At 69.3% G+C, this 114,172-nt stretch carries 101 protein-coding genes, 1 tRNA gene, 1 pseudogene, 1 CRISPR repeat array and 1 riboswitch (1 of these 105 running past the window's edge); of the genes and pseudogenes, 43 read left to right on the top strand and 60 right to left on the bottom strand.

Annotated elements, in window-relative coordinates; all coding sequences use genetic code 11:
* Both EV193_RS03425 and EV193_RS03420 read left to right on the top strand, forming a co-directional pair.
* Window positions 1-2,423, top strand: the 3' portion of a protein-coding gene (locus tag EV193_RS03425; protein ID WP_130342443.1) for an AfsR/SARP family transcriptional regulator. The gene continues 382 nt to the left of window position 1, outside the view; only the last 2,423 of its 2,805 coding nucleotides appear in the window; its start codon lies beyond the left edge, outside the window; the stop codon is at window positions 2,421-2,423.
* Between the two features lie 225 nt (window positions 2,424-2,648).
* A complete protein-coding gene (locus EV193_RS03420; protein ID WP_130342442.1) occupies window positions 2,649-3,509 on the top strand; it encodes a hypothetical protein in 861 nt (286 codons plus the stop codon).
* A gap of 368 nt (window positions 3,510-3,877) precedes the next feature.
* Here EV193_RS03420 and EV193_RS03415 read toward each other — a convergent pair whose 3' ends face one another.
* Window positions 3,878-4,708 carry a helix-turn-helix domain-containing protein gene (locus EV193_RS03415; RefSeq protein WP_207222469.1) on the bottom strand — a complete coding sequence of 277 codons (831 nt, stop codon included), beginning with the start codon at window positions 4,706-4,708 and terminating at the stop codon, window positions 3,878-3,880.
* A gap of 233 nt (window positions 4,709-4,941) precedes the next feature.
* On the opposite strand from EV193_RS03415, the gene EV193_RS03410 reads away from it, so the two are divergent.
* Window positions 4,942-5,211 (top strand): hypothetical protein, encoded by a 270-nt coding sequence (locus EV193_RS03410; RefSeq protein WP_130342440.1) that lies wholly within the window; start codon window positions 4,942-4,944, stop codon window positions 5,209-5,211.
* On the opposite strand, the gene EV193_RS03405 is transcribed toward EV193_RS03410, so the two are convergent.
* From EV193_RS03405 to EV193_RS03385, 5 genes are all read right to left on the bottom strand, one after another.
* Window positions 5,208-6,560, bottom strand: a complete 1,353-nt coding sequence (locus tag EV193_RS03405) for a DUF4407 domain-containing protein (protein ID WP_165401199.1) — start codon at window positions 6,558-6,560, stop codon at window positions 5,208-5,210. The two genes, EV193_RS03410 and EV193_RS03405, sit on opposite strands and share 4 nt — an antisense overlap.
* 74 nt (window positions 6,561-6,634) lie before the next feature.
* Window positions 6,635-9,016, bottom strand: a complete 2,382-nt coding sequence (locus tag EV193_RS03400) for a hypothetical protein (protein WP_130342438.1) — start codon at window positions 9,014-9,016, stop codon at window positions 6,635-6,637.
* The gene (locus tag EV193_RS03395) at window positions 9,009-9,608 is read right to left on the bottom strand and encodes a hypothetical protein (RefSeq protein ID WP_130342437.1); all 600 of its coding nucleotides are present in this window, start codon (window positions 9,606-9,608) and stop codon (window positions 9,009-9,011) included. Before EV193_RS03395 ends, EV193_RS03400 begins: the two co-directional genes overlap by 8 nt.
* 169 nt (window positions 9,609-9,777) lie before the next feature.
* The gene (locus EV193_RS03390; protein ID WP_130342436.1) at window positions 9,778-10,500 is read right to left on the bottom strand and encodes a Crp/Fnr family transcriptional regulator; all 723 of its coding nucleotides are present in this window, start codon (window positions 10,498-10,500) and stop codon (window positions 9,778-9,780) included.
* Window positions 10,501-10,597: 97 nt separating this feature from the next.
* Window positions 10,598-11,299 (bottom strand): Crp/Fnr family transcriptional regulator, encoded by a 702-nt coding sequence (locus EV193_RS03385; RefSeq protein WP_207222468.1) that lies wholly within the window; start codon window positions 11,297-11,299, stop codon window positions 10,598-10,600.
* 194 nt (window positions 11,300-11,493) lie between these two features.
* Here EV193_RS03385 and EV193_RS03380 point away from each other — a divergent pair, with 194 nt between their 5' ends.
* The gene (locus EV193_RS03380) at window positions 11,494-11,922 is read left to right on the top strand and encodes a hypothetical protein (RefSeq protein WP_130342435.1); all 429 of its coding nucleotides are present in this window, start codon (window positions 11,494-11,496) and stop codon (window positions 11,920-11,922) included.
* On the opposite strand, the gene EV193_RS03375 is transcribed toward EV193_RS03380, so the two are convergent.
* Window positions 11,923-12,714, bottom strand: a complete 792-nt coding sequence (locus tag EV193_RS03375) for an SGNH/GDSL hydrolase family protein (protein WP_130342882.1) — start codon at window positions 12,712-12,714, stop codon at window positions 11,923-11,925.
* Between the two features lie 176 nt (window positions 12,715-12,890).
* On the opposite strand from EV193_RS03375, the gene EV193_RS03370 reads away from it, so the two are divergent.
* Entirely contained in the window at window positions 12,891-13,580 is a 690-nt protein-coding gene (locus tag EV193_RS03370) for a DUF3159 domain-containing protein (RefSeq protein ID WP_242613107.1), read from the top strand.
* Here EV193_RS03370 and EV193_RS03365 read toward each other — a convergent pair.
* The 3 genes from EV193_RS03365 to EV193_RS03355 form a co-directional block, all read right to left on the bottom strand.
* Window positions 13,527-14,465: an N-acetylglucosamine kinase gene (locus EV193_RS03365; protein WP_130342433.1), complete on the bottom strand. Its 939-nt coding sequence runs from the start codon at window positions 14,463-14,465 to the stop codon at window positions 13,527-13,529. The genes EV193_RS03370 and EV193_RS03365 overlap by 54 nt on opposite strands.
* Before the next feature lie 185 nt (window positions 14,466-14,650).
* Window positions 14,651-15,139 carry a winged helix-turn-helix transcriptional regulator gene (locus EV193_RS03360; RefSeq protein WP_130342432.1) on the bottom strand — a complete coding sequence of 163 codons (489 nt, stop codon included), beginning with the start codon at window positions 15,137-15,139 and terminating at the stop codon, window positions 14,651-14,653.
* Window positions 15,140-15,176: 37 nt separating this feature from the next.
* On the bottom strand, window positions 15,177-17,360 hold the full coding sequence (locus EV193_RS03355; RefSeq protein ID WP_130342431.1) for a heavy metal translocating P-type ATPase: 2,184 nt from the start codon (window positions 17,358-17,360) through the stop codon (window positions 15,177-15,179).
* A gap of 89 nt (window positions 17,361-17,449) precedes the next feature.
* On the opposite strand from EV193_RS03355, the gene radA reads away from it, so the two are divergent.
* Window positions 17,450-18,826, top strand: coding sequence for a DNA repair protein RadA (gene radA / locus EV193_RS03350; protein ID WP_423202129.1), 1,377 nt, complete (start codon window positions 17,450-17,452; stop codon window positions 18,824-18,826).
* Window positions 18,827-19,306: 480 nt separating this feature from the next.
* Here radA and EV193_RS03345 read toward each other — a convergent pair whose 3' ends face one another.
* From EV193_RS03345 to EV193_RS03335, 3 genes are all read right to left on the bottom strand, one after another.
* A complete protein-coding gene (locus EV193_RS03345; protein WP_130342430.1) occupies window positions 19,307-20,218 on the bottom strand; it encodes an aminoglycoside phosphotransferase family protein in 912 nt (303 codons plus the stop codon).
* Between the two features lie 139 nt (window positions 20,219-20,357).
* Window positions 20,358-21,239 (bottom strand): hypothetical protein, encoded by an 882-nt coding sequence (locus EV193_RS03340; RefSeq protein ID WP_130342429.1) that lies wholly within the window; start codon window positions 21,237-21,239, stop codon window positions 20,358-20,360.
* The gene (locus EV193_RS03335) at window positions 21,236-21,616 is read right to left on the bottom strand and encodes a hypothetical protein (RefSeq protein ID WP_130342428.1); all 381 of its coding nucleotides are present in this window, start codon (window positions 21,614-21,616) and stop codon (window positions 21,236-21,238) included. Before EV193_RS03335 ends, EV193_RS03340 begins: the two co-directional genes overlap by 4 nt.
* 215 nt (window positions 21,617-21,831) lie before the next feature.
* On the opposite strand from EV193_RS03335, the gene EV193_RS03330 reads away from it, so the two are divergent.
* Window positions 21,832-22,161: a hypothetical protein gene (locus EV193_RS03330; protein ID WP_130342427.1), complete on the top strand. Its 330-nt coding sequence runs from the start codon at window positions 21,832-21,834 to the stop codon at window positions 22,159-22,161.
* Between the two features lie 140 nt (window positions 22,162-22,301).
* Here EV193_RS03330 and EV193_RS03325 read toward each other — a convergent pair whose 3' ends face one another.
* The 7 genes from EV193_RS03325 to EV193_RS33075 form a co-directional block, all read right to left on the bottom strand.
* Window positions 22,302-23,432 carry a DUF2382 domain-containing protein gene (locus EV193_RS03325; RefSeq protein ID WP_130342426.1) on the bottom strand — a complete coding sequence of 377 codons (1,131 nt, stop codon included), beginning with the start codon at window positions 23,430-23,432 and terminating at the stop codon, window positions 22,302-22,304.
* 458 nt (window positions 23,433-23,890) lie between these two features.
* Window positions 23,891-24,610, bottom strand: coding sequence for a DUF4232 domain-containing protein (locus tag EV193_RS33080; protein ID WP_165401198.1), 720 nt, complete (start codon window positions 24,608-24,610; stop codon window positions 23,891-23,893).
* A 112-nt stretch (window positions 24,611-24,722) separates the two neighbouring features.
* Window positions 24,723-25,967, bottom strand: a complete 1,245-nt coding sequence (locus tag EV193_RS03315) for a peptidase C39 family protein (protein WP_130342880.1) — start codon at window positions 25,965-25,967, stop codon at window positions 24,723-24,725.
* A 178-nt stretch (window positions 25,968-26,145) separates the two neighbouring features.
* The gene (locus EV193_RS03310; protein WP_130342425.1) at window positions 26,146-26,544 is read right to left on the bottom strand and encodes a PaaI family thioesterase; all 399 of its coding nucleotides are present in this window, start codon (window positions 26,542-26,544) and stop codon (window positions 26,146-26,148) included.
* 16 nt (window positions 26,545-26,560) lie between these two features.
* Window positions 26,561-27,229 (bottom strand): WXG100 family type VII secretion target, encoded by a 669-nt coding sequence (locus EV193_RS03305; RefSeq protein WP_130342424.1) that lies wholly within the window; start codon window positions 27,227-27,229, stop codon window positions 26,561-26,563.
* Between the two features lie 36 nt (window positions 27,230-27,265).
* Window positions 27,266-27,565 (bottom strand): hypothetical protein, encoded by a 300-nt coding sequence (locus EV193_RS03300; RefSeq protein ID WP_130342423.1) that lies wholly within the window; start codon window positions 27,563-27,565, stop codon window positions 27,266-27,268.
* The gene (locus tag EV193_RS33075; RefSeq protein ID WP_165401197.1) at window positions 27,562-27,903 is read right to left on the bottom strand and encodes a YbaB/EbfC family nucleoid-associated protein; all 342 of its coding nucleotides are present in this window, start codon (window positions 27,901-27,903) and stop codon (window positions 27,562-27,564) included. Before EV193_RS33075 ends, EV193_RS03300 begins: the two co-directional genes overlap by 4 nt.
* Before the next feature lie 118 nt (window positions 27,904-28,021).
* Between EV193_RS33075 and EV193_RS33070 the strand changes: the two genes are divergently transcribed.
* Window positions 28,022-28,252, top strand: a complete 231-nt coding sequence (locus EV193_RS33070; protein WP_165401196.1) for a hypothetical protein — start codon at window positions 28,022-28,024, stop codon at window positions 28,250-28,252.
* Here the strand turns inward: EV193_RS33070 and EV193_RS03290 are convergent.
* The 4 genes from EV193_RS03290 to EV193_RS03275 form a co-directional block, all read right to left on the bottom strand.
* Window positions 28,216-30,204, bottom strand: a complete 1,989-nt coding sequence (locus EV193_RS03290) for an ABC1 kinase family protein (RefSeq protein ID WP_130342421.1) — start codon at window positions 30,202-30,204, stop codon at window positions 28,216-28,218. The genes EV193_RS33070 and EV193_RS03290 overlap by 37 nt on opposite strands.
* 69 nt (window positions 30,205-30,273) lie before the next feature.
* Window positions 30,274-30,558, bottom strand: coding sequence for a MoaD/ThiS family protein (locus EV193_RS03285; protein WP_130342420.1), 285 nt, complete (start codon window positions 30,556-30,558; stop codon window positions 30,274-30,276).
* 19 nt (window positions 30,559-30,577) lie between these two features.
* A complete protein-coding gene (locus EV193_RS03280) occupies window positions 30,578-31,666 on the bottom strand; it encodes a WD40/YVTN/BNR-like repeat-containing protein (RefSeq protein ID WP_130342419.1) in 1,089 nt (362 codons plus the stop codon).
* A gap of 9 nt (window positions 31,667-31,675) precedes the next feature.
* Window positions 31,676-33,313, bottom strand: a complete 1,638-nt coding sequence (locus EV193_RS03275) for a long-chain fatty acid--CoA ligase (RefSeq protein ID WP_130342418.1) — start codon at window positions 33,311-33,313, stop codon at window positions 31,676-31,678.
* Between the two features lie 337 nt (window positions 33,314-33,650).
* Between EV193_RS03275 and mihF the strand changes: the two genes are divergently transcribed.
* The 4 genes from mihF to pgfA all read left to right on the top strand — a co-directional run bounded on the left by mihF (window position 33,651) and on the right by pgfA (window position 37,030).
* Window positions 33,651-33,962, top strand: a complete 312-nt coding sequence (mihF, locus tag EV193_RS03270) for an integration host factor, actinobacterial type (RefSeq protein ID WP_207222467.1) — start codon at window positions 33,651-33,653, stop codon at window positions 33,960-33,962.
* Between the two features lie 235 nt (window positions 33,963-34,197).
* Window positions 34,198-35,283 (top strand): isochorismate synthase, encoded by a 1,086-nt coding sequence (locus EV193_RS03265; protein ID WP_130342417.1) that lies wholly within the window; start codon window positions 34,198-34,200, stop codon window positions 35,281-35,283.
* Between the two features lie 45 nt (window positions 35,284-35,328).
* Complete coding sequence (locus EV193_RS03260; RefSeq protein WP_130342416.1) at window positions 35,329-35,844, top strand: hypothetical protein; 516 nt, start codon at window positions 35,329-35,331, stop codon at window positions 35,842-35,844.
* Window positions 35,845-36,025: 181 nt separating this feature from the next.
* Window positions 36,026-37,030 carry a cell envelope lipid trafficking protein PgfA gene (gene pgfA / locus EV193_RS03255; protein WP_165401195.1) on the top strand — a complete coding sequence of 335 codons (1,005 nt, stop codon included), beginning with the start codon at window positions 36,026-36,028 and terminating at the stop codon, window positions 37,028-37,030.
* A gap of 4 nt (window positions 37,031-37,034) precedes the next feature.
* On the opposite strand, the gene EV193_RS03250 is transcribed toward pgfA, so the two are convergent.
* Window positions 37,035-37,808, bottom strand: a complete 774-nt coding sequence (locus tag EV193_RS03250; RefSeq protein WP_130342414.1) for a class I SAM-dependent methyltransferase — start codon at window positions 37,806-37,808, stop codon at window positions 37,035-37,037.
* An 84-nt stretch (window positions 37,809-37,892) separates the two neighbouring features.
* Between EV193_RS03250 and EV193_RS03245 the strand changes: the two genes are divergently transcribed.
* Window positions 37,893-39,053, top strand: coding sequence for a glycosyltransferase family 4 protein (locus tag EV193_RS03245; protein ID WP_242613105.1), 1,161 nt, complete (start codon window positions 37,893-37,895; stop codon window positions 39,051-39,053).
* On the opposite strand, the gene EV193_RS03240 is transcribed toward EV193_RS03245, so the two are convergent.
* From EV193_RS03240 to EV193_RS03235, 3 genes are read right to left on the bottom strand one after another with little or no spacing between them, the layout of a single operon-like run.
* Complete coding sequence (locus EV193_RS03240; RefSeq protein ID WP_130342413.1) at window positions 38,991-40,064, bottom strand: hypothetical protein; 1,074 nt, start codon at window positions 40,062-40,064, stop codon at window positions 38,991-38,993. The two genes, EV193_RS03245 and EV193_RS03240, sit on opposite strands and share 63 nt — an antisense overlap.
* A gap of 4 nt (window positions 40,065-40,068) precedes the next feature.
* Window positions 40,069-40,218 (bottom strand): hypothetical protein, encoded by a 150-nt coding sequence (locus EV193_RS33065; protein ID WP_165401194.1) that lies wholly within the window; start codon window positions 40,216-40,218, stop codon window positions 40,069-40,071.
* 3 nt (window positions 40,219-40,221) lie between these two features.
* Entirely contained in the window at window positions 40,222-41,883 is a 1,662-nt protein-coding gene (locus tag EV193_RS03235) for an MmpA family trehalose lipid delivery protein (RefSeq protein WP_130342412.1), read from the bottom strand.
* Window positions 41,884-42,105: 222 nt separating this feature from the next.
* On the opposite strand from EV193_RS03235, the gene EV193_RS03230 reads away from it, so the two are divergent.
* A complete protein-coding gene (locus EV193_RS03230) occupies window positions 42,106-43,335 on the top strand; it encodes a lipopolysaccharide biosynthesis protein (protein WP_130342411.1) in 1,230 nt (409 codons plus the stop codon).
* Between the two features lie 31 nt (window positions 43,336-43,366).
* On the opposite strand, the gene EV193_RS03225 is transcribed toward EV193_RS03230, so the two are convergent.
* A complete protein-coding gene (locus EV193_RS03225) occupies window positions 43,367-47,497 on the bottom strand; it encodes an alpha-(1->3)-arabinofuranosyltransferase (RefSeq protein WP_242613104.1) in 4,131 nt (1,376 codons plus the stop codon).
* A gap of 65 nt (window positions 47,498-47,562) precedes the next feature.
* Here EV193_RS03225 and EV193_RS03220 point away from each other — a divergent pair, with 65 nt between their 5' ends.
* Window positions 47,563-48,288 (top strand): class I SAM-dependent methyltransferase, encoded by a 726-nt coding sequence (locus EV193_RS03220; protein ID WP_130342410.1) that lies wholly within the window; start codon window positions 47,563-47,565, stop codon window positions 48,286-48,288.
* 123 nt (window positions 48,289-48,411) lie between these two features.
* On the opposite strand, the pseudogene EV193_RS33940 reads toward EV193_RS03220, so the two are convergent.
* Window positions 48,412-48,804, bottom strand: a pseudogene (locus EV193_RS33940) (CPBP family intramembrane glutamic endopeptidase); the annotation flags it as partial.
* Between the two features lie 392 nt (window positions 48,805-49,196).
* On the opposite strand from EV193_RS33940, the gene EV193_RS03210 reads away from it, so the two are divergent.
* From EV193_RS03210 to EV193_RS03200, 3 genes are all read left to right on the top strand, one after another.
* Window positions 49,197-50,432 carry a sensor histidine kinase gene (locus EV193_RS03210; RefSeq protein ID WP_130342408.1) on the top strand — a complete coding sequence of 412 codons (1,236 nt, stop codon included), beginning with the start codon at window positions 49,197-49,199 and terminating at the stop codon, window positions 50,430-50,432.
* The gene (locus EV193_RS03205) at window positions 50,420-51,058 is read left to right on the top strand and encodes a LuxR C-terminal-related transcriptional regulator (RefSeq protein ID WP_130342407.1); all 639 of its coding nucleotides are present in this window, start codon (window positions 50,420-50,422) and stop codon (window positions 51,056-51,058) included. The genes EV193_RS03210 and EV193_RS03205 overlap by 13 nt, the downstream gene beginning before the upstream one ends.
* Before the next feature lie 66 nt (window positions 51,059-51,124).
* Window positions 51,125-51,727: a sensor domain-containing protein gene (locus EV193_RS03200; protein WP_130342406.1), complete on the top strand. Its 603-nt coding sequence runs from the start codon at window positions 51,125-51,127 to the stop codon at window positions 51,725-51,727.
* A gap of 194 nt (window positions 51,728-51,921) precedes the next feature.
* On the opposite strand, the gene EV193_RS03195 is transcribed toward EV193_RS03200, so the two are convergent.
* Together EV193_RS03195 and EV193_RS03190 are read right to left on the bottom strand one after the other, a co-directional pair.
* Complete coding sequence (locus tag EV193_RS03195; protein ID WP_242613103.1) at window positions 51,922-53,559, bottom strand: substrate-binding and VWA domain-containing protein; 1,638 nt, start codon at window positions 53,557-53,559, stop codon at window positions 51,922-51,924.
* Window positions 53,560-53,820: 261 nt separating this feature from the next.
* Window positions 53,821-55,614, bottom strand: coding sequence for an AMP-dependent synthetase/ligase (locus EV193_RS03190; RefSeq protein WP_130342404.1), 1,794 nt, complete (start codon window positions 55,612-55,614; stop codon window positions 53,821-53,823).
* A 169-nt stretch (window positions 55,615-55,783) separates the two neighbouring features.
* On the opposite strand from EV193_RS03190, the gene EV193_RS03185 reads away from it, so the two are divergent.
* Window positions 55,784-55,856 (top strand) — tRNA-Arg (locus EV193_RS03185).
* 122 nt (window positions 55,857-55,978) lie between these two features.
* Window positions 55,979-56,812: a TetR/AcrR family transcriptional regulator gene (locus EV193_RS03175; RefSeq protein ID WP_341273135.1), complete on the top strand. Its 834-nt coding sequence runs from the start codon at window positions 55,979-55,981 to the stop codon at window positions 56,810-56,812.
* Between the two features lie 19 nt (window positions 56,813-56,831).
* Here the strand turns inward: EV193_RS03175 and EV193_RS03170 are convergent, their stop codons facing one another.
* Window positions 56,832-58,301, bottom strand: a complete 1,470-nt coding sequence (locus EV193_RS03170) for an alpha/beta hydrolase (protein ID WP_130342403.1) — start codon at window positions 58,299-58,301, stop codon at window positions 56,832-56,834.
* Window positions 58,302-58,413: 112 nt separating this feature from the next.
* Between EV193_RS03170 and EV193_RS03165 the strand changes: the two genes are divergently transcribed.
* From EV193_RS03165 to EV193_RS33620, 4 genes are all read left to right on the top strand, one after another.
* Window positions 58,414-59,133, top strand: coding sequence for a helix-turn-helix domain-containing protein (locus EV193_RS03165; protein ID WP_130342402.1), 720 nt, complete (start codon window positions 58,414-58,416; stop codon window positions 59,131-59,133).
* 132 nt (window positions 59,134-59,265) lie between these two features.
* The gene (locus EV193_RS03160; RefSeq protein WP_130342401.1) at window positions 59,266-60,726 is read left to right on the top strand and encodes an alpha/beta fold hydrolase; all 1,461 of its coding nucleotides are present in this window, start codon (window positions 59,266-59,268) and stop codon (window positions 60,724-60,726) included.
* Window positions 60,727-60,777: 51 nt separating this feature from the next.
* A complete protein-coding gene (locus EV193_RS03155) occupies window positions 60,778-61,344 on the top strand; it encodes a TetR/AcrR family transcriptional regulator (protein WP_130342400.1) in 567 nt (188 codons plus the stop codon).
* Between the two features lie 126 nt (window positions 61,345-61,470).
* A complete protein-coding gene (locus tag EV193_RS33620; RefSeq protein ID WP_207222466.1) occupies window positions 61,471-61,911 on the top strand; it encodes a hypothetical protein in 441 nt (146 codons plus the stop codon).
* Window positions 61,912-61,935: 24 nt separating this feature from the next.
* On the opposite strand, the gene EV193_RS03145 is transcribed toward EV193_RS33620, so the two are convergent.
* Window positions 61,936-62,586: a hypothetical protein gene (locus EV193_RS03145; protein ID WP_130342399.1), complete on the bottom strand. Its 651-nt coding sequence runs from the start codon at window positions 62,584-62,586 to the stop codon at window positions 61,936-61,938.
* A 361-nt stretch (window positions 62,587-62,947) separates the two neighbouring features.
* On the opposite strand from EV193_RS03145, the gene EV193_RS33615 reads away from it, so the two are divergent.
* Together EV193_RS33615 and EV193_RS03135 are read left to right on the top strand one after the other, a co-directional pair.
* Window positions 62,948-67,423 (top strand): EndoU domain-containing protein, encoded by a 4,476-nt coding sequence (locus tag EV193_RS33615; RefSeq protein ID WP_207222465.1) that lies wholly within the window; start codon window positions 62,948-62,950, stop codon window positions 67,421-67,423.
* Window positions 67,423-67,914: a MafI family immunity protein gene (locus EV193_RS03135; protein WP_130342398.1), complete on the top strand. Its 492-nt coding sequence runs from the start codon at window positions 67,423-67,425 to the stop codon at window positions 67,912-67,914. Before EV193_RS33615 ends, EV193_RS03135 begins: the two co-directional genes overlap by 1 nt.
* Before the next feature lie 4 nt (window positions 67,915-67,918).
* Here the strand turns inward: EV193_RS03135 and metE are convergent, their stop codons facing one another.
* Together metE and EV193_RS03125 are read right to left on the bottom strand one after the other, a co-directional pair.
* Entirely contained in the window at window positions 67,919-70,192 is a 2,274-nt protein-coding gene (gene metE, locus EV193_RS03130) for a 5-methyltetrahydropteroyltriglutamate--homocysteine S-methyltransferase (RefSeq protein WP_130342397.1), read from the bottom strand.
* Window positions 70,193-70,313: 121 nt separating this feature from the next.
* Window positions 70,314-70,520, bottom strand: a riboswitch (cobalamin riboswitch).
* Window positions 70,521-70,543: 23 nt separating this feature from the next.
* Window positions 70,544-71,152, bottom strand: a complete 609-nt coding sequence (locus tag EV193_RS03125; protein ID WP_130342396.1) for a TetR/AcrR family transcriptional regulator — start codon at window positions 71,150-71,152, stop codon at window positions 70,544-70,546.
* A gap of 31 nt (window positions 71,153-71,183) precedes the next feature.
* Here EV193_RS03125 and EV193_RS03120 point away from each other — a divergent pair, with 31 nt between their 5' ends.
* The 6 genes from EV193_RS03120 (at window position 71,184) to EV193_RS03095 (ending at window position 78,906) form a co-directional block, all read left to right on the top strand.
* A complete protein-coding gene (locus tag EV193_RS03120; protein ID WP_130342395.1) occupies window positions 71,184-72,401 on the top strand; it encodes a saccharopine dehydrogenase family protein in 1,218 nt (405 codons plus the stop codon).
* Complete coding sequence (locus tag EV193_RS03115) at window positions 72,398-73,183, top strand: N-formylglutamate amidohydrolase (protein ID WP_130342394.1); 786 nt, start codon at window positions 72,398-72,400, stop codon at window positions 73,181-73,183. The genes EV193_RS03120 and EV193_RS03115 overlap by 4 nt, the downstream gene beginning before the upstream one ends.
* Before the next feature lie 376 nt (window positions 73,184-73,559).
* Window positions 73,560-75,170, top strand: coding sequence for a GMC oxidoreductase (locus tag EV193_RS03110; RefSeq protein WP_130342393.1), 1,611 nt, complete (start codon window positions 73,560-73,562; stop codon window positions 75,168-75,170).
* A 340-nt stretch (window positions 75,171-75,510) separates the two neighbouring features.
* On the top strand, window positions 75,511-76,869 hold the full coding sequence (locus EV193_RS03105) for a condensation domain-containing protein (RefSeq protein ID WP_130342392.1): 1,359 nt from the start codon (window positions 75,511-75,513) through the stop codon (window positions 76,867-76,869).
* Window positions 76,870-76,882: 13 nt separating this feature from the next.
* Window positions 76,883-78,241 carry a condensation domain-containing protein gene (locus EV193_RS03100; protein WP_165401193.1) on the top strand — a complete coding sequence of 453 codons (1,359 nt, stop codon included), beginning with the start codon at window positions 76,883-76,885 and terminating at the stop codon, window positions 78,239-78,241.
* 11 nt (window positions 78,242-78,252) lie between these two features.
* Window positions 78,253-78,906 carry an SDR family oxidoreductase gene (locus tag EV193_RS03095; protein WP_130342390.1) on the top strand — a complete coding sequence of 218 codons (654 nt, stop codon included), beginning with the start codon at window positions 78,253-78,255 and terminating at the stop codon, window positions 78,904-78,906.
* On the opposite strand, the gene EV193_RS03090 is transcribed toward EV193_RS03095, so the two are convergent.
* The gene (locus tag EV193_RS03090) at window positions 78,901-79,437 is read right to left on the bottom strand and encodes a TetR/AcrR family transcriptional regulator (RefSeq protein ID WP_278044160.1); all 537 of its coding nucleotides are present in this window, start codon (window positions 79,435-79,437) and stop codon (window positions 78,901-78,903) included. The two genes, EV193_RS03095 and EV193_RS03090, sit on opposite strands and share 6 nt — an antisense overlap.
* A 299-nt stretch (window positions 79,438-79,736) precedes the next feature.
* Here EV193_RS03090 and EV193_RS03085 point away from each other — a divergent pair, with 299 nt between their 5' ends.
* Window positions 79,737-80,504: a hypothetical protein gene (locus EV193_RS03085; protein ID WP_130342388.1), complete on the top strand. Its 768-nt coding sequence runs from the start codon at window positions 79,737-79,739 to the stop codon at window positions 80,502-80,504.
* A gap of 91 nt (window positions 80,505-80,595) precedes the next feature.
* Complete coding sequence (locus tag EV193_RS03080) at window positions 80,596-83,262, top strand: beta strand repeat-containing protein (RefSeq protein ID WP_130342387.1); 2,667 nt, start codon at window positions 80,596-80,598, stop codon at window positions 83,260-83,262.
* A gap of 9 nt (window positions 83,263-83,271) precedes the next feature.
* Here the strand turns inward: EV193_RS03080 and EV193_RS03075 are convergent, their stop codons facing one another.
* Window positions 83,272-83,820, bottom strand: a complete 549-nt coding sequence (locus tag EV193_RS03075; RefSeq protein WP_130342386.1) for a TetR/AcrR family transcriptional regulator — start codon at window positions 83,818-83,820, stop codon at window positions 83,272-83,274.
* A 102-nt stretch (window positions 83,821-83,922) separates the two neighbouring features.
* Here EV193_RS03075 and EV193_RS03070 point away from each other — a divergent pair, with 102 nt between their 5' ends.
* Window positions 83,923-84,522: a DUF2867 domain-containing protein gene (locus EV193_RS03070; protein WP_130342385.1), complete on the top strand. Its 600-nt coding sequence runs from the start codon at window positions 83,923-83,925 to the stop codon at window positions 84,520-84,522.
* Window positions 84,519-85,004, top strand: coding sequence for a hypothetical protein (locus tag EV193_RS03065; protein WP_130342384.1), 486 nt, complete (start codon window positions 84,519-84,521; stop codon window positions 85,002-85,004). The genes EV193_RS03070 and EV193_RS03065 overlap by 4 nt, the downstream gene beginning before the upstream one ends.
* Here the strand turns inward: EV193_RS03065 and EV193_RS03060 are convergent.
* The 7 genes from EV193_RS03060 to EV193_RS03030 all read right to left on the bottom strand — a co-directional run bounded on the left by EV193_RS03060 (window position 84,992) and on the right by EV193_RS03030 (window position 91,246).
* Window positions 84,992-86,119, bottom strand: a complete 1,128-nt coding sequence (locus tag EV193_RS03060; RefSeq protein WP_130342383.1) for a SagB/ThcOx family dehydrogenase — start codon at window positions 86,117-86,119, stop codon at window positions 84,992-84,994. The genes EV193_RS03065 and EV193_RS03060 overlap by 13 nt on opposite strands.
* A gap of 159 nt (window positions 86,120-86,278) precedes the next feature.
* Window positions 86,279-87,466, bottom strand: coding sequence for an MFS transporter (locus EV193_RS03055; RefSeq protein WP_130342382.1), 1,188 nt, complete (start codon window positions 87,464-87,466; stop codon window positions 86,279-86,281).
* Window positions 87,463-88,218, bottom strand: a complete 756-nt coding sequence (locus EV193_RS03050) for an ABC transporter ATP-binding protein (RefSeq protein ID WP_242613158.1) — start codon at window positions 88,216-88,218, stop codon at window positions 87,463-87,465. The genes EV193_RS03055 and EV193_RS03050 overlap by 4 nt, the downstream gene beginning before the upstream one ends.
* Window positions 88,219-88,235: 17 nt before the next feature.
* Entirely contained in the window at window positions 88,236-89,273 is a 1,038-nt protein-coding gene (locus EV193_RS03045) for a FecCD family ABC transporter permease (protein ID WP_130342380.1), read from the bottom strand.
* Window positions 89,270-90,325: an ABC transporter substrate-binding protein gene (locus EV193_RS03040; protein ID WP_130342379.1), complete on the bottom strand. Its 1,056-nt coding sequence runs from the start codon at window positions 90,323-90,325 to the stop codon at window positions 89,270-89,272. The genes EV193_RS03045 and EV193_RS03040 overlap by 4 nt, the downstream gene beginning before the upstream one ends.
* Complete coding sequence (locus EV193_RS03035) at window positions 90,322-90,651, bottom strand: hypothetical protein (protein WP_130342378.1); 330 nt, start codon at window positions 90,649-90,651, stop codon at window positions 90,322-90,324. The genes EV193_RS03040 and EV193_RS03035 overlap by 4 nt, the downstream gene beginning before the upstream one ends.
* Before the next feature lie 46 nt (window positions 90,652-90,697).
* Window positions 90,698-91,246, bottom strand: a complete 549-nt coding sequence (locus EV193_RS03030) for a sigma-70 family RNA polymerase sigma factor (protein WP_130342377.1) — start codon at window positions 91,244-91,246, stop codon at window positions 90,698-90,700.
* 121 nt (window positions 91,247-91,367) lie between these two features.
* On the opposite strand from EV193_RS03030, the gene EV193_RS03025 reads away from it, so the two are divergent.
* Entirely contained in the window at window positions 91,368-92,021 is a 654-nt protein-coding gene (locus tag EV193_RS03025; RefSeq protein WP_130342376.1) for a hypothetical protein, read from the top strand.
* Here the strand turns inward: EV193_RS03025 and EV193_RS03020 are convergent.
* The 3 genes from EV193_RS03020 to EV193_RS03010 are packed head-to-tail and all read right to left on the bottom strand — an operon-like array spanning window position 92,018 to window position 93,634.
* On the bottom strand, window positions 92,018-92,815 hold the full coding sequence (locus tag EV193_RS03020) for an SGNH/GDSL hydrolase family protein (protein ID WP_130342375.1): 798 nt from the start codon (window positions 92,813-92,815) through the stop codon (window positions 92,018-92,020). The two genes, EV193_RS03025 and EV193_RS03020, sit on opposite strands and share 4 nt — an antisense overlap.
* A 57-nt stretch (window positions 92,816-92,872) precedes the next feature.
* Entirely contained in the window at window positions 92,873-93,250 is a 378-nt protein-coding gene (locus EV193_RS03015) for a hypothetical protein (RefSeq protein WP_130342374.1), read from the bottom strand.
* Between the two features lie 12 nt (window positions 93,251-93,262).
* Window positions 93,263-93,634: a hypothetical protein gene (locus tag EV193_RS03010; protein ID WP_130342373.1), complete on the bottom strand. Its 372-nt coding sequence runs from the start codon at window positions 93,632-93,634 to the stop codon at window positions 93,263-93,265.
* A 104-nt stretch (window positions 93,635-93,738) separates the two neighbouring features.
* Here EV193_RS03010 and EV193_RS03005 point away from each other — a divergent pair, with 104 nt between their 5' ends.
* The gene (locus EV193_RS03005) at window positions 93,739-95,058 is read left to right on the top strand and encodes a GH1 family beta-glucosidase (RefSeq protein ID WP_130342372.1); all 1,320 of its coding nucleotides are present in this window, start codon (window positions 93,739-93,741) and stop codon (window positions 95,056-95,058) included.
* A complete protein-coding gene (locus tag EV193_RS03000) occupies window positions 95,055-96,281 on the top strand; it encodes an MFS transporter (RefSeq protein ID WP_130342371.1) in 1,227 nt (408 codons plus the stop codon). The genes EV193_RS03005 and EV193_RS03000 overlap by 4 nt, the downstream gene beginning before the upstream one ends.
* Here EV193_RS03000 and EV193_RS02995 read toward each other — a convergent pair.
* Window positions 96,274-96,591, bottom strand: coding sequence for a DUF1801 domain-containing protein (locus tag EV193_RS02995; protein ID WP_165401191.1), 318 nt, complete (start codon window positions 96,589-96,591; stop codon window positions 96,274-96,276). The genes EV193_RS03000 and EV193_RS02995 overlap by 8 nt on opposite strands.
* 49 nt (window positions 96,592-96,640) lie before the next feature.
* On the opposite strand from EV193_RS02995, the gene EV193_RS02990 reads away from it, so the two are divergent.
* Complete coding sequence (locus EV193_RS02990) at window positions 96,641-97,150, top strand: SET domain-containing protein (protein WP_165401190.1); 510 nt, start codon at window positions 96,641-96,643, stop codon at window positions 97,148-97,150.
* 100 nt (window positions 97,151-97,250) lie between these two features.
* Here the strand turns inward: EV193_RS02990 and EV193_RS02985 are convergent, their stop codons facing one another.
* Window positions 97,251-97,886, bottom strand: a complete 636-nt coding sequence (locus tag EV193_RS02985; protein WP_130342368.1) for a TetR/AcrR family transcriptional regulator — start codon at window positions 97,884-97,886, stop codon at window positions 97,251-97,253.
* Window positions 97,887-97,974: 88 nt separating this feature from the next.
* On the opposite strand from EV193_RS02985, the gene EV193_RS02980 reads away from it, so the two are divergent.
* Window positions 97,975-99,501, top strand: coding sequence for an AMP-binding protein (locus EV193_RS02980; RefSeq protein WP_130342367.1), 1,527 nt, complete (start codon window positions 97,975-97,977; stop codon window positions 99,499-99,501).
* Window positions 99,502-99,593: 92 nt separating this feature from the next.
* Here the strand turns inward: EV193_RS02980 and EV193_RS02975 are convergent, their stop codons facing one another.
* From EV193_RS02975 to EV193_RS02940, 8 genes are all read right to left on the bottom strand, one after another.
* Window positions 99,594-99,857: a nitroreductase family deazaflavin-dependent oxidoreductase gene (locus tag EV193_RS02975; RefSeq protein WP_130342366.1), complete on the bottom strand. Its 264-nt coding sequence runs from the start codon at window positions 99,855-99,857 to the stop codon at window positions 99,594-99,596.
* Between the two features lie 173 nt (window positions 99,858-100,030).
* Window positions 100,031-101,697: direct repeats of the CRISPR family, unit length 36 nt; unit sequence GCCGCAATGGAGCTGGCGGGGAATCGCCAGGGTGAG.
* A 172-nt stretch (window positions 101,698-101,869) separates the two neighbouring features.
* Window positions 101,870-102,157 carry a CRISPR-associated endonuclease Cas2 gene (gene cas2 / locus EV193_RS02970; RefSeq protein WP_130342365.1) on the bottom strand — a complete coding sequence of 96 codons (288 nt, stop codon included), beginning with the start codon at window positions 102,155-102,157 and terminating at the stop codon, window positions 101,870-101,872.
* Between the two features lie 4 nt (window positions 102,158-102,161).
* Complete coding sequence (cas4g/cas1g, locus tag EV193_RS02965; protein ID WP_130342364.1) at window positions 102,162-103,802, bottom strand: CRISPR-associated endonuclease Cas4g/Cas1g; 1,641 nt, start codon at window positions 103,800-103,802, stop codon at window positions 102,162-102,164.
* Between the two features lie 3 nt (window positions 103,803-103,805).
* Window positions 103,806-105,212 (bottom strand): type I-G CRISPR-associated protein Csb2, encoded by a 1,407-nt coding sequence (gene csb2 / locus EV193_RS02960; RefSeq protein ID WP_130342363.1) that lies wholly within the window; start codon window positions 105,210-105,212, stop codon window positions 103,806-103,808.
* A gap of 3 nt (window positions 105,213-105,215) precedes the next feature.
* Window positions 105,216-106,172 carry a type I-G CRISPR-associated RAMP protein Csb1/Cas7g gene (gene cas7g, locus EV193_RS02955; protein ID WP_130342362.1) on the bottom strand — a complete coding sequence of 319 codons (957 nt, stop codon included), beginning with the start codon at window positions 106,170-106,172 and terminating at the stop codon, window positions 105,216-105,218.
* Between the two features lie 8 nt (window positions 106,173-106,180).
* Window positions 106,181-108,334 carry a type I-G CRISPR-associated protein Cas8g1/Csx17 gene (cas8g1, locus tag EV193_RS02950; RefSeq protein WP_165401188.1) on the bottom strand — a complete coding sequence of 718 codons (2,154 nt, stop codon included), beginning with the start codon at window positions 108,332-108,334 and terminating at the stop codon, window positions 106,181-106,183.
* A complete protein-coding gene (gene cas3g, locus EV193_RS02945) occupies window positions 108,331-110,688 on the bottom strand; it encodes a type I-G CRISPR-associated helicase/endonuclease Cas3g (RefSeq protein ID WP_130342360.1) in 2,358 nt (785 codons plus the stop codon). The genes cas8g1 and cas3g overlap by 4 nt, the downstream gene beginning before the upstream one ends.
* A gap of 311 nt (window positions 110,689-110,999) precedes the next feature.
* The gene (locus EV193_RS02940; RefSeq protein WP_130342359.1) at window positions 111,000-111,278 is read right to left on the bottom strand and encodes a hypothetical protein; all 279 of its coding nucleotides are present in this window, start codon (window positions 111,276-111,278) and stop codon (window positions 111,000-111,002) included.
* A 218-nt stretch (window positions 111,279-111,496) separates the two neighbouring features.
* Between EV193_RS02940 and EV193_RS02935 the strand changes: the two genes are divergently transcribed.
* Both EV193_RS02935 and EV193_RS02930 read left to right on the top strand, forming a co-directional pair.
* Window positions 111,497-112,387 carry a helix-turn-helix domain-containing protein gene (locus EV193_RS02935; protein WP_130342358.1) on the top strand — a complete coding sequence of 297 codons (891 nt, stop codon included), beginning with the start codon at window positions 111,497-111,499 and terminating at the stop codon, window positions 112,385-112,387.
* Window positions 112,384-112,644 carry a DUF397 domain-containing protein gene (locus EV193_RS02930; protein ID WP_130342357.1) on the top strand — a complete coding sequence of 87 codons (261 nt, stop codon included), beginning with the start codon at window positions 112,384-112,386 and terminating at the stop codon, window positions 112,642-112,644. Before EV193_RS02935 ends, EV193_RS02930 begins: the two co-directional genes overlap by 4 nt.
* A gap of 75 nt (window positions 112,645-112,719) precedes the next feature.
* Here the strand turns inward: EV193_RS02930 and EV193_RS02925 are convergent, their stop codons facing one another.
* Together EV193_RS02925 and EV193_RS02920 are read right to left on the bottom strand one after the other, a co-directional pair.
* Window positions 112,720-113,109: a PIN domain-containing protein gene (locus EV193_RS02925; protein WP_130342356.1), complete on the bottom strand. Its 390-nt coding sequence runs from the start codon at window positions 113,107-113,109 to the stop codon at window positions 112,720-112,722.
* A complete protein-coding gene (locus EV193_RS02920; RefSeq protein WP_130342355.1) occupies window positions 113,106-113,417 on the bottom strand; it encodes an AbrB/MazE/SpoVT family DNA-binding domain-containing protein in 312 nt (103 codons plus the stop codon). Before EV193_RS02920 ends, EV193_RS02925 begins: the two co-directional genes overlap by 4 nt.
* Between the last annotated feature and the right edge of the window lie 755 nt (window positions 113,418-114,172).

Below are 114,172 nucleotides of genomic sequence, written 5' to 3'. Positions count from 1 at the left end.
CCGCGCGGCGGGCCGAGATGCTGCGGCACGCGCTGCGGCTGTGGCGCGGTGAGGCACTCGCCGATGTCGCCGACCGGGTGCGCGCACCGGAGCTGGTGGAGCTGAAAGTGGCCGTGCTGGAGGCACGGGTGGACGCCGACCTGGAGCTGGGCCGGCACGCTGAGCTGGTCGGTGAGCTGTCCGAGCACCTCGAGGATCACCCGTTCGCCGAGCGGCTCGCCGGGCAACTCGTGCTCGCGCTGTACCGCTGCGGCCGGCGCGCGTCCGCGTTGGAGACCTACCAGCGGTTCGCCCGAAGGATGGCCGACGAGCGCGGTATCGATCCGGGGCCGGAGTTGCGTGATCTGCAGGCCCGGGTGCTCGCCGACGACGTGACACTGTTGCCGGAAACCCTTGGCGCACAACGGGTCGGGCCGCTCGTGCCGGCCCAGTTGCCGACCACTCCGCCCGGGTTCAACGGGCGCGACGCGGAGCTGGCCTGGCTCGACGACGTGCTGTCCACAATGGACTCCTCGACCGTGGCGATCGCCGTACTGGCCGGGCCGGCCGGGGTCGGCAAGACCTCGCTCGCGCTGCGCTGGGGCCGCGGGGTGGTCGCCGAGTTCCCGGAAGGCCAGCTCTACGTGAGCCTGCGCGGGTTCGACCCGCAGCACCCGCCGGTCGATCCGGCCGAGGTTCTCACCCAGTTTCTGCTCTCGTTGGGTGTGGCCGCCGACGAGGTGCCGGTCGCGCTGGACGACCGGGCCGCGCTGTACCGGTCGCTGCTGGCCGACCGGCGGGTACTCGTGGTGCTCGACGACGCGCGCGACTCCGCGCAGGTGCGCCCGCTGCTGCCGGCCGGCTCGCGGTCGCTGGTGCTGGTCACCTCCCGGGTGCGGCTGGACGGGCTGGTCGCCGACGGCGGGCGGCTGTTGCTGCTCGGCACGCTGCCGCCGGACGCCGCGCTGCGGATCATCGAGGAGACCGCGCGGTTCGCCGACGGTGTGGCGGACCTGGAGCAACGGCGGCGGCTGGTCGAGTTGTGCGGGCGGCTGCCGCTGGCGCTGCGCATCGTGGGCGCGCGGCTGGCGGCGAGTCCACAGTGGTCGGTCGACGAGCTGATCGAGGAGTTGACCGACGAGCGCACCCGGCTCGGCGCGCTGGACGTGGAGGGCGCGCACACCAGCGTGCGGGCAGCGCTCGACGTGACCTATCGCGCGCTGCACCCGGCGATGGCCGGCACGTACCGGATGCTCGGGCTGTTCCCCGGCCGGGTGATCAGCCCGCTGCCGGTGGCCGCGCTGTGCTCGATCGACGCGGCCAACGCGCGCCGGCGGCTGCGTGCGCTCGCGGCGGTTTTCCTTGTGACAGAGGAAAGTCCGGACACGTTCGTGATGCACGACCTGGTGCGGCTGCACGCCGGCGGGCTCGCCACCGCGGAGTTGGGCACCGATGTGCGGGACGCCGCGCTGATCCGGCTGGCGCACTACTACCTGGTCGCCGGTGATCACGCGCGACGCCTGCTGCGGCCGGTGTTCGACGGGCTCACGCCGGCCGAGGACTACCCGCAACTGGTGCCGCCCGACATGCCGGAGGCAGACGACGCGCTGGACTGGTTCGAGCGCGAGTGGTCGAACATCTTCGCGGTGCTGCGGGTGACGCGCCAGCACGGCCGGCACACCGAGGTGTGGAAGATCGCGCGGGTGGCGCAGGACTTCCGGGCGGTGCGGTCGCGGCTGGACGACTGGCTGTCGCTCGTCCAGCTCGGCCTGGAGTCGGCGCGGGCCGCCGGCGATCCGGTCGGCGAGGTCTGGATGCTGGTCAGCCGGTGTTCGGCGTACAGCCGGTTCGCGATGTCCGACCAGACGCTGACCGACGCGGAGCGCGCACTCGCCATCGCGATCGATCTACGGGATCCGCTGTTGATGGCGATCGGCTACAACACGGTGGCCAGCGCGCTGTACGGGCAGGGGCGGACCGAGGACGCGATGCTCAGATATCGCGAGGCGCTGGTCCTGGTGCGCACGACGGACAACAAGGCGATCGAGGCGAACCTGCTGAACAACATCGCGCAGATGGAACAGGCGCTGGGCCGGCCGGCCGAGGCGATCGGCCCGCAGCGGGCGGCGCTGGAACTGTATCGACAGACGCGCGAGCACGGATTCGAGCTGTTCGCGCTGGTCAACCTGGCGGAGTTGTACCTCGAAACCGGTGGCGTCGACGAGGCGGAAACCCATGCGCGCCAAGGAGTTCTGGAGGCGACGCAATCCGGGCTCGCCCTGCAGGAAGCGTTCGCGCGGCAAGTGCTCGGGCAGGTGCTGTCCTTTCGGCAGGACCTGAACGGTGCGCGCGAGCAGTGGCTGCGTTCGCTGGAGCTGTACACCGAGTTGAAGCAGCCCCGAGCCGCTGCTGTCCGTGCCGAGTTGGACGCTCTCGGGACATAGGGAATTTGGCCACGAAACAGTCAATGGGGAGACTGATGTGGGGAATATCGGAAAACGGGGCAGCGTGCTCGCCATTACCGGAGCTGCGGCATTGCTTGGGGTTCTTGGCGCCGGAACCGCTGTCGCTGAACCTGTGGCAATCGAGGACGGAGAACTACTCTGGCAACCAGTTTGCGCCATCGGCAACGAGTCCGAAACTATTGCTGGGCTGCTAGTGTTGTGGCCGTGACGTGGGCGAAGCTGTCCGAGCGAATTCCGCTATTGGATGATGGCGGCCAGGGCGGGTTCGCATCGGCAGCGGTGAGCAGCCATCTTCGAAGTGGGGCTGATTCCCAGTCTTCGTGCGGCCTGAGAACTGCTCATGCCGAAGACTTGGCGATTACGGATTTGACGTACTTCATCGATGTCGTGGACAAGATCACTAATGTCGCGAGCATGTCCGAGGATGGAACGCCAATTCCTCCGGTGTCGGCCGCTGATGCGGACATCACCATCGGCAAGTCGCGGCTCGTGAACAGGCTGTGCGAATCCGTGCCGGAGATCGCGGTGGAGGATCTGCTACTCGGCTCGCAGTACTGGATAGCGAAGGGCGGGATTTCGGGTCTCCCGCCAACAGATCCCGTCCTTCATGGAGAAAAGCTCGTGGAGCCGGCCGAGATGGTGCCGGCGACGAAGCCGTTCGGCGTCGGTCTGTTCACGTCGACAGGCGTGCTCGGGACTCAGGGCATGTGGCGGATCTATCTCGACCTCAATCGAGATTCCACGCTGCATCCTCGGCCGTGGCACGTGTGGTCGGTCGTGCCGCGACCCGGGGTGGTGGTCCGTGAGATCACCAGCGCGACGGAGTGGGTCGAGCTGGTCGAGTCCTATCCCGTTTCGACGGGCGAGCTGACCTACCCCGACTGGTCGCGGATCGCCGAGGACGTCGACGCCGTCCACATGACGGCCCGCGCTGTCGCGGCGACGCAGGGCTTGTACTTCGAGTCGAGGCGCGGGATCGTCGCTCCGACCTACTGGGGGCTCGAGTCGACGTTGTGGCTGCGGTGGAGTTTCAGCGATCAGTCGCTGGTCGAGGTCGTCGACTGACGGTTGGCCGGGAGCGCCGCGTGCACGGGTGACCGCACTGCGTGATCATCGTGCTGCTGCGTTCTGTGCCGGTTCGGACGCCCTTGGTGGTTTAGGAAACATTTAGCCCCCGCGAGGGGAACACTGCCAAGATTGCGCCGCGCTGATCAAGAGAGCGCTGGTGTCCGGGATCGGGACACCACTGTGGGGGCGGCACTTGTAAAGGGGGAGTGCCGTCAAGATGTACCGGCCGGCACCTCGTGGGGGAGTGCCGGCCGGTCATTTTTCCTGATGGCCCGGACAAGGTTTCTTGTGTCCAAGGTGAGCACTTGGCCCGGGTTTTTGCTGTCCCGCAACGCATCCAGCGGCCCCAGCCACCGCCATGCCCATCACGCTGTCTCGAACCTCCTGACTATGTTGGCGACGAAGGCTGCCGATTCGTGTTGTGACAACGCCAAGCTCCGGACCTCGACGGCTGCGTCCTGGTAGTCGGCGACGTCGTCCTTGTCATAGAGGAACGTTGACCTGCGGTAACTCTCACGGAAGACAATCGACGGCATCTGGTCGAAGTTGTACATGAGGAACGGCCCGTTCAGCCCAGGATGCCATCCTGTACCGAATGGCACGATCCGTGTGGTCGTGGTTGATCCTTTGATTTCCTCAATAATCCGATAGAGTTGAGTGATCATCACATCGTGGCCGCCGAAAACTTGACCGAACGCGCTTTCTCCAAGCAGGATGACCACGTTGGCGGGCGGATTCCTATCCCGTGTTAGTGCAGCGAGTCGAGCTGTGCGAAGTTGGACGCGAGTAGTGATCTCGTCAGGCTTTGCAGTTCTGTCGCAGTCGACGATGGCACGGGCATATTCCTCTGTTTGCAATAGACCAGAAATGAGTAGCGGTGCCCAAGCGATGACTTCAGTGGCTGCACGCTCAAGTTCGTGAATGGGGCGTAGCCGAACGGCCGACCGTGGTGCTAACCAGTTTGGGTCGGTGGACGCCCTGGCGAGGTCCATGATGTCCTCGCGACGGTCGCCGGTGACCCTGAGCACCGCGAGCAGCGCCGCCACGTTCTCGGAGGACGGCACCCGCGTTCCGTTCTGCCACTGGGAGATCGTTGTGTGCGACAGCCCGAGGATGTCCGCTATTCGACGGACTCCCATGCCGGAGGCCTCGATCTCCTTGCGGAGCGCTGCGGCAAGCGCTCGAGTGCGCGGCATGCCCGCAGTGTCACCCACGCCCCACACCCTACGGCGCATCTTAAGATCACCCCATCGGAGTATGCCCTGACAACTTGCGGAAACAAGCCGTGACCGGCGTGACTTGGTGGGCGACCAGTTCGGAGGGGACCCCTAACTGGTAGCACAAGAGAGCGGCCGACGCGGTGTGAATGTGCCCCGCCGGCACCCGCGTCGGCCGCTTCCACTCGATCGGCTTAAAGAAGGGGATTCCGATGGGGTCAATCACCCGCCGGCAGGCGATTGAGCGCTGCCCCGACCTCGGCCGGCTCGGCGACGAATGGCGCTGGGAGGAGCGACCGCTGAGCAACATCGCATTGTGGGGCACGTGTTATGTCCTGGGCCAGCAATTCGGCGTGTTCGTGTACCTCGACAACTCGGCGTCTGTCATCCGCTATGTCAGCGATCGGGATTTCGACCAGTGGTACGGCCCCATCCCGGCCATGGTGAATTGCGCGCGACGAATGCTCGACGAGGCCGCCTAGGTCTGGGGCCCGGCCCCGCCCTCCGTTGACACTCGTGACGGTCGCAGATCCCACGCGGACTCGCGGCGCAACTCGTCGGCCACTCGTTCGATCTCCTCGTCGAGCGCTCGCTCGCGCTGTCGCTTCGCGCGCCTGTCCTCCTCCGCCATCGCATGCAGCTGGCCGCGATGCTCTTGCTGAACTCGCGTGTGGTGTGCGTCCCAGATCGTCGCGTCGGTCTTCTGGCTCCGCGTCAGGTGCTCCTCGTGGAGCTTCCGACTCGTCTCGATCTCACGCGAGATGGCCTTGTCGTAGGCCGTGCGCCCGTTCAGCCACTTGGTGAGCACGGGCAGGCAGTCGAAGAGAACCAGGAGCAGACGCAGCACCCAGTGCGCGACGTTGACCGGCGTGCTCTTGTCGGCCAGTTCGCCGAGTGCGTCCAGCTCTTCGAGGATCCCGGTGGTCTTCCTGCTTTCCTTCCACTCGCCGATCTTCGCCGCGATCGCCGACTCGACATCGGTCGCGTACGAGTTCTCCGCCTGCTTGACGGCGTCCTTGAGCCCGACCAGGTTGCGGTCCATGTCGGCGAGGTCGGCCTGCCGCTGGTCCAGCCTCGTACCGCGCCGGAACTGGTCGGCCACGACCCGGTTGCGGGAACACTCAGGCCCCTCGCCGGCAACGCCCGTCGTCTCCGCGCCGGGAGTGCCCTTGCATTCGGCGCGGGCGAGACGTTCCAACTGATCCCAGCGCGCGAGATTGCTCGCGACGTCCGTCCTCAGTTGGTCTCGCTGCGCCGTGAGGTTGTCATGGTGGGTGCGCAGCGCTGTCAGCGAACTCGCGAGGTTCAGGTGATGGTCGGCGCACTCGGGCCTGCCAATGACTTCGCCAGTAGGGGGATTACACGCTTTCCATGCACTGCTGAAGGTCGCGAGTTCCGCATTGCGTTTGTCCGCCACCTCCTGTTCGATCGCCGGCCGGAAGATGAAGACGACGACTGGTTCCGCGATCACGACCCCCAAGAGAATCGAGATCAGGAGGCGCGGCAGGCAGGTGAGTACCTTGGCACGCCCGCCGTGCATACTGGAGACGAGCCAGCTATCGATCATGAGAATGGCGTAGCCCCATCCCACGGCCACGAACACGGCCAGCAACGTCCACCAGCCGGTGAACAGCCGTGTGGTGATAATCATCATGGACAGCCCGCTGATGACGCCGGTGATGAGGACAATGACCGCCAACTTGGTGTAGCGCGGGCGCTCTTCGGGGACCCAGTCCATTACCTGTTCGCGAATGCCGATGATTCGGCGAACCCGTCGCTTGAAGGACAGATCTGGCGCGACCGGGCGGCCTGCGCGGGTTTCGGCGTCCACGTGGGACTCGGTAGACATGTGTTTCACGCTTTCTGCGAAGTCTCGGAAATGAGTGTTGTGAGAAGCTCGGCTGATCAGGCCACGTCGACGCCGACGACGTCGACCCGAAGGCCTGGCAGTGCCGGCGGCCGCACCGCGAACAGTGCTCGGACCTGCGCGGACACGCTCAGGCGAACGTGGTCCGCCTCCGATCGCGGGTGGGCGAGACCGAGATCGAACAGGCGGTGGTGACTCGCGAGGTGGCCGTGCAGCGGGCGTGTCACATCGTCGATGCCGTCCATGACGACCCTGACCGGGTCGTGTACCGAGCAGACGAATCTGACGTTCACCAGAAAGGGGGTCGCGTCCATTGAACCAATGGTGACCGGCACGGTCACGGATTTGGCCTCCGTCATGTCGATCACGTTTACCCGCTTCGCTCGTGCGACAGTGGTGTCGGTGTGTGTGAGGCTGCCGGTGGAATCGAGCACGTAGTCGTCACCTGTCTCGTAGACAAGGGCCTCATGCGCGGCTGGTACCGGCAGCTCGACCGCACGAAAGCGCTTGAGAAAGCCACGTAGGCGCCGTAATGGCGACGACTTGAGAAGTCGCCGGTCGACGATCGGGTATTGACTCGTCTTGGCGTCGAGGTCAGGATCAGGCCCATTCGCCGGATAATGGCTGCCCGTTTGTGGAGTGCGTACCGTCTGCTCGGTCCGGCGTGTCTGCATTGTTTGCAGCTTCTCGCGGATATCGCCGAGTTCGTGCCCGTCGAGCCCCTGAATAGCGCCCAGCATCGAGTCGAAGGCGGCTCGCAATTGCTCCGGATTGTCCAGCACGATGTCCCACATGCTGATCGCGAGATCCTTCTCGTCCGGTCGGTCGCGGATGAACGTGCGCATCGCCAGGTCGGCTTCGTCGGACAGGTCGCGGACCGCCAGTACCGCCATCACCGATCGAACGGCGAGATCTCGCGCCCGACTGGACAACGGGATCGTGGCCGCCTCTCGGATCAGCCGCTCCAGCAGCGTGAGCACGACCGCGGCGTCGTCGCCCTCGCGTTCGAGCACGGCGAACAGGTTCGCGATCGCCTCGATGTAGGTGTCCTCGTCGCTGGCGGAACTCCGCTCGAGCAGCCGCCAGATCTCCTTCACCGAGTCGTCGGGGTAGCGCACCCCGATCTCCGTGCTGAGTGCCAGAGCCGCGGTGTGCCGCTGTGTGGCAGACCCGTGCTGCGCCCAACCTCTGACGATCCGAAGCGCGACGGGAACCAGGGCGGCGTCGAAGCACATCATCGCCACGACGAGGGCCGCTGTCGTTTGCCCACGCCAACCGAGTTCGCCCGCGGACCAGGGCTCCAGGTAGGTCTGCTCGACCCTGGTCAGGTCGGCGGTGGCGAGCTTGGCGAGGCCGCGCGCGATCGGGGAGTCGGTCTCGCCGACGATCGTGTGCAGCCACGCCCGCACGGCGTCCCAATACAGGTCGGCGCACCGCGCGCTGAGTTCCGCGAGGACCAACCCGTGGTAGACGGGTCGGGCGAATCGGCGCGTCTCGGTGGCCGGGTCGACGACGGTCAGGCTGTCCGCCGCGGCAGTCGGGGTCGGCCCGCCGGCGGCCGGCGGCCCCTCACCAGGCAGCCGGGTCCGCACCTCGGCGTCGAGCGCCGCGCGCCTGGCCTCGAAGTCCCTCGCGGGCAGATCCATGGCGAAAGCCAGCGCGGTGACGTCGATGATCTCCGCACGCGTGCGGCCGTCGAACCAGGCCCGCACGACGTCGGCGGCGTCGATGTCGAGGTTGTCCACCGCTTCTTCCACGGGTTTGCCCGCCGCCACTTCGGCGGCCACAGCGGCGATGCGGGCCATGGCGCAGTCGTCGGGAAGTACGCGCAGCAGCTTGTGCACCGCGTTGTCGTCGTCCGGCAGATGTGCGCGAAGGATCGCCTCGGCGGGCGGGGGCTTCCATCGCACCGTGGTCACGACGTCCACCTCGACCGGCGCGGCCCGCGAGACCACGAGGAACGCGCCGGCCTTCCGCACCTCGTCCCGTACACGGTTCCATGCGAAGTCGGTGTCCGGCTCTGTCGCGGTGTCGATGTGATCGACGACGACGTACTTGTGGCCGGCCTTGTACTCGTATCCGGCCAGTTCGTGAACGGTCATGACCGGTGACAGCGTGCGTAGTGGTTCTCGCGTGAGGTCCTTCAGCAGTGAGATGGCACCGGCCCGCTTACCGGACCCACGGCGGCCGGTGAGCACGACGACGTGATCCATCGCCAACGCCTGTGCGGCGGCTCGCTGACATTCCGGCCGAACGTAGTTGGCCAACGCACGCTCCACGTCGCGCTCGTCCAGAAGACCGGTCTCTCTGCGAGGCTGACCGGCCGCACCGTGGTCAGACACCCCGAACGAGCCGTTGTTGATCTTGGCGTTCAGGATGATGGTGATGGCCTCAGCGATCTTGCGGTTCTTGTCAGCCATCGTCACGGTTGTTCACAACACCGAAGTTGACGTAGTCCGAGTTGACATACTCGACGTAGTTGAAGTTCTCCGAAATTTTCTGGAGGTGAGCGAAGGCTCCCATAGCAGAGATTTGTTGCGTTGTCTCGTTGCGAGTCTCGGTAGTCATGTGAATCCAGCCCCTCTCGGTGAAGTCCTTTACCTGAACGTCTACTGGCTTGAACGCCTCGCGACTGAGCCCTCGCTCGCCCTGCTTGACCACCTGGGAAAAGAAGTCGTCGGCCAGTATCAGCCCGAGATCGGCGTCGGGAGTATTCGTCATCGCGTCGCGCAGAGCTGTCGCGTCCCGCAGCCGCGCCGCCCGCCGCACCGCGTCGCCTCCCACGAAAGGCGGTGTGACCACGGTCTCGCCATGGGCGACGGCTACGCGGAGTCGAAGCCGGTGCTGCTCGTTGGCGGCCTTGTTCACCTCTGCCAGCACGATGGGGATCTCGCGGAGCATGAAATCGCCCAACAACCATGAGCGCGCCACATCCGCGTCGACCGCGATAGTCGCGCTGTCGCCATCGAAGCGCAGATAAGACTTTGCGATGGGATAGCGTGGGTCGTCCACGGATGCGAGAGCCTTTTCGAGAACTGCTTTGTGCATTTTATCGAGATACAGCGATCGGCTTCGGTCGCCTGAGCTTGAACCGACAACATCTGAACTGATCACTGAGCGTGAAACGGCAAGGGGAGTCAACCAGAGGCTCCTTTGTAATCGGATTGTCGCGAGATGAGCGTCATCCTGAGCAGCAGTCCGGGTCCGCACAACGTCTATTGATGGCCTCGGTGCCGGTTTCTCGGACCACTGCCGCGCGACGCAGGCAGCGCACGCACGGAACGACGATCCGCCCGCGGCGGGTCGTCACGAGCCGGTTGGTGCGCAGCACGCGCAACGACCGCTGCACCGAAATCAGAGCGGTGGCGATGAGCTGTGCGAGCTCGTGCTGGTGCAGCGGGATTTCCGCGGTGCGGGCGCCGTTCGGCGCGAACAGTTCGGACATGTCGGACAGGATCCACAGCACCCGGCCATCGACGCCCCCGGCGGCCATCGCCTCCTGGTGCCGCTCGGCCGCCCGCAACCGCGACGCCATCTGGCAGGTGACCTCTCGCGCTGCCCTCGGGTGCTGATAGAGGTAGTCCAGGAACTCCTTGCCCGCGATCCTGACGCCGTAGACCTCGTTGTGCGCCACCACCGAAGCCGAACGGGGTTGTTCGTCGAGGCAGGACATCTCGCCGAGCAGTTCACCGGGCCCACGTACGCCGAGAAGGCGAATGCTGCCGGTGTCGTCGGTGCGGGTGACCTTGACCAGGCCGGAGCGGACCACGATGACGCACTCGCCGCGCTCGCCCTGGCGCATGAGCTGATCGCCGCGCTGGTAGCTGACCGGCCGCCCGCAGGCGTACAGCACGGTCAACTCCGCACCGGACAAGCGTGCGGCGAAGCTTCGATAGTCGCGCACACGCACTCCCTTCAAATGTCAGACCTCGGAATGTGTGCGAGGTTCGGAAACGTGCGACATCAACGGTGCCGTGTGGATCTCGGCTGTGCGATGTCGTTCAGAACTGTTCTTCTGCGTCAAATGACACATTGGCGGCCATCGAGATCAGCACTTCCGGCGTTGTGAGGACCAGACGGCGTCTACGAGTGACCACGACATGTCGTTCGCGAAGTATTCGCAGCGATCGGGCGACTGCCTCCCTGGAGGCGCCGATCGCACCGGCGAGCTCCTGCTGCGACAGGCGTACGGAGATCTCCGTACCGTCCGGCGTTGGCGTCCCGTGTTCTTCCGCGAGTCGAAGCAGCAACGCCGCGAGTCGTTCGGTGGAACTGTTCGCCGCTTGTTCGAGGCGCCGATTGTCCGCCCGTCGCAGGCGGCCGCTCAGATGCGAGAGCAGGCCGATCGCGATCTTTGGTCGTGTTTCGAGCGCTGCGCGGAAGCGGTCCGCGGGCAACAGGATCGCCTTGATGTCACACAGTGTCCGTACGTCGGCTGAGCGAGGCTTGCCGTCGAGAACGGCCAACTCGCCGAGGATGTCGCCGGGTCCGCGGATCGCCAACACGGCTTCGTACCCGGATGGAGCGGTTATCGCGATTTTTGTCCAGCCGTTGATGATCAACAGGACATGTGTCGCCGGATCGCCGTGCCTGAGCAGCAGCTCGTTTCCTTCACACGATCTTGGGGTCCCCAATTCTTGCAGGTAGTTCCAGGAGTCCAGGCCGATTTGCGCGAGGAACGAACCCGGTGTCGCAGTGTTCACGCGCACCCCCAGGTGCTGTTGCGTGGTCGATGCACACACAGAATGCACACATGGCGACTCAAGATCTAGAGGGCACGGCGAATGGTCGGCCGTTGTCGGCAAGCGGTCAGCGGAATTGAGTCGGGCTGATTTAGTGCCGCCGATCAATCACGCGGGTGACGTCTGAAAAGTGGAGCCGCCGTAACCTGGAACGCGTGCTGCCTGGTCTGACCGAAATCCTGTCCCGGTTCGGGGCGCCGGTCGCGATCGTGGAGTTGCCGGACGTGGGGGCGTCACACCGGTTCGGGCTGCGGGAGATCGACGGCCGGCCCTGGTCGGTCGACGTGCAGAGCGTCCGCGCCGACCTGCCGGTCGCGCTCGCGCGCACCATCCGCGACGACGTCACCGACCCGCACGATCTCTGCGCCAGCACGCTGACCGGGTTCGTCGCCTCCGCCGCGAGCAAGCACGAGGTCGAGCGCACCACGCGCCGAACCATCGACATCGCCGGCGAGCCACGCACCCTGACCGCGCTGGAATACCGCGATCACACCGGCATGGTCACCGAGATCGCCGGCAACACCGTGATCGTGATCATGCCGGCCGACCACGTCGAGCAGGCCCGCATCGGGCTCCTCGCCTGATCACGCCATTTCGCGCCGGGCTCGCTCGTCGGCCAACGGGGTCAGCTCGGGACGCTTCGGGGCGAGGCCGTCACCCATCGAGGTGCCCTGGATCTGCCGGCGCACCCAGGGAAGCAGGTGCGTGCGCGTCCAGTTGAGGTCGTCGCGCCGCGAGCTGAGCCACCGTGAGGGTGACGCGGGCGGCCACGGTTGACGCCAGTCCGCGTTGATCGGGATGCCCAGCATCTCGGCGAGGCACAGCGCGATCCGGCGGTGCCCCTCGGCGGAGAAGTGCAGCCGGTCGTCGCTCCACGCACGCCGGTCGTGCAGCACGTCCATCGACCACAGGTCCACCAGCTTCACGCCGTGCCGATCGGCGATCCCGCGCACGTGTCCGTTGTAGATCGCGACCTTGCCGCGCACCGTGCGCACCAGGGGCAGCGCCTTCGGATCCGGCCCGGTGAAGATCACCACGGTCGGTACGGCGGCGGCCAGCTCGGCGATGGCCTGCTCGAACTTGTCGGCCACCCAGTCGACGTCGCTGCCCGGCGTCACCACGTCGTTGCCGCCGGCGCAGATCGTGACCAGATCCGGCTTCGCGGCCATGGCGAACGGCAACTGCTCGTCGATGATCTCCTGCAGCATCTTGCCGCGCAGAGCTAAGTTCGCGTATCGAAACGCCGGGTTGCGAGCGGCCAGCATCTCTGCCAGCCGGTCGGCCCACCCGACGTAGTTCACCCCATCCGCGGAGAGGTCCGAGAGCCCCTCCGTAAAACTGTCCCCGATGGCCACCCAGCTATCCGGCCCGCGCACCGTCGCCCCTCCCTGTTCCCCGGTCATCCGCCCGCTCCCTAGATCGCACAGAATGCCCTGAATATTCCCACCTACGCCACCGTCGGTTACCCTCACGGAGATCATGTGACGGTCCGTGATAGTCAGGCGCACCGTTAGGGCTACCTAACCCACTCGGCATGAGGCAGGCTGGTGTCGTGAGTCAGGAGCAGACCGTCCAGCACGACACCCGATCCGAGTCGCTCGGCGAGCTGCTCGGCGGACGGCGCGGCGCCCTGGACGCGACCCTGCCACCGCTCGCCTTCGTGGTCGGCTGGCTGGCGTTCGACAGGTCGATCGCGGTCGGTGCCGCTGTCGCGGTCGGTGTCGGCCTGATCATCGGCGCCTTCCGGGTCGTGCGGGGCGACAAGCTGGCCGCCGTCGTGATCAGTGTGGCCGCCGTCGGCGCGGCCGCACTCGTCGCCGTCTACACCGGGCGCGCGCAGGACTTCTTCCTGATCCAACTGCTGACGAACGTGGCGAGCGCGCTGGCCTGGGCGTTCAGCATCCTGATCCGCTGGCCGCTGCTCGGCGTGGTGGTCGGCGTGCTGCTCGGCCAGAAAGCGCGCTGGCGGCGCGATCCCGATCTGCTGCGCGCGTACTCGCTGGCGAGCTGGGTGTGGGTGTTCGGCCAGTACACACTGCGCGTCGCCGTCTACTTCGTGCTCTGGTCCTCCGGCGCGGTCGTGACACTCGGCGTCGCACGAGTCGCGCTGTCCTGGCCTCTAGTCGCACTCACCATCGCCGGGAGCGCGTGGGTGCTGCGCCGCACGTTGCCCGACGGCCACCCCGGACTACGTCACCCCCGGGTGCTTGGCGAGTCCGGCGAAGCCGTCGAGCGCGGCTAGCCACGCCGCACCGGCGAGCCCGTCCGCGGCGAACAGCACCTCCTCGCCGGCCAGGTGCTCGCGCAGCCGCGCGCCGACCGGGCCATCGGGGGAGGCGACGCTGCCGGCGGTGACCACCGGCGTGTGCTCGTCCGGCGAGCGGGTCAGCCGCACGGTGTTGGCCAGTGCGGCCGCCGCGCGATCGGCGATGTCCGCGGCGAGCGGGTCACCCTGGTGCTCGCTGACCAGCGGCGCGAACCGTGCGAGCCGGATCGGCGCCTCGGCGTTCGCGGACGTGATCAGCTTGCGGGACAACAGGATTCGATCGTCCACAGTGGACACGTTTGCCTCGGCGAGCACCGCGTGGGCGAACGCGTCGAGCGGCGCACCGGTCTGCACGGCACGCAGCGTCGCCCGTACCGCCTCGCGGCCGAGCCAGTACGCCGAGCCCTCGTCGCCGAGCAGCCACCCGTAGCCGCCGGCGAGCCCGTTCAGCCGGTGGTCGGTAATCCTGGCCGCGATCGAGCCGGTACCGGCGATCAGCACGGTCCCGTCCGGGTGAGCCGTGGCCGTCGCGAAGGCCACCTCGGCGTCGGTCACCACCCGGACGGGGCACTGGAGCCCGACGTCCCGCCATGCTTCGTCGAACAGCGCCGCGATCGCCGGATCGGACAGCTTGCTCGCGCCGGCCATGCCCACCACGCCCGCGCGTACGTCGGCCGCGACCAGCGAACCGAGTGCCGCGCGGATCGCCTCGGAGATCCGCTTCGCGGCGTGCGCCGGCGGATGGGAATTGGGGTTCGCGCCCTGCTCGACGGCTCGCCCGACCTCGCGGGATTCGGCATCCAACACGAGCGCTCTCGTCGAGGTGCCACCGGCATCGACCCCGACCACGTAGCCAGTCACGGCCGACACGCTACCCGCCCCCGAGCGGCGCTACTCCGTATGGAGTAATGTGGAGTACAGCCCGCTCCGCCTCACCCCCTCGGTGGAGCGGGTTCCTTATGTCTAGCCCGCCTCCCCGCGATTTCCCGGTAATGGGTGCCTTTCGTGGATAACTGCGGTCGCGTCGGCACCGTGGCTGGGTTGCGTCACGTTCCCCTTGGCTGCGGTTGACTGGGACGCGAGAACATCTCACGTGCGCGTCCAGGTTGCTCGATGACAGTGTCCGTGGCGAGGTCGCCGCCGCATGCGGCGCAGACCACCTTGGCGTGCGTGTGTTGCCCGCATCCGTTGTGCCGCAAGGAAACCGGCGGTTTGTCAGCCTGTAGCCAGCGGTCGCCCCAGCCCATGATCGCGGTGAGTACCGGGTAGAAGTCGCGGCCGGACTCGGTCAGCACGTACTCCCAGCGCGCGGGCTTGGTCTGATAGCGGCGACGCGTGAGCAGGCCCGCTCCGGTCAGCCGATCAAGCCGTTCGGTCAGCGTGTTGCGGGCGATCCCCAGCGCGGATTGAAGATCACCGAACCGGGTCACACCGTGGAACGACTCGCGCAGCACGAGCATCGTCCACTGATCGCCGAGCAGGTCCATGGTCCGCGCGATGGAGCACGGCCAGCGAGCGAACGAGGTCCTCCGCATCGTCCGAGGTTAACCGGGGTACCGCGGCCCCACCAGGTCAGCGGGAACCTGTGAACTTGCGCAGCCGCATGCTGTTGGACACCACCAGGACCGACGACAGCGACATCGCCGCGCCGGCGATCAACGGGTTCAGCAGGCCGGCGGCGGCCAGCGGGATCGCCGCGATGTTGTAGCCGAACGCCCACATGAGATTGCCCTGGATGGTGCGCAAGCTGCGGTGCGCCAACATGATCGCGTCCGGCACGACACGCAGGTCCTCGCGCACCAGGATGATGTCGGCCGAGCGCAGCGCGATGTCCGTGCCGCTGCCGACCGCCAGGCCCACGTCCGCGGTGGCCAGCGCCGGCGCGTCGTTGATCCCGTCGCCGGCCATCGCCACCCGGTGCCCACCCTCGCGCAGTTCGGCGATCACGCCCGCCTTGTCCGCCGGGAGCACCCCGGCCCGCACGTCGGTGATCCCGACTTCGTCGGCGACCGCACGCGCGGTGATCTCGTTGTCGCCGGTCAACAACATCGTGCGCAGGCCGAGCCGGTGCAGCTCCGCGACCGCCGCCTTCGCTGACGGTTTCACCTCGTCGGCGAGCACCAGCAGGCCGATCACCTCGCGGTCCCGCGCCACCGCGACCACCGTGGCGCCGGCACTCTCCGCCTTGGTGATCGCCTCCGTGGCGGTCTCGACCGGCACGTCGTGCTCGGCCAGCATTCGTGCTCGCCCGACCAGCACGGCGTGTCCGTCGACGGTCGCCTTCGCGCCGAGCCCGGGCAGCGCGGCGAAGCCGTCCGCCTTCGGGTGCGCATCGGCTTTGGCGACGACCGCCGCGGCGATCGGATGCTCAGAGCCGGCCTCCACGGCGGCGGCCAGCCGCAGCACCTCGTCGGCGGAGAACTCGGCCAGCGGCAGCACCTCGGTCAACGTCAGCTCGCCGGTGGTCACCGTGCCGGTCTTGTCGAGCACGACCGTGTCGATGCCCTTGCTGCTCTCCAGTACTTCGGGCCCCTTGATCAGGATGCCGAGCTGCGCGCCGCGGCCCACGCTCACCATCAGCGCGGTCGGCGTGGCCAGTCCGAGCGCGCACGGGCACGCGATGATCAGCACGGAGACGGCGGCCGGGAACGCCTCGGCGAACGTGTTGCCCGCGATCAGCCACACCGCCAGGGTGCCGACCGCGATGACCAGCACCACCGGCACGAACACCGCGCACACCCGGTCGACAAGGCGCTGCACCGACGCCTTGCGCTCCTGCGCGCGCTCGGCCAGCGCGCTCATCTGGGACAGCTGCGACTTCGCGCCGACGGCGGTCGCGCGCACCACGATCCGGCCGTCCCGGTTGACGCTGCCGCCGATCACTTCGTCGCCCACGGCCAGCTCGACCGGCACCGGCTCGCCGGTGATCGCGCTGGTGTCCACCGTGCACGCGCCGCCGTTGACCACGCCGTCGGCGGCGACCGTCTCGCCCGGCTTGACCACGAACTCGTCGCCGACACCCAGCTCGCCGATCGGCACCACGGTCTCCACGCCGTCGCGCAGCACCCGAACGTCCTTGGCTGCCAACGCATCCAGTGCGGTCAGCAGGTCCAGGGCGCCCCGGCGGGAACGCGTCTCGAAGTACCGGCCGGCGAGCAGGAACACGGTGACGCCGGCGGCCACATCCAGGTACACCGCGTTCGACTCGGCGGTGCCGAGCAGCATCGCGCCGAGCGACCAGCAGTAGGAGCTGATCACGCCGAGCGAGACCAGCGTGTCCATGCTGGACGAGCCGTGCCGCAGGTTGCGCAGCGTGGCGCGGTGGAACGGGGCGGCCGCCCACACCACGATCGGCGTGGCCAGTGCCAGGCAAACCCATTGCCAGCCGGGGAAACGCAGGCTCGGCACGAACGCGAGGGTGAGCGACAGGTTGCCCAGCGGCATGGCCAGCAGGACGGCCACGACGAGCCGGCGGCGCAGATCGCGCACCTTCGCGGTGTGCGCCGCCTGTCCGTCGTCATCGCCGGCGGCGCGTCTCGGTGCGGCCGTGTAGCCGGCCTTGGTGACCGTGGCGACCAAGCCGTCGACCGGGACGGGACCGTGCACGCTGGCGCGTTCGGTCGCGTAGTTGACCGCGGCGCGCACCCCGTCGAGCTTGTTCAGCGCGCGTTCGACCCTGGCGGCGCACGCGGCGCAGGTCATCCCACCGATGTCGAGCTCGACGCTGTGTGCGGACTGTGTCGTCGAGGTGGACATGGCCCTCCGTGAATCCTCAGGCCCCCACCAGTCACGCTACCGGTGTCGCGGCGGCGGTCTGTCGGACCCCGGCAGTACTGTCCGCTGGTGTGACCAAGAGCGTGCGGGCCAAGCGAGCCGGCTACCGGTGTGCCGAGTGCGGGCACGAGGTGGCCAAGTGGTTCGGTCGCTGCCCGGAGTGCCAGGCGTGGGGGACGCTGGAGGAGGTCGGCGTGCCGAGGGCGGCGCTGGCCCGGGTGGCCGCCGGTGCGCCCAGCGCGCCCGCTCGGCGGATCGACGAGGTGGACGTCGAGTCCGCGCGCGCCCGCCAGACCGGGGTGCCCGAGCTGGACCGCGTGCTCGGCGGCGGGCTGGTGCCGGGTGCCGTGGTGCTGCTCGCCGGGGAGCCCGGCGTGGGCAAGTCGACGCTGTTGCTCGAGGTCGCTTTCCGTTGGGCGGCAAGGGATGGCGAGTCCGGTCCGGCGTTGTACGTGACGGGGGAGGAGTCGGCAGGGCAGGTGCGGCTGCGGGCCGAGCGGATGGGCACGGTGCACGAGGCGGTGTACCTCGCGGCGGAGAGCGACCTGTCGGCGCTGCTCGGGCACGTCGACGAGGTGAAGCCGGGGCTGCTCGTGGTCGACTCGGTGCAGACCATGTCCAGCGGGCAGATCGACGGCACGCCCGGCGGGGTGACGCAGGTGCGCGCGGTGACCGCGGCGCTGGTCGCGCTGGCCAAGGAACGCGGGCTGCCGGTGGTGCTCGTCGGGCACGTGACCAAGGACGGATCCGTTGCGGGGCCACGGGTTCTGGAGCATCTGGTGGACGTGGTGCTGCACTTCGAGGGCGACAAGCACTCGACGCTGCGGCTGGTGCGCGGGATGAAGAACCGGTTCGGGCCGACCGACGAGGTGGGCTGCTTCGAGATGGTCGAGGCGGGGATCGTCGGCGTGCCCGATCCGTCTGGGCTGTTCCTGAACCAGCGTGACACCGGGGTGCCCGGGACGGCGATAACCGTTACGGTGGAAGGGAAACGGCCGCTGCTGGGCGAGGTGCAGGCGCTGGTGTCGCCCTCGCCGTTGGGCAACCCGCGGCGGGCGGTCAGCGGGCTCGACTCGGCACGGGCGGCGATGGTGCTGGCGGTGCTGGAGCGGCGTGGTGGGCTGAAACTGCACGACGCCGACGTGTTCACCGCGACGGTCGGCGGTATGAAGATCGTCGAGCCGGCGGCGGATCTGGCGCTGGCGTTGGCCGTGGCGTCCGCCGCGCGGGACTTCGCGCTGCCGCCGGATCTGGTGGTGCTCGGCGAGGTCGGGCTGGCCGGCGAGGTGCGGCGGGTGGCCGGGGTGCGGTCGCGGCTGGCCGAGGCGGCGCGGCTCGGCTTCAAGCGCGCGCTGGTGCCTCGCGACTCGGGCAAGATCCCGGACGGCATGCGCGTGAAAGAGGTCCCCGACCTGGCCTCCGCCCTGATGATCGCCGCCAACGCCTGAACCCGTTGCCCCACAACGACTTCACTCGTCCTGTCGAGCCCACCGCCGATCCAGTGATCGGATGCGCCGCCGCGATCGGCCGCCCCGCTCCACGCCCCGATGTCCGAAACTTAGCGATCGCTCCATTCATGTTCGGCGTACTTTAGCCCGCTAAAGTCCCTCGGCACAGCGAAGGCGCAGGTCAGCAGCAGGTCGGGCGACGCGAAATAGGTGGAGGTTGTTGCAGGTACGGCTCGGCGCTGTAGTGGGCACCTGCACGGCGCGAGCATCGCTTTGTGATCGCCACCAACGACTGAACCCGTTGCCACGCAACGATTTTGCATGGCCTTAACGGGTTGACGGCCGATCTGCTGGTCGGATGCGCTGCCGTGCTCGGCGGGCCCCGCCACGCGCCTCGATGTCCGAAACTTAGCGATCGCTCCATTCATGTTTGGCGTACTTTAGCCCGCTAAAGTCCCTCGGCCACAGCGGAGGCGCAGGTCAGGGCGCGAGCATCGCCTTGATGATCGTCACCGCGACGGTGGCCCAGTCGTGGCCCTCCGGGCCGGTGCCGCCGCCGGACGCGTTGTCCACCAGCCGCACGATCGTCCAGGCGCGCGCCCGGTCCGCGTCGATCCCGCCGGCGTCGCAGATGATCTCCAGGCGGCGGCGCAGCTCGTGGTGCGCCCGACCGCCGGAAACCGCGGCGCCCCAACGGTTCCACAACGCGGGGGCGACGCAGAAAGCCGGATCGCCGGCCAGCGGCTTGGGGTCGATCGCCAGCCAGGGTTCGCGGGTGGCGGCCAGCACGTTCTCGTCGTGCAGGTCGATGTGCACCAGCCGCGAGTCCACAGCGTCGTCCTGAGTCAGCTCGCCGACCAGCGCGATCGCCCGGTCCACGAGCTGACGCGGCAGCACCTCGCGCGCTTCCGCGAACTCCTCCGGCAGGTCCGCCACGTACGCCGACAGCCGCTCGAACTTCGGCGTCGCCGGGATCGCCAGCCGACCGAGCAGCTCGCCGATCACCTGGCAGGAGCGCTCGACCGGTTGTGTGGCAAGGGTTCTGGAGTCGTCCAGCCGCTCCAGCAGCATCGCCCAGCGCGACGGATCGGCGGCCAGCAGCCGTGCCGCGCCGTGCCCGTCCCACGCGCGCAGGGCGAGATGTTCGTGCTCCGCCTCCGGATGCGGCCAGCTGATCTTGAGCATGGCCGGCTCGCCGTCGCGGCGCACCGGGAGCACGAGCGCGACGTACCCATGCCGCGGCGGGCCGTCGATCTCCAGGCCCCAGCGCTCGACGCACTCGTCGACCAGCGACGGCAGCGTCCTGATCCAGTCGGCGCCGGCGATGTCCGGCTCCGGCTCGTATTCCGACACCTGCTGGGCGAACGTGGCGGGAACGAGATCGGCACGCACGAACGGCACGTTACCGGTGAGGCCCGCACCCCCCGACCGGGTGCGGGCCTCACAACGGTGTGACGGCCCGGCGTTCCCGGCATGACGCCGGATCGTGCCGTACGGACAAGGACGCGCCTGACCAGGCGGGTTGACCGGGTCAGCGCCAATCGATCGCGGCGATCGTGTTGGCGAAGTTGTGCGCGGCCTCGCAGGGCGGCACCTCCGGCCGGCTGACCGAGGCCTCGACGATGGCGATCTGTTCTCCGACCCGGCCGACCTCCCAGCGTGCCGTGCAGCTGTCCTCACCAGGCACGAGCTTGCCGCGGAACCGCCCGATCTGCGCGTCGACCCCTTCGGTGACCGGTCTGCGGTCGACGATGAAGTGCACACCGACGCCGGTCCACTCGCCGGACACCGAGCACCAGCCGAGCTGGCTCCTGGTCACCATGCTGGTCGTCGAGTACTGCGTGGCGAGCCACTCCGGCGGGCACGGGTCGCGCCCGCCGAACGGATCCGGATCGTGTGGGCCGTACCGCGGCGGGTTGACCAGCACGTCCTTGAGGCCTCGTGCCAGGGACTTGGTCAACTCGCAGGTGCGGTCGTCGCCGTGGTTGACGGTGACGCCGATGCCGTACTTGCGAGTGCTGTTGTGCGAGGTGTGCTCGACCTTCGGCACGATCACGTAGCAGTAGCTGCCGCCGACCACCGCGGACGGCCCGCCGATGTCGACGGCCTTGCTGTCGCGGTTGATCTCGCGGATCACGTCGACAGTGAGGTGCAGCGACTCGTTCTGCCCGCGCACGCTGACCGTGCACTTGCCCGATTCGCTCAGCTCCGGACGCCGGTTGGGCGTGCCGAGCTGGGCGACGGCGGGTGCGGCCAGGATCGCGCAGGGCGAGATGTCGCGCATCGGCTTGAGGTAGTCCGCCAGCTCTTCGGCCGGGGTGGGGCCGGTGGCCTCCTCCGAGCAGCCGGCGGCCAGTGCGGCGATCATCGCGAGTACGGCGAAACCCTGACGCCGGAACGGTTTTCGGGTCACTTGTCGCGGCGTCCTCGGCGCACGACGCCCAGCCACAGTCCGCCGATCATGCCGCCGAAGAACAGCAGCGTCACGGTGGTGCCGCGGTTTCCAGCGGCTCGCTCGCACATGTCCACATAGGACACGATGACGGAGCGGTCGGTGCTCTTCAACTCGTCGGCGAGCCGGTCGGCCTCGGGGCCGCCGAGCACGTTGCCACAGCTGATCGACCGGGAGTCGGCGGGGTCGGGCCCGGCGACGCTCATCGGAACCAGTGCGAGCACGAGGCCGACGATCATCGCCGCGATCGCCAGGATCGCGGCGAACGTCCTCGGGCGGAGGGTGACCTGCGCGAGCGGGTCCTGCCCGGCCGGCGCGTTGTCCTGCGGAACGCTCATGGCGGTAAGACTGCACCGTGCGCCGCGCTCACGGGTACTGAACCCGACATTTCGCGCGGTGATCCACAGGTTACCCACAACCTCCGGGTTATCCACAGATCGCCGTTCACCTCCGCCAGGCCGCCTGTCGTCCCGCGAAGCTTGGGGTACCTGTTCTCGCGCTGGCAAACTCGACGCCGGCGCACGACCGACTGGAGTACACAGTGAGGAACCGGATGGAACTCGACCGCGTGGTGAATCGGCTCGTCAACGACGTGCACGACGTGTACGTGGTGGTGGGCGACGTGCAGACCAGGGTCGCCGGCCTGGAAGCGTCAGTGGCCACCGTGCGGGTCTCGCTGGCGGACCTGCAGGTCTCGGTGGGCACCATGCAGATCACGCTGGGCGAGCTGCAGGCGACGGTGGGCGACGTACAGGCGACGGTGACCGAGCACGGCAAGCGCCTCGACTCGTTGGATAAGAAGTTCGACCGGCTGGAAGGCCGGTTCGACGTGCTCGACAGCAAGACGGACACGGTGCTGGAGCTGTTGCGCGCCGGCAGGTGAGAGCCCGTCGGGCGGTCCCGTGGCATCGGGAGCCGCGGGACCGCCCAACGGTGATCCACTCAACACGCGCGCCGGACCGAAGCACCGGGGCGCGTGGTGCTCCGGTCCGGCACGGTGTGCCGCGCTGGCCTCGCGTGCTGTCAGCGCCCGCCGCGCGGCGGTGTGGTGCCGTGCTTGCCGGTGTCCTTCGAGTGGTGCGTCGGATCGTCGACCTCGATGCGTTCCTTGCGGATTTGGTCGTTGATCGTCCGCTCCTCGGTCACCGTCTCCGTGTTGAGCCGAACCCGTTCCACCGCAACGGTTTCCTTGCGGATGACCGGGCGCTCCTCGTGCAGGACGATCTCCTCTTCCTGCTCGCCGATCGCGCTGCCCTTCGCCACGGCCGTGCGGTCGGTCTCGGAGATCGGCTCACGCTCCAGGCGCACCTCCTCGTGGCTGAGCGGCACGGTGACCTGCTGCTGCTCGGTCACCACGTACTTGCGCAGCGTCACCCGTCCGCTCTCGACCTGTTCGGTCCCGACGTCGAGCCGCTCCTCGGAGCGGATCATCGTGTGCGGCTTGCTCGCCGCGCTGTCCGACGTGGACATGCGGTCGGTGCGGTCGGAGTCGCGCATCGCGTGCGTGCCCCGGCTGCTGTCGGACTTGGCCCGGCCCGTCATCGGCGACACGGTGCCGCCCATCGCGCTCGTGTCCGCCGTGGACCTGTCCGCCATGGTCTTGTCCGTGGTGCCCATGTCCGTGCGGGACGTGCGCGGCATGGTCCCCGGCGACGCGCCGGAGCGCGCCTGGCCGGCCAGGTCGGCCTTGGTGTCGGACTGCTGGCGGGGCATCGTGCTCCGGCCGGCCATGCCCGCTGCCGTGCCGCCGGCCATGCCAGCCATCCCGGCTGTCCCGGACGAGGTGCCCGACATGTCGTCGGTGCCGGTCTTGCCCGTGGTCGGCGGCTTGCTGCCACGCTGGATCGGCATGCCGTAGTACTCGTAGAGGTTGCGGCTCTCGTCCTCGGTCAGCCGCCCCTCGGCGTCCACGTGCGGTGCGTCCTTCACGATCTCCTTGCGCACGCCGACGTGCAGCCCGTCCTTGGCGTTGGACGCGCCGGAAAGCGGAACGAAACTCTCCCGGTGGCCGAACAGCCCCGTCTTCACCGTCACCCATTCTGGTTCGTGCGAGTCCTCGCCGACATAGACCGTTCCGACCCGGCCGATCTTCTCGCCGTCGGTGTCGTAGACCTCGCTCCCAATCAAATCCTGGGGCTTCATCGCACTGGTCATTCTTATCGCCTTCCCCGTGTTAGCGGCGTTCGCTGACTTTCACGGCGAGATGCCGTCTTCACGTGCGATGGCGTGTCGCTCCTACGTTCGCAGCGCGACATCTGCCACCATGTTTGACCTGCTCACCGTCACTCTGGGCGGTTCCCGCCGCAACCTGGGTCTAACCCTGGCTCTCACTCACACGGGTGAGGCGTTGATCGCGAATGATGACAGTTCGGCGTACCGAAAGATGTACGAACAACGCTGGATCGAATGGTTCGCGAATCGAGTGAACGGTCAAGTCGGACATTTCGCTGCGGAAAAGGTCACCCAGGGTTGCTCCGATAGGCGCCGGATACTCCGAACGTGCCAATCGGGCGACAAGGCGAAAGAATCACCGTTCGTGCCAAGTCGAATGCGAAGGGGAATTGCGACTCGGGCCGCGACGGTAACCGCCGCGGCCCGAGATCGCCAGTCGATCAGCCCTTGTAGAACGCGCTGCCCTCGATCGAGCCCTTCCCGCACACGTTGCCGAACGGGTAGGTGACCTGGAACGCCTGTGTGTCGTCCGGCGGGATCACGGTGGCACTCGTGGACTCCCGCTGGCACGGCTCGGTCGCCGGCTCGTCGCCGTGTGCGACCTGGCTCCAGTGCAGCTTCTTCTTCGCCGTCTCGCCCGGCCGCAGTGTCACCAGCGCCGGCCCGGGGTTGGGCGTGCGGCTCAGCGTGGTCGGCGTCGGGTTGCCGGCCGAGTCGAGCAGTTGCAGGCCGCCGTACCCAAAGATCGTGCACGCCTGGCCGGACTTGTTCGTGACGAACAGCTTCGCGTACCGCTGACCGGCGCCCGCGCCGTCGTGCCGCACGCTTCCGCTCAGGTCGGAGGCCTTGCACTTGGGTGTTCCGCCGGGATCCCCGCCTGGTGGGGGTGGAGCCGGGCTCGCCGCCGGCGGCGGCACAGGGGCCGGTGCCGGCGGTTCACCGGGTGGCCCCGGCTGCGGTGGTGGCATGGCCGCCGGCGGTGGTGGCACCACCGATGACGACCCGTCGATGTTCGGTACCTGTGGCTGTTGTGCGGTGTTGTCGCTTCCAGAGCATGCGGACAGCGCGCCGAGCATCGTGACGGCGGCTATCCCACACGCGATCCGATTGGCCCGATGGACCACGGCCATCACCTCCAGCCCGCCGCGTCTGGCGGGCACTTCGTCTAATACCTGGTCCTACCAGTAATGACGTGTGATCGCTCAGTTGGTTGTTTCTTTCCGCCTTGTTACGCCATTCGGTTGCCGACTATCGGCGGGTCGGCGCGCCTGGTCAGCGGGGTTCGGGCTTGCCGGCGATGATGTAGGCGATCCCGCCGGGACCGCTGGCCACCTTGCCGTCCTCGGTGTACCGCTTGGTGCGCAGCCAGATGTTCTCGAACTGGGCCCGCTTGTACACCCGGCGCACCGCGTCGTTGTTCTTCGACGCCGGATCGTTGGCGATCACGTCACCCTCCTTGGTGAACCCGATGACGACCATCAGGTGCCCGGCGGTGCCGTAGCCCGCGCCGTCCAGCTCCTTGGCGTAGAACGACTGCGAGGTGATCACCGGGATGCCGGCCGCGATGTAGCGCTCGAGGTCGTTGAGCGTGGACAGCCGGGTGATGTGGCTCGGCAGCTGGAAGCGCCATGCGTACGCGGTGTTGAACGGCCAGTTGCCGGTGCCGTCGTAGTCCTTGTCGAACGTGTAGCGCGCGGCGTGGTCGACCGTGCGGTCGACGTGGTCGGCCGGAATCCAGGCCATCTCGGGGTCGCTCGGCCGCTTGCCGAAGTACTCGATCACCATCTCGGTCGAGGTGGGACTGCACCAGGCCTCGCCGCCGCCTCCGTACTCGGGGTAGTGGCCGACGTGCACGTTCTGCGAGTAGCGGGGCACCCGCAGCTCGATGCCGGCGGCCACGCCCGGCTTGGACGCCGGCACGGTGAACCGGTCCGGGATGTTGGAGGTCATCGCGCCGACCATGTTCACCGTCGGCGCGTTGGAGTCGCCCGCCTCGCGGTAGAGCGTGGCGCGCAACTGGAAGCCGTGCAGGGCCACCCCGGACTTGACCTTGAACGTGTCCACGTCCACCAGCCCGTGCGCGTCGTCCTGGCCGGGGATGCTGGTGCGCTTGATGTCGGTGTCCTCGTGCGCCCAGCGGCCCATCGTGTACCAGGTGGTGTTGCCGCCGCCGGCGAGTTTGCCGCGCATCTCGACGGTGATGAACGACTTCGGCGGCGTGACCGCGTTCCAGGACGCGACGAGCTGCGTCGCGTCGAAGCCCTGCTTGTGGAACGGTGAGGTCCAGCGGCTGTACTCGTACTTGCGGGCCGGCTGGCCGGGCTCGGTGTGGTCGATCGTGCCGATCGGCTTGTCCAGGGTGACGCCGCCGTAGTGGCCGGGTCGCACACCTTCGTTCTCGCCGGCCGCGAAGTCCTGCGGCGTGCGCCACTCGCGGTAGTTCACCGGCGCGTCGGCCGCCGCCCCGACGGTGGGTGCCGCGGACGCGGGAACGGCGATCAGCGTGAACCCGAGCATCGACCCGAGCACACCGGCACTCAGACGGACGACACCGCGGACACGCGCGGGAGACTTGGTCATCTGGGGCTCCAACCCTCGGCCACACCGTGCAGGGGACACGGCCTTGTTGGGTGGAGATTTTCCCGTCTGGACGGCGCTGTGTAAACCGTTGGCCACCAGCGAGGTGAGCGTTTGATTAGCGCAGGACCGCCTGGGTCTGGGTGACCTTGGCCGCGAGCCGGCCGTCGTCGTCCAGGATCTCGGTCTCCACCACGATCACCGTGCGGCCGGCGTGCAGCGGCCGGGACACGGCGGTGGCGTGGCCCTGGCGGATCGCGCGCAGGAAGTTGGTCTTGGACTCGATCGTGGTGGTGCCGGTGGCACCCTCGGGCAGGTTGAGCCACGCGCACACGGCACCCGTGTTGTCGGCCAGCGCCATGATCGCCCCGCCGTTCATCGCGCCGCCGGTGGTGGACAGCGGCTCGCTCAGGGCGAGGCGGGCGCGCACCTCCGCCTTGTCGGTGCGCACCGCCTCGATCCCCAGCGTCTTGGCGAACGGAATCCCCTGGTCCCAGCCTGCGAGTGCGTCGGTCATATCGCGAGACTAGCGATCACGCGGCGGGTTCCCACTTGTCCTTCTCCAGGTCACCCTTGTCGTCGAAGCCGGTCTCCTCCTGGTCGAACGGCACCGGCTTGAGCGACTTGGTCTCGCCGGGCGTCGCGTCGTCCAACTCGTCCATCAGCTTGTTCAGGTCGCCGATCCGATTGATCGCCCGGCGAATCCCGTCGATGATGGCGGTGGCCGCGCCCAGGATCGCGCCGACGGGTCCGCCGAAGATCGTCCCGACACCGACCTCGCCCAGCGCCCAGGCGATGTCCGCGATCTGGGTCTCGATGTAGTCGACCGTCCCGTTGACCATCTTCTCGACCTCGTCGGCGATCTTGCCACCGGCTTCGGCGTTGTCCTTGAACCGGGCCAGGACGTCCTTGCCGTACTTGTCGAGGTCGGCCATGTAGGTGTCGAACTCGTCGGCGGCCTTGCCGTCCCAGCTCGCCTTGACCGTGCTCGTCGCGCCCTTGATCGCGCTCAGCTGCTCTTCCAGGATTTCCGCCGCCTTGGTCAGGGCCTTGGCGTGATCGCGCATCTTCTCGTCGTCCGCGTCGATCAGGTTCATGTAGCTGAGCAGGTCCGGCCCATTGAGGAAGGCGACGACATCGCGGAAAAAGCAGAAGGCCCCGCTGGAGGCGAGTTCCTGCAGCTTCTCGTTTCCGAATCCCATGATCAGTCCAATCGTGTGAGGAGGAGGCGGTGACGGCTAGTCGAATTTGTCGCGATTGCTTTCTTCGACCGTCTTGTAGACCTCGTGCACGTCCAGCACCCCGAGTCCCACACCCTTGACCAGTTCGCTCAGCTTGTTGATGTCCTCGAGTCGGTAATCAACCGTCTTGTTCCACTTCTCCGCGACAGCCTTGGATTCGTCGGCGTAGCCGAGAATCGTGGTGTCGGAGATCCCGGCCGGCGCCGCCACCTCGCCGGAGGCGTCGATCGAGTCCATGGTTTCGGCCATGGCGTCGGAGAACGTGAGCAGGTCCTCCAGTGCGGTCTCCAGGCTCATATCCGTCCCCTTCCCTGAGTTTCTGGTGGAGCGCCGAGGTAGTAGTTCCTCCGCTGCTCGGTGAGTGCGGCGGCGTCGGCCTGAGCCTTCGCCACGGCGGCGAGTACGGCGCCGGCGAGCTGCTGAGTTCCCACGCGATCGGCCACCGTGGTGTTGATCGCGACCTCGAGAATCCTCCCTGTCGCGTCGACGTCGATCTCGACGATTTCCCGCGGATCGCGCGACTTCACCACTCGATTGGCCAGATCGGCCTGCAGGTCGTACACCCGCTGATCAAGTCCGGCGATGTGCGCCCGCAGTTCATCGACGGAGCCAGGTTTCGCCTCGGCTGTATTCACGGCCCGCCCTTTCGCTGTTCGTGTTGGCGGTTCGGATGAGCGCGAGTCAGACCTGGTTCCGTCTTTCGAACACGGTCGAAAAGGGAACCGCCCGCAACGGGGAACCGTCGCAGGCGGCGTGAACGGGGAATGGGTTCGGGTGCGGCTGGCCGACCGGCCGGTCGCCGGCGGGCCGGTGCGCACCGGCCGGTCGGCCCGCTGGGTGCGCGCCACCAGGAACACGACCGGCGCGGTCACCGTCACCACGCACGTCGACGCGATCCGCCGGCCGGAGGCGCGGGTGGGCGAGCCCCTGGACGACAACCAGTGGCTCTACCCTTCGATCACTCCTCGCGACGACCGCTGGTAGCGCTGCCGCTGCGACCGGAACACCGTGAACAGCAGCCGCAGGCCGACCAGCGCGCTGATCACCAGCAGGTTGTAGCCGAACAGGTGGTTGACCGTGAAGCCCGGCAGCACCGTTGGCCCGCTCACGCTGGACAGCAGCAGCGCGGCCATCAGCCCGGTGGCGATGCCGGTGAACGCGAGCAGCACCTCGTGCAGCCAGCCGGTGATCACCGCGCGGTCGCGCTCGTCGGCCAGCAGCCGCACGTTCACCGACAGCCGGCCCTGCTCCAGCGCGCCGCCGATCCGGTCGATCCGCCTCGGCAGCCTGCGCAGCACCGGCAGCAGCGCGGTCAGCTCCTCGGATACGTTGCGCCGCAACGACTCCGGCCGCATCGCCTCGCCGAACAGGGCGCTGGCGAACCTCCGCGACTCGGCCAGGATGTCGAACCCGGGGGACAGCAGCGCGAGCGTGCCCTCCATGGTCGCCAGCGCGCGGAACACGGCGGCGATCGGCGGCGGCACGGACAGCCGGAACTCGGCGACCACCCCGAAGAGATCGACGAACATGGCGGTGGACGCGTCGGTCTGCTGCCCGTGTGACACGTGCTTGGCCACCAGCGCGCCCAGCGCCCGCTCCAGCCGCTGCTCGTCGATCACGTCCGGCCGCTCGACGATCTCCAGCAACCCGTCGCGCATCGCCGCCGGATCACCCCGGTCGACCGCGACGAGCAGCCCGCGCAGCCCGTCCCGCAGACCCGAGTCGAGCCGCCCGACCGAGCCGAAGTCCAGCAGGCCGAGCCGCCCGTCGGCCAGCAGCAGCACGTTGCCCGGATGCGGGTCGGCGTGGAACACCCCGTGCAGCAGCACCTGTCGCAGCACGCAGTCCAGCAGTGAACGGGCCAGCACCTGCCGCCTCGCCGGCTCGACCGCGGGCGCGGCGGCGCGCACCGGCGAGCCGTCCAGCCGGTGCATCACCAGCAGGCCGGAGGTGGACAGCTCCGCGTGCACGGTCGGCAGCGCGACATCGGCTCCCGAGTACGCCGCGGTCACCGCGCTGATGTTGCGTGCCTCGACCCGGAAGTCCAGCTCCTCGGTCAGCGCGGCGGCGAACCCGTCGGCCAGTTCGATCACGCCGAGCGCGCGGGCCCAGTCGGCGCGCGCGTCCAGCGACCGGGCCACCCGGTGCACGATGTCCAGGTCGCGCCGGACCAGCCGCTCGATGTCGGGGCGGCGCACCTTCAGCACGACGTCCTCGCCGGTGCGCAGCGTGCCCCGGTACACCTGCGCGACCGAGGCGGCGGCGATCGGCTCCCGGTCCAGGTGCTCGAACACCTCGTCCAACGGCCGGCCCAGTTCCTCGACGAGCACCTGTTCGACCTCGTCGAACGACACCGAGCCGACCTGGTCCTGCAGCAGGCTCAGCTCCTCGACGAACACGGCGGGCAGCACGTCAGGACGGGTGGACAGCACCTGCCCGAGCTTCACGAAGGTGACACCCGCGTCCTCCAGCGCGCGGCGCAGCGACACGGCGAGCGCGGCCTGCCGGTGCGCGCCGCCCTGGCCGCGTCCGGTCAGGTAGGGCCCGATGCCGTGCCGCACGGCGATCCGCATGACCTGGGAGTACCGCCGCGCGCGGGCGACGCGGCCGCGGATCGATCGGATCCGGCCGAACGCGCCGAGCCCGCCGCCGCTGGGTACCGCCATCTCGGCGAGGAACAGGAAGGTGAGCGTGGCGAGGAACGCGCCGCCCAGGATCGGGATCAGCAGCCCGACCAGCACGCCGGGTTTGCCGCGCAGATCGTCCGGCAGCAGGGCCACGATCCCGCCGGCGACCAGCCAGCCGATCACCGCGCCGAGCAGCGCCCGGACGACGTGGATGCGCACGCCCAGTACCCGACGCGCGGCCACCACCAGCGGCCAGAGCATCAGGGCGTACGCGGGCAGGCTGAGCAACGCGAGCGCGATCGAGGTCATGGGGAGATCGAACCGCACCCGGCCGCGCGTGCCATGGACCCCGCGCGGGAAAGTCCTCCCTCTCAGGTATCAGCCGCCGGCGACCGAGGGGATCACCTGCACCTCGACGCCGTCGGCCAGGGGAGAGTCGATGCCGAGCAGGGTGCGGCACTCCACGCCGTCGAGGTACACGTTCACGTACCGCCGGGGCAGCCGTCGCTCGTCGCGCAGCCGCCGGTCCAGCGCCGGGTGATCGGCGGCCAGCACGTCCAGCAGCGCGCCGAGCGTGGCGCCGTCGGCCAGCTCCACGTCCAGCTTGGCCGAGCCGCCGGCGTGCTGCCGCAGCACCCCCGGCAGCAGTACGGTCACGTGCATCCGTTGTCCCCCAAGCATTTCAGGCCACGACCGCGGCGCGCACGCTGAGCACGTCCGGCAGGTGTGACACGACCAGCCGCCACGAGTCGCCCTCGTTGGCGCTCGCGTACACCTCACCGGACCGCGACCCGAAGTACACCCCGGCCGGCGACGCGTCGTCGCAGCACATCGCGTCGCGCATCACCGCGGTGTGGAACTCGTCCGGCAGGCCGTCGGACAGCTCCGTCCAGGACCGGCCGCCGTCCTCGCCCCGGTACACCCGGCAGCGCGCGTCCGGTGGGAAGCGCATCCCGTCCGCGGTGAGCGGGAAGTTGTAGACCACGCCGGGCCGGTGCGGGTGCGCGACCATCGGGAACCCGAAATCGCTCGGCAGCCCGTCGGCGATCGAGGTCCACGTGGCGGCACTGTCGTCGCTGCGGTACACGCCGTGGTGGTTCTGCGCGTAGAACACCTCCGGCCGGCTCGGGTGCTGGGCGATCTTGTGCACGCACTGCCCGAACTCCGGGTACTCGTCCGGCAGGAAGCGCGCCCGGATGCCGGAATTGCTTGCCCGCCAAGAGTTTCCGCCGTCCGTGGTCCGGTACACCCCGCCGGTGGACATCGCCACGGTGATGGTGTCCACATCGGACGGATGGGGGATCACCGTGTGCACCGCCATGCCCCCGAACCCTGGCGTCCACTGTGGACGGTGTGGGTGGTCCCAGAGCCCGCGCGCCAGCTCGTAGGTGCGCCCGCCGTCCTCCGAGCGGAACAGCGCCGAGGGCTGCACGCCGGCGTAGACCACGTCCGGCAGGCTCGCCGGGCCGGGGGTGAGCTGCCACACCCGGCCCAGCGCCTCGCCCGTGTCCGTCGGGAACGCCACCGGCGCGTGATCCGGCTCCGACCACGTCTCACCGAGGTCGTCGCTGGTCGCGACGCTCGGGCCCCAGTGCTCGCTGGTGACCGCGGCGAGCAGCCGAGGCGTGTCGCGGCGGGTGTCGACCGCGACCGCGTACACCTCGTTCATCGGGTGGTGCGGGCCGGACACCTGCCAGCTCGCCCTGCCGTCCGCACTGGACGCCAGCCACAACCCCTTGCGGGTGCCGATGGCCAGCAGAACCTTGGACACGGCTCCTCCTCAGTCGAGCCTGCGGACGTCGAGCTGACCGTCGGCGTGTGCGGCCCGCAGGCGCTTCTTGTCGAACTTGCCGACGCTGGTCTTGGGCACCTCGTCGATGAAAGTCCAGCTCTCCGGCAGCTGCCACTTGGCGACCTTGCCGGCGAGGAACTCGCGCAGCTGATCGGGTGTGACCTGCTGGCCCTCGCGCACGACGACGGCGACCAGCGGCCGCTCGTCCCACTTCGGGTCCGGCACGCCGATCACCGCGGCCTCGGCCACCGCCGGGTGCGCCATCACCTGGTTCTCCAGGTCCACCGAGGAGATCCACTCGCCGCCGGACTTGATGATGTCCTTGGACCGGTCGGTCAGCCGCAGGAACCCGTTCGGCGTGATCGTGCCGACGTCACCGGTGCGCAGCCAGCCGTGGTCAAATTTGCCCGCGCCCCCAGCAGCTTCGTCCGCGTCGTTGTAGTAGGCGCCGGCGATCCACGGGCCCGCCACCTCCAGCTCGCCGACCGACTCGCCGTCCCACGGCAGCTCGGTGTCCTCGTCGCCGATCAGCCTGGCCTGCACCGACCCGGGGAACCGGCCCTGCAGCACCCGGTAGTTCCAGGTCTCCTCGGGCGACAGATCGGCCGGCGGGCGGGACACGCAGCCCAGCGGAGAGGTCTCGGTCATGCCCCACGCGTGGATGATCGTCACGCCGAGTTTGTCGAACGCTTCGATGAGTGAAGGGGGACACGCCGAACCGCCGACGACTACTTCGTGTAGTGGGGCAAGGTCCTGCGGATGGGCGTTGAGGTGCGCCAACAGGCCCTGCCAGATGGTCGGCACCGCCCCGGCGAAGGTCGGTTTCTCGGCCGCGATGAGCTTCGCGAGCGGCTCCGGCTGGAGGAACCGATCGGGCATGATCAGCGACGCGCCGACCATGAAGGCGGCGTAGGGCAGCCCCCACGACATCGCGTGGAACTGCGGCACGATCGCCAGCGCCCTGTCCTTTTGGGACAGTGCCATCGAGTCGGTCATGCACACCTGCATCGAGTGCAGCCAGATCGATCGGTGTGAATAGACGACGCCCTTCGGGTTGCCGGTCGTGCCGGACGTGTAGCACATCGCGGCGGCCGACCGTTCGTCCAACTCGGGCCAGTCGAAGGTGTCGGGTTGATCGGCGAGCAGCTCGGCGTAGGAGTGCACCTGGACGCCGTCGGGCGCCTGCACCGAACTCGCGTCGCCGTTCACCACGACGATGTGCTTGACGGTGGTGAACGTCGGCAAAACCTTGCCCAGCAAGGGAACCAGCGTTCCGTCGACCAGAATCACCTGGTCCTCGGCGTGGTTGACGATGTAGGTGAGCTGCTCGGGGAACAGCCGCAGGTTGAGCGTGTGCAGCACCGCGCCCATGGCCGGCACGGCGAAGTACGCGACAAGGTGCTCGGTGTTGTTCCACATGAAGGTGCCGACGCGCTGATCACCGGTGATGCCGAGCCCGCGCAGCGCGTTGGCGAGCTTGGCGGCCTCGCGCTCGACGTCGGCGTAGCTGGTTCGGCGACTGCCTTCGCCGGTCCAGGTGACGACCTCCGCGGTGCCGTGCACCCGGCTGCCGTGCCGCAGCAGTGTGGAGATCGACAGTGGCGCGTCCTGCATCGTGCTCAACATCGTTCGTGAACTCCTCGGCGGATCGGCCCGCGCGTACGCGGCGGCAGCGGAGTGAACTGGGTCACCTGGCGACCCTAGCTCTCGGGACCGGTGTTCGGGAGTGTCGGAGGACCACAGTGGCCCGTTACGCAGCGTGAATTCACCCTGACGTACACGGGGTCAATCTGACGTTTGCGCGTGTCGGGCGTATGTTGCTGCTCGCGGTGTCGTTTACTGGTGACGTGGCATAGCGCGGCCGCGTCGCGGGTCAGACCCGCGGTGCCGGTGGGCAAGTCCCAGAGTGACCGTCGGTAGCCGTATCGCCGCGCATGACGTCGAAGAAGGAAGGATCACCACGTTGGCTCTGCCCACGTTGACTCCCGAGCAGCGCGCCGAGGCGTTGGCGAAGGCCGCCGAGGCGCGCAAGGCGCGCTCCGAGTTGCTGGCCTCGATCAAGTCCGGCAAGCAGTCCATCGGTTCCGTGCTCGGGAAGGCCAAGGAAGACAAGACCATCGGTAAGACCAAGGTCGCCGCGCTCCTGAAGGCGGTTCCTGGTCTGGGTGCGGTGAAGGTCGCCGCACTGCTGGAGCAGGCCGGCATCGACCCGGACCGCCGTGCGGCGGGCCTGGGTGACCGGCAGCGCTCCGCACTGCTCGACGCACTCAAGTAACACGCGAAACCTGAACGGGCCCCGCCGTCGGCGGGGCCCGTTCGCGTCTCCACCGTCCCGCAAACGCGCGAGTCCCGCGCCCTGCACCCGCGAGTCCCGCGCCCTGCACCCGCGAGTCCCGCGCCCCGCACCGGTGAGTCCCGCGTTCCTGAGTGTCGAACGTGACACGGCGACCGGCCCATCCCGCAGGTAGCGTCACATCTGGTGGGGCGCGATCGACGCGGAGGTGTTCCGGGTGACGACAGCGCGAACCGCGCGTGCCTGCGAACTGCTCGACCACTACCGGCCAGGGGCGTTTCTGCTGGCCACCCCCGATCACACACTCCTCGCCACGGGCGAGGCGAGCGCGGCCGACGGCCCGCTGGTCGGCATGCTCCCGTTCGACATCGACCGGCCGGCGCACCTGCTGACACCCGCGCACACCACCTGGGCCGGCCCGGTGCACGACGAACTCGGCCCGCCCGACCCGCTCCCGCTGACTCGATGCCGGATGCGACCGGAGCCGGAGCCGGCGGTCTTCGAGGCCGGTGTCGCGGACGCCGTGCGCGCGCTCAACGGCGGTGACCTGCGCAAGGTGGTGCTCGCCCGAACGCTGCGCCTGGACCTGGACGAGCCGCTCGACGTGCCGACCGTGCTGCGCAACCTCGCCGCGGACAACCCGACCGGGTACACCTTCGCGGTGCCGCTGCCCGGCGGGCGCACCCTGATCGGCGCGACTCCGGAGATGCTGGTGACCAGGCGCGGCCGCACGGTCGTGTCCAACCCGCTGGCCGGCACCATGCCGCGGGACGCCGATCCGGAAGCCGACCAGGCCAACGCCGCCACGCTGCTCGCCTCCGGCAAGGACCGCCGCGAGCACGCCGTGGTGATCGACTACGTGGCCGACACCCTGCGCCCGTTCTGCCGGACGTTGACCGTGCCCGACGCGCCGTCGCTGATCGGCACGTCGGCGGTGTGGCAGCTGTCCACCAGGATCACCGGCGAGCTGGCCGACCCGGAGGTCACCGCGCTGGACCTGGCCCGCGCGCTGCACCCCACGCCGGCCATCTGCGGCACGCCGACCGCCGAGGCGCGCGCCGCGATCGACCGGATCGAGTCGTTCGACCGCGGCTTCTACGCCGGCGCGCTCGGCTGGTGCGACGCGGACGGCGACGGCGAGTGGTACATCGGGATCCGGTCGGCGGAGCTGTCGGCCGACGGGCTGCTGCTCTACGCCGGGGCGGGGATCATGCCGGACTCGCGGCCGGCCTCGGAGCTCGCGGAGACGAGCGCGAAGTTCCGCACGCTGCTGCGCGGCATGGGTTTGGGCGGCGCGCTCTGATCGCTCGACGTGCCGTGTGGGCCCGAACTGGCGATACTGGCAGGTATGGCGAGCTTTGACGCCAAGCAGGTGGGCGCGGTCCAGTGGGTCGGCGTCGGCTGCGGCCTGCTCGCGCTGGTGGCCAGCGTGCTGCCGTGGCACGGGATCACCGGCCCGCTCGCCGAGCTGGTGCGTGCGTTCGGCGTGAAGCCGTGGTCCAGCGGCTGGGGCGCCGGGTTCGTCGGCTGGTTCCCGATGCTGCTGTTGATCATCGCGGGCGCGCTGAACATCGCGCCGCAGTTCGGGCTGCGGCTGCCCGGCGTGTCGCTGTTGTGGCTCGGTATGGCCGTCGCCGCGCTGGTGCTCGTCGTGGTGCGCTGGGCGACGCTGCCGGAACCGGACGGCGGCGCGATCAGCAAGTACGGCCTCAAGCCAGAGGACGCGACGTCGAGCGCGAGCTTCGGGCTGTATCTCGGGCTGCTCGCCGCCGTGTTGTCCACGGTCGGGGCGGTGTTGGCCGTGCGCACAGCGGGGTCGACCGATCACCAGCGGTACGGTTCGACGACGCCGTTCGGTCGGTAGGCCAGCCCGTATTGCGCCATTCGGCCGGCATTCGGCCGCCACTCGGAGCTGTTACTCCGGGTAGTAACCCGAGAGTCACTCACGCTTTTGTCACGCGGGTTCCAATTCGTGGACCGGGAAGCTACTGTCTGGTAACACTTTTTCCGGGCGGGCCCGACGCCCGGTCGACACGGAGGACATCTTGCGGCGCACGGTCGGATTCATCCTGCTAGGACTGGGCGTGTTCGGGGTCGCGCTCGGTCTGCTGCTGTTGCTGTACGCCTACCCGGGGCTGGCCAAGATCCCGCTGGATCAGCAGTCGACGTCCAAGGCGGAGGCCAAGGGCGCGACCGCGTTGGCGGTTACCGACGGTAAAGCCGAGATCCTGCGCGGGGTCAACCTGACCGCGACGCGCAAGGTCGAGGGCAACCTCACGGTGGCCGACGCGAAGCCGGACGGCGACGTCGCGGTGTGGCAGGAGGGCGTGCGCGTCACGACGCCGGAGGGCAAGGTCGTCAGCGCGACCCTGCGCCAGGAGTGCCTTGACCGCCAGACCAACGAGGCGGCCTCGTCCTGCAGTGACCGGTGGATCGAGGCCGAGCAGGGCAAGCGGGAGAAGGGTTTCCGGCAGGACGGGCAGAACTTCAAGTTCCCGTTCTTCACCGAGCAGCGCTCCTACGGCATGTTCGACATGTCGCTGCGCCGGGCGGTCGAGGCGCGCTACGACGGCGAGGACACCGTGAAGGACCTCGACGTGTACCGGTTCGTCCAGGACGTGGCGCCGACCAAGATCGCCGACCAGAAGGTGCCCGGCGCGCTCGTCGGCCGTTCGGAGTCCACTGTGGACACCGAGCGGTACTACAGCGTGAAGCGCACGCTGTGGATCGAGCCGGTGAGCGGCATGATCGTCAAGGCCGAGGAGACCAACCGCCAGGAGTTGCGGCTGCCCGGCCAGTCGACCGGCACCGTGGTGTCGGACGCGAACTTCCTCTACACCGACGCGACGATCGACGACTTCGTGAAGCAGGCCTCGGAGAACAGGTCCAAGCTGCGGCTGGTCGCCTCGATCGGCCCGGCCGTGCTGATCTCGGTCGGCGGTGTGCTGATCCTGGTCGGGGCGGTGCTGGTGTTCCTGTACGGCCGGCGTGAGGGTGGCAACGGCCGGCACGCGCCGCCGGCGCCGTCGGAGTTGGTCGGCTCCCGATGACGGTTCAGTGATTCTTTCGCAGGACCACGAGCAGGTTCCACGACGCGAATTCACGCAGCAGCGGAACGTGCACGATCCACTGTGCCCACCAGGGGTGGTAACGCGGTAGAGCTTTGACGATCTGTGCTTCGTCACAACGTTTCGCCCATTTCAGCACCGCGCTGACTGTGAGCGGGAACAAACTGTGGCCGAAACGGTTCTTCGGCTCGTGCCCGACGCGTTTCACATAGCGTCGCCGGGCGAATTCGCCGCCAAGGAAGTGCCATGGCGCCGTTTCGTGGCCGCCCCATGGCGAATACCACGGTGTGAACGAGACGACGACCGTCCCGCCGGGTTTGGTCACCCGCGTCATCTCGTCCAGCATCGCGTGCGGATTGGCGACGTGCTCGAGCACGTTGGACGAGTAGCAGATGTCGACGGACCCCGTCTGAACTGGGAGTTCAGTGCCGCTGGCGCGGATCATGCCGGGCTGTGGCGCGCCCCGCGCGGACAGTTCGCCGACGTCCGGGTCGAGCCCGACGTAGTGTGCCCCCTTCGCCGTGAACGCGTCCGAGAAATAGCCGGGACCGCCGCCGACATCGAGTGCGGTCCGCCCGTCGAGCGGGGTGTACTCGGCTATTTGGCGTACCGAATCCTCGGCGAGCGTCTGATAAAAGTGATCGGGATCGGTCTGTTCGACGAGGAACGCGCGAAAAAGTCGGACGGACCGTCCGAGTGTCGCGTTGGATCGGGACGCGCTCGACGAAGCTGAATCGATTCTTGTGCGCGTTTCCGACATTTGGATGTCGCTTTCCTCGATCGGGTGAATTAGATTGACGCTACTACTCGGTAACCTACCATCGCGACCGTCTGGAGAGAGCGCATGGCAGTTCAGCGCCCTCGGGTGTTGCTCGTCAACTGGCGCGACACGCGCCACCCCGAGGGCGGGGGCTCGGAGCGCTACGTCGAGCGGATGGCGGAGGGGCTGGCGCGGCGTGGCTATCAGGTTGCGATCCAGTGTGCGGCACACGATCGCGCGCCGCGCCTGGAAACCGTCGACGGGGTGCGCTTTCGCCGCGCCGGCAACAAGTTCACCGTGTACCTGCACGCGCTGGTCGCGATCGCGTTCGCGCGCGCGGACCTCGTCGTCGACGTGCAGAACGGAATGCCGTTCTTCGCGAGGCTAGTGGCCCGCTGCCCGGTGCTGATCCTGGTGCACCACCTGCACGAGCAGCAGTGGTACAGCGCGTTCGGCCGACGGCTTGGCCGGCTGGGCTGGTGGATCGAGTCGACGCTCGCACCACGCCTGTTCCGTAACTGCCGTTACGTAACGGTGTCCGATGTGACCCGTCGCGAGCTGGCCGACCTCGGCGTGGAGTCCTCTCGGGTGAATGTGGTCTGCAACGGTGTCGAGCCGCCACCCCCGACCCAAGCCGCACCGGCCGCCGAGCCGACGCTGGTCCTGGTGAGCCGGCTGGTGCCGCACAAGCAGATCGAGCACGCGATCGATGCCGTGGTAGCGCTGGCGCCGCACTGGCCCGACCTGCGCCTGGAGGTGGTCGGCGAGGGTCCGTGGTACCCGGTGCTCGCCGAGTACGCCAGCCGGCGCGGCGTCGCCGATCGCGTGCGCCTGCACGGGTGGATGACCGAGCAGGCCAAGCACGAGACGCTCGCGCGCGCCTGGGTGCACCTGTGCCCGTCGGCCAAGGAAGGCTGGGGCATCGTGATCATGGAGGCGGCCGGGCACGGTGTCCCCTCGGTCGCCTACCGGTCGGCCGGCGGGGTCGCCGAGTCCATTGTGGACAATCGAACCGGCTTGCTGGCCAACGGTTTCCACGACTTCGTGGCGAAGATCGAGGTGTTGCTCGCGGACGCCGAGCGGCGCACGGCGATGGGCGAGGCGGGCCGGCGGCGGGCCGCCACGTTCGACTGGGAGACCAGCCTGGACGAGTTCGAGCACCTCGTGCGCGAGGTGGCCGGACTACCGAGCGGCGAGCTCGGTGTGCAGAGCGCGCACGACCTCGTCGAGCAGGGCGCGCGCTGAGGCGTCGTCGAAGTCGCGCCCGCGGGCCCGCACGGTGATCGTGGTGGTGTCGGCGACGGTCGCCGCGCCGAACGCCACGCCGGACCGGCCGCTGGCCTCCGGGTAGAACTCCAGCGACCGCACGGTGTCTCCGGCGGAGACCGGGCCCAGGTTGGACGCCAGGAAGGTCGAGCCCAGGCGCGGCGCGAGCAGTCGGATCAGCGCGCGTGCCGGTGCGCTGGACCGCGCGGGAAAGTCCGGTTCGGTGGGCTGGCTGGCCAGCATCTCCCGTATGCGCTGGGTAGTAGTCGTGTCCCCGGGCAGCCGAAGCCGCAGGAACGTGCTGCGGTGTTCGGGCAGGAGGTCATCCCCGGCTCGGCGGGACGCGCCGACCGCGGCCACCACGCGTGACTGTGCACCCCCACGCGCGCTGTTCCACGATCGGGTGGCGGCACTCGCCGCGGCGGTCAGCGCCGCCGAGCCGACCGGCGCGCGCGATCCGTTGTGCGCGGCGAACACGTCACCGGCGAGGGCGTGCCCGGAGGGCTGGATCCGCGCGGGTGGGGTGAAGATCGCCTCGGTCGCGCGTCGCGCGGCGGACAGCGGGAACGGCGCGGTGGTCGACCGGTCGGACACACCGGTCACGCCGGTGCGCACCTCGACGTCCAGCGCCCGCCCGAGCAGCGCCAGCAGACCCAGCCCGTCCAGCGCGCCGTGGTGCGCGGCGAGCAGCACCGCGGGCTCGTCGGCGCACACCGCGACCCGCACCAGCGGCTTGCCACCGGCATACGGCTCGCTCGCGAAATCGTTGCGCAGCTTGAGGAATTCGTCGTGCGACTGTGTCAAGTGGACGGTCGGCTCCGGGCCGAGGCCAGGGTGTTCGCGCGCCGCCGCGGCCAGCCGGCGTCGCACCGGCGTCGGGTCGACTGGTTCGGTCAGGCGTGCGACGAGCAGGATGCTCCACGAGACGGTCGGATCCCCGTACCAGCCGACGGTGGCGCTGGCGCGCCGGAACGCGTCGGCATCCCGCATAGGCTCAGCGCGCGTCGTAGGGCACCGGGACGGAGGCGTTCTCCACCTTGACGTCCTTGTCCGGGTCGGCCGCCGAGCTGAGTCCGTAGGCGACGCCGAACGCGGCGGCCATACCGATCAGCACCGACGCGATCAGGCTCACAACCTTGCCCACGGCCTACTCCTCACTGCGCACACCTCGCCTGGTCAGGTTGAATCTACCCGCTGGTAACACCCGCGACAACAGTCCGGCGGCGATCAGCGCCAGTGCGGCGAAGTCGGCGACCAGGACTGGTGCCTTCGGCGGTGTCCGTACCTCCACTGGCGCCACCGGATCCGGCACGCGGTACAGGGTCAACCACTGTCCGGAGTGGACCGCCGGCAGCCCGTCCACAATGGACTGGTCGAGCGGGCCGGGTGTGCCGTGCTCGACCAGTACCCAGCCGATTCCCGCCTGGCCCAAGGGTTTCCGCGACGCGATCGCGGCACGCACCTGCTCAGCACGCGGGTCCTCACCACGCACCACTCCGCCGCCGGCCGGCAGCAGGTCCTCGATCACGGTAGGGCGGTCGAACCAGCGCGGCGCCGGATCGAGCTGGGTACGCCGATCGTTCCAGTCGAACTTGCGGAACGTGGACAGCGGCAGTGCGAGCACGTCGCCGGGGCGATCGTCGGCGGCGACCACGGCGCGCACACGCTCCCAGTCGTCCGGGTAGTCGACCGCCTCGAGTCGGCCGGCGGCACCCCACGCCAGGTCGGGCAGCATCGCCACGGGCAACGCGGCCGCCGCGGCCAGCAGCACCACCCGCCGCTTGGCCACCGTCTCCACCGCGAGCGCGAACCCGATCGCCAGCGGAAGCGCCCACCACGCGACGAACTTCTGCGCGTCCCGCAGCAGCCCGCCGCCGGGGACGTTGGCCACCGTCCAGCGCATGACGTCCTCGCCGACCGGGAGCGCGCCGAGTGCCGCGACCAGGACGCCGAACGCGCCGAGCAGCAGCAGGCCGATCGCGGGTCGTGGTCCCCAGCGGCGGGCCAGCTCGCGCATGCCATACAGCGCGACGGCCACCATGGCGAGGATCAGCAGCGGCGCGATCGGGCTGGTGCGACTGGCCGGGACGGTGGCGGAGTTCCAGATCCCGCCGAGCCCGAGCAGGCTGGTCACCGGGCCGCCCCAGCTCTCCGCGCGCGAGGCGAACGCGGTGACACCAAAGGGATCCGAGCCGCCGCCGGCCGGGTTGAGCACGGACGGCACCCACCACGGCGCGTTGATCACGACCGCGATGCCGACGGTGATCCACGCGCGGCGGGCGCCGGCGGTGGTGATCGCGACGGCGGCCGCGATCAGCCCGCCGGGCGGGGTGAGCACTGCCGGGGCGAGCGCGAGGATCAGCCGGGCGGTGGCCTTCGGTTCGCGGCGTCGCATGGCCAGTCCGGCGGCGGCGATCCAGGGCAGGCAGGCGTAGCTGAGCAGCAGCGGCCAGTGCCCGATGACCAGGCGTTCGGCGACATATCCGCTCCAGCCGTATGCCGTCGCGGCGATCACCCGGGTCCACGTGGAGTCGGTCGGGACGAGCCGGCCGGCGCCCAGCGCGCCCGCGAACAGGGCGGCGGCGAGGATGATCTTCTGCACGAGGTCGCCCGGCAGCACGCCGGTGGCCAGGGCGATCACCGCGTCGGCCGGCACCGAGCGGGGGAGCGCCGAGCCGAGGCCGAGCGCGTCGGGCACCAGCGACATGCTCGGCGTGAACACCATGTCGTAGGTCAGCACGAAGCCCGGTACGAGCACGGGCGCCAGGACCGCGATGGCGATCAGCGCCGCCACGATCACCAGTGCCATGGTCAGACGCTAGCCGGTGTGCACTCGTGACGGCGCGAGTTCCGCGCTCAGGCACGGCGAGTCCCGCGCCCTGCACGTGCACAGCGCGGGACTCACCGGTGCACAGCGCGGGACTCGCGCGTTTGCAGCAGGGCGGCGGGCCGTTCAGCGCAATGTGGACTCGTTGAGGCGCAACGGGTCTACAGTCACTCGAGAAGTTACCCGCCAGTACGAGGTCTGCCTGTGACACGCGCCGCTCAGGACACGGTTCCTGGTGAGCGCGCGCCCAACAAGCTCGGCCTGGAGGCGGTCGCCGTCTCCGTGGCGCTCGCCGCGAGCAACGCAGCCGCGTACGTGCTGACCGTGATCGCCGCTCGGGTGCTCGCGCCGAGCGTGTTCGGCGAGTTCAGCTCCCTGTTCGCGCTGCTCGTGGTGGGCGCCGTACCCGCGATGGGCCTGCAGACCGTGGTCGCCCTCCGGGTGGCACGCGGGCGTCGTGAAGGTGGCGAGGCGTTCACTCTCGGGCTGATCGCCACCGCCGGGGTGACCGCGTTCGGGTTCGCCATGGTGCCGGTCCTCGTGGCGCTGTTGCACCTGGACGGACCGGCCGCGGCACTCGTCGTCGCCGGATCGCTCGCCCCGCTCACCCTGCTCGGCGTCTGGCACGGCGTGCTGCAGGGCACCCGCCGGTTCGGCACGCTGGCCGGACTGGTCGCCCTCGAAGGCGCCGGCAAGATCGGCGGCGCGCTCACGGGCCTGTTCACCACTCGCACTCCGACCGGCGCGCTGATCGGTACCGCGGCCGGCATGCTGCTCGCCGCCGTGGTCGGCTGGGTCCTCTGTGGACGGTCGCGCCCGGTGCGCGGCGGCTGGCGCGGGCTCGGCGAGGTCGCGCACGCCGGCCAGGCGATGCTGGCGCTGGTGCTGCTGGTGAACCTGGACCTGGTGCTCGCCCGGCACGCGCTGCCGGCGCACGAGGCCGGCGAGTACGCGGTCGGCGCGGTGGTCACCAAGATCGCGTACTGGCTGCCGCAGGCGGTCGGCGTGCTCGTGCTGCCGAGGCTCGCCGACGCCGAGAACCGCCGCAGGACCGTGGCGATCGCGCTGGCCGTGTGCGCGGCGCTGGACGCCGTGGTGATCGCGGTGGCCGCGCTGTTCGGCGACACCGTGGTGAGCCTGATCGGCGGTGCGGGCTATGCCGGCGCCGACCTGCCGGTGGCGATCTTCGCGCTGGTCGGATCGCTGCTCGCGGCCGCGCAGATCCTGCTGTTCTCCCGGATCGCCAGCGCGGACCGCCGGTCGACGCTGCTGTTGTGGCTGGCCGTGGCCCTGGAGATCGTCCTGGTGCTGGCGTGGTGGCGCTCATCGATCACCGAGGTGGTGGCCGCCGCGGCCGTGGCGACCGCCGTGCTCGCGGTGGTCGGATCATCGGTCGAGTATCGCCATGTAAACGACCGGTCACGCGACGTATAGACATTGGGGTCTTTGTGCCCTATCCTGAGAACTACGCCCCCGGTGCTTCCCCCACACCGGGGGCCTCTTCTTTGTCTTCTTCTTTATCGGCATCCCAACGCCGGCGCGCGTCGCCGTCCGTCCCGAACCAGTCGATGCTCGCCGCCGCGATCGCGGCCGCCGAGACCAGCAGCGCGCCCTGCGCCCACGGCCCGTACGCGCCCGACTGCCCCTCACCGGCCAGCCGGCCCGCGACGGCGAACCCGGTGGCGACGAGCATCCCGCCGAGGGCGAGCACCTTGGTCGCCAGCGTCGACAGTTGCCGTAGCAGCAGGCAGGCCAGCACGGCCACCAGCGTCACCATCCCGCCGAGCGCGACCAGCAGCGCGATCAGGGCCACGCCGACCCATCGGCCGCCCGCCAGTCCCTCGTACGGCCGGCGCCGGCGGACCGGGATCGCCGTCAGGACAAGGAGTGCCAGGATCGCGCCGGCACCGATCAGCAGCCCGGTGCGGTACCGGCCGTCCGGTGCGAACTCCAGTGTGACCGTGCCGCCCGCACCCTCCGGAACCAGCCACGCCTGCTGCCAACCGTCCACTCTGGACGGTTCGAGCACCCGCCCGTCGAGCGTGGCGCGCCAGCCGCCGTTGGCGTTCTCCGGCACGGTCAGCACGGCGGCCGGGCCGGCACCGATCGCGACCTCGCGGTGCGTCGCGTCCCAGGTACGCACGGTCGTGTCGCGATGTGTCACCGGCCGAGGAGCGCGGCCGGCCGGGGTGAGCCACAGATCGTGCACGGAGAACGAGAACGCCGACTCGGTGCGCACCTCGTGGTCGCCGGGCGGCAGCCGCACGCCGTCGGACAGCTCGTCGCAGGTGGACAGTCGCACCGGCCGGTGGCCCATGACGTCGGCGAGCGTGCCGGACAGCGCCGTCGGGTAGCGCACGCCGTCGAGATGGATCACCGGCCCGCCCCCACACGGCACGGTGAACGGCGTGTCCGGCCCGAGCGGCCGCAGTAGATCGTCCAATGTGGACACTCGAAGCTCGCCGATGCCGGCTGGGGTGATCGGCTGGCGGCCGGTGCGCGGCGCGGCGTGCACCACGATCTCCAGCCGGTCGGTGCGCAGCGGCTCGAACCGGGCACTGCCGTCACGTTCGAGTGTCACCCGTCGGGTTCCGTTCGGGCTGATCAACGTGACGCCGATCGGCTCGGACGCGTTCGACGACGGCGCGTTGGCGATCTTCAGGTCGGAGATCTCGCGCTCGCCGGTCCACAACAGGTGCAGCGCCGGCCGGGGATCGTTCACGTCGGCGATCCATGTGGTGGCCGGGTCGCCGTCGACGGCGGCGAGCGGCCCGGCGGTCTGATCACCGGCCAGCTGCGAGGACGCCGAGCTGATCAATCCGTTGTGCCCCACCGGGTTCAGCCCGCCGATGGTGGGCACGGCGGTGGCCTCCAGCCGGTAGGTCGCCTCGCGGGTGGTGTGGAAAAGGCGGTGTACGCCGAACGGTTCCTCACCTTGCCGGGCCAGCGTCGCGTCGCACCTCGGGGTGCCGTCCAGGTAGCACGCCGGGCGGGGGTTCTCGCCTCGCGTGAACGAGAAGGACACCGGCGGTCCAGAAGTTGGCCCAGCGGCCGGCACGTCGTCGGGCACCTGCAGCGCGCGCAACGGCGTGGTGCCGGGCACGAACAGCTCGGAGATCCCGGCGTTGCCGTCCTGCCGGCCGGCGGCGACGTCCAGCACGGTGACCCGGACGCGGCCGGTGAGCCCCGGCGCGACGGTGTAGTTGGTGGCCACGCCCGGTTGGCTGACGGCGTGTTCGCGGGAACCGTTGTCGGTGTCGATCCGGATGCGGGTCACCGGCCAGCCGACGCGCAGGTCGTCCACCAGGGTCAGGTTGACCACGTCCACCAGCCGGGGAGTGTCCAGCGTCATCTCCAGCCACTGTCCACTTGGGCCGGTGAAGCTGGACGAATGCCAAGCGGTGGAAGGGTTTCTGTCCACGGCGGCGAAGGGCAGGCGGGACGGGTCGGCGCCGCCGGTGGCGTCGGCGAAGCTCGCCGAACTGGACGCGGTGACCGCGCGCACGCCCCGGTAGGCCGCGACGGTCTGGTGTTCGGCACCGGGGAACGGCAGCACGTCCAACTGCGGGCGCTCCTGGCGCGGCGCCTCGGTGGCGGTGAGCGTCTGGCTCAGCCCGTCGCGCACCCGGCCGACGTTGCGCTCGCGGCGGCGCAGTCCGTCGGTGACGAAGTGCTCGCCGCCCATGGCGGTCTCCGCGTCGCCGGTGAGCACGGTCGGCCGGTCCCGTTCGAGCAGCCCGGAATCCAGCAGCGGCAACAGGTTCTCCGGTCCGCCGCTGACCGTGGCCACGTCCGAGGTGGCGGTGGTGGTGGCGCGCGGCAGGTCCCGCTGGATCTCGTAGACCTCGATCGCCGGCGCCGGTCCGGCCGATCTGTCCACAGTGGACACGAGCGGCTGATCGGCCGGGGTGGTCTGCGGTCCGAAGCCGGCCGCGAGTCGGATGCCCGGCGTGCTGGCCAGCCCGGCCCGCAGCACGGTGGCCGGTGGCGAGATCGTGGACCGGCGGTCGATGTCGTTGCGCAGCAACAGGAATCGGTACCCTGAGCGGGCCAGCAGGTCGGCCAGCCCCGGCGAGCCGCGGCCGTCGGCGAGCGCCCCGTCGACGGCGTCCATCAGCCGGGTGTTGCCCTCCGAGCCGAGCGGGATCTGGTTGCGCACCGCCCACGGCGCGCGGGCGAGCGGCTGTGCGGGCTCGTCGATCGTGCGGCCCCAGGTGTACTCGCCGAACCCGGTGGACGGCAGCAGCAGCGTGCGCGCGTCCCGGTCGGTGTCGGCCAGCCAGGTCATCGCCGAGCGCCAGTGGTCGGGCACGTCGTCCCAGCCCGGGCCGGGTCGCAGGGTGCCGAGCCACGCGGGTGCGGCCATGGCGAGCACGAGTACGGCGCCGATCGCCGTGGTGGCGTACCTCGTCACCCTTGTGTTGGAATTCCGCCACCACGCAAGGGTTCCGGAGATCCCGTGCACAAACGCCAACATCAACGGCAGCCGCAGAACCGGCTCGAACTTGTGCACGTTGCGCAGCGGCGCCAGCGGACCGTCCAACAGCTGGCGCACTGACTCGGCGAACGGCGAGTCCATCTCCCCGACGTAGCCGATCGTCAGCAGGGTGAGCCCGGTCAGCACGCCGAGGACGAGGAACCGGCGCTCGGGAAGGCGCGCCCTCGCGAGGCCCGCTAGCCCGATCGCGGCCACCAAACCGGTGACCAGCATCAGCAGCGGGTTGTCGATCAGCAGCCATCCCGACGGCCACCACGGCGTACCCGACACCACGTAGGCGACCCACTGGTTGGTCCCGCGCAGCACCTCGAACAGCGACATCGGCGCGGTGGTGTTGCTGGCCGACTCGATGTAGTTCAGAAACGGCAGGCTGTACTCGCCGAGCAGCAGCAGCGGCAGGATCCACCACAGGCACGCGGCGGTGACCAGGGTGACCCACCACAGCACGAGCTTCACGTGTTCGCGGGACCACCGTCGGGTGAGCAGCCACAGTCCGGGCAGCACCAGCGCCATGACCACCATCGCGCCGTTGACCCCGCCCATGCACAGCACGGCCAGCGCGGACAGGCCGGCCGCGCGGCGCGGCGAGCCGATCACGCCCGCGCGCACCAGCGGCAGCATCACCCACGGCAGCGCCACCGCGGGGAGCATCTCCGAGGACAGCGGCCCGATCTCGGTGAGCATGCGCGGCGCCAGCGCGTAGCCGAGCGCGCCGACATAGCGCGCCGGTTCCGAGCCGATGCCCATCGCGCGGGCCAGCCGGAGCATGCCGTAGAACGCCAGGCACAGCAGCAGCGCGCACCACAGCCGCTGCGCGAGCCAGATCGGCACGCCGACGCCCTGGAACAGCGCGAAGAACGGGCCGATCGGGAACAGGTAGCCGTACGCCTGGTTCTGCAGCTCACCGGCCGTGGCGGTCGGATTCCATAGGTGCAGCGCGCGGCCGAGGAACGCCAGCGGGTCGACCGCGAGGTCGAGCTTGGTGTCGAAGGTGATCTTGCCGGGGCGCTGCGCGAGCGACACCACGATGAGCGCCAGCATGATCCACGCGGTGGCGTCGCGGTGCAGGCCTGCCAGCCGCCGCCACGTGGTTACCACCCGGTAGATCCTAGACGTACGGCGATCTAAGCTTCTTGAACAACGGATGCGGCGAGGCGGTGGGTATGAACAGCGAACCCGGTGTGGACACCGCCGACTTCGCGAAGGCGTGGAGCTACGCCGACTGCGTGCCGGGGTGGCTCACCCGTGACCAGGCGGTCGCGCTGTGGGACGCGGTGCGCCGGCTCGGCAAGGGCGCGCGGGTCGTGGAGATCGGCAGTCATCAAGGGCGCTCGACGATCGTGCTCGGGTTCGCGGCCCGGTCGGTCGGCGTCACGGTGACCGCGATCGACCCGTTCGTGGACGGCAAGCTCTTCGGTGGATCCGTTACGCGCCAACGGTTCGAGCGCAACATCGCGACCGCGCGGCTGGACGACGTCGTGGAGTTGGTGGTCGGCTACTCGACCAAGCTGCGGCCGGAGTGGGGCGACTCGATCGACCTGCTCTACATCGACGGCAAGCACGACTACTGGACCTACACCGACGATCTGAAATGGTCTGCGCACCTGCCGAGCGGTGGCGAGATCTTGGTGCACGACTGTTTCTCGTCGGTCGGTGTCACCAGCGGCACCTTGATCAAGGTATTCACCGGATCGAAGTACACCTATCTGGACCGTGCCGGGTCACTCGCCCGGTTCGCGCTGCGCCGACCCGGCCGCCGCGACCGGTTGCGGCTGCTCGCCCAGATGCCCTGGTTCCTGCGCAACGTGTGGCTGAAGGTGTTGCTCCGCCTGCGGCTGCGCCCGGTGGCGCGCTTGTTCGGACACGACAGCCCGTACGACCCGTACTGAGCACAGCAGCACCACCGCGGTGACCACCCAGGTCGGCAGGCTCAGCGGCCCGGCCAGCAGCGGATCGACCGGCCGATCGGACAGCTCAGTCGTCAGCGGGAGCGCGAACTCGTTGAGCGACAGGTGCGCCGCGACGGCGGCCCACACCGAGCCGGTGGCCAGCCGCACGCCGGCGATCACCGTCCCGATCAGCACGGCCGACACGACCGCCGCCGGGATCGCCACCCACACCGGCCGGCCCGGATAGCTGCCGCCGAGCGCGGTCATCGGCGCGTGCCACAGCCCCCAGATCACTCCGCCCAGCAGCAGCCCGCGCACGGTGCCGAACCGGAGCAGTCGCGGCAGCAGGTAGCCCTGCCAGCCGAGTTCCTCGCCGAAGTACAGCGGGATCGACACCGCGGCACTGATCAACAGCGGGGTGATCTCGGGTGCGCCGCCCGGGGAGTACCAGCCGGCGGCCGTGGACAGCGCGAGCCCGCCGGCTGTGAGGGTGAGCGGGACTGCGACGGCGACCATCGTGAAGGTGACCTCGCGCCGCCACGGCAGCGCGCGGCTCAGCCCGAGGACCCGCGCCGTGCCGCGCACTCCCTGGTGACGCACGGTGAGCGCGATCGCGGCCAGCGCCGGCACCAGCATCATCGCCATCAGGCACACCGCGGCCAGCGGCGACGCACCCTGATCCGTGCTGGTGCGGCGAAAACCGTTGAGCCACAAGGGAAGCACGGCCAGCCACGCGCCGGTGAAGCTGATCGCGAGGAAGGCGAGAACCTCGTTACGTCTCATGCCGGTGACGCTACGAAGCCGCTCACGTGTCGGCGATGGCGTGCACTGCCTGAAGAATGGTGTAGTCCACTCCACCGCGCGCCGTGCCGCGGTCGGGCAGGCTCGTCGCCGTGGAGGATCAGACCATGTCGAAGTATTGGGGACGGGCCGCGCATGCCGGCGGGTACTGCGCGCGGACGTTCGTCCGAGGGCTCGCCGCGATGGTGGCGCTGCCCGTGCTGCTGTACTCCGCCGTGTTGTGCCTGCTCGGGATCGGGCTGTTGGTACTGCCCGCCGAGTTGAGGGTGCTGCGCCGGTTCGCCGACTCCGAACGCGCGCGGGTCGGCCGCTGGGTGGAGGCGACGGCACCCGTGGGTCCGCACGCCGGCCGGCCGTTGTTCGCGATGCTGGCCGAGCTGGCGACCATCCGTGACCTGCGGTGGGTGCCGGGCATGATGGTCGCCGGCACCGTGCTCGGACTGTTCGGGGCGCTAATGGTTCTGCTGCCGCTGGTCGCGCTCGGCGTGATCGGGCTGTGGTGGCTGTTCCCGGCCGACGACCCGATCCGGGTGCTGGCCAGCGTCCCGATCGACAGTTGGCCCACGGCCTTCGCGGTGGGTATCCCGCAGTTGCTGCTCACCGTCCTGCTGGCGCTGTTCGTCCCGCCCGCGGTGGCCAAGGCCGCCGCCGCGGTGAGCCGATGGCTGCTCGCGCCGTCGGTCACCGCAGAGCTCGCCGAGCGTGTGTCCACATTGGACAAGACGCGGGCCGGCGCGATCGCCGCGCACGGCAGCGAACTGCGCCGGATCGAGCGCGATCTGCACGACGGCACGCAGGCGCGCCTGGTGTCGATCGCCATGCAACTCGGGCTCGCCGAACGCAAGCTGGCCAACGATCCGCAGGCGGTCGGCCCACTGCTGGCCAAGGCGCGGGCCGGTGCCGAGGACGCCATGGTCGAGCTGCGCGACGTGCTGCGTTCGGTGTACCCGCCGGTGCTCGCCGACCGCGGTCTGGAGGGCGCGTTGACCTCAGTGGTGGCCCGCTGCCCTGTACCGTCCACTGTGGACTGTGGCGAACTTGGCGAGGTGCCGCCGCAGGTGGAGGCGGCGGTGTACTTCACGGTGACCGAGGCGTTGACCAACGTGGCCAAGCACAGCGGGGCCGGCTCGGCGGTGGTGCGCCTGGAGCGGATCGGCACCGTGCTGCGCGCCGAGGTCTCCGACGACGGGCACGGCGGCGCGGCTGAGGGCGGTGGCGACAACGGGGGCACTGGTTTGCGCGGTGTGCGGCAGCGTGTCGAATCGGTTGACGGCACACTGCGCGTGGACAGCCCGCACGGCGGGCCGACCATGATCACCGTGGAGTGCCCGTGCGGATCGTGATCGCCGAGGACAACGTGCTGCTGGCCGAGGGGCTGACCTCGCTGCTGGACGGGTCCGGCCACGAGGTGGTGGCGTGCACCGCAGACGGCGATTCCTTCGTCGCCGCCGCGGTCGAGCACCGGCCCGATGTGTCCATTGTGGACGTTCGGTTGCCGCCGTCGTTCCGGGACGAGGGGATCAGGGCGGCGCTGCGTGCGCGTGAGTTGGTCGCCGAACTGCCGGTTTTGGTGCTGTCCCAATACGTCGAGGACACCTACGCCGGTGAGCTGCTCGCCGGCGGCAGCGCGGTGGGGTACCTGCTCAAGGACCGGGTCGCGCGGGTGGACGACTTCCTCGACGCGCTGGACCGGGTGGCGGCCGGCGGCACGGTGCTGGACCCGGAGGTGGTCAAGCAGTTGCTCGCGCGGCGTGGCAATCCGCTGGCCCGGCTGACCGGGCGGGAGCGGGAAGTGCTCGCGCTGATGGCGCAGGGCTACGGCAACACCGAGATCGCGCGGCGGCTGGTGGTGACCGAGCGGGCGGTGCACAAGCACATCGGCAATATTTTCGCGAAGCTGGACCTGCCGCCGGAGGACACCGGGCACCGTCGGGTGCTCGCCGTCCTGGCGTACTTGGAAGGGGCCTAGCTCTACTTGGGTAGGGGTGTCGCGCCTACTGTTCCGGGGCTTCGAGTGCGCCAAGGTGGGGGAGTCATGAACGAGGTAGAGACGAGCGCCTGGTGGACGATCCTCGGCGACGGGGTTCGGTACTGCCTGGCCCAGGTGGCGCGCGGGCTGGCGGCGATCCTGCTGGTGCCGGTGCTTGCGGCGACGGCGGGGCTGAGCATCGTCGGGCTGGGGATGATCTTCGTGCCGGCCGAACTGCGACTGGTGCGGTGGCTGGCCGACGGTGAGCGGCGCGCCGGCGCGCGCTGGGTCGGCAACCTGGAGCTGGCGGGTTCGCATGCCGGAAAGCCTTGGCAGGACATGCTTTCCTCGCGCCACACCGGCTACGACCTGCGGTGGGTGGTGATCGCGATGGTGGTCTGCCCGACGCTCGGGTTCCTCGGGCTGGGGCTGCTGCTGTGGCCGCTGGTCAACGTGCTGCTGATGGCGCTGTGGTGGCTGGTCGACCCGGACGATCCGATCCGGCTGCTGGGTCTTTTTCAGTTGGACAGCTGGGGATCGGCGGTCGGCTACGGTCTCCCGGTGCTCGCGGTGGCCTTCGTCCTCGCCGCGCTCGGCCCGCCCGCGGTGGCCAAGTGCGCCGCCAGGATCAACCAGCGCCTGCTCGCCGGCTCACGTCCCACCCCCTGATCGTCCACAGTGGACTCACGCGCGGAGTTATCCACAACGTCGGGGTTATCCACAGCTTGATCCACAACCCACTGCTGATCACCACCGGCCGATAGAATGGCCATCGGACCGCCCCCCGAAGGTGGGGTGGGCGGGGGGTGCAGTGGGCACCCCAGGTACGGCGAAAAGCGTTGGGGTGCAAGGGGAATCGGTGATTACTTCTTGCAGGCGGGTGGTTGGCAGACCATGCGGCTCAGGGCAGCGTAGAACACGTCGCTGATCCGTGCCGGGTCGTTGGTGGTGTACGCCTGGCCGCCGGTCGCGGCCGCGATCTGATTCAGCTCGGTCACGTCGATGTCCGGCCCGAGCCCGATGCCGATGATCTGCAGCGGCCGTCGCGGATCCTGCAGCTTCGCCAGTTCGGCGAGCAGATCCGGCCGGGTGAGCCCGTGCGCGTTGTCGTCCTTGCCGTCGGTCATCACGATCACGAGATTGATCCGCCCCGGCTCCCACGCCTGCCGCGCCGCGCGGTAGATCGCCAGCGTGCTGTCGTACAGCGCGGTGTTGCCGTTCGGCTTCGCCGCGATCGCCCGCAGCCGATCCAGCATCCCGCCGCGCAACTGCTCCCCGATCGGCGCGACCGGGATCGTCTCCCGGTAGTCCTGCTCGCCCGCCATGTCGGTGGAGAACTCCCACAGCCCGATCTTCGTGGACTCCTTCATCAACCTGATACCGAGTTCGGCCGCCCGCAGCGTCGCCGCCATCCGGGTCACCCCAGCCCCCGGCACCTGCCCGTTCATCGAGCCGGACACGTCCAGCAGCACCTGGATCCGCGCGCTGTAGTTCACGCCGGCCCACCCGTTGAGCAACTGGTCCAGCTCGGCCACCGACGGCACCGGCACCGGGATCACCTGCTGCGCCGTTGTGCGTTTGTCGTGCGAACGGTCGCGCAATGCCTTGCCGTCCCGCGCGCGGAACCCGGCGTCGGACAGCGCCTGACCGGCGGGCGACTCCAGCAGCGCGGCGAGGAACCGCTCCGCGCCGACCCGCCGGTCACCGGTCGCCGACGGCAGCACCACGTACGGGTAGTCCAGCGGCGGAACCCCCGGCACGGCGTACGCGGCGACCAACTGTGAGCCGGGTGCCGCCTTCACGTTGTGCCGGAGCACCTCGTTCTCCGAGGTCGGAAACGCGCCGAGCGGACCGTCCGCGGACGGGGCGCCCGGCAGCCTGGCGAACAGGTCCTCGCCGGTGTTCTCCGTGTTGGGCGACAGCCTGCGCAGCGCGCCGATGTTCGCCGCGGCCGGGTCCGACGCCGACGCGGTGGCCGCCCTCGTGGCCAGCAGCGCCGAGACGCCGACCGGGCTCTGCGTCGGATCCGCCATGCCCACGGCCACCTTGTCACCGGCGGCGAGCACGTCGGACCAGGTCACCGGCTTGTCCGGCCAGCCGAGCTGGGACGCGGTGTCGTCGGTCAGCGCGAGCACGACCGGGGAACTGGCGACCGAGGTGCCGACCTCCGGCACGTCCCGCGCGGTCTTGCCCCGGGCACGCTGCAGCCACACCGTCGAATCGGGCACCCACGCGTCCGGCTGCGCCTCGCCGTTCGCGGAGATCGCCAGCGACTCGGCCACCGACGACGACTCGCGCGCGACCACGTCGATCTTGTAGCAGCCGCCGCCCGGTAGCGGTTCGCGCGCCACCTGGCCCAGCGCCGGCGCGATCTCCGGAGCGGCGGCCACCGTCACGTTCGTGGTCGACTCGCACCCGGACGAGCGCAACTGATCGCGGATGAAGTCGTAGCTCAGCCACGCGACCACGCTCAGCACCAGCAGCACGGCGAGCAGGACCACAGGTGACTGAGCACGGATCCGCGACGCTGTGCTCGACGAGTGTCGACCCATCGACGCGTCCTCCGTTTGTCGTAACCCTGACCGGTGTATTCCAGGTTAGACATCCGCCGTTAACAACGGAACTCCGCGACCGTCGGCAAAGAGTGACCAATATCGGTCCGTCCCGTCGCCAATGGACCAACGTATTTAGGCCGAATGAACTACGCCCGCCACGACCTGCGGTTATGCACGCCGATGTCAGTAATTCCCGTAGTTTGCGGATTAGTTGTAAAGCGCTTCCACATCGGACGCGAAGTCCTTCATGATCACGTTGCGCTTGAGCTTGAGCGACGGCGTGAGGTGGCCGCTTTCCGGAGTGAACTCGGTGGTCAGGATTCGGAACTTGCGCACCGATTCCGCCTTGGACACCGCGGCGTTGCCGTCGTCGACCGCCTTCTGGATCTCGGCGTTCAGCTCGGCGTCGTCGATCAGGTCGGCCACCGACGCGTCGGCCGGTTTGCTCGCGTCGGACTTCCAGTGCCCGAAGAACTCCGGGTCCAGGGTGACCAGCGCGGCGATGTACTTCTTGCCGTCGCCGACCACCATGGCCTGCGCGATCAGCGGGTGCGCGGAGATCCGGTCCTCGATGACCGCGGGCGCGACGTTCTTGCCGCCGCTGGTCACCAGGATCTCCTTCCTGCGGCCGGTGATCGACAGGAAGCCCTCGTCGTCCAGCGAGCCGAGGTCGCCGGAGGCGAACCAGCCGTCGGAGTCCAGTGCGGCCTTCGTCGCCGCCTCGTTCTTCCAGTACTGCGGGAACACCTGGCCGCCCTTGATCAGGATCTCGCCGTCCTCGGCGATCTTGATCGAGGTGCCCGGCAGCGGCTTGCCGACACTGCCGGGCTTGAACGCGCCGAGCGCGTTGACCGTGGACGCCGCCGTGGTCTCGGTGAGGCCGTAGCCCTCGAATACGGTGATCCCGACGCCGCGGAAGAAGTGCGTGAGGCGGTGGCCGAGCGCCGCGCCGCCGGAGATCGCGTACCGCACCCGGCCGCCGATCGCGGCGCGCAGCTTGCTGTACACCAGCTTGTCGAAGATCGCGTGCTTGATCTTGAGCCCGAGGCCGGGCTTGTCCGCCTCGCTGAAGGCGATGGCGGTGGCCGCGGCGGCGTCGAAGATCTTGCCCTTACCCGCGGCGTGAGCCTTCTGACGTGCGCCGTTGTACACCTTCTCGAGCACGTAAGGCACCGAAAGGATGAACGTCGGCTTGTAGCTGGCGAGGTCCTCGGCGACCGTCTTCACGCCGGGGGAGTGGCCCATGATCGCGCGGGCGTAGATACAGCCGACCTCGACCATGCGGCCGAACACGTGCGCCACCGGGATGAACAGCAGCGTGGTGGCCTCTTCGTCGGTGGCGCCCTTGAACAGCGGGTGCAGCAGCTCCACCGCGTTGCCCACCTCGGCGATGAAGTTGCCGTGCGTGAGCACGCACCCCTTCGGCTGACCCGTGGTGCCCGAGGTGTAGATGATCGTGGCGAGGTCCTCCGGCTTGGTCGCCGCGCGCCGGCTGTCGACCTCCGACGCGTCGGTGTCCTTGCCGGCGGCGACCACGGTGTCGACCGCGCCGTCCTCGATCTGCCAGACGTGCCGCAGGTCGGGCAGGTCGTCGCGGACGACGGCGACCCGGTCTGCCAGCTCGGTGTCCTCGACGACCAGCGCGACCGCGCCGGAGTCGGACAGGATCCACTTGATCTGCTCGGGCGAGGAGGTGGCGTAGATCGGCACCGGCACCGCGCCGGCCGCCCAGATGGCGAAGTCGAACAGCGTCCACTCGTAGCGGTTGGCGGCGAGAATGCCGACCCGGTCGCCCTTGCCGATGCCCGAGGCGATCAGGCCCTTCGCGACGTCGGTGACCTCGTCGCGGAACGCCGTGGCGGTGATGTCGCGCCACTGGCCGTCGACCTTGCGGCGGAGCACCACGTCGTTCGGCGCCTCGTCGGCGTTGGTGTACACCAGGTCGCCGACACCGCCGCTGCTCGGGATCTCGACAAGGGCGGGAACGGTGAACTCGCGCATAGTGCTGCTCCTGCGGTCGACACTGGTCAAAGGTGGTGTCGCTGTTGACACTCGACGTGCTACCTAGCGGTAACCTGCGCAGTATCTTGCCTTCACGAGCGTGTCGCGGCCAAGTGCGCGGGCCAATCCGTGATCACGCGGGGTTTCCCGCTACCCTGCTGGTGACCACGCCCTAGTAGCTCAGGGGATAGAGCAACCGCCTCCTAAGCGGTAGGTCGCAGGTTCGAATCCTGCCTGGGGCACTCCCTCTGGGGACGTATGTCCGCGGAAAGCGCGGACCAAGTCCGTCGTCGTGTTTCTGGGGGTGCAACCCCCAGACCCCGCCCGGCGGGCTCTGCCCCCGGACCCCCGATCAGGTCACATCGTGATCAACATTCGCTGGCGAGACGGGCTCGACACCGGTGAGATCGACGCTGGCGGCCCACAGGTGGGCAGTGAGCGTGCCGTCGACCAGGTGACCGCGCAGCGGTTCGGCCCGAGGTTCACCGCGCAGTCCCAGCATGCGGGGACCCAACACCTGGCCGCCGCGAACGCAAGGGGCGAGGACTGCTCGGACGGCGGGCCACGCACCAGCATGTTTGCCCTGCAGGACGAGACCGGCGGGCAGGCTTCGCAGCCGCTGACCGGCGGTCCGGGTGTGCAGCGGCGGCCGGGGCGGAGTGAGGGAGTCCAGCGCGCCAGTGCGGCGCGGCGGCTGTTCCTGGAGCGTGGGTTCGACCAGGTCACCGTCGCCGAAATCGCCGACGCGGCGGACACGGCGGTGTCGACACTGTTCGCGCATTTCCCGGGCGGGAAGGAGGCGCTGGTCCTCGGCGACGGTCGCGAACGCGAGCAGGCACTGACCACCGCTGTACGGCAACGTCGTGAGGGCGTCTCGATCCTGCGGGCCCTGCACGACTTCCTTGCCACCCGCGGCCCGTTCAACCCCGACCCCAGCCCACAGGCCCGGCGCGTCGCCGAACTCGTGATCTCCACCCCGGCCCTGCGCGCCTACGCCAGGACACTGTGGACCAGCTGCGAAACCGCACTCGCCCACGTCATCGCCGACGAAACCGGCCGCGAGGCCGGCGACTTCTCCCTGCGCCTGCTCGCCCGCTACATCCTGGAAATCCCCGACCTGGCCGGCACTGATCTCGACCCGCCCGTCGCCCTTGCCGCGGCCTTCACCCGCATTCAACGCGGCTGGCCCGACCTCTGATCACCGGCGCCCCTGTCGGTCATGTGCAGGGCATGTCGCGCTTCGGCAGCGTCCCGTCCACCAGGAAGCTCGTCGTGGTGCTCAGCGCGCACGCGTTGTCGCCCAGGACGTAGACACCGTGGCCGCTGCCGTCGACGCTCACCAGCCGCGACCGGTCGCCGAACTTCTCGTCCAGCAGCTCGCCGCCGCGGTGCGGGGTCACCGGGTCGCGCCGGTTCTGCAGCACCAGCACGTTCGCCGGCCCCTTGTCGTCGACCGCCACCGGCGGCTCCGCCGGCTCGTGCGGCCAGAACGCGCACGGCGTGATGTTCGCGCTCGCCGCGCCGTACAGCGGGTACCGCTCGCGGTCCTCGGCCACGGCGCGCTGGTAGGTCCGCACATCCGAGGGCCACTCGACGTCGTTGCACGTCACCGCGAGGAACACCGACCACGAGTTGTCCGTCGGCGCCGGTGTCGCGGCCAGTTGCTCCGCCGCCGCCGGGTCGCCGTCACGCACCGACTGCCACAGCTGCGCCGTCAGCCCGTACTTGGTCTTCCCGTACAGCCCCGCGAAAGTGGCCAGCCGGAACACGCGCCCGTCGACGCCGTTCACCGGCGTCGTGTCGAGCCGTTCCGCGAGCGTGAAGTACGTCTTCCGCACCTGTTCCGGCGTGCGGCCCAGGCCGTAGCTCTCGTGCCGTGCCGCCGCCCACCGCGCGAAGTCCGGGAACGTCTCCTCGGCGCCGAGTGCGTATCGGCGGATCCCGTCCTGGTCGAGGTGGGTGTCACCGATGTTGCTGTCGAGCACGATGCGGTCGGACCGCTCGGGGAACATCGACGCGTAGGCCGCACCGAGCGCCGACCCGTACGAGTACCCGAGGAAGCTCATCTTCTCCTCGCCGAGCGCGGCCCGGATCCGGTCCAGGTCACGCGCCATGTTCGCCGTCGACACGTGCCGCAGCCGCCCGTCCTTGTCGTTGGCGGCACACTGCTCGGCCACCGCTTTCGCGTTCTTCGCCTGCTCGGTGACCGCCGCCTCGTCGACCGCGTACGGCGGGATGTTGCCCAGATGGCCCTGCTCGGCGGTGAAGCCGCAGCTCACCGGTGCCGAATGGCCGATCCCGCGGGTGTCCATGCCGATCACGTCGTAGCTGTCCAGGACACTCGCCGGGATGCCGAACCACGCCAGATCGTCCGGGAACGACAACCCGGATCCGCCAGGGCCACCCGGGTTGAGCATCAGCACGCCCCGCCGCTTGCCCGGGTTCTTGCTGGCCAGCCGGGACACCATGATCTCGATCTGCCCACCCTCGGGTTCGCGGTAGTCCAGCGGCACCGGCACCGTGGCGCACCGCAGGGCAGCCACCTTGGTCACCACGTCCTTCGGGCAGGCGCCCCACGCCGGTCCCGCCGCGGGCTCGTCGGCCACCGCAGGTGCCGCGACCACCGAACCAGCCAGGCCGAGTACCACCGCCAGAGCCGCACCACGGCCCACGTCACGCCTTCGCATCGTCTCTCCCCGATCTCTCACCGACCACTGACGGGGATCATTCGAACCTGTGCCCTCGGGGCACGGTCAAACGCTTGACCGTGCCCCAGGGGCACGGTGTCCAATGCGATCGATGGCCTGGAGCACACGTGAGCTGGCCGAACTGGCCGGCACGACACTGAAGACCGTCCGCTACTACCACCGGATCGGACTGCTCGAGGAGCCCGAACGAGCGGCGAACGGGTACAAGCGGTACCGCGTCACGCACCTGATCCGGTTGCTGCGGATCCGCCGGCTCGTCGATCTGGGTGTGCCGCTGTCCGACATCCCGGCGATGCGGGAGTCGGACGAGAACGCGGAGCGGACGCTGCGCGCGCTGGACGCCGAGCTGAAGGCGAGCATCGAACGGCAACAGCGGATGCGGGACGAGCTGGCGTTGATCCTGCGACGTCGCAGCCTCGTCGACCTGCCCCCGGGCTTCGACGGGAACGTGGCCGACCTGTCGGAGGTGGAGCGTTCGTGGCTGATGGTCTACTCGAGAGTGCTCGACGCGACGGCGATGACCACGCTGCTGAAGCTGCACTCGACACCCCGACCCCCGGTACAGGCGGAGTTCGACGGACTGCCGGCGGACGCCGACGAGGCCACGAGGCAGCGACTGGCCGAGAACTACGCGCCGATGGTGCGTCGCCAGTTCGAGGAACACCCCTCACTGAAGGACGTGGCGACGAGCGGGGCCCTCAGCAGTCCCGTCGTCCTCCAGGGGTTGGTGGAGCTGTACAACCCCGCACAACTGGACGTCCTGCGGCGCTTGAACGCACTCCTCGAGGGGACCCTTCCGGAACCGTCGTGACACCTGGGTTTCGGTTGACAGGGCAAAGTATGAGTGGTTAATTACTCAATGACCTGAGCGTGCAGCTTCGAGTGCTGCTGGACCAGCTAGGTCAGACTGTAAGTGATCGACCATTCATGACGAGGGGAAGCGATGATCGCTATCAAGTCGGCCGCCGTCGGCCTGGCCACTGCCGCGATGCTGGGGGCGGTGCCAGGGGCCACCGCACAAGAAGCCGCGCAGGAGGCCGCTCCGACGTCCACCCGGATCAGCTGGCAGCCGTGCCAGGAGCCGTACTTCCAGGGACTGGACTGCGGCACGACGCAGGTCCCGGTGAACTGGGAGCGTCCCAGATCGGGCCAGATCTCGCTGTCGCTGGTTCGGCGCAAGGCCGACGATCCGGCGCGGCGGGTGGGCAGCCTGATGCTCAACAACGGCGCGGGCAGGTCGAGCATCGAGCAACTGCGTTACGCGCTGGGGCCCAACGGCGGCATCCAGGACTCGGTGCTGGCGAAGCGGTTCGACCTCGTGGCGGTCGACCCGCGCGGGATCGGCCACAGTACGCCGACGACCTGTGGCGGCCTGCCGCAGCGCGCGCCGGGGGTGACACATTTCCCGGTCACCGACGCGGGGTATCAGGCGCTGGTGGACAACAACCGGGCGCTCGCCGCGGCGTGCGAGGACAAAGCGTTGCTGGCGAACCTGGATCTGGCGAACACCGCACGCGACATGGAGGCGGTCCGGATCGGGCTGGGTGAACGGCAGCTCGACTGGTACGGCATCGAGTGGAGCGCCGTGCTCGGCAAGACCTACGCCCAGCTGTTCCCCGGGCGGCTGCGCACCCTGTTCACCGACAGCGCGTTGGACGACAGCCTGCCGCCGGCGGCTCGACTGGCGAGCGAGATCGGCGCGGCGGAGGACTCGTTCAACCGGTTCGCCGCATGGTGTCGCACCGACGCCACGTGCGTGCTGGCCGGGCAGGACGTGGCGGCCGTGTTCGACCAGCTCGTGGCCAGGGCCGACCGCGAGCCCATCCCCACCACCGTCCCCGGCCGCACGGTGAACGGCGAGGACATCCGCTCGGCCATGCAGGACTTGCTCAATCTCAAGCTTTACTGGCCGAAGGCGGCCCAGGTGATCAAGAAGGCGATCGACGGCGACGCGTCGGGCTTCACCCGCGTGAACGACAAGACACTGGACTTCGTCCAGGCGCAGGCCCACTCCTGTGTGGACACCCCGCGTGCGGCCACGAACTTCGCCGAGTTCACCCAGCTGGCGCGGATGGCCAAGCAGCTGTCCCCGCATCTCGGCGGCGCCGTGCTCGGCTGGCGGACCGTGGCGGGCTGCCAGGGCTGGCCGGCCCCAGCCGCCCAACCTGTCACCAAGCCGGTGCGCGACGCGCCGCCCGCGCTGATCGTCCAGTCCACCCACCAGTCCTCCGCCGCCTACTCGTGGGGCTTCGGCCTGTCGGCCACGCTGCCCGGCAGCGTCGTGCTGTCCCGTGACGGCGAGGACTACTCGATGTACCAGCTGTCGCCGTGCGTGCGGCAGGCCGTGGACGTGTACATGGTCGACCGTCGGCTGCCCGCGCCGGGCACGCTCTGCACCGACTGACCGACACCGTTCCTTTTGCGGCCGGCGGGCAGTAAGTGATTGATTAGTCACATGGGCAGCTCTTCCACCGGTCGTCGACTTTCCACCGCGGACGAACGCCGCGAGACGGTTCTGCGAACCGCCATCGGGGCGTTCGCCGCGCGTGGCTACTACGGGACGACGACGACCGAGGTGGCCAAGGCCGCCGGCATTTCCCAGGCGTACGTCTACCGGCTTTTCCCGGACAAGGAAGCGCTGTTCGTGGCCGTGATCGAACACTGCTCGCTGCGGATCCGCGAAGTGTTCGCCGATGCCGCGGCGGCCGCGAACGGCAGCGACCCGGCGGCCGTGCTCCATGCGCTGGGCGGCGCCTATGCGCGGCTGATCGTCGACAAGGACCTGCTGCTGGTCCTCACCCAGGCCAAGTGCGCGGCCAGCGAACCCGCCATCGGCGCCGCGATTCGCGACACCTACGCCAAGGAAGTCGAATACGTGCGGGCGGTATCCGGTGCGGACGACGCGGCGATCCAGAATTTCTTCGCCCGCGGCCTGCTGTGCAACGCACTGATCGCGATGGGCGTCGATCAGGTCGACGCACCCTGGGCCCGAACCCTCCTGGCCGGCATTCGCCATTACTGACAAAGCCGCAGGTCAAGGCGCTCTTCGGCGAGTTTTCATGATCAGTTCATGGTGCCTCTTGACCATGAGGTAACCGCACGCACGCACGATTCGCCGAGCTTGTTCGACCGGAGCCAGGAGGCAGTCGTGCACGAGCGCAGCGAACCCGAAGCGGCACCCAGCCGCATGTCGATCACCGCGTGGATCGTCGGTGCCCTCGCGGTATTCGGGCTGATGATGACCGCGGCGATCACCTTGAACTGGTTCGGCTCGCCGACACCGGCGTCCGCGGCGCCCGCTCCGGTGGCACCGGCCCCGGTTCAGCCGGCTGCGGTACCCGGCCCGCTGCCCGCGCCGCCTCCCACGCCCGCGCCACCGCCGCCGGTGGTCAAGGCGCCGGCGAAGAAGGCGACAACGGCGGTGCAGCGCAAGCGGATCGTGCGCAAGCCGATTCGCAAGCAGGTGTGCACCTGCACGGTCCAGAAGAAGACGGTCAAGCCGGTGAAGTACATCGCGAAGAAGAACTCGGAACACGTGGTGCACAAGGCGAGCAAGAAAGCCGCCAAGAAGATCTGCAGCAAGCGGTAGCGCCGTCCCGTCCGTGCACGTCATTTAGCCGCGAAGGAATACCGTCATGGATTGGTATTTACTGTTCCCGCTCATCTGGTGCGTCGTTCTGGCCGCAGGTTTCCTCTGGTTCTTGTTCCGACTGTGGGGCAACGCGGATCTGTCGAGACATCTCGGGCCCGCGCCGGGGACGGCACTCGCGGCTGATCGCGGCCGCGGGTCCCTCTCACTCGGCCGGATCTTGATGTACTCGCTCGCGGGTGCGTTCGCGGCGATCGTGATCACCTTGTTTGGCTCCGCGGTCACGAACAACGCCCCACAGGCGGTGGCGGCGGCGAAGGGCGCAGCGCCAAGCGGCGGCGCGAGTAAGAAGGCGGCGCCCAGTAGCAGCGGCGCCAAGAAGTCCACGCCCTCCGGTGGCGGCGCCAAGAAGTCCTCGTCCTCGAGCAGCAGTGGCAAGAAGGCGACGGCATCGACCGCCAGCAGCAAGAAGTCGACACCGACCTCGTCGTCCAGTAGCGGCAAGAAGGCGACGGCATCGACGGCCAACAACAAGAAGTCCACCTCGACGGCCTCGAGCGGTCCCGCAAAGGGCGGCGGGAACGGCACGACGAAGAACGCGAAGACGACGGCCGCCGGCAAGGGATCCACGTCGTCCAACGGAACGGGCGACAAGTCGGGCGCGCGGCCGGTCACCAAGTCGACTGCCAGCGGCGGTCAGAAGGGCGCGACACCCGCCGGCGGCAAGTCCGGTACGCCGACCGGTAAGGATGGCAAGGCGGCTGCGGCGTCGCTTCGCAATAGTCCTGGTGGGAAGTCTGGTGTGGCTGGTGCGAAGACTGCCGCTACCAAGACCACCGCCACGAACAGCAACACCGCTGGTAAGGATGGCAAGGCGGCTGCGGCGTCGCTCAGGAACAGTCCTGGTGGGAAGTCTGGTGTGGCTGGTGCGAAGACTGCCGCTACCAAGACCACCGCCACGGACAGCAACACCGCTGGTAAGGATGGCAAGGCGGCTGCGGCGTCGCTCAGGAACAGTCCGGGTGGGAAGTCTGGTGTGGCTGGTGCGAAGACCGCTGCTACCAAGACCACCGCCACGGACAGCAACACCGCTGGTAAGGATGGCAAGGCGGCTGCGGCGTCCCTCCGCAACAGCCCAGGTGGGAAAGCCGGTGTGGCGGGTACGGCCAACGGTACGAAGACGGCTGCCGCGAGTCCGGCACGCACCGCGAACACCGGCGACAAGAAGACCCCTGCGAACGCTGGCCAGTCCGCGTCGCTTCGCAACAGCCCGGGCGGGCGAGCCGGCGCGGTGAGTACCGCCAGCACGGGCACCAAGACCGCGAGCACCCCCGTCAACAAGGCCGGGCATGCGGCGGCGGCGCTGAGGAACAGCCCCGGTGGGAAGGCTGGCGTGGTGAACACGGCCAACGCTGGCACGAAGACCCCGAGCGCGCCGGTCAACCCCGGGCACGCGGCGGCGGCACTGAGGAACAGCCCCGGCGGCAAGGCCGGCGTCGTGCGCCCGGTGTCCAACACCAATGGCAAGTCGGCCACGACCAGGCAGCCGACGAAGCAGCAGGGCGGCGACAAGGCCCCGCCGCCGGGAAGTCAGAAGGACACCGCACACGCCGAGACCAAGACGCTCACCTACGGCACCCCGTGGGGCGTGAAGACCCACGACCTGTCCACGACGCGGGCCACCGGCGGCGACGGCAAGACCGACGAGGACTTCTGCATCGGCCCGTGTGACACGGGTTCCACCGCGAAGGGCTCCAACGGCAAGGACATCAAGGCCGGAGTGACCCGGGATCCGGGAACGAGGAAGCCGAGGCACACGGTCAGCTCGGGCGACAAGTCGGTCACCAACACCGGTTCCGGCAGCAGCGTCACCCAGAAGACCGACGGGACGATCACCGGCGACTGCGGCTCCGGGCCGTGCGACAACGAGGGCAAGAAGGGCAAGACGACGCTCCGGGTGCCCGGCAAGTCGACGGTGACCGTCGACAACAAGGGCGTCAAGGCTGACTGCGGCGACGACTGCTCGCCGACGGGATCCAACAAGAAGGGCGGCGCCAAGGTCGACCTCAAGGGCGGCGGCCGCACGTCGATCACCGACGACAAGCTCGAGACGTCGCCGGGCGACAAGACGACCCGGCAGGACTCCCGCCTCGGCGCCAAGACCGCGACCGTGGTGGGCGGCAAGGGCGGCACGAAGATCGACGCCAAGAAGGCTCAGGCCGACTGCGATGGCTGCACCGAGCACCGGGCGACCAACGAGAAGACCGGCGCCACCGCCGGCGGCAAGTCCGAGGGCGCGACCCGGGTCAAGGGCAGCAGCAGGGTCGAGGGCAACCGCGCCTACGTCGCGCAGGTGAGCGAGGGCGGCAAGGCCGGCGCGGATGTCAGTGACGGCAAGGGTTCCTCGGCCAAGGGCGGCTGCGACGACGGCATCTGCGAGCTGGGTGGCTCCACCGGGCCGAACGGGGCACGACTGCAGCAGTCCGGCAAGAACAACAAGAGCTTCGAGCGCAGCGTGACCTCGCGCGGCAAGACCGTGACCGGTGGCGGCACCAACGCGGCGTCACACTCCGGCGTCACCGCGATCGACAAGAACGGCGAGCTGTCCCACCAGACCTATGCCCCGCAGGTCGACCAGAACGGCAAGCCGGTCGCTGGTGCCGGCTATCAGCGGCCGATCATCGGCAAGAAGGGGCAGGTCACCACCGAGGATGCGGGGTCGAACGGCGGGCCGGTCGGCAGTGGCGTCGCCCGGCTGCGCAACGGCAAGACGGCCACCTGGGACACGCCGAAGGAGCTGCTGACCCCGGCCGGCGGCGAGGCGCGACCGGGACTGGACGAGGGCCTCGACGCGGCCTCCCGCAAGATCAGCAACGACCGCATCGCCGGTGCCGCCGTCCCCGGGTACATCAACGGGCACGACACCGACGTGCTCGACCCCGCGTCCAGCGTGGTCACCGCGGAAGCGCTGAACCTGGACAGCCAGATCGCCGCGGGCATCGCCGGCAAGGCGTCGACGCTCGACCCGAAGTCGGTCGACGCCTACCGCGGTGTCTTCGAGGCCTCCGCCGGCCGGTTGGACGCGGCGCGGAAGACGGTCGCGGACACGCTGGCGGGCGGTGCGCCGAACGAGCAGGTGTGGCTGGGCAACAACGGCCAGAACCCGGGTGCCATCTCCCGCGCGCTGCGGTCCGCGGCCGCCGCGCCGGAATGGGACGGCTACACCGGTCCGTTCGCCAAGCGCCTCAACCCGCAAGGCGATTCCGCACTCGGTCCGAATGCCGATTTCGTCGCGGGGACGCGGGTGGACTACTCCACTCCGAAACAGTGGGCCGGCGAATTCGGTGCCCGCAATCCGCAGTTGGCCGAGACCATCGACGAGATCTTCGTCGGGGCGAAGACGGTCGACCAGCTGAAAGCACGCCTTCCCGAGCACATCGACCCGACTGTCCTCGCCGAACAGTTGCACAAGTCCGACCTTTCGCAGGCGGACCGGGACAAGTTCGCCACGGAACTCATCGGAAAGGCGATCGAGCAGAACAGGCCGATCCCGCTCGGCCCGATCGCCGTACCGAAGTTCGTGGCCGACGGCTTCACCGACGCCCTCGGCCAGGAGCTGGGCAACCTGTTCCGGTGGAACAGCGAGCAGCCGCCGCCCACTCGGCCGCAGGTCCCCGCCGACCTGCGCAACGACCCGCGGCAGCTGCTCGGGGACGTCGGCCGCAACCTGGGCGGTGCGCTGCCCCACGCCGCCGGCGCCCTCGTGCGGAATCAGTACTACATCTACGAGGACGGTTTCAATCTGGCCAAGTCGGCGGTGACGGGCGAGTGGCAGTACGCCGACCGGTGGAACACCAAGGTCGACGCGAACGGTCAACCCACCGAGGACCTGTGGGGAAAGATCGTCCGTAATCAGCCGTTCCTCGGCGGAATCGTCGAAGGTGTCCGCAAGACCGGTGTGAACTTCATCCAGGACGACGTTCGTGCCGGCCGGCGGGGATTCTTCGACGGCAATCCGCTCCAGGCGCCGTGGGATTCCCCGGAATACAAGAACGACCGCGCGAACGCCATTACCAATGACATCGGCACCGTGCTGTTGTTCACCCCGTTGAAGGCGCTCAAGGGCGGAAAGGCGACCGTGCCCGCCGCCGCCGCGCGGCCCGCCGCGGCAGGCAAGTCGCCGCTGTACGTGCCGGGTGCGCCGGCCGGGTTCACCCGCAGGCCGTCCGGGCTGTACGCGCCGGACAACCCGACCGGGTTCGCCCGCACGCCGTCCGGGCTCTACGTCCCGGAGGGCGCGGGCAAGCCCACCGCCGGCGGGTCGCCGAAGTCCAACCCGTTGCCGGCGTTCCGGGACAACGCGCCCACGCTGGCCGAGCAGGCCGCCAAGGACCGGGCGTTCCGCAAGAGCCCGAAGGACCCGATCTGGGTCGACGGCAAGCCGCTCGGTCCGCCGCGCAACCCGATCTCCTACACCGAGCAGCCTCGGTCGATGGCCGAACTGCGCGCCAAGGCCGACGCCGCGGCCCAGCTGGATCCGATCATGGTGGAGCGGCCGACCACGCCGGCCGGCAAGGCGGTCTATGTCGGGTCGAAGATCGCCGAGGCACTCACCAAGGCCGGCACGAAGCCGAGGAGCCTCGGTGCCGCCAGCGCGGCGGACTTCTCGTTCATCAACCGAGTTCTCGGCCGCGGCCGGATCTACGGCGACCGGGCGGCGCAGTACACCCAGCCGGTCCGGCCGCAGCCGCGGTTCGTCGTGGACGGCACTGGCGCCATCGTCGACACCCTGGCGCCGCGCGTCGTCCAGTACGGCCCGTTGACCAAGGGCCCGCTGCCGGCAAGCACCGCCGACACGTTCCGCGGCGGGAGCTATCGAGGCGTCGTGTCGGACAAGCCGACCACGTTGTACCGGGTGTTCGGCGGATCGGCACGGGAGATCGGCGGTTTCTGGACCAGGGAGAAGCCGGCCGGCCCCACTCAGTCCATTGTGGACAGTGCGCTGGATCCCAAGTGGGGCAACAACGCCACCAACTGGGTCGAGATCAAGGTTCCGCCGGGCACCACGTTCTACGAGGGTGCGGCGGCACCGCAGCGCAGGCTGGTCGGCGGCGGCAACCAGGTGGTCGTGCCCCGTGTCGACCCAGGCTGGGTCACCGCACGCGGTAGCTTCGTCCGCGGCACGCCCTGGGTCAACCTGGTCAGCCCCGCGCGGATCAAGCACATCCTGTTCGGTGACGGCACCGGCGGCGGGCACCTGTGGCCGGGGCTGCCGGGCAAGACACCGTTCCCTCAGGGGTGGACGGGTGACAAGGTGTTGGGCGTGGTGTCCGACATCGCGACCGACCCGACGCTGCGGTGGACGCAGCTCACCGGAAAGCCCGGTGCCACGCACACCAAGGCTGGCGCCCCGGTGCGCTACGAGGTCATCGGAACACGAGACGGAGTGAAGATCAAAGTGATCGTCGAACCCGGCGGTGAAGGCATCATCACCGCTCACCCGGTGCCGTGATGGCCGGCACCTACGCCGAGGCGGAGATCGTGCTGCGCCAGGTCGTCGACCGTGTCGGCGGCGAGTTGCCGGAGTCCGACGTGCGCAGCGTCGGCGAGCTGATCGACGCCGGAGAACTCGGTGTCGCCTACGAGAACCTGTGCACTCAGTTAGACGAGTACGAGGTGGAGATCGACCAGGAGTCGCTCGCCGGGCTGACCGCCGTCGCGGCGTACTTCGCCGGCGCCACGGGCACCAACGGCGGCGCGGGCACCGTCGTCCGGGAGTGGGAGGAGATCCACGGGTTCGAGTCGGCGTCGGAGTTCGCCCGGTTCGAGAAGTGGATCCGTGACGCCGTCACGGAAGGCTCGCTGACCGAGGTTCCGGTCGGCGAGCGGTACGGTGACATCGCCGCGTTCGACGAACGGTGGTTCCGGGAGCCGGCCGGCCAGGCGTGGCGGCTCGTCGCCCCGGACCCACCGTTCACCGGCGTGTTCCTCAAGGTGGGGTAGTCGGCTACTTCCCTTCCCGCACAAGGCGTGCGGCGGCGACCAGGTTGCGCAGTGCCGGCTCGACCTCGGCGTAGCCCCGGGTCTTCAGGCCGCAGTCGGGATTCACCCACAGCCGCTCGCGCGGCACGGCGCGCACCGCCGCCGAGAGCAACTCGGTGACCTCGGCTGCGTCCGGCACCCGAGGCGAGTGGATGTCGTAGACGCCCGGCCCGACGCCGCGATCGAACCCGATGGCCCGCAGGTCGTCCAGCACCTCCATGCGGGACCGGGCCGCCTCGATCGTGGTGACGTCCGCGTCCAGCGCGTTGATCGCGTCGATCACATCGCCGAACTCCGAGTAGCACAGATGGGTGTGGATCTGCGTGGAGACAGCGACTCCCGAGGTGGCGAGCCGGAACGCGGACACGGCCCAGTCCAGGTACGCGCTCCGGTCGGCCGTACGCAGCGGCAACAGTTCGCGCAGCGCCGGCTCGTCGACCTGCACGATCCGGATGCCGGCGGCCTCGAGATCCCGGACCTCGTCGCGCAGCGCCAGCGCGACCTGCCGCGCGGTGTCCGCCAGCGGCTGGTCGTCGCGCACGAACGACCAGGCCAGGATCGTGACCGGCCCGGTGAGCATCGCCTTGACCGGCTTGTCGGTCAGCGACTGCGCGTAGCCGCTCCACTCGACGGTGATCGGCGCCGGCCGGGACACGTCGCCGTACAGCACCGGCGGTCGTACGCACCGCGAACCGTAGGACTGCACCCAGCCGTGCTCGGTCGCGGCGAACCCGTCGAGGTGCTCGGCGAAGTACTGCACCATGTCGTTGCGCTCCGGCTCGCCGTGCACCAGCACGTCCAACCCGATCCGCTCCTGCAACCGGATCACGCGCTCGATCTCCGCGCGCATCAACTCGGTGTACCGGTCGTCGTCGACCCGTCCGGCACGAAGGTCCGCTCGGGCGCGACGGATCTCGGCCGTCTGCGGGAACGACCCGATCGTGGTGGTCGCGAGTGGCGGCAGGTCCAGCCGCGCCTGCTGAGCCTGGGTCCGCGCGAGGTAGGGCGCGCGGCGCAGATGCTCCGGCCGCAGTGCCGCGATCCGCGCGTGCACCCGATCGTCCCGGCCGGACGGTCCGGCCACCGCGGCGGACAGCGGTGCCGCGTCCGGGTCACGCAGCGCACGTCCGAGCTGGGCCACCTCGGCGACCTTCTGCCGGGCGAACGCCAGCCGCTCGCGCAGCCGGTCGTCGAGCCGCGTCTCCAGGTTCAGGTCGTAGGGCACGTGCAGCAGCGAGCACGACGTGGACACCGCCAGCTCGCCGACCGACCCCAGCAGCGACACGCACCGGGACAGCGCCACCGGCAGGTCGGTGCGCCACACGTTGCGACCGTCGACCACGCCGGCCACCACGGTCTTGTCCCGCAGGCCCGCGATGCCGGCGATCTGGTCGACCGTCTCGGGCGCGGACACCAGATCGACGCTCACCGCCTCGATTCCGGTGTCCGCCAATACAGGCAGCGCGTCACCCCACGGTCCGAAGTAGCCGGCGACCAGGATCGCGGGCCGGTCCCGCCGGGCGGTCAGCCGCGCGTACGCGTCGCCCAGCGCGCGCAGTTCCACGTCGCTCCGGTCGGCGCAGAACGCGGGCTCGTCGAGCTGCACCCAGGCAGCGCCCGCCGCGTCCAGCCGGGCGAGCAGTTCGGCGTAGCAGTCGACCAGACGGTCCAACAGGTCCAGCGGCGCGAAGTCCTCCGGCGCGTCGGCGGATCGCTTGGCCAGCAACAGAAAGCTCACCGGTCCGAGCAGCACCGGGCGGGTGAGTACGCCCAGCCGCAGCGCCTCGGCGAACTCCGCCACTGGCTTGTCGCCCACCAGGCGCGGCACGGTGTCCGGGCCGATCTCGGGCACCAGGTAGTGGTAGTTCGTGTCGAACCACTTGGTCAGCTCCAGCGGCGCGACCTGATCGCGGCCGCGCGCCATCGCGAAGTAGGTGTCCACTGTGGACAGACCGAGTTCGCGGTACCGGCGCGGCACGGCGTCGAACAGCGTTGCCGTGTCCAGCACGTGGTCGTAGTAGGAGAACGTGTTGCCTGGCACCGAATCCAGGCCCGACTCGGCCAGCCCGATCGACGTCGCGGCGCGCAGTTCCCGAGCGGTGTCGGCCAGCGCGTCTGGGCCTGCGTCTGGGCCGGCGCGACCGGACCAGTACGCCTCCAGCGCGCGCTTGAGTTCGCGATGCGGGCCGATCCTGGGGTAGCCGAGGACGGTCGAACCAATGGCGGGCTTGTCGTGCACAGCTCTCTCCTCGCGAGCGGGCCAGTGAGCCCGGGGGAGAGGCGGCACGCGAGCAGGCGGCGCTGGGCCACCGTGTCCGCATGAACCGTCCCTCGCGGTTCCGGACTCCACACGTGCCCGGCGGGCGCGTGTACCAATGGCAGGTCTTCGGACTCGCGGGCATCGTGCGTTTGCCTACTGGCCGTCGCTTCCCGGACTCGCGTCCAGTGCTTCGTGACGGCGGTCGTTCCCGTTCACCGCTGCGGGGCAGTCCCGGATTCACACCGGGTTCCCTCTTGCCTCACCCTCTGACCGAACCAGAAGGTGAACCATCGGCACCCTCGAACGTAGCCGATTCACCCATCTGTGCCGTCACCCTGTGCGAATCGTCTCAACAGGCAGACCGGCGAGCAGGAGCCGGGCCGCCGCCCTAGCCTGTCGCCGCCGTTTCGGCGCGTCCACGCCTTGCAACACGAATGCCCAGTGCGCTTCGACCAGGCAGGTCAATCCGTAGGCGACCTGCCCGACGGCGGCCGTGGTCGCGGTTGGGGCGGCGAGTGCGAGCTGTCGTTCGACCTCCGGCAGCCACACGTCGAGCCAGAGCACCCGCAGCCGATCGCGGACCGTGTCGTCGCGGGCGGCCAACGCGACCAACTCGGTCCAGACCACGAGGTCGTCGCGGTTGGCGTAGAAACCGGGGGCGAAGGCGCGGTCGATCCGCGCCTCGATCGACAGGTGCTCCGCGCCGAGCATGCGACGGCCGTATCCGCCGACGACCTCATCGATGAACGCCGCGAGCAAGCCGGGCCGGTCGCCGAAGTAGTGGAACACCAGCGTGCGCTGCATGCCCGCCTCGTCGGCCACCGCCGACACGGTGGCGTCGTCCAGCCCGCTGCGCGCCACGACCCTGGCCATCGCGTCGAGGATCTCCGCCCTGCGCTCGACCGCCTTGCTCGGCCGCCCAGGTTTGTTTACTGTCACGACAGTCAATATATCTCGGAAGGGAGCACCGATGCGAGTCCTCGCACTGGGCGGCGCGGGCGGCATGGGCCGCCACCTCTGCCGCGCCGCGATCAACCTGGACGGCGTCAGCGAGCTGATCGTGGCCGACCTCGACGCGAGTGCCGCCGAGCGGTTCGCCGACCAACTCGGCACGCCCGCACGGAGTCTTGGCCTGGATGTCACCGATCACGCGGCACTGCGCGAGGCTTTGAGCGAAGCCGACGTTGTGGTGAACACCGTCGGGCCGTTCTACCGGTTCGGCGTTCCGATCCTCGCCGCGGCCATCGACGCCGGCTGTCACTACCTGGACATCTGCGACGACTGGGAACCCACGATCGAGATGCTGGAGCTGTCCGCGCGGGCCGAGGCCGCCGGTGTCACCGCGGTGATCGGCATGGGCGCCACGCCTGGGCTGTCCAACCTGCTCGCCGTACTCGCCGCCCGAGAGTTGGACGGCGTCGAGGAGATCGTCACCGGGTGGAACGTGGAAGCCGGCGGGCTGGACGCCGCCGGTCCTGGTGTCAGCGCGGCCGTCGTGCACGGCATCGCCCAGATGACCGGCACCATCCGCGTTCGGCGCGACGGGCGCTTCGTCGACGAACGCCCGCTGCGCCGCACCATGATCGACTACCCGGGGCTGGGCCGGCGCGCCACCTGGACGTTCGGCCACCCCGAGCCGATCACGTTGCCGCGCACCATTTCCGCCGCGACGAGCGTCAACGTCACCACCGGCAGCCGCCCGTTCCTCGCCTTCATGCGGGCCACCCGCTGGGCCGTGGACCGCCGGCTCGTCTCCGCGGCGCGCGCCGCCCGGGTCACGCAGTTCGCCGAACGGCATCTGCCGTCGCCACCGCTGGACAAGCATGTCAGGCCTGACCGGCTGCCGCCGCTGTTCGCGCTCGCCACCGGTACCCACGACGGACGACCCGCCGTCGTGGCGGCCGCGCTGTGTCATTTCCCTGGCACGACAATGGGTGCGGTGACCGGCGTGCCGCTCGCCGTCGCGCTCGAACTGTGCACCACCGGAGTCCTTGCCGCACCAGGGGTTTTCGCGCCGGAGGCGATCATCGATCCGGAGCACTACCTCGCCAGGCTCGCCCCGCACTGCCCGACGAACCCGGCACCCGAGGAGATGGCCGTGATCACCCGCTCCTGGGACCCAGACGCCACCACGACCTATCGCGACGCCATCCGACGCGCGCTCACCGCCGTGGCGCACCACCGATGAACTTCGAGATCACGCCGGGTGCGCCCGAGTCCCCGGTGATCCTGCACGTGCCGCACGGATCTCGGGCGCTGACACCCGAGGCCAGGCAACGGATTCTGCTCGACGACGCCGCGCTGTCCGCCGAACTTGATCACATCACCGACGCGCACACCGGGCTGATCGCCGCCCGTGCCACCGCGACCGCGAGCCGGACGCCGTGGGTGTTCGCCAACCGGCTGTCCCGGCTGGTGGTCGACCCGGAGCGGTTCCCCGACGACCGCGAGGAGATGCACGCGGTGGGCATGGGCGCGGTGTACCTGCGTACCTCGCACGGCGAACCGTTGCGCGACAACGATTCCGCGCACGTGGAGGATCTGCTCGCCCGGCACTACCGGCCCTACGCGACGGCGATGGCCGGTCTGGTGGACGCGCGCCTGGCGGCGGTGGGCCACGTGGTGATCATCGACGTGCACTCCTACCCGAGTCATGCTTTGCCCTACGAACTGCACGCGACCGGCAACCGGCCGGCCGTGTGCCTGGGCGTGGATTCCTTTCATACTCCCGAATCTCTGCGCGACGCCGCGGTGCGCGCGTTCGCCGAGGTCGGCGATCTCGACGTGAACACGCCGTTCAGCGGCACCTACGTCCCGCTCGACCACTACCGGCGCGCGGCGGACGTGAGCGCGCTGATGATCGAGATCCGGCGGGACATGTACATGGCCGAACCCGGTGGTGCGCCCGGAAACGGCGTGGAGCCACTGGTGCGCGCGCTCGCGCGGCTCATCGACGCTGTCCAGTCATGACGGCCTCGGTGACACTCACTGGTTCGCCGATGGTCCGCGTACCAGGGTCGCCGTCACAGGCAACGTCTCCTTCGACGAGGACTTCTCAAAAGTGCGCTGACCAAGCCCGTGAAGGTGACTCCACCATCACCGACGGCCTTACGTGCATCACCCTCACATTCCCCGTCCTCGATTGATCTTCTGTGACCTGGGCTTTCTCCGTGGCCGAGGGACTTTAGCGGGCTAAAGTACGCAAAACATGAATGGAGCGATCGCTAAGTTTCGGACGGCACGACGTTGTTCGGCAGCCGCCTGGTGACGCGTGGGCGACCACGATCGAGTGAACGCGGTCCTGACTACTTTTCGCGTTTGATCGTGTCGTGTGAGTATCCGACGCATGGCTTCGTTATCGCGCAGGCGCTTCCTCGGCATGTCCGCACTCGGCTCGGCGGCCGCGCTCGGCCTCGGTTCGATCACCGTGGGCCACGCGGCCGCCCGGGGGAGTGACGCGGCGCCCGCGGTGGTCATCGGCACGGGATATGGCGCGGCCGTGACCGCGCTACGGCTGGGCGAGGCCGGCATTCCGACGGTGATGTTCGAGATGGGCCGGCTCTGGTCCACGCCCGCCTCGGACGGCCGGATGTTCTGCCCGATGTTGTCACCAGATGGTCGCGCCATGTGGTTCAAGCATCGGACCGAGGCACCGCTGGCCAGCTTGCTCTGGCTGGACCTGGTGAACCGGGACATCGAGCCGTACGCGGGCGTGCTCGACCGGGTCCGGCACGGCGACATGTCGGTGTACCTCGGTCGCGGGGTCGGCGGCGGCTCGCTGGTCAACGGTGCCATGGCGGTCGTGCCACGGCGGGAGAACTTCGCGGAGATCCTGCCGACCGTCGACGCCGGCGAGATGTACCGCACGTACTTCCCGCGCGCCACCGCGCACCTCGGCGTGAACACGATCGATCCCGCCTGGTTCCAGGGCAGCGACGCGTACCGGTACGCCAGGGTGTCCCGGGCCGCCGCCCAGAAAGCCGGGCTGCGCACGACGTTCGTGCCCAGCGTGTACGACCTGGACTACCTGCGCCGCGAGGAGAACGGCGACGTGCCGCGCTCGGCGCTGGCCGGCGAACTGCTCTACGGCAACAACCACGGCAGGCGCTCGCTGGACAAGACCTACCTCGCCGAGGCGCTGGGCACCGGCAACGTCACCATCCACGCCCTGCACGAGGTCACGGCGATCGCGCCGGAGCCGGACGGCTCGTACACGCTGACCGTCCGCGAAATCGATCCGCACGGCACGACGATTCGGGTCGCGGAGTTCCACACCCGGCACCTGTTCCTCGGCGCGGGCAGCCTCGGCACCACCGAGTTGTTGTTGCGCGCCAGGGAAACCGGCGCGCTGCCGGGTCTCAGCGAGGAAATCGGCCGCGGCTGGGGTACCAACGGCAACGTCATGGTCGGCAGGGCGAACCACCTGTGGCACCCGACCGGCACGCTGCAGTCCACGATGCCCATGCTCGGCATCGACGACTGGTCCAACCCGACCCACCCGGTGTTCGCCGAGGTGGTGCCGCTGCCGGTCGGCCTCGAGACGTGGATCAGCCTGTATCTGGCGATCACCAAGAACCCCGAGCGCGGCCATTTCAGCTACGACTCGGCGACCGACTCCGCGCGGCTGCACTGGACCGCCGACCAAGCCCAGCCGTCCATCCGTGCGGCCAAGGCGCTGTTCGATCGCATCAACCGCGTCAACGGCACGGTCTACCGGCACGACCTGTTCGGCGACACGAGGGCGTTCGAAAGTCGCTTCACCTACCACCCGCTCGGCGGCGCCGTTCTCGGCAAGGCCACCGACGGGTACGGCCGTGTCCTCGGCCACCGCAACCTCTACGTCGTGGACGGATCGCTGATTCCGGGCAGCACCGGTGTCAACCCGTTCGTCACGATCACCGCACTCGCCGAACGCAACGTCGAGCGCGTCATCGCCGAAGACCTCGCCGGCAGTTAATGGGGTCTTAACGTCGCGCATCACAGTGCGCTGAATTAACCGCCGGTTACCCAAATGAGGGAGGGCGGGTGAGAACGAGCACACACACGCCTGCGCGCATTATGAACAAAAGGTAAATCCCCAGCACGGGGGTCATGTTGATCATATTTTAGTAGGTATGGAACCATCGTGGGCATGGCCTTGCCATACCCCTGTTCGGGTGTAATCTCTCGGCGGAGACCGTGCGACAGTGTCGACGTGCGGCACGCCTGCAGACCTGGGTGCAATCTGCGGCATTCAATGTGAACCGAGAGTTCGTTCCTCGATACCCCTTTGTCCTTTTCGTGAAATGGCGCCTTAAATGGAACTGAAAGAACTGTCCGACTGCGGTGTGCGCCCAGGCACGCTGACGCTGTGGCGGCCGGTCGCCGCCCGGGCCAGCTCCTGGGCCGACGACGAACGCGCCCCGGCCCACGCGCACGAGGCCCATCTGCGCGCGGCGTCCGGAGCCGGCCCGACCTGGGTGGGCTCCTCGTTCCGGCTCGGCAAGGCCAGCCAGGACGAGATCGCCGAGGTGCTGCGGCGCTGGGTCGCCCGGCACGAGACGCTGCGCAGCCTGTTGCGGGTCGAACGGGACGGGCAGTGGTGCCGGTGGACGTTGCCCGGCTCCGGCGTGCGGGTCCGCGCCATCGGTCCTCGGCGGATCTACGACGGCGAGGCGGTGCGCCGCCGGATCGAGGCCTTCTTCGACCGGGCGACCCCGCCGGACGCCTGGCCGAACACCGCGTTCGCCACGGTCGCCGACGCCGAGGGTGTGACCGTGTACTTCGCCGGTGATCACGGCCATCTCGACGGCTACTCGGTGCTCGTCGTGGCGTCGGAGGTGCGGGCGCTGCTGGCGAACCTGCGCGACCCGTCGGTGCCGGTCCCCGCACCCTCGGCCAGCTATCTCGACTTCGGGCCGGACGAGCGGGCCGGTGTGGAAGGCCTGGCCGCCGAGCACGACACCGTGCTGCGCTGGCGCGAGTTCCTCGACTCGACCGGCGGGACGTGCCCCGGTTTCCCCGGCCGGCTGAACGCCACGGCTGAGGTCCGGCAGGGCAACGACTACCGGTGGCTGCTTGACGGCGATCAGGCCGACGCGTTCGGCGCGGCCGCGAGGGACGCCGGTGTCACCACGCCGGCCGGTCTGCTCACCTGCCTCGGTCTCGCCGTGCGCGAGCACACCGGTCGGGCCGAGACCGCCGTGCTGACCTTGGCGCATACCAGGACCAACCCGCGGTGGCACAGCTCGTTCGGCTGGTTCGTCGGTGTCAGTCCGCTGCGGTTCACCCTCGCGCCCGGCGCCGGATTCGCCGGCGCCGCACGCGATGTCGCCGTCGCGCTGGACCGCTACGCCGGCATGGCCAGCGTGCCGGTACCCGTGGTCGAACGTCTGCTCGGCGCCTCGATCAGGCCGCGGTTCGTGGTGTCCTACATGGACATTCGCCGGATGCCCGGCGCCGATGAGTGGGCGGCCTGCGACAACCGGATGCTGCGCAGCGGCGTCACGGCGTCCGACGAGGTGTACGTCTGGATCACCCGGAGCCGGCGCGGCCTGCACCTGTCCGCCCGCTTCCCCGGCACGGCGCGTGACGCCGTGCGCCCGTTCATCGACCGGTTCGCCGACACGGTCGGCGCTCTCGCCGCGACCCGCGAACTCGTGCCCGTCACCGTCTGAGAGGGGAACTTCCATGCGCCGAACCGATATGGACGACTACCGCCCACGGCCGGGCACGCTGGTCGAGTTCGAGCTGACCGCGCGTGGACCCGCTGTGCCACACGGGATCCCGCCGTCGCTGATCCAACAGGGACACATGCGCCTTGCCGGAGAGAACCGCGCGGCCGGCGTGCGCCAGTCGCCGTGGGTGGCGCACGCGTTCAATGTTCCGGGCCGCGCCGACGTCACGGCGATGAGCGCCGCGCTGCGGGACTTCGTCGCGGCACATGATTCGTACCGCGCATGGTTCGAGCACGGCGGCGAGGGCGGGTTCACCGGCTGGGGCTATCCGGCCGACGCGATCAGGGTGGCGCCGCGCGAGGCCGGCGAGTTCACCGACTCCGTCGCGCTGCGCGATCACCTGCACGCCTCGATCGACGCCGGCACCATCCCCCATTCGTGGCCGGTGTGCGTGGCCGGGGTGATCCTGCGCGACGAGTTCTCCACGTTCTATCTGGCCATCGACCATTCGCTGTCCGACGGCTTCTCGATGGCGCTGCTGTTCGCCGAGATGCGGGCCCGCTACGACGGCCACCGCACCGGCACGCCGGTCGAGTTCGGCGCCACCGACGAGATGCTGATGATCACCGCGCGGGAGCACAAGCGGGTGGCCGAGCTGACCACCGACTCGCCGGAGATCGTGGCGTGGCGGGAGTTCATCGAGGCCGGCGGCGGACGGTTGCCGAGCTTCCCGGCCGATCTCGGCAATCCGAGTGGCGGGCTGGTGCCGGCCAAGCGCCTGGAGACCGAGATCTTCGGCGAGGCGGGCGGGGCGCGGTTCCGCGACCACTGCCGGGCGCGCGACGGCGGGTTCGCCGGCGGTGTGTTCGCCGCGCTCGCGCACGCCCAGCGCGAGGCCGACGGCACCGAGCTGTACCGCGTGCTGACCGCCGTCACCACCCGCACGAAAGATCGCGGGCTGCGCACCCAGGGCTGGTTGATCAACCTGGTGCCGATCATGATCGACACGCGCGGTGACTTCGACGAGCTGATCCCCAAGGCGCACGAGGCGTTCAAGCGGGCGCGCACACTCGCCCAGATCCCGTTGCACGCGGTGATCGCGATGCTCGCGTCCGACGGCGAGTCGCTCAGCATTCCGCCGATGGTGTCCTACGTGAACGGGCGCGGCCTGCCCGGTGCCGCCGATTACACCGCGTGCGACGCGCGCTTGTTGCCCGGGCCGGACAACGCCGCGGACGTGTCGATGTGGTTCAACTGGATGCCCGACTACGTCAACGTGGTGACCCAGTTGCCGGACACGCCCGAGGCGTCGGCCACCGCGCCGCCGCACCTGGCCCGCGTGGTGGAAACGATCAGGGCGGCTGGCCAGTAGGGTCACTGTTCGTGAGGATTTTCGTGATCGGAGCCGCCGGCGGGATCGGCCGGCGGCTCGCCGCGCGCCTGGTCGCGCGGGGCGACGAGGTGACCGGCATGCACCGATCGGCCGAGCAGACCGGCACGGTGCGCGAGGCGGGCGCGGTGTCCGTGCTCGGCGACCTGATCGAGGACTCGGTCGAGGCGTTGGCCGAGCGGATCGCCGGCCACGACGTGGTGGTGTTCTCCGCCGGCGCGCACGGCACCGGGCTGGACTTGACCACGGCGATCGACGGCCGAGGGCTGGAGAAGACCGCCGACGCCGCCGAGCGGGCCGGGGTGCGCCGGTTGGTGCTGGTGTCGGTGTTCCCGGACGCGGGGCGCGGCGGCGAGCGCGGCTCCGGCTTCGAGCACTACATGAAGGTGAAGAAGACCGCAGACGTGTACCTGACGCGCACCGGGCTGGACTGGCTGATCGTGCGGCCGGGCACGCTGACCGACGACGAGGGCACCGGGCGGGTCACCGCAGGCCCGGCGATCGAGTACGGGCGGGTGCCGCGCGCGGACGTGGCGGCGTTCATCGAGGTCGCGCTGCACGAGCCGGCGCTGAGCCGCACGATCGTCGAGCTGACCGCGGGGTCCACTCCGGTGGCCGAGGCGGTCGCCGCACTCGCGAGGTCATGAGGTCCTGGACCGCGCGCCCATCAGCCGCACGGCGTCCGGCAGGCTGACGCCGGGGCTGGTCGACCACCACAGGGTGACGTCGTGCAGCAACGCGGAGGCGGCGCCGGCGGCCACCGAGGGCCGAGGGTCGGTGACCGGGTCGGTGCGCAGCCGTGCCGAGGTGAGTGTGGCCAGGTCGCTGCGGAACTCGTCGGTGATCGCCCACATCATCGCGCTCACCTCGGCGTCGTTGTTGCGCAGCGCGAGCAGGGAGCGGATGCCGGCGCGGCCGTCGTGCTCGAGTACGTCCGGTCCGAGCAGCGAGGCGAGGCAACGCGGCCAGACCGCGACGACGGACCGGATGATCGGCTCGTCGGTCGGGCAGGCCCGCGCGCCGCTCGCGACGGCCGACAGCAGCAGCCGGTACGGCTGCTCGATCAGGTCGTGCTTGCTCGGGAAGTGCCGGAAGAAGGTGCGCGGCGACATTCCGGCGGCCTTGGCGATCTCGGCGGTCGTCGTGCGCGTGAACCCCCTCACGGCGAACAGCCGCATCGCACCGAGCCAGAGCTCGACCCTGGTGCGATGGGCGCGCGGACCACACGGGTACATGCCATACCTCCCGTGCAGGTGATCACGGATGTGCGGTCGTATGACGTCGACACGGACAGGTGTCACCCGGTGGTGTGAATGCCACGCTTTCGTGAGCATCAAGATCAAGTGACACGACGCGCGGCGAATCGTGTCACTCCTGGTCACCCGTTCGGGGGTAACGGCGCTCTGATCACCCTGCGCGGCTGATTCACCGTGTCAGCCTGTGACCGGCAACACAGTCCGCCACTGGGAGGCGTGCCGTGATCGCAGCTGACCGCACACACCGGGCGCTGTTCGCGCACTGGTGTGCGCGCCTGCTGCTGGTGCTGGGCGGGGCCGTGATCGTGACCGTCGCCCTGTGGGCGCTGACCGAATCGCCGGCCAATGCCGAGCCGTCCCTGCCGGAGGCGTCCGCCGAACGGGTCACCGCCGTCGGTGAGGACGTGCGCCGGGTGGCGGAGCCGCCGGCGAAGCGGGCCGTCGACAAGGTCGTGCGGCACAAGGTGATGCCGGTCGTCGACGCGGTGGTGCACCGCCCGCGGGAGATCGTGCGCGACACCGCGCGCCGGATCGTGCGGCCCACGCCGCCGCCGTTGCCGGCCCTGCCGCCGTTGCTGCCGCGCCCCGAGATCCCGACCCCGCCCGGTCCGATGCCCAGCCCGACGCCCCCGCCGGTGGTCACTCCGCAGGTGACGCAGGTGCCCGTGCCGGCCCAGGCGGCCGCGCTGCCCACGGTCGTGGAGTCGCCGGCGCACGAGTCACGGGAGATGCGGCAGGCGCCGGCCGGCCGGGCCATGGTGCTCCCGCCGTCGCGTGATCTGCCGTCGCGCCACACGCCGTCGCCAACCGGTCCGCCGTGCGTGCCGATGACCGGCGGTCACGGCACTGCCGGCGCCGGCCACGCGCCGACCGGGATCGCGACCGACTCCGGGACCGCCGGCGAACCGTCGGGCTGCCGCACGGTTCGCCGTGGCTCCGACATTCGCCCGCCGCAAGCGGGCGCGCGACCCGGCGTCACTCCCGACTGACCGTTCGCCACACCCATGTCACCACCCGGCGCGGTGGACGTTCCACGCGCGCCGAATTCCCACAAACCTTTCTGTACCAAGGAGAACTGTCATGCACATCTGGACAAGGCGAGGACTGCAGACCGCACTGCTGACCGGCGGCCTGCTGATGCTCGGCACCGGTATCGCCTCCGCGGACGACAGTGTCGACCCGGACCGCCCGGCGAGCCCGCTGGACGGCGGCATCACCGTCCCGCTCGACATCGGCGACAACGCGATGGGCACCCCGACCGGACAGATGAACCTGCCCGAGTACAGGGGCGAGCTGAGCACGAGGCAGGTGACCGATCCGGTGCGCACCGCCGCACCCGCGCGGTCGCAGGCCACGCCCAGCGTCAAACCCAGCCCCAAGCCGATGAAACCCGTGCGGAGCAAGGGAATCCCGCGTCCGGACAAGCCGGCCGCACCTCCTCCGGCCGGTGATCCGTTCCTGGGCAACCGCGTCAACGGTGATCTCGTGGTGCCGGTGCAGATCACCGGAAACGCGATCGCGCCGCCGATGACCTCGGCGACCGTGCAGGGCTCCGACCACAAGCAGAGCCACGACGGGCGGCAGAACATCGACACCGGCGGCAACGGCTCCACGCTCGGCGGCAACGTGGTGGACCTGGACTGGGCCGTTCCGGTCCAGCTGTCCAACAACGCGGTGTCCTGGTTCGGCAACGCCAGGACGGTCGACGGCAACGCCGAGCAGGACGTGGACACCGGCGGTGACACCACGACCGACGGCCGGGGCGGCACCCTCGCCGGCAACGTGCTCGCCGGACACTGGGCGACTCCGGTGCAGTTCACCGGCAACGCGGTGAGCTGGGGCGGCAGCTCCCAGGTGACCGACTCCTCGGCGAGCAACGACACCGAGAGCGGCGGCGCGGTGGACACCGGCGGCCGGGACGGCACCGGCTCCGGCAACGTCGGCGCGGTGCCGCTGGCCTTCCCCGTCGAGTTCAACGGCAACGCCCCGACCTGGGGCGGAACGTCCACTGTGGACTCGTCGAATACGACGATGGACGCGACCGCCGGTGGCACGAAGAACGGGATCAACGACATTCCGACCTACGTGCAGACCGACGGCGACAACGGCACGGCGTCCGGCAACGTGGCCCAGCCGCAGGGTGCGTTGCTGGCCAACGTGTCCAGCGTCGCGGCGTCCTGGATCGGCACCTCGTCCACCGGTGGGGCGTCGCGGCCGAACCCGCGCGTGGTGCCGATTCCGAGTCCTGAGCCGGTCGCTCCGGTCGCTCCGGGTGAGGCGAACAGCAGCTCGACGTCGAACGTCACCTCCGGCGGCTTCTCCAGCTCGTCGGCCGACGGCGGGACCGGGTCGGGCAACCTCGCCGACGCGCCGGTCGCACTGCCGGCCGAGGTGTTCGGGGTCGGCGGGACGTGGATCGGCAGCAGCCACGCCGCGCACGACAACACCTCGCGTGCCACCGCGGGCAGCGGCACCTACACCAACGGCGACAACGGGACCGGGTCCGGCAACACCGCGTCGACTCCGCTCGCGGGCAGCCCGGACGTGTTCGGTGTCGGCGGCTCGTGGATCGGCGACGCGTCCGGTCAGGCGAGCAACGACAAGGTCGTACAGGCCGGCGGGTACAACGGCACGCTGGGCAACGATTCCACGGCGTCCGGCAACCTGATCGCCGGCCCGGTCGCGCTGCCGGCCGAGGTGTTCGGCGTGGGCGGTTCGTGGATCGGCTCCGGTACCGGTATCGCGCAGGAGCGCAAGACCGTCAAGGCCGGCGGCGGTGGCAACACCGACGACGACGGCGGCAGGGGCTCGTCCAACATCATCGCCGCGCCGGTGTCCGCGCCGGCTCAGGTGTTCGGTGTGGGCGGTGCCTGGATCGGCAAGGGCGTCGGTGAGGCCAGCAACGACACCGACTCCTCGGCAGGCGGCGACTACCACGCGACTGGCGACCTCGGCACGATCGCCGGCAACATCGCCCAGGTCCCGGTGTCCTTCCCGGCGCAGGTGCACGGCATCGGCGCCGCGTGGGGCGGTTTCGGGCAGGGCGTGTCGGACAACGAGACCGACTCGACGGCCGGCGGCGACAACGACGCCGAGGGCACCGGCGGCCAGCTCGCCGGCAACGTGGTGCAGGCTCCGGTCGGCTCGACCGCGGGCGTGTTCGCGATGGCGCCGGTGTGGGTCGGCCGGGTGACCGGCGACGCCACCAACGACGTCAGCTCCACGGCCGGCGGTGACACCACGGCCAACGGTGACGGCGGCCAACTCGCCGGCAACGTGGTGAGCGCGCAGGCGCTGCCGGTCGCGCAGGTGTTCGGCAACGCGGCGAGCTGGTTCGGGTCGTCGGACGGCAGCGGTTCGAACGACACGGACGTCGCCTCCGGCGGTGACATCACCAGCTCCGGTGTCGGCGGCTCGCTGTCCGGCAACATCGCCGACGTCCCGGCCGCGGCCGTGGCGCAGGTGTTCGGCAACTCGGCGGCGTGGTTCGGCGACTCCTACGCCTGGGCGGACAACCAGACGATCGGGCAGTCCGGCGGCACCACGACCACGACCGGCGGCATCGACCAGCAGATCCCGGTCGGCGCGGTCGGCCAGGTGTTCGGGTTGAACCCCGAGCTGGTCGGTCAGGCACTGTCCACGGTGAACAACGACACCGACGTCACCGTCAACGACACGCCGGCGCAGCTCGACCTGCCGGTCGACCTGTCCGGTCTGCCGATCAACTCGATTCCGACGATCATCTGACGGTCACCGTTATGCGACCAGGTACTCGATGGCAGTCGCGAGTACCTGGTCGCGGGTGCTCCCGCCGTGGTCGGCCGCGATGTAGTAGTTGCCGATGACCAGCGAGAACGCGAGCATGCAGCGCCCTTCGACCTCGGCGTCGTCCGGGCAGAACTGGCCGAACAGCGTCCGCAGGTAGGCCACCCGCCGGTTGTCCACCCGCCGCAGGCGCTCGGCCACCGCCGGGTCGCGCCGCGCCCAGTCCCGGATCGCCAGGTCGGTCGGGATCATCCCGCCGGTGAAGATCAGCTCCGCGGTTCTGCGCACCTTCGTGCGGGCGTCGCCGCCACCGGCCTCCACGCGTTCGATCACGCCTTGCGCGCCGAGCTGCTCCCAGGTCTCCAGCATCGCGTCGAGCAGCGCCTGCCGGTCCTTGAAATGCCAGTAGAACCCGCCTCGGGTGACGCCGAGCGTCTTGGCCAGCGGCTCGACCCGCACGGCGTCCGGGCCGCCGCCGGCGAGCGCGCGCAACCCCTCCTCGATCCACGTGCTGCGCGGGGTGCGGGTCGGCGGTGCCATCGATTCGATCCTATGCCGCTCGTGTGCGGCGTCACCTTGACCGCGCCTGAGGCCGGTGGGAGCGTAGGTGATACATACAGTGCTGTATGGATGGAGGTTCGGATGAGACTTCCGAAGACCGCGCACACGTCGCAGCCGTGGCGGATCCACGAGATCGCGCACGACTTCACGGTCGAGGACGTGTGGGCGTTGCCAACCCCGGGCGGCCCGGATGACCTGCCCAAACTGATCGACATGTTCACCTCGAACGATGGCCCGGACGGGTTCTCCCGCATCACCAACGCGCTGCTGGAACTGCGCTGGAAGATCGGCGGACTGCTCGGCTTGGACAAGCCGGAGGACGGTGTCGGCACCCGCGTGCCGACCCTGCGCGACCGGCTGCCCGCCGACCTGCGCGACGGCCCGCGCGGGCCAGAACTGGGCACCGACCCCTTCACGTCGGTGTACCTGACCGACAGTGAATACGTCGCCGAGATGGCCAACAAGACCGTGCACGGAGTCCTGCACCTGAGCTGGGTGCCGGACGGTGACGGCGGCTACCGCGGCCAGATGGGTGTGCTGGTCAAGCCGAACGGCCTGTTCGGCACGGCCTACATGGCCGCGATCCTGCCGTTCCGCTACCTGATCGTGTACCCGGCGATGCTCCGCGGGATCCGCAAGCGCTGGGCGGCGACCTACCCGAATCTGAGGAGCGTGTCATGACCGAGTCCCTGTCCACCGTCGTCCGCGAGATCGAGGTGCCGGCCGCCGCACGCGACCTGTGCACGCACGACCGGATCGGCTACCAGAACGCGCTGCTCGCCGAGCTCGACTCGGCCGCCGACCGGACCGCCGAACAGTGGGCGTGCATGGTGACCGAGGGTGCGTCCGACGAGATGCGTGCCGGCCTGCTCGCCGGGTGGTCCGAGCTGGGAGCCCAGCTCGGACCACTCGACGCGCCCGATCACGTGCTCGGCTGGCCGATCCTGCGCGCCGCTCCGGAGTTCGCGCTCCTCGGCGTGACGTCCACCAGGGGCTTCCGCTGCCAGACGCTGGTCATGCGTGACGAGCGCTCGGTCCTGTTCGCCTCGTTCGTCCAGTTCGACACGGACGAGGGACGCGCGGTGTGGGGCCAGGTCGAGCACATGCACACGCCGGCCATGAGCCGGCTGCTCCAGGAAGCGGTCGACCGCTACACCGGCTGAGCGGCCAGCGTCATGTCGATAGGACGGCCGTCCACCGGACCGGCGGGATTGCCGGCGCCGAGCAGATAGAGCGCGGTCTCGGCGATCCCGTCGATTCCGAGTGCGCGCTCCACCTCGGTGTCCCGGAACGCGGCCGTCTGGAACGGGCCGAGCCCGGCGGCCGTGCACACCAGGTTGAACGTCTGGGCAAGGTGCCCGGCGTCCAACATGATCATCCGCAGCGTCCTCGGGTGCCGGTACTTGTACGCCGCGCGCTGCACCAGTGCGGTCATGAACACCACGAAACCCGAGGTCACGGCCATCTGCTGGCCGAAGGCGAGCCGGTCGACGTCAGCGGCGGCGAAGTCGGGGTCGATCAGCTCCAGGCTGTGCTGCTCGACGTTGTAGTGGTAGAGCCCTGGCGTCACGCCGTCCACGTTCAGCACGCCGACGTAGGCCTCCAGCTCCTGCCGCGCGCCGCCGCCGGGGCTGGTGCGCATGAACAACGTGCCGTACTCGCGCGCGTCCACGAAGTACATCGGCGCGAACGTGTAGTGCAGCACCGTGGCCAGCTCGCGCAGCCCGACCGGCGTCGGGGTGAACGCGCGATGCGTGCGCCGGGACAGCAGCACCTCGCCGAATTCGCCGCGCAGCGGGAGAAACGCGCGCGGCAGGCGAACCCTCGGCGCGTCCGGGTAGCTCTTGAAGATCTCCGGCGGCGGCCCGCTGGCCAGCGCGACCTCGGCGGCGGCCGACCGGTGCTCGTCGTCGTCGCCGATGTACACCGCGTCCTTGGTGCCGAAGTGGAAGAAGCGCGCCTCCTGGCTCCAGTGCGCCCATTCCACGGCGAGCTGGTCCTCGCGTTCGGCCATCTCCGGGGTGCGCAGCAGGCCGGCGTCGACCAGCGTGTCCACCGCCTCGCGCACCGATTCGGCGGAGTAGTCGGGCAGCTCGGCGGCCACCGCGTCGACGTCGGTCCAGTCGTCGAACTTGTCGAGCAGGCGCAGCGTGGCCTCGTCCACCACGACGGCGTTGTCCTCGTCGACGTCCGAGGACTTCTCGGTGAGGTAGTCCTCGAGCACGAACTCGCCCTCGCTCCAGTAGCCGACCAGGCTGCGAGTACGGCGGAACTTCATGGTCATTCCCTTCACGAGCCGGGCAGGAGAGGACAATCGGGCAGGGCGGGGCGACGTCCCAGGTCGCCCCGCCCCTCACCCCGGATCAGGCCGGGTGGTTCGACAGCAGGTTGCCGCGGGTCTTCTTCCGACGGACCTTCACCTTGAGGGTCATCGAGGTCACCTCCCTTCCGACTCGACACGGTCCCCGGTTGGGGCGGTCAACAGGGCGCGGCCGAGCACGGTGGCGGCCGCGGCGGTGGCGAGTACGGCCGCGGCGAGCACCATCGGGGCGCGCCAGTGCAGGTCGGCCAGCGCGCCGCCGAGTGCGGTGCCCAGCGCGTTGCCGGCGAACGTCGCGGTGGTCGCCCAGGCGAACGCCTCGGCCACCGTCCCGCCCGGCGCACACCGTCCGACCAGCGCGAACTCGCAGATCGTCACGGGGGACAGGGCCAGCCCGGTGAGCACCGCGAGCGCGAACATGCCGCCGGCACCGATCCCGGTCAGCAGCGGCAGTACGCCGATCGCGTAGCAGGCAAGGAGAATCGCGTACCGGCGTGCCAGCGGCGTGGTCCACGCGCGGGCGCCGTAGGCCAGCCCGCCGGCCGCGCTGCCGATCCCGATCGCGGTGTACAGCAGGCCGCCGGTGTCGCCGGCGAACCCGATCAGCGACACCCGCAGCGCGCCGAGCGCCATGCCGGCGGCGGCCACCGTGGCGAGCAGCAGCCGGAACCCGGGCGCGCGCAACGGTCCGAGCCCGCGGATCGGGGTGGCCGCGCCGGAGTGCGGCATCGTTCGCACCGCGGGCAGTCTGGCGAACAGCAGCGCGCCGGCCAGCAGCACCACGGCGGTGGTGACCAACGCGGCGGTCGGGCTCGCCGCGAGCACGATTCCGGTGGTGACCAGCGGGCCGACGATCAGGAACAGATCGAGGAAGAACGCGTCGACGGCCATCGCGGTGTCCACAAGGTCGTCGGAAAGCAGCCGCCGCAGGAGCGCGCGCTGACAGGCCGGCACCGGCGGGATCGACGCGCCGGCGATCAGCGCGACGGCGGCCGTGGCGAGTACCGATCCGGTCCGTACGGCCAGCGGCAGCACCGCGAACGCCACCGCGACCACCACCGCGGTGATCAGCAGCGGGCGCATCGGGCCGTACCGGTCGGCGAACCGCCCGAGCATCGGCCCGGTCAGCGCGTACCCGACGGCCGCCGCAGCCGCCACGGCGCCGGCGCTGGCGAGGTCCCAGGTCTGGCCCGCGAGCAGCAGCACGGCCAGCGGGTACATGCTCACGCCGAGCCGGGTCAGCGCGCCGACCGCCAGCACGGGCGCGATCCCGTTGTGCCGCAACAGAAGTGCGTACCGTCTCACGGTGTACCGTCCACAGTGGACAGAATCAGGTGTGGCCGGCCGGTGCGCGGGTGCGTGGTGAAGTCGGCGTGCACACCGAACACCGACCGCAGCAGCTCGGCGGTGAGCACGTCCTCTGGCGGCCCGCCCGCGACGATCTTCCCGGAGTCGATCACGTGCAGCCGGTCGCAGTACCCGGCGGCCAGGTTCAGGTCGTGCACCGCCATCACGGTGGTCAGGCCCAGCTCGCGCACCAACTCCATCAGTTCCAGTTGGTGGCGCACGTCGAGGTGGTTGGTCGGCTCGTCGAGTACCAGTACCTGGGTCTGCTGGGCGAGCGCGCGGGCCAGCAGCACGCGCTGCCGTTCGCCGCCGGACAGCGTCGCGAAGTGCCGCTCGGCAAGGTGTAGCGCGTCCACCCTGGTCAGCGCGCCGGTGACGATCTCGCGGTCGGACGCGGTGGTGGCGGCCAGCGGGTGTTTGTGCGGTGTGCGGCCCATCGCGGCCATCTCGAACACCGTCACGTCGAAGTCGGAGCGCGTCTCCTGCGGCACTCCAGCGATCTTCCGAGCCACCTTCACGGGCGACAACCGCCAGAGGTCGGTCTGGCCCAGATATACCCAACCGGAGTATGGTTTGAGGTGCCGGTATACGGTGCGAAGCAAGGTCGACTTTCCGCCGCCGTTCGGCCCTATCAGGCCGCACAGGTCACCCTCCGCAACGAGAAGATTCGCTCCGGAAATGATTTGCCGTCCGGACAGTTTGACCCGCACATCCTCTAGTCGCAGGTTCACAGTCCGGTCTCCGACAGTCGCCGGCGGGACATCAGCAGCAGGAACACCGGCGCGCCGATCACCGCGGTCACCACGCCGACCGGCACCTCCTGCGGCGCGAGCACCGAGCGTGCGGCCAGATCCACCAGCACCAGGAACGCCGCGCCCGCGATCGCCGCGGCCGGCAGCACCCGCCGGTGATCACTGCCGAGCAGCAGCCGCACCGCGTGCGGCACCACCAGCCCGACGAAGTAGATCGATCCGGACAGCGCCACCACGACCCCGGTGACCAGCGACGTCGTGGCGAACAGTTCGCGGCGCAAACGACCGGGCGGCACTCCGAGCGCGTTCGCCGTCTCGTCGCCGACCAGCAGCGCGTTCAACCCGCGCCCGCGCACCAGCAGCGCGGCGAGGCCAATCGACAGCGCGGCGGCCGGCACCCCGAGGTCGGTCCAGCGCGCGCCGGCCAGCGAGCCGAGCAGCCAGAACAGCGACGAGTTCGTCTTGCCCGGGTCGTCTGCCTGCAGCACCAGGAAGTTCGCCACGCCGAGCAGCGCGTGCCCGGTGACCACGCCGACCAGCAGCAGCCGGGTCGGGCTTAACGACCCGCCGCGCGCGGCCAGCAGGTACACGATCAGGAACGTGATCAGCGCGCCGGCCACACCGGCCAGCGCGTGCGAGGTGACACCCCAGAAGCTGATCCCGACCACGATCGACGCGACCGCGCCGACGCACGCGCCGGAGGAGATGCCGAGCAGGAACGGGTCGGCCAACGGGTTGCGCACCAAGGCTTGCGCCGCGACGCCGACCACCGCGTGACCCGCGCCGACCATCGCGGCCAGCAGCACGCGCGGCAGCCGCAGGTCCCACACGATCCCGTCCTGGGTGATCGTCCAGTTGTTCGGATCGCCGAGCCCGGTCAGCCGGTGCGTGAGCACCTGCCACACCACATCCGGTGGCACCCAAACCGAGCCGTAGCCGATTCCGGCGGTGATCGCGATCGCCAGGACGGTGAGCAGTGCGGCGTAGACGACGGTTGTGCGTCTGCCCGTCACCGCATCTTCTCCGGAAACAGTTGGCGCGCAAGGGAAACCACCGCGTCGGCGTTGCGCACGCCGCCGTTGGAGCCCTGCTCGTAGACCAGCCGCGCGAACCGTCCGCCGCGCACCGCCGGTGTACCTGCCAACACTGGAAAGCTTTTGGCAAAGCTTTCGGCTGCGGCGAACCGCGCCTCGGTCTCGGCCGGGTTCCCCTTGTCGTAGACGATCAGCAGGATCGCCTCCGGGTTGCGCTTGGCGACCTCCTCCCAGCTGATCTTCTGGTACGGCTTGTTCAGGTCGCCGAAGATGTTGCGCGCCCCGGCCAGTGACAGCGTCGCGTTGACCGCCTGCCGGTTGCCCGGCGCGTACGGCGTCTGCGTGCCCTCGTCGAACTCGAACGGGAACACGGCCGGCGGCGGGGTGCCGGCGAGCTTGCGGGCCACGTCGTCGGTCTTGGCGCGCATGTCGGCGATCAGCCGCTCAGCCCGGTCCTGGACGCCGAAGATCGCGCCGAGATTGCGCAGGTCCCGGTACACCAGCTCGAAGTCGCCGCGCGCGCTCGTGGTGGCCGCCGGGCACGACGTGGACAGCGCCAGGTAGGAGTTGATCTTGTTGTCGGCCAGCTCCTGCTGCTTCATCGCGCCGTCGGCGTCGAAGTTGGAGGTGAACCCGCCGAGCACGAAGTCCGGGCGTGCGCCGAGCATCTGCTCACGCGGCACCGCCTTGTAGGAGCCCGGCGCGTAGCTGCCGGCGAGGTGGGGCAGTCGCTGGGCCGCCGCGTCGAACTCGGGCGGGAACGTGCCGGCCTTGGGCGGTGACCCGATGCCGACCACCTTGTCCGCCACACCAAGCCAGAACAGCAGTTCCAGAACGCTTGTTGTGAGTGCGACGACCCGCTGTGGTGGCGCGGTGAAGGTGACCTGGCGGCCGTTGCAGTCGGTCACCGTGGCCGGTTGGTACCCGGCGCTCTGCGACGCCGGCGGCGCGTCGGCGCGTCCGGACGGCCCGCCGCAGCCGGCCACCACCAGCGCGATCACCACGAGCAGGGCGGACGTGCGGGCGGTCATGAACCACTCCTCGGTTCGGGTGGCAGGCCGTGTGCCGGGTGGGCGAGCAGCGCGGTGATGTGGCGGGTCTGCTCGGCGGATTCCGGACACAGCGCCCACTCCCGGCAGCCGACCGACGGGCTGACCAGCAGCACGGCGACTCGATCCTCGGGGCAGGTGCGCAGGCAGCCGCTGACGGTGACGGTTAAGCGCTCGCGGCCGATCAGCCGGTAAAGGCTGGCGCGCAGCCGCCGGACCCAGTCGTCGCAACCGTCTGGCCGGCAGCGGCCGCACACCATCAGCACCGCGTCGGTGCGTGGTCGCCCGGCGACCTGTGGTGTCCGCATGTCGAGCAAGGTCGTCGCCGGGTGCGGGAAAGTTCCCGGGACTTGATCAGGCTTCGTTGACTCGCGGATCGTCCCGCTCGGCCAGCGCCCGGGTCAGGTCGTCGCGGGCGCGGAACACCCGGGACCGGATCGTGCCGACCGGGCAGTCGCAGATCCGGGCCACGTCCGCGTAGGGCAGCCCGATCACCTGGGTGAGCACGAACGCCTCGCGCCGCTCGGGATCCAGCTCGGCGATCAGCTGGCGCAGCACGACCGTGCGCCCGTGATCGGGTGTGGTCACGATGTCGGCGACCGACGCGTCGCCCAGCAACACCGGCGGCGGGCGGCGCTTGCGGGTGCGCAGATGGTCGGCGGCGACGTTGCGCGCGATCGCGGCCAGCCACGCGCGGGCCGGCGAGTGCCCGGCGAACTTGGGCAGCGCGGCGAACGCCCGCAGATAGGTTTCCTGCACGAGATCCTCGGCGACGCGCGGGTCGGCGAGGTAGGTCAACATCCGGTGCAACTGGCCCCTGGTGGCGGCGACGAGTGCCTCGGCAGCGGCGGCTTCCCCGCGCGCGGCGCGAAAGGCGAGCCGGGTGAGCTCGTCGTCGTCCACTCGTAGCACCCTTCCGGTGTCGACGATGACCGTCCACTCTCGAACCTAGGATGCCGGGGTGTTCCCGAACGAAGGACCCCCGCCTGGGAACTTTTCTCGTGCTCGTAACAACCTGGACGGTATGGAGTGTCTGCGGGCGCGGGAGGCGATCTCGGCGACGCTGGACGGCGAGGACCCCGGCGTCGGCGAGGATGAGCTGACGTCGCACGTCACCGACTGCGCGGAGTGCACGGCGTGGCGGGACGCGGCCGCCGAGGTGACTCGCCGGGTGCGGATGGCGCCGTCGGACCTGTCGGAGGACCTGCCGCCGATTGTTGCCGTCGGCGCACGGCGGCCGGGCCGGTGGCGTGAGGTGTTGCGGTGGGTGCTCGCTGCGGTGGCGGCGTGCCAGCTCGCGGTGGCTGGGGGGCAGTTGTTCGCGGTCGACGGCGCGGCGCACGGCATGGGACACGTCGGCCACGAGACGGCGGCGTTCAACTTCGCGGTCGCCGTCGCGTTGGGGTGGGCGGCGCGGGGGCCGGGGCAGGCGCGCAGTCAACTGCCGATGCTGTTCGGGTTGACGGTGGTGCTGGCTGTTCTCTCGGTGGCCGATCTCGTGAACGGGCATGTGGAGTGGTCGCGGTTGGCGGGGCACGTGCCGCTCGTTGTCGGGGTGGTTTGTGTGGCGTTGTTCGGCGGGCGGGTGCGGCGATCTCCTCCGCCTGTCGAGCGGTCTTCCGGGGGTGGGGTGGCACGGGAAGTGGCACCTGATTCGCGGGGAAGCAGTGCGGCTTAGGTCAGAGCCTCCACGACAGCGCGCGTGATTCGTTGCTGGCCGGCGAGTGTCACGTGCACGCCGTCCTCTCCTTGCAGCTCCGACAGCGCCTCGGTGTCCAACGCGGCGGACAGGTCGACCACGGGGTCCTCGAGTTCGTGAATGGCCTCGGTCAACGCCGCGATGTCCTCGTTGCGCCAGGTCGACTGGCCGAACGTGAACGACGGGTACGCGGCGACCCGCTCCTCGGTCACCGGCACCGGCGTGATCCAGACCCACCAGCCGACGTGTGCGGCGATCTCCCGCAACCGCCGCAGGTTGGCGATCGACTCCGCCGTGCTGACCTGGGGCTTGGTCGGTTCCGGCCCGACGCGCGTGACGTCGTTGCCGCCCAGGGCGCACAGCACCCAGTCCGGTTTGGTCGACGCCAGGGTGGCCGGCCACCGCCGCAGGATCATCGCGGTGGTGTGCGCGGACAGACCACCGTTGACGATCGTGATCTCGTCGTCCGGCCGCGCCTTGGCCAGCACGTGCCGCAGGATCTCCGCCCAGGATTGCAGGTCGTCGGTGATGCTGTCGCCGACCGCGAGCACGGTCTGGTCCGGCTCGAACGGCAGCCGCGCCACCGCCTCGGCGAACTCGGGGTCGGCCAGCAGCTCCTCGGCGGCCTCGGCGGCCCGGGTGTCGAACGTGGCGCGGACGCGCTGGTATTCGTCCCGGTCGAGCCCGAAGATCGCCGGTGCGCTGGCCACCATGCCGGGCAGATAGCCGTAGAGCTTCTCCAGGTGGGTGTATCGCAGCCAGGTGTTGTCCATGGGCACAGCGTGGACCGCGACGCCGACGGGGAAGTCAGCGTTTCGACGTAGATTTTCCTACGCCCACATGGTGCCGGACAGCGGGCGCACGTCGTAGTCGTGGCGCACCGGCGGCGCGCCGCCGAGCACCTCCCGGTAGTCCCTGGTGATCATCCCGACACCGGTCACCGGACGCTTGCCGTCCTCACCGGTCAGCACCGCCCTCGGCATCAGCACGGCCAGCCGCACCGCCGTCTGGTTGCGCGACGAGTCCAGCAGGGTCACCGTGACCAGCTCGCCGTAGCCGGTGGTCATCCGCGAGATCTCCTTGCCGGCAAAGGATTTCCCGTCCCGTTCGAGACAGTTGCCGTGTCCGCGAACGGTCAGCTCGTCACCGTCGGTCGTGTACTCGATCTCGATACCCGGGCCGCCGAGGCGGAAGTTGGACGCGCTCATGACCATTCCTCCTCAGTTCCACATCACGCCGGTCAGCGGACGGACGTCGTAGGTCTGCAACACCCCGTGCGGCTCGGCGAACCGGCCGCTGATGTCGTGCGTGAACACGGCCGTGCCGGTGACGTCGTGCGTGTCGCCGCCCTGGGGCAGGCTCACCTGCGGCAGGAACAGCGTCAGCCGGTAGGAGTTGCCGCCCCGGTCGATCCGCCGCAGTACCACCTCGACGATGTCGCCGACGTCGGTCGCGGTCGGGGTGACCTTGTGGAATGTCGCGCCGTCGTCGGGAAGGCCGCCGCCGAAGCCGCGCACGGTCAACTGGTCGCCGTCGGTGCGGTAGTCGATCTCGATGCCCGGACCGCGGAGCTGGTAGTTCGCCGCACTCATGTGGCCTCCTCGCCAGAGTCGCCCCTGCCTGGAAAGAGCACGCGCGCACGGCCCAGATACCTGTCGACCTTGACCTGAGAACTATTCGCGTTCAGTATCGGACGATGCCGCTGCCGAACGGGTTCCGCTGGGGCGTCGGCGCGTCCGGTTTCCAGACCGAGGGCGCGCTGGACGCCGACGGCCGGGGACGGTCCACTTGGGACGTGTTCTGCGCCGAGCCCGGCCGGATCGCGGGCGGCGATTCGCCCGCCGTGGCCGCCGATTTCTACCACCGCTACGCCACCGACATCGCGCTCGTGCGCGACCTGGGCGTAGACCTGTACCGGTTTTCCGTTGCGTGGCCCCGAGTTCAGCCGTCCGGCTCCGGCGCGGTGAACGCCAAGGGCCTCGACTTCTACGACCGCGTGGTGGACGAGATGTGCGCGGCCGGCCTGCGCCCGGTGCCGACGCTGTACCACTGGGACACTCCGCTGCCGATCGAGGAGGACGGTGGCTGGCTCAACCGGGACACCGCGTTCCGGTTCGCCGAGTACGCCGCGATCGTCGGTGAACGGCTGGCCGACCGCGCGGAGATGTGGATCCCGCTCAACGAGCCGTCCGTGCTGACCTTCCTCGGCTACGCCACCGGCGAGTACGCGCCCGGCAAGCGGCTGCTGTTCGACTCGTTGCCCACCGCGCACCACCAACTCCTCGCGCACGGGCTCGCCGTGCGGGCGCTGCGGGCGGCCGGCGCGACCGGGATCGGCACGGCCAACGCGCACGCGCCGACCTGGCCGGGCAGCGACTCGGAGGCCGATCGCGGTGCCGCCGAGTTCTACGACGTGCTGGCCAACTGGCTGTGGTCGGACCCGATCCTGCGCGGGCGCTACCCGGACGAGGACCTCGCCACCGTGATGCCCGGACCGGTCGCCGACGACCTGGAGATCATCGCAACGCCGCTGGACTGGTACGGCGTCAACTACTACAGCCCGTTCCGGGTGAGCGCCGCATCGGGCGAGGAAATTCCTTTCGTGCCAACGGAAATCGACGGCCCGAAGACCGGCCTCGGCGGCGAGATCAACCCGGCGGGGCTGGGCGAGATCCTGCGCGCGTTTCCGAAACGGTACGGCGACGCGCTGCCGCCGCTGTACGTCTCCGAGAACGGCACCTCACTGTCCACAGTGGAGGAACCGGACGCGGACGATCGGGTCCGCGACCAGGGCCGGATCGACTACCTGGACGCGCACATCGCCGCCATGCGCGAGGCGATCGAGGACGGCGTGGACGTGCGCGGGTACCTGCACTGGTCGCCGACCGACAACTTCGAGTGGACCTTCGGATACGCGCAACGGTTCGGCCTGGTGCACGTCGACTATCGGACGCAGAAGCGCACGCCGAAGGACTCCTACCACTGGTTTCGCGAGCTGATCAAGGCGAGCCGGTGACCGCGGCCGAGGTCTCGGCTGAGCCGTCCGGGACCGTGTCGCGACGCTGGATCGCGGCGTACTGCCTGGCCACCGTCGGCACCTTCGCCGGCTGGTTCGGCCCGCTGCAGATCCTGCTCGCCAAGCAGTCCGACGTGTTCGCGCCGGCCGGCAAGGAGGACCTGCTCGCGCTGGTCGCGTTGCTCGGCGCGGCGGTGTCGGCGGTGGCGAACCCGGTGTGGGGCGCGCTGTCGGACCGCACGACGTCCCGGTTCGGCATGCGCATCCCGTGGATCGTCGGCGGCACGATCGGCGGGGTGGCCGGGCTGCTGCTGCTCGCCTCCGCGCAGGGCGTCGGCATGATGATCATCGGCTGGTGTCTGGTGCAGCTCGCGCTGAACGCGCCGTTCGCCGCGCTGTCGGCGGCGATCCCGGACCAGGTGCCGCTGGCCAAGCGCGGCACGGCCGGCGGGTACTTCGGGCTGGCGCAGACCGTTGGCGTGATCGTCGGCACCGGGCTGGCCGTGCTGGGCTCGTCGATCGTGGGCGGCTACCTCGCCTGCTCGGTGTTCGTGCTGCTGTCCGTGGCGCCGTATGTGTTGCTGCGCAAGGACATCGTGATCAGCCGTGCCGAGCGGCCGGCGCGGATGAGACTCTCCGATTTCTGGATCAGCCCGCGCCGGTACCCGGACTTCGGCTGGGCGTGGCTGACCCGGTTCCTGATGAACGTCGGCTACTCGATCGCGCTGCTGTACCTGCTGTTCTTCCTCAAAGATCAGGTGAAGCTGGCCGATCCGGACTCCGGCGTGCTGATCCTGACGGTGGTCAACGCGCTGACCGTGCTCGCCACGGTGATGCTCGGCGGCGTGTGGTCGGACCGGGTCGGCAAGCGCAAGATCTTCGTGTCCGCGTCCGGCGTGATCATGGGGGTGGCGGCGCTGCTGCTGGCCGTGTGGCCGACCTGGACCGGCGCGGTCACGGCGGCCGCGATCCTCGGAACCGGTTACGGCGCTTACCTTTCCGTGGACTTCGCGCTGCTCACCCAGGTGCTGCCGGCCGCGGTGGACCGGGCCAAGGACCTCGGCGTGCTGAACGTCGCGACCTCACTGCCGCAGGTGCTCGCGCCGGTGATCGCCGCGCCGATCGTGTCGAGCCTCGGCGGGTACCCGGTGCTGTACGGCGTGGCCGGGGTGGTCACGGTCGTCGGGGCGCTGCTGGTGCACAAGATCCGGTCCGTTAGCTGACCATGTCGGTCTGGTGCTCGACCGCGGACCGGACGAGCGCGCGGATCGCCTCGGTGTCGGCGAGCGCTCGTTCGGCGGAAACCTCGCGGAGATAGCGGGCCGAACCGGTGAGCAGGCCGGCCGGGTCGTCGAGCAGAACTCCCTTGTGGAACACCAGCTTCGCGCCCTTCTTGGACTCCGCGATCTGGCAGATCCAGTGGTGCCAGTTCTGGTCGAGGGTGAACGTGAGCCGGCCCCACTTGGTCGCCCGCTCCAGTCGCGGCTCCGCTTGTGCGAGCAGGTTGGCCAGCGCCTCGGCGTCGGTGCTCATGGTCCGAATGGTCGCACCGGGGTACGACGATTTTCGCCATGATGGGCCCATGGTCGACTCCTGGATCACACCGAAGGCCGTCAAGGGCGTGGACAGCGCGATCTCCGGTCGAGGTCTCGTGGCCGTCGAGCCGATCGTGGCGGGCGAGACCGTCGCGGTGAAGGGCGGTCACATCGTCACCACCGACGAGTTGCGCCGGATGTCGGAGCGTCTGCGGAACTCGGAGATCCAGATCGCCGAGGAGTTGCACCTGGTCGCGAAGTTCGACGAGGAGTACGAGCGGGTGATGCTGTTCATCAACCACTCGTGCGAGCCGAACGTCGGGTTCGCCGGCAACACGCTGCTCGTCGCGATGCGGAACGTCGCCGAGGGCGAGGAGCTGACCACCGACTACGCGCTGTTCGACGTGCCGGACGACACGATGGACTGCTCGTGCGGGCATCTCACCTGCCGCAAGGTGATCACCGGTCGCGACTGGCAACGCCCCGAGTTGCAGCGCAAGTACGACGGCTACTTCTCCTGGTACCTCCAGCGCCGCATCTCCCCGTCCCGCCCGTAAACGCGCGAGTCCCGCGCTGTGCACCGGTGAGTCCCGCGCTGTGCACCGGTGCAGGGCGCGGGACTCGGGGTGTCTGAGCGCGGGACTCGCGACAACCAGGTCAGACGGGCAACTCGTCGTGGTGGGACGGTGTGGTCCTGGCGCGCGTCGTGCCGAGCATGGCGGCGGCCGCGTCGCACCAGTAGTCCAGCAGCGTGGTGTCCCCGGTGCCTCGGCGGATCGGCGCGCTGAACGCGAGCCCCCTGGCGATCTCCACGGTCAGCATCGCCACGCGCGGGTAGTCGGGATGCGCGGTCAGCTTCGGGCCGAACAGCTCGGCCAGTTGTGCGCGCAGGCGCCGGCTGATCCGCTCGACGACGGGCACCAGCGTGGCGTGCAGATTCGGATTGGTGCGCGCGGCGGCCCACAGTTCCATCTCGGCGAGGAAATCGGGGCCGGAGAACAACTCGCGCACGGCGCCGATCGCGGCGGTGAGCCGATCGGCCGGCGGCTCGACGGCGAACCGGTCGATGATCGTCTGCGCGCGGTGGGCCCGGCGTTCCACGAGTTCCTCGATCACGGCGGCGAGCAGGTCCTCACGGGTGGGGAACTGGTGCAGAAACGAGCCGCGCGACATCTCCGCGGCCTCCTGCACGGCCCGGGTGGTGAGCGCGGTGTAGCCGGACGCGGTGAGGATGCCGATGGCGGTGTCCAGCGCGACACCACGAATCCGCTCACCCCGCGCCTGACGCGGCATTGGCAATTCCTCCCCGGTTGACACCTCGGCCTCGTGCACCGACCATGAACTAGTCCGCGCGGACTAGTTTACCTTCTGGGAGGCCAAGGTGACCACCACAGAACTCCTCGCCGACTGGGCCGAGAAGTGGGCGGCGGCCACGCCCGACGTGGTCGCCATCGACTACCAGGGCACGCGGTGGACGTGGTCGCGATGGTCGGACCGAATCCGCCGCGCCGCGGGAGGTCTGCGCGCCGCCGGAATCGGTCGAGGCGACCGGATCGCGTTCCTGGACAAGAACCACCCCGCCTGCCTGGAGTTGACCTTCGCCGCCGCGTCGATCGGTGCCGGGATCGCGATTCTTAATTGGCGCCTTGCCGCCGACGAGTTGTCCTACGCCTACACCGACAGCGGCGCGCACATGCTGTTCGCCGGGCCGGACCTGGCGTCCGCGGCGGTCACCGCGACCGGTGCGGAGCACGTCGTCGTGATCGACGACGAGTACGAGCGGTTCCTCGCCGACGCCACGCCCACACCGCCCGCGCCGGACGTCGAGCCGGCCGACACCGCGCTGGTGATCTACAGCTCCGGCACCACCGGCCGGCCCAAGGGCGTCGTGCTCAGCCAGCACGCTCTGGTGACGCACACGATCGATGTCGGAACCGTGTTCCCGTTCGCCGACGGTGACAAGAACCTGGTCGCGATGCCGCTGTTCCACGTCGGCGGAATCTGTTATGCCTTCTTCGGAATTCGCGCCGGCGTGCCGAGCCTCATGACTCGCGAACCCGACGCCCAGTCGCTGGTGAAGGCGCTGCTGGCCGGCGCGACCCACGCGTTCTTCGTGCCGCCGGTGATCACTGGGTTTCTCGCCGCTGGTGACGCCGCGATCGGCGCGCTGGCCAAGCTGCGCTCCCTCGGCTACGGCGCCGCCCCCATGCCGCTGCCCGTGCTCCGTCGGGCGCTCGACGCCTGGCCGGACTTGAACTTCGTCCAGGTCTTCGGCCAAACCGAACTCGCCGGCGTGGCCACTTCTCTGGCGCCCGCGGACCACCGCGACCCCACCCGCGCACACCTGCTGCTGTCCGCCGGCAAACCGGTGCCCAACGTCGAGGTCCGCGTCGTCGACATCGTCACCGAAGAGGACGCGCCAACCGGCGAGCAAGGCGAGATCTGGATCCGCACCGTGCACCGCATGACCGAGTACCTCAACAAGCCCGACGCGACAGCGGAAACCGTCACCCCCGACGACTGGGTCCGCACCGGCGACGTCGGCCACCTCGACGCCGAGGGTTATCTCTATGTCGAAGACCGCCTCAAAGACATGATCATCACCGGTGGTGAGAACGTGTACGGGCCTGAGGTGGAACGTGTGCTGGCGGATCACCCGCACGTGACCGACGCCGCGATCATCGGCGTGCCGGACGAGCGCTGGGGCGAGTCGGTCAAGGCGATCGTGTCGACCGACGGGGCCGTGACCGCCGAGGACATCATCGCCTTCTGCCGCGAACGGCTCGCCGGCTACAAGTGCCCGCGCACCATGGACATCGTCGACGCACTGCCCCGCAATGCCAGCGGCAAGATCCTCAAGCGCGACCTCCGTGCGCCGTACTGGAAAGACCACCAGCGCGCCATCTGATCACGCGAAACGCAGGCGCACCAACGGAACCCGCTCGCCGATGTCCTCAGGCAGCGACCCCGGATAGATCAACTCGGGCAACCTGAGGCCCTTCACGACGGTCCTCGCCTGCCCCGGATGCGCCTGCCGGTACCGAACCGCCGCCCCTCGTCCGGCTCGAGCACTCTGGCCCGACTCGCCACGGCTTTGAGCCGCCCCCACCACACGCGCACCGAAGGCGCCGCGACAACGTTGCGCAACCACTGCGACGCCCACCCGTAGCCCGACGCGACCACCACGCCGCCGGGTTCGCGCAGCAGCACTTCGAGCACGACGTACCGCCGCGCCTCGCTCACTCGTCCGACGTGCTCCACCATCACCAGCCGCCGCCGAACAGAAACCCGCCCGGTACAACGGAATCGGCACCCGTGCCAACCAGCGCGGAATCCTCCGCATGATCACGACCATAACCGCGCCAGCCCTGGCGTGCCGCCAATGCGATCGCCCAGCGGGCGGCCGTCGCCGTTCTGCCCGCTCCCGTGCGATCACGCGCGCAATCAAGCTGGCGGGGAATCGCCAGGTTGAGCGACCCGGAAAGCGCGCTCGGTGAACTGGCCAACGATCTGCCGCAATGGAGCTGGCGGGGAATCGCCAGGGTGAGTCGAGATCTCGGATGTACAGGTTCGGGTGCCGCTCACACGTGCCGCAATGGAGCTGGCGGGGAATCGCCAGGGTGAGGCGGGTTGCCGGAGGACGACCGTCACGTGGCGGCGGCCGCAATGGAGCTGACGGGGAATCGCCAGGGTGAGCAGTTCGCGGATCGTCTCGCCGAGCAGGAGCTGCGACCGGCCGCAATGGAGCTGGCGGGGAATCGCCAGGGTGAGAACCGTATTCCCATCATGCCAGTACGCCGTTTTGCTGTGCCGCAATGGAGCTGGCGGGGAATCGCCAGGGTGAGGCGTGCGACGCGTGCGCCCCGGCTCGGTACGGGATGACCTGCCGCAATGGAGCTGGCGGGGAATCGCCAGGGTGAGACGGTGACGTTCACGCCGTCGGGCAACGTGTGGTTGCCGCAATGGAGCTGGCGGGGAATCGCCAGGGTGAGAACGGTGTGACTAACGGTGTGAGTAACGCGGGTAGTGCCGCAATGGAGCTGGCGGGGAATCGCCAGGGTGAGGGGTCCTTCTCCTCGGTTTCCAGGCCGAACGCCTTGGCGCCGCAATGGAGCTGGCGGGGAATCGCCAGGGTGAGCCCCAGACTCGCGCCGAAGTGGCGCGTGCACTGCTCGGCCGCAATGGAGCTGGCGGGGAATCGCCAGGGTGAGCTGAACGCGTTCAGGCGCTGATCCACCAGGCGAACCAGCCGCAATGGAGCTGGCGGGGAATCGCCAGGGTGAGCCCGGATGTCGGGGCGGTAGATGCGCGAACTCTTGCGGTTGCCGCAATGGAGCTGGCGGGGAATCGCCAGGGTGAGCCCGCAACTCGGCGTCGGCCGCGCGCCGCAGCCTGGTGCTCGCCGCAATGGAGCTGGCGGGGAATCGCCAGGGTGAGGTGCGCATGGGTGCCCGCCTCGTCCAGGGGCGTGGACGCCGCAATGGAGCTGGCGGGGAATCGCCAGGGTGAGACCGTGGTGTTCAGCTTGATGCCGAGCGGCAGTTTGCCGCAATGGAGCTGGCGGGGAATCGCCAGGGTGAGTGAGCCCGGCGGCCGTGGTGGCGGACGAAGTCCATTGGATGCCGCAATGGAGCTGGCGGGGAATCGCCAGGGTGAGGAAGAGACCGAGCGGCATGCTGGTGCTCAGGACGAGATGCCGCAATGGAGCTGGCGGGGAATCGCCAGGGTGAGGGCAGTCTCCTTCGGCCGCCGCGCTCTCGACGGAGACCGGCCGCAATGGAGCTGGCGGGGAATCGCCAGGGTGAGCGGTCCGGGCGATCCTGGCGGGCGACTCGGCGCTGATCGCCGCAATGGAGCTGGCGGGGAATCGCCAGGGTGAGACCGATGTGTAACGGGGGAGCATGGTTGTGCGAGTACATGCCGCAATGGAGCTGGCGGGGAATCGCCAGGGTGAGCAGTTCGACCACACCGACAAGGCCGTGCTGGTCGTACGGCCGCAATGGAGCTGGCGGGGAATCGCCAGGGTGAGCGCGCACGCACTCGGCGCTGGCGTTGGTCACAATTCCTCGCCGCAATGGAGCTGGCGGGGAATCGCCAGGGTGAGGGCTCGCGGATTCTGGGGGCCTTGACCTGCGGAAACGCGGCGGGTTGCGAGCGGTCGCTTCGAGGGCGGGTGGTTCAGTGCGTGTGTACCTCCTCTGAGGTCGGAAATCGTGCGCTGACCTGCGTGCGAGTGGTCCCCGGGGTTTGAGGTGGTACCTGACCGCTCGCATGCGTCAGACGATCTGTGGGCCGGCGCCGGGCAACGTGCGTGGGCGGCCGAGGGTGCGGATGGCGGCCGGGCTGGCTGTGGGGCCGAGGTCAATCTGTACGACGCTGTCGGCGGCGAGGTTCATGATCTCGGTGACATTTGACTCCAACTCTGCCCGCTCGGCAAGGGACAGGTCGCACACGAATACAGAGTACTGCAATCTCACACCGTGATCCTCCATGACCGTGCATATCCGACGTAGCCGCTGAGGATCGGCGATATCGTAGGCGATGAGGTATCTGCGTCGCGCCATTGTGTCACCGCGTTGTCATTGGCTTGTATTCAGGTAGCTCGCCGACCAGGGTTGCGGCGAGAAGGCGCGCCTGAAGGTCGAGCACTCGTCGATACGAAATTCGATAGCCGAAAAGTGGGTGCTGGATCTCCGTATCGAGGCGACGTTCGTAGGCTTTGAGAACCGACCGCCGTCCCGATTGCGTCAACGCGACCGCGCCGGCGCGGCGGAGAAAGTCGCCCTCCCCGATCTCGGCATTGTTGAGTAGGCCGATGACGACCGAATCGGCGACCAATGGCCGGAACTCTTCGGCGAGATCCAGAGCCAGCGCCGGCCGCCCGTACCGAGACCGGTGATACACACCCAGGTACGGATCCAGGCCGACGCCGAGTGTCACGGCCACCAAGTCCTTGGTCAGCATCGAATAGCAGAACGACAGCAACGCGTTCAGCGGGTCCAGCGGAGGCCGACGATTCCGGCCCAACGACGAGAACTCGGCCGCGATGTCTCCTGCGACCGGCGCGAGCATCGAGGGGAAGACGGCGAAGTACAAACGGGCGGCCGCTCCCTCAATCCCCAGCAATGTCGAGAAGTTGTCCGCCTGACGTGCCTGGTCGGCGAGCCGTTTCAGGCTCGCCACGACCTGGGTGACATCACCACGTGCGTTGCGCCGCAACAGGGTGCGGCAGTTGAGGATCTTCCCCTCGATCATCCGCCGCGCCAGACCGGCCCCGCCCTGTGCGTGCACGGCGGTCTGCCGGCGACGAAGCTCGACGTACTTCGACGGCTGGCCCACCGCGAACCCATTGAGCCACCCGCCCGGACCGAGCCACAACACTGGAATGTCCCGTGCGAAACACTGCTGCAGGGCCTGCGTGCTGATCTGCACGCGGCCGAACACCGCGAGCTGCGCGACATCGAGCATGCGGAACGAGCCGATCTTCTCCTTGTCCTTCGTGATCTCCAACCGTCCACTTCGGACACCGACGAAGCTGCCTGGCTCGGTCACGTAAACTGGCCGCTGGTCCGGATCGCGCGGCACCAGGCGACGAGGCGGCGTGTCCCTCCTGGCGAGTAGCGCGTTGGTCTCGTCCGGCAGGCACAGACCCACCAGCGAGCACCGGGGACACTTCGGGCTGTCGACCAGCGGCAGTGGTGCGACGGCGCGGTCGGCAATCCCGCGCGCGTCCGCGACCAAATCCTCGGTCCGCGCCACTCGCTCGGCGGTCAGGTCGACCCGCACCCGCTGCCGAGTCGCCGCGTAGTACAACTCCGCGTGGTCACACCGATAGCCGTGCTCGCGCAACAGCAATGCCTGCAAACACACCTGCACCTCGTCGCTCGGCCATGGAGTGCCGTCCGATTGGGGACCGCCCTTCTTGTAGTCCACCGGCACGACCGTGCCGGCCGAGCCCTCGATCAGATCCAGTTTGGCGATAACGCCGAGGCGTTCCGAGCTGAGCGTGACCGATCGGGCCTCGCGGAGATCGCCGTCCTCGGGCAGCGGGGCGGTCCCGGCCTCGACATCCACCCGCCGGTGCACCTGCTGACCGATTCGAGTGTCGTCGTTGTCGGCGAACCGCGCCTCCACCCATTCCAGGTAGAACAGCCGAGGACAGTAGACGAACTCGTTGACCATCCGCGCTGGTATCAGGTCCGCTTCCATGGCTTACTCCTCGGCTGGCGTGAACAACCCCAATCCGAAATGGCTCAAATGCCCCAACGCGACCGGGCCGGCGACGGGCTCGTCGAACCGGAGTCGGAGAAATTCTGATGGCCGGTTTGCCTGGCCGTGCGACCGGTTCTGACGGAGCCGTGCTGACGGGCGGTACCGCCGGAATGCCCGCCAGTCACGGTCGATGATCTCGACGGCAGGCTCAACGGTGATGTTGCGCATCGACAGTTCACGAGCGATTTCGGCGTTCAAGAACTCGTGCCAGCTCTGCTTGGCCTTCGGATAGCGAGTCGGGGTGAACGGGGTGACCGAAACCCATTCTCGTGACGGTCGACAGAGTCCGGCCGCACTGTCGCCGACGGCGTCGACGCGCACTCGCACTGCGCGTCGTACGGTCCGCCCGTTCAATTCCATGACTCTGGTCAGTGCGTCGGCTTCGTCGTGGGGAAGGCCATCAGGCACCCAGACCATGAGGCCGCCGAGCCTGCGCTCCGAAGTCAGAACAGGCAGGTAGTGCGCGTGCCGGTGGCCGGTCAGAGGTTCACCGGCAGCGGTCTTGCCACTGAGCATCGAGTGCTGCCGCTCCCAGCGGGCTTTGCCGAGCTTGTGCAGAGCAGCCTGTCGGAGCAGGTCGGTGTACACCAGAGCGTCGGTTTCCGGTGGCAGACCGGACTGCGCGATGGTGAACCGGATCGCCTTCGGCTCCGGGCGGCCCGGCGCTCGACGAGGTCGCGGTGCGGGAAGTGGCGCCAGCCGTTGGTAACCGACGAGTCGCGAGCCGCTTGGGAACAGCAGTCCGCCGCGTCGAATGTCGACGGGACGAGCAGTCAGTGAGTCCAGCCGCAGTGGTTTTTCGGCGGCGAGCACCGTGCTGGTCTCCGCGTCCTGGTCGACCGTCGTCGCCACGTCCAGCGGGACCCATGTCTCGTGGTCGTTCGGAGTCCACTGAGCCGGCGCGGATCCGGTGCACAGGCTGTCGGCGCGGCCGAAGTACGGAATCGACGATGCGAGCCGGCTCAGCGCGGCGGCGTGTTCGTCGTTCAGCTCGAACGGCCACTCGGCGGCGAGGCTCGCACCTCGTGCCATCACGGCGAAAGCGTCGAGCGTGCGGTCGACACTGCCCTTCCCGTTTCGATGCGCGACGTCCGGGTAATAGTGCCGCGTGTGCGACAGTTCGTGGCGCGGTACGTGGAAGATCGGTGGCGCCGCCAACTCGTTCAGCAGGCCGTGCACCACGTCCTCGCTCAGCTCCGGTACGCGCGTCTGCCACACCGCGTACAGAGCGCGCAGCAAGCGCCACGGCGAAGGAGGGATCTCGACCGCGCCCTCGTTGACATGGCGCCCCCACGGGGTCGCGTGATATCGGCCCCACGGGAAGGTCAGTACCAGGAAGGTGGGCATGAGTCAGCCCTTCTTCGTCTTCTTCTGCGCGGTCCACTCGACGGTCAGCGGCTCACCGTCGCCGAAGACCTCGCCGCACTGAGGGATCAGCTCGCCGAGCCGCTCGTGCAACTCGGTTGCCGACGGCAAGTCATGGTGGCGGCGGTCGTCTGTGACCTTGAGGTCGCATGCCGTGCGCAGCCGCAGCCCACCGTCGAGCAGGGTGCGAATCTCCCACTGTGCCAACGTTTCCAGTGTCTCGGTGACCGGCTGAGGCAGGCCGTAGGAGCGCAGCAGCTCGGTGTCGATCACGAACGACGCGAGGATGTCCTTCGCCGTCCACTCGATGCGGTGGAAGGGGATCGAGCCGTAGCCTTCGGCGGCCCCGGCCGCGTCCTCATCGATCTGGTGCCGCACGCGGTCGGACTTGCGTCCACCGCTGACCGCGCGCTGTACGTCGTGTGCCTCGATCACCGCGGACACCGCCCGCTCGAACCTCGGCTGCCCCCACCATTCCTTCTTCGCGAAGAACACGCCGTGGATCAGACAGAACGGGTCGAGCGCCGCGACCGCACGGGCGATGGCCGGCCGGTTGAGCGGGGTGTCCTTCGCCAGGCCGAGGCGCTCCGTCATCACCTCGAACACGGGTCGTCCGTCGAGTGTGCTGTCTCGTACGAAGGCGGATGCGAGCCGGTGCGCCTCGAGGCGGCTGGACGTCAGGAACTCGTCGCTGCCCGCGCGGACGACGCGCACCCACGGCAGTCCCGCGACCTCGGCGACCGGTGCGTTGGCGGCGTCGTCCCACGCGGTGCCCTCCAGCCGATTGGCCATCGACTGGACGGACTCCACGAGTAGCGACGGCACCTTGTCGCCGTCCTGGTACCTGGTGAAGGTGGCTGTGCCGATGTCGGGGAACCCGGTCGGCTGGAAGATGCTGCCGATGATCGGAGTGAGTTCCGCTTCGTAGACGAGCCTGGTCATGGTTCTCCTCAGTGTTCGGGCGGTACGGAGATTGCTTGCACAGCACGGGAAATGTCCGGCTGGCCGCGTCGCATCAACAGCGTGGCCGCGAGCCGAACTCCATCGACGGCGGTCGGGACCGGGGTGATCACCTGGAGGAGTCCTTCGATCCGCAGGCGCCGTGTCGCGTCGGCGAGCACGTCGTCCACCTGCCCGGCGGCCAACTGCGCCGGCCAGGTTGCGGCGGGTCGCGGGGTGATCGTGGTGGTGAGTCCACCGGGCAGTTGTGCCGTGGCGTGACGTGGTTCGGCGAATGGTGTCAACAGGTCCACAACTGGATGGCTTTCCTTGGGACCACTCAAATACTGGTCGGCTGTTCCGGCCCAGTCGACGATCATGAACCCGCTCAACAGGTCCTGGATCCGCTCGTCGTCGAGCCGTCCTTGGAGCAGCGCGAGCACGTCACCTCGGCTTACCCGCAGCCCCCTGTCGAAGGTGAGGGGGACGCCGATGACGCTGCCCGGATCCTGTGCGGCGGTGGAACTGTTCGCGGAGAACGCCCGCCGCCGCGCCGCCTCGGCGAGCGCGGTGCACAGTCCGGCCGACAGCGGGGCGGGGGTCGGACGATCTGTCCACTGTGGATTTCTGGTCGCGGTCACCGGGGACAGCAATGATCGCAGCGAGAGCGCGCCTGGCGCGCCGTCCGTACGTGCGCTCGCCAGCGCCAAAGCGATCCGAAGCTCAGGCTGGTCACCGTCCCTGATCGGGTCGTAGAGCAGACGCAGCAGCGAGTTGGCTCCGCGCAGCACGGCTGGCCGCACGACTCGGCGGACGTCGCCGGACCGCGCGACGGCCTCGTGACACCGACCGACGGCGGCGAACACGTCGACCAGGTCGGCCGCCGCGCCAGTGCTGGCATGTCGGTACAGCGCGGCGTTGAGGGTGCGCAGGGCACTGGCGACGCCTGCGGGTAGTGCCACCCGGCGTAGGCGAGCCAGCCAGTTGTCCAGCGGCGCGAGTTCGCGGACGCCACGGCGGCGGTGTACCTCCATGCGCCCTACCGGCACGGCGAGCGGGTTCTGGCCGAGCCGGGAGACGAACACGTGCCGCTCGAAAGCGGCGATTCCTCGGTCCACACCGAGGTTGGCCACCGCGCGCGCGAAGTCCAGCCCTGTGGCCGCCGGACGGGAGTTCCACTCCGCGCGTCCCTCGGCGAGCAGGTGGGCGATCTCGTCCACGGTGGTGGGCTTGGTCCAGATCGGCGTCCACAGCTCACCGAGAGTGGGCTCGTCAGGTGCCCAGGTCGGCGATCCGCCGGTGGATCCGCGCACCTGGAACGGCAGCGACGCCTCGTTGTAGTGCGCGCCGTGTCGCCGGACCATCGCGGTGGCGAACAGCAGTGCGCCTTCGACCGTGAACAGGAACGCCCACGGGTTGGCGAACCCGCTGTCGTCTGCCTTCTCGAATGGGGACGACTGGATGCCGCCTGCCCGTCCAGGATCGAACTGTCCGACCGCGTCCCGTAGGTACGGCACCGATTCGTCGCCGGTGAGCAGCGCCGTGAGCCATGCGCGGGATCGCTTGTCGCGCAAGGCGATTCGCGCGCGGCCCAGGTAGGTGACGGAGAGATCCTGACGGCCGAAGTTCCCGCCTGTGCCGAGCAGGCGGCTGAACGCGGGATCGCCGTCGGAGTTGAGCGCCACGGCCGCGTCCAGCCAGGGCAGCGCGTCGTCGGGGAATTTGCTGCGACACAGGGAAAGCACGTCCTGCTTGTGCTTCTCGTCCCACAGTTTGTCGCCGCTGCCGCCCCAGCCCTTGTCCCGCCCGATCTCGACAACCTTGTCCCCGGCGCGTACGGCCACACGGAGCACTTCGAGGCGGGGATCAGTGGACGCGCGCACGTCCGCGAGTGCCGCTTCGGCGGTGGAGTTCTTCCCGTTACCGGCGAATCCCGACCCGGCGTTCCACGGCGAGACGATCGCTTCCGGCGTGAAGTGCTCGTGGAGGTCATCGACGAGGTGTTCGACCGTTGCGTAGCGGCTGTCCAGCACGAACCGTCGCCGTTGCCAGTGCCCCGCAGCGTCAGGGTCCACCGTGCGGGTCACGGCGCGAAGGAGACCGAGCGCCGCGAGATAGCTTCCCAGCGGCGCGGTCGCACATCCGTCGAGTGGCACGCTTGTCACGTGGCACCTCCGTCGTAGCCGGCGCTGGACTGCCAGTCGGCGGCGCGAACGACTGCCTCGCAGAAGGCGACCCGGAACGGGCCGAGATCAGGACGGTCCCGCAGCCGCAATGCCCGTTCGGTCAGCGAGCCCCTGCCGAGTTCGGTCGCTTCCAGGGAAAGTTCGCACCCGCGCACGGTGGTTCCGTCCGGAAACTGGAAGTCCATCGTCGATGATCCGTGCCGAACCCCGAGGACGTGCCCGGCCGCCTCGTTCTCGCGCGCTCGCACGGACAGGCGGACCTTGCCGTGATGGGCCAGCGCCAGGTACGCGACGAGATCGCTTTCCAGGACCCCGGGAAGCAGCCGGTCTTTGTCGGCGAGCAGCCACAGCGCGCTGGCCAGTTCGTGCCGGAAGTACTTGGGGTCGTACTCGAGCCGACTTCCGCCGGGAGACTTCGCCCACGGAGCCTCAGGTTTGTCCTGGTGGTGATCGGGATTGGCCTTCTCCAGCGCGCGGACGAATGTGTCGTGCGCCTTGCCGAGATCGTGGTAGCGCGCGGCGAGTACGACCGCCTGCCGGTGCTCCTCGGACAACCCGGCCGGCGCGAGCAGGTCGAGAAGGGCAGCCGCCTCGCGTTCGGTGTCCAGAAGATGCTCGCCGAGCGGCACCCATCTCCTTGCCGGCTGCCGGTCGCCTTCCAGCGGCTCGACCGAAACTCGAGGCGCTGCAAGGACTTCCACCGTCGTGGTGCTCTGCGGCGCGAACCCGCGGTCCGGGAGGTAGCCACCCTTCACGGCATCGAGCACGATCACCGCGCCCGGCCGGACGTCGTCGGCGGCAGCGTCCCGCCATCGGCCTTCGATCTGATCGAAAACCCATGCGCGGCGCGCCGGCTGGACGACGAGCTTCCTGACGTCGGCGATCGGCGCGGGGCACAGCTCGGTCCGCCCGACGGCCCCGCCGCTGTCCTCGTTCATGTTGTCGGCGGCACGCCAGGCCACGGAGACGGTGCGGTTCTCTGCGTCGCGGATGAACTGGCTGACGTCGATGTCGTTGCCGGTCAGGTCGGTCGACGTGTCGAAGAGGTCGAGCAGGTCGCGGCGGCGCAACAACGGGTGCTCAGGCTCGGTCTTGTTCGTCGCGGCATCGGCCAGTTGCAGACCGGTGACCGCATCTCCGTCCAATGTGGACAGAACCGTCGCGGTGTTCGCGTGCTCCTCCGGTAGGTAGGGGAAATGACTGCCTCGCCCACCTGGAGGCTCGGTCCACAACAGTCGTGCATCGCGTGCGGTGCCGTCTCGATTGCATCGCCCGGCGCGCTGCACGATCGAGGTCCACGGCGCGGTCTCGGTGATCATGGTGGTCGACCCGAGGTCGACGCCCGCTTCGAGGACCTGCGTACTGACGACGATCACGCCGTCGTCGCCTGGGGCCTCACGAACCTCCTTGGTGAGGCGTTCCCGGTCGTACGGCCGGAATCGGGAGTGCAGCAGTACGACTCGGGCCTTGGGGCGGCGCTTGGTGAGTGCGTCGTAGACCGCTGTCGCTCGGTCGACAGTATTGATCACGACGATGGTTCGCGTTCCCGGCCTGTGTTCAGCCGCGATCTTGTCGGCAAGCGCGCTCGGGTACTCCTTCGAGTCCACTTCGGACAGGTTCAGCCGGCCGATCGTGCGTGTCGCGTTTAAGCGCGTGGCCAACCCGCTGTCGGCGAGGTCGTCCTCGCCGATCTCGATGACCGACGGCTTGCGATCGAAGTCCATTGTGGACAGTTTTGCCGGGTCGAGCGTCGCGGACATCCACATGGTTCGACATGGCGCGGCCGTACCGAGCTTCTCGCGAAAACCCTGTAGCTGCAGGGAAGTCGGCAGTCCCGGGCCCATCAGCTGCACCTCGTCGAAGACGAACTGGACGTCGGCGTGCAGCAGCCCGAAGCTCATCGGCCAGGCCGAGCGACTCTCCGCGAACCCGCGCATGAGCAGCCTGGAGAGGATCATGTCCTGCGTGCCGACGAAGATGCGCGTGCGGTCCGGGCGGGCCTTCCATTCGCGGTCGTCGGCGTCCTCGCCACCCATCAGCACATGCACCGGGACGTCCTCGCCGAGGCGCTCGATCCACTCCCGGATCTTGTCGACCGTCTGCTCCACGAGTGCGCGCTGAGGAAGGACGATCACCAGCCAGCGAGGGGTCTCGTCAGGGCGCGTCAGTCGCCGGAACAACCACGGCAGGGCGGCAGCAAGTGTCTTGCCGGTTCCGGTGGGCGACGTCAGCACGTCGGGCAACCCTTCGGCGGCCACCCTCTCCTGGTACGGGAATGGTGAGTGGACGCCGCCAGTGGCTCGCCGCACCAGCTCGTTGAAGGTAACGGTCACGCGCTGTACATCACCTAGAGCTGATACTCTGTTACAGATAGTTGATGAGGAAACTATTTCATACCTGTGTAAGCTCTGTTTGTTGCGCTTTGATGCCCAGCGATGGCCCCATTGCGGTCATACTTGTGTGGCTTGCGGCCGGATAGGCAGGACATCCATCGCTGGGCTCGCGCCTACGTGTGCGGGTGTCGTCGCACAAAGATCATGATTGGCAGGTCGCGGCTGCAGTGGCGGAGTGTGCCGTCTCTTATCCGGCACCGATTTCGCTGCGCTCCACGGTGCGCAGCGCGCGGACGTAGAAGCGCCGGGGTTCATGACGCGAGAGGGAGCGTCACCTCGGCTGATCCGGTCTCGTCGCGGTTGAGCGCGGCGTAGGCGAGCACCGCCTCGCGCAGGGCGCGGCGCAGGCGGCCGGCGTCGAGCGGGTGTAGTCGGATCGCGCCGCTCTGGGGCACGGTGATCGAGACGCCGGTCTCGGATGCGCGCACTTTCAGGCGCACGCGGTGTCCGTGCTCATCTCGGCCGGGCACCGTCCAGGTGTGTGGTTCGCGCACGAAACCCAGTCGTGCCAACACGTCTCTCGCTGTCATGTCGATCGTGTCCCGGTCTGGTCGTGGGCCAGGGGAGCCGCTCCTGGACTCGGGTGCTCACGGGAGCGGCTCCCCTGGGAGCGGGCCGGGTCAGGGAGGAGTGGAACCCGCTCAGGTAAGATACAACTCTCTTGAATCAAGAACTTCAACCGTGACGGCATCGCCTGATCGGGTGAACTGAGTTCAGGAAAGTGGATTCATTGCAGGAAGGTGTGCGCATGACTGAGCCAGCCCTGCCGTCCCCGCTGAGGAGCGGCAGCCCCGCGTTGTTCAAGCGAGCCATCGCGTTGTCGCTGCGTAAGTGGCGACAGGAAGCCGGTCTGACCCAGAAGGCCGGCGCACAGCGGGTGGATCGCACGATCCAGCACATCTCGAACCTGGAATCGGGCGGGAGTCTGCCCGCCGCGGGCGACCTGGAACTGCTGCTCGCGCTGTACGGCAAGAACGACCGCATCCCGTTCATGCGCGAGATGCTGTCGGCGGCCAAGAAGTCCTCGAACTGGTGGAGGCAGTTCTCCGGCGTAGTGCCGCCGTGGTTCGACCTGTTCCTCGGTCTCGAATCCGGCGCGGCGGAGTTGTTCAGCTTCGACACGGTGATCGTGCGCGGTCTACTGCAGACGCCTGGCTACGCCAAGGCTGTGATCAAGGGCAATCCCGACCTGTCGCCAGAACAAGTCGATCAGTTGGTTGAGTTGCGCATGGACCGGCAGAAGATCCTGGACCGTGACGACGATCCGGTGCATCTGTGGACCGTGATGGACGAGTCGGTGTTGCTGCGCAAGCGAGGCAACCCCGAGGTGATGCGCGAGCAGTTCGAGCACCTGTTGCGTATGTCCGAGCGTCCGCGCGTCGACATCCAGATCCTCCCGCTCGATGCGGACGCCACGCCGAGCCAGGACGGCGCCACCTTCACCGTCATGAAGTTTCCGCCAGAAATGGACGGCGATCCTGGCCTCGTCTATTTGGAACAACTCACCGGTGGTCGATACATCGAGAAGTCTGATGAGATCGCCGAGTACCGGCGCGCGCTTTCGCGGCTACAGGCTCTCGCCGCCAGCCCGAGGGCGTCACGTGGGATTATCAAGAGAGCCTTGAAGGAGGTGACATGATGATCCATACTGACCCCGCCCTCTGGCGGGGCGCCGAGTTCCGCAAGTCCAGCTACAGCGGCGGAGAGAACGGCAACTGCGTCGAGCTAGCCTGGCGCAAGTCCACCTTCAGCGGTTCGAATGGCGGCGAGTGCGTCGAGTTGGCCCGCACGCCCGTCGTGTTCGGCATTCGCGACTCCAAGAACACGTCCGGCCCGGTGCTGACCGTGCCAGGTGACCGGGCGGCGACCTTCCTGGCCGCGATCCGGCACGCCTGAACACACGAAACGCCCCGGCCCATGGCTACTGGGCCGGGGCGTCCGCGTGAGCACCCACAGTGATAGTGCCAGCGTCTAACGGATCACGTCGACCGCGACGCCGTCGACCTTGAGCCAGGCTCGGTCGGCGGTGAGTGCCACTGCGTCCGGCACGGAGGCGGTCAGTGCCAGGCACGCGCGGTCGCCGAGGGAGAGGCCGGCGGTGCGGGTGGTCGGCCAGAGGTCAGCGGTGAGCACGGCCGAGTCCGTGTCGAAGGCGGCGACGGTCACGCCGAGCGCGACGAGGGCGCTGGCGTCGTCGGCGGCCGTGGTGCTGCCGAGTTGGGCGAGCTTCTGAACGGTTTCCGAGTAGTTGACGGCCGACATCAGCACGCGGTCGTCTCGCAGGCGTTCGGCGACGACTTCGTGGCCAGTTTCGCGGCGCAGCAGGGCGAGCGCGGCACTGGCGTCGAGGATCGACGTCACGCCGGAGGCCCGTCCGTCGTGGCGTTGGCGCTCGCGTCCTCACGTTTGGCCTCGGCTCGCCGTTCGGCGATCAGCTCCTCGGATGCCAGGCCGGTGTGCGCGCCGGTTGCCGCCACGACCCTGCTCTGGACGCGGTCCAGCAGGTGCTCCCACTGCTCCAGCACGACCCGCCCGTCCTCCACGTAGACAACGAGTCGTTGCCCAGCCTCGATCCCTGCGGCCTTCCGCAGCGTGGCGGGAATCGTCACGCGCCCATCTGCCGTGGCGGTCACTTGTACTTGTGATACTGACAGTGCCGAAACTCCCATGGCCGCCAGCTTACGCCAAGTTTCGCCAGACATGGCGCGTTTGCCGGTTTGTGGCGGATGTGTAGGCGTGTGCCGCCCTGGCTCGCTGGCCGAGGCTCCCAGTATCCGTCGTTGACGCGGGTGACGAGTCTCGGCCGCCGATGGTCCGGTTGCGGTGAGCCGGGAACCTGACAGTTGATCACGGTGTACGCGTGGATGCGATTCCTCCTGACGTCACAATGGGGACCGGCGTGGTTGGCCGGTGAGAGGACATCCGCGTCGGCACGTTGGACGACGAAACCGCCGGGGCGCAATGGAGACCGGCGCGTTTGGCCGGTGAGAAGTGCCTCGTCCGGATCGCGCGCGACGCGCTGGGAATGCCGCAATGGGGACCGGCGTTTTCGGCCGGTGAGAGCACGTCGGCTAACTCGGTGACCAGGTGCGGGTGCACCGCGTGCCGCAATGGGGACCGGCGTTTTCGGCCGGTGAGAGACCCGCCGGCCGAGCAGCCAACCGGAGATGACGACAGGCCGCAATGGGGACCGGCGTTTTCGGCCGGTGAGAGCTGCCCGTCCAGTGGTTGCACTGCACCCTCGGGTGGATCGCCGCCGCAATGGGGACCGGCGTTTTCGGCCGGTGAGAGGCGTTGCACAGCAACGCACGGTCGGGCATCGCCGCGAGGCCGCAATGGGGACCGGCGTTTTCGGCCGGTGAGAGCTGCCCGTCCAGTGGTTGCACTGCACCCTCGGGTGGATCGCCGCCGCAATGGGGACCGG

Source organism: Herbihabitans rhizosphaerae, from assembly GCF_004216555.1.
GTDB lineage: Bacteria > Actinomycetota > Actinomycetes > Mycobacteriales > Pseudonocardiaceae > Herbihabitans > Herbihabitans rhizosphaerae.
Note: the sequence above shows the minus strand (reverse complement) of the source record. Positions and strands in the feature narration are given on the sequence as shown.

What these genes read in the sequence shown, in the direction of transcription:
- EV193_RS03415 (WP_207222469.1), bottom strand. Translation starts at nt 4,708, where the DNA reads ATGCCGCGCACTCGAGCGCTTGCCGCAGCGCTCCGCAAGGAGATCGAG.
- EV193_RS03410 (WP_130342440.1), top strand. Translation starts at nt 4,942, where the DNA reads ATGGGGTCAATCACCCGCCGGCAGGCGATTGAGCGCTGCCCCGACCTC.
- EV193_RS03400 (WP_130342438.1), bottom strand. Translation starts at nt 9,016, where the DNA reads ATGGCTGACAAGAACCGCAAGATCGCTGAGGCCATCACCATCATCCTG.
- EV193_RS03360 (WP_130342432.1), bottom strand. Translation starts at nt 15,139, where the DNA reads ATGCGGAGGACCTCGTTCGCTCGCTGGCCGTGCTCCATCGCGCGGACC.
- EV193_RS03355 (WP_130342431.1), bottom strand. Translation starts at nt 17,360, where the DNA reads ATGTCCACCTCGACGACACAGTCCGCACACAGCGTCGAGCTCGACATC.
- EV193_RS03335 (WP_130342428.1), bottom strand. Translation starts at nt 21,616, where the DNA reads ATGAGCGTTCCGCAGGACAACGCGCCGGCCGGGCAGGACCCGCTCGCG.
- EV193_RS03330 (WP_130342427.1), top strand. Translation starts at nt 21,832, where the DNA reads ATGGAACTCGACCGCGTGGTGAATCGGCTCGTCAACGACGTGCACGAC.
- EV193_RS03325 (WP_130342426.1), bottom strand. Translation starts at nt 23,432, where the DNA reads ATGACCAGTGCGATGAAGCCCCAGGATTTGATTGGGAGCGAGGTCTAC.
- EV193_RS03315 (WP_130342880.1), bottom strand. Translation starts at nt 25,967, where the DNA reads ATGCTCGGGTTCACGCTGATCGCCGTTCCCGCGTCCGCGGCACCCACC.
- EV193_RS03310 (WP_130342425.1), bottom strand. Translation starts at nt 26,544, where the DNA reads ATGACCGACGCACTCGCAGGCTGGGACCAGGGGATTCCGTTCGCCAAG.
- EV193_RS03305 (WP_130342424.1), bottom strand. Translation starts at nt 27,229, where the DNA reads ATGGGATTCGGAAACGAGAAGCTGCAGGAACTCGCCTCCAGCGGGGCC.
- EV193_RS03300 (WP_130342423.1), bottom strand. Translation starts at nt 27,565, where the DNA reads ATGAGCCTGGAGACCGCACTGGAGGACCTGCTCACGTTCTCCGACGCC.
- EV193_RS03290 (WP_130342421.1), bottom strand. Translation starts at nt 30,204, where the DNA reads ATGACCTCGATCGCGCTCGCGTTGCTCAGCCTGCCCGCGTACGCCCTG.
- EV193_RS03285 (WP_130342420.1), bottom strand. Translation starts at nt 30,558, where the DNA reads ATGCACGTGACCGTACTGCTGCCGGGGGTGCTGCGGCAGCACGCCGGC.
- EV193_RS03275 (WP_130342418.1), bottom strand. Translation starts at nt 33,313, where the DNA reads ATGTTGAGCACGATGCAGGACGCGCCACTGTCGATCTCCACACTGCTG.
- EV193_RS03260 (WP_130342416.1), top strand. Translation starts at nt 35,329, where the DNA reads ATGGCGAGCTTTGACGCCAAGCAGGTGGGCGCGGTCCAGTGGGTCGGC.
- EV193_RS03250 (WP_130342414.1), bottom strand. Translation starts at nt 37,808, where the DNA reads ATGTCGGAAACGCGCACAAGAATCGATTCAGCTTCGTCGAGCGCGTCC.
- EV193_RS03245 (WP_242613105.1), top strand. Translation starts at nt 37,893, where the DNA reads ATGGCAGTTCAGCGCCCTCGGGTGTTGCTCGTCAACTGGCGCGACACG.
- EV193_RS03240 (WP_130342413.1), bottom strand. Translation starts at nt 40,064, where the DNA reads ATGCGGGATGCCGACGCGTTCCGGCGCGCCAGCGCCACCGTCGGCTGG.
- EV193_RS03235 (WP_130342412.1), bottom strand. Translation starts at nt 41,883, where the DNA reads ATGGCACTGGTGATCGTGGCGGCGCTGATCGCCATCGCGGTCCTGGCG.
- EV193_RS03220 (WP_130342410.1), top strand. Translation starts at nt 47,563, where the DNA reads ATGAACAGCGAACCCGGTGTGGACACCGCCGACTTCGCGAAGGCGTGG.
- EV193_RS03210 (WP_130342408.1), top strand. Translation starts at nt 49,197, where the DNA reads ATGTCGAAGTATTGGGGACGGGCCGCGCATGCCGGCGGGTACTGCGCG.
- EV193_RS03200 (WP_130342406.1), top strand. Translation starts at nt 51,125, where the DNA reads ATGAACGAGGTAGAGACGAGCGCCTGGTGGACGATCCTCGGCGACGGG.
- EV193_RS03190 (WP_130342404.1), bottom strand. Translation starts at nt 55,614, where the DNA reads ATGCGCGAGTTCACCGTTCCCGCCCTTGTCGAGATCCCGAGCAGCGGC.
- EV193_RS03170 (WP_130342403.1), bottom strand. Translation starts at nt 58,301, where the DNA reads ATGCGAAGGCGTGACGTGGGCCGTGGTGCGGCTCTGGCGGTGGTACTC.
- EV193_RS03165 (WP_130342402.1), top strand. Translation starts at nt 58,414, where the DNA reads ATGGCCTGGAGCACACGTGAGCTGGCCGAACTGGCCGGCACGACACTG.
- EV193_RS03160 (WP_130342401.1), top strand. Translation starts at nt 59,266, where the DNA reads ATGATCGCTATCAAGTCGGCCGCCGTCGGCCTGGCCACTGCCGCGATG.
- EV193_RS03155 (WP_130342400.1), top strand. Translation starts at nt 60,778, where the DNA reads ATGGGCAGCTCTTCCACCGGTCGTCGACTTTCCACCGCGGACGAACGC.
- EV193_RS03135 (WP_130342398.1), top strand. Translation starts at nt 67,423, where the DNA reads ATGGCCGGCACCTACGCCGAGGCGGAGATCGTGCTGCGCCAGGTCGTC.
- EV193_RS03120 (WP_130342395.1), top strand. Translation starts at nt 71,184, where the DNA reads ATGCGAGTCCTCGCACTGGGCGGCGCGGGCGGCATGGGCCGCCACCTC.
- EV193_RS03115 (WP_130342394.1), top strand. Translation starts at nt 72,398, where the DNA reads ATGAACTTCGAGATCACGCCGGGTGCGCCCGAGTCCCCGGTGATCCTG.
- EV193_RS03110 (WP_130342393.1), top strand. Translation starts at nt 73,560, where the DNA reads ATGGCTTCGTTATCGCGCAGGCGCTTCCTCGGCATGTCCGCACTCGGC.
- EV193_RS03105 (WP_130342392.1), top strand. Translation starts at nt 75,511, where the DNA reads ATGGAACTGAAAGAACTGTCCGACTGCGGTGTGCGCCCAGGCACGCTG.
- EV193_RS03100 (WP_165401193.1), top strand. Translation starts at nt 76,883, where the DNA reads ATGCGCCGAACCGATATGGACGACTACCGCCCACGGCCGGGCACGCTG.
- EV193_RS03090 (WP_278044160.1), bottom strand. Translation starts at nt 79,437, where the DNA reads ATGCGGCTGTTCGCCGTGAGGGGGTTCACGCGCACGACGACCGCCGAG.
- EV193_RS03080 (WP_130342387.1), top strand. Translation starts at nt 80,596, where the DNA reads ATGCACATCTGGACAAGGCGAGGACTGCAGACCGCACTGCTGACCGGC.
- EV193_RS03075 (WP_130342386.1), bottom strand. Translation starts at nt 83,820, where the DNA reads ATGGCACCGCCGACCCGCACCCCGCGCAGCACGTGGATCGAGGAGGGG.
- EV193_RS03070 (WP_130342385.1), top strand. Translation starts at nt 83,923, where the DNA reads ATGAGACTTCCGAAGACCGCGCACACGTCGCAGCCGTGGCGGATCCAC.
- EV193_RS03065 (WP_130342384.1), top strand. Translation starts at nt 84,519, where the DNA reads ATGACCGAGTCCCTGTCCACCGTCGTCCGCGAGATCGAGGTGCCGGCC.
- EV193_RS03060 (WP_130342383.1), bottom strand. Translation starts at nt 86,119, where the DNA reads ATGAAGTTCCGCCGTACTCGCAGCCTGGTCGGCTACTGGAGCGAGGGC.
- EV193_RS03040 (WP_130342379.1), bottom strand. Translation starts at nt 90,325, where the DNA reads ATGACCGCCCGCACGTCCGCCCTGCTCGTGGTGATCGCGCTGGTGGTG.
- EV193_RS03035 (WP_130342378.1), bottom strand. Translation starts at nt 90,651, where the DNA reads ATGCGGACACCACAGGTCGCCGGGCGACCACGCACCGACGCGGTGCTG.
- EV193_RS03025 (WP_130342376.1), top strand. Translation starts at nt 91,368, where the DNA reads ATGGAGTGTCTGCGGGCGCGGGAGGCGATCTCGGCGACGCTGGACGGC.
- EV193_RS03020 (WP_130342375.1), bottom strand. Translation starts at nt 92,815, where the DNA reads ATGGACAACACCTGGCTGCGATACACCCACCTGGAGAAGCTCTACGGC.
- EV193_RS03015 (WP_130342374.1), bottom strand. Translation starts at nt 93,250, where the DNA reads ATGAGCGCGTCCAACTTCCGCCTCGGCGGCCCGGGTATCGAGATCGAG.
- EV193_RS03010 (WP_130342373.1), bottom strand. Translation starts at nt 93,634, where the DNA reads ATGAGTGCGGCGAACTACCAGCTCCGCGGTCCGGGCATCGAGATCGAC.
- EV193_RS03005 (WP_130342372.1), top strand. Translation starts at nt 93,739, where the DNA reads ATGCCGCTGCCGAACGGGTTCCGCTGGGGCGTCGGCGCGTCCGGTTTC.
- EV193_RS02995 (WP_165401191.1), bottom strand. Translation starts at nt 96,591, where the DNA reads ATGAGCACCGACGCCGAGGCGCTGGCCAACCTGCTCGCACAAGCGGAG.
- EV193_RS02990 (WP_165401190.1), top strand. Translation starts at nt 96,641, where the DNA reads ATGGTCGACTCCTGGATCACACCGAAGGCCGTCAAGGGCGTGGACAGC.
- EV193_RS02985 (WP_130342368.1), bottom strand. Translation starts at nt 97,886, where the DNA reads ATGCCGCGTCAGGCGCGGGGTGAGCGGATTCGTGGTGTCGCGCTGGAC.
- EV193_RS02975 (WP_130342366.1), bottom strand. Translation starts at nt 99,857, where the DNA reads ATGGTGGAGCACGTCGGACGAGTGAGCGAGGCGCGGCGGTACGTCGTG.
- cas2 (WP_130342365.1), bottom strand. Translation starts at nt 102,157, where the DNA reads ATGGCGCGACGCAGATACCTCATCGCCTACGATATCGCCGATCCTCAG.
- cas4g/cas1g (WP_130342364.1), bottom strand. Translation starts at nt 103,802, where the DNA reads ATGGAAGCGGACCTGATACCAGCGCGGATGGTCAACGAGTTCGTCTAC.
- csb2 (WP_130342363.1), bottom strand. Translation starts at nt 105,212, where the DNA reads ATGCCCACCTTCCTGGTACTGACCTTCCCGTGGGGCCGATATCACGCG.
- cas7g (WP_130342362.1), bottom strand. Translation starts at nt 106,172, where the DNA reads ATGACCAGGCTCGTCTACGAAGCGGAACTCACTCCGATCATCGGCAGC.
- EV193_RS02940 (WP_130342359.1), bottom strand. Translation starts at nt 111,278, where the DNA reads ATGACAGCGAGAGACGTGTTGGCACGACTGGGTTTCGTGCGCGAACCA.
- EV193_RS02935 (WP_130342358.1), top strand. Translation starts at nt 111,497, where the DNA reads ATGACTGAGCCAGCCCTGCCGTCCCCGCTGAGGAGCGGCAGCCCCGCG.
- EV193_RS02930 (WP_130342357.1), top strand. Translation starts at nt 112,384, where the DNA reads ATGATGATCCATACTGACCCCGCCCTCTGGCGGGGCGCCGAGTTCCGC.
- EV193_RS02920 (WP_130342355.1), bottom strand. Translation starts at nt 113,417, where the DNA reads ATGGGAGTTTCGGCACTGTCAGTATCACAAGTACAAGTGACCGCCACG.